This is a genomic window from Nocardia sp. X0981, assembly GCF_977089955.1.
In genome coordinates, this window is sequence record NZ_OZ372435.1 from 4,757,853 (window position 1) to 4,873,195 (window position 115,343).

General features: G+C 67.8%; 79 protein-coding genes and 3 pseudogenes (2 of these 82 cut by a window edge). 37 read left to right on the top strand and 45 right to left on the bottom strand.

Annotated features, from left to right (window positions below):
• Positions 1 to 480, top strand: partial view of a helix-turn-helix domain-containing protein gene (locus ACYR7D_RS20900; RefSeq protein ID WP_459546224.1) — the 3' portion only. It extends 408 nt beyond the left edge of the window; 480 of the gene's 888 nt are visible here — the last part of the coding sequence; its start codon lies off the left edge, out of view; it ends in the stop codon at positions 478 to 480.
• Positions 481 to 536: 56 nt separating this feature from the next.
• Here the strand turns inward: ACYR7D_RS20900 and ACYR7D_RS20905 are convergent, their stop codons facing one another.
• The 4 genes from ACYR7D_RS20905 to ACYR7D_RS20920 form a co-directional block, all read right to left on the bottom strand.
• The gene (locus tag ACYR7D_RS20905) at positions 537 to 902 is read right to left on the bottom strand and encodes a hypothetical protein (RefSeq protein WP_459546225.1); all 366 of its coding nucleotides are present in this window, start codon (positions 900 to 902) and stop codon (positions 537 to 539) included.
• A gap of 121 nt (positions 903 to 1,023) precedes the next feature.
• On the bottom strand, positions 1,024 to 1,683 hold the full coding sequence (locus ACYR7D_RS20910) for an SDR family oxidoreductase (protein WP_459546226.1): 660 nt from the start codon (positions 1,681 to 1,683) through the stop codon (positions 1,024 to 1,026).
• Positions 1,684 to 1,700: 17 nt separating this feature from the next.
• On the bottom strand, positions 1,701 to 2,195 hold the full coding sequence (locus ACYR7D_RS20915; RefSeq protein ID WP_459546227.1) for a DUF2599 domain-containing protein: 495 nt from the start codon (positions 2,193 to 2,195) through the stop codon (positions 1,701 to 1,703).
• Positions 2,196 to 2,274: 79 nt separating this feature from the next.
• Positions 2,275 to 2,532 (bottom strand): hypothetical protein, encoded by a 258-nt coding sequence (locus ACYR7D_RS20920; RefSeq protein ID WP_459546228.1) that lies wholly within the window; start codon positions 2,530 to 2,532, stop codon positions 2,275 to 2,277.
• A gap of 369 nt (positions 2,533 to 2,901) precedes the next feature.
• On the opposite strand from ACYR7D_RS20920, the gene ACYR7D_RS20925 reads away from it, so the two are divergent.
• The 3 genes from ACYR7D_RS20925 to ACYR7D_RS20935 all read left to right on the top strand — a co-directional run bounded on the left by ACYR7D_RS20925 (position 2,902) and on the right by ACYR7D_RS20935 (position 6,017).
• The gene (locus ACYR7D_RS20925; RefSeq protein WP_459550229.1) at positions 2,902 to 3,777 is read left to right on the top strand and encodes a helix-turn-helix domain-containing protein; all 876 of its coding nucleotides are present in this window, start codon (positions 2,902 to 2,904) and stop codon (positions 3,775 to 3,777) included.
• A 167-nt stretch (positions 3,778 to 3,944) separates the two neighbouring features.
• Entirely contained in the window at positions 3,945 to 4,949 is a 1,005-nt protein-coding gene (locus ACYR7D_RS20930) for a transcriptional regulator (RefSeq protein ID WP_459546229.1), read from the top strand.
• 18 nt (positions 4,950 to 4,967) lie between these two features.
• Entirely contained in the window at positions 4,968 to 6,017 is a 1,050-nt protein-coding gene (locus ACYR7D_RS20935; protein ID WP_459546230.1) for an alpha/beta hydrolase, read from the top strand.
• 49 nt (positions 6,018 to 6,066) lie between these two features.
• Here ACYR7D_RS20935 and ACYR7D_RS20940 read toward each other — a convergent pair whose 3' ends face one another.
• Entirely contained in the window at positions 6,067 to 7,653 is a 1,587-nt protein-coding gene (locus tag ACYR7D_RS20940) for a GMC family oxidoreductase (RefSeq protein WP_459546231.1), read from the bottom strand.
• Positions 7,654 to 7,801: 148 nt separating this feature from the next.
• On the opposite strand from ACYR7D_RS20940, the gene ACYR7D_RS20945 reads away from it, so the two are divergent.
• Positions 7,802 to 8,443 (top strand): hypothetical protein, encoded by a 642-nt coding sequence (locus tag ACYR7D_RS20945; protein WP_459546232.1) that lies wholly within the window; start codon positions 7,802 to 7,804, stop codon positions 8,441 to 8,443.
• On the opposite strand, the gene ACYR7D_RS20950 is transcribed toward ACYR7D_RS20945, so the two are convergent.
• On the bottom strand, positions 8,421 to 9,023 hold the full coding sequence (locus ACYR7D_RS20950) for a TetR/AcrR family transcriptional regulator (RefSeq protein WP_459546233.1): 603 nt from the start codon (positions 9,021 to 9,023) through the stop codon (positions 8,421 to 8,423). The genes ACYR7D_RS20945 and ACYR7D_RS20950 overlap by 23 nt on opposite strands.
• Before the next feature lie 90 nt (positions 9,024 to 9,113).
• On the opposite strand from ACYR7D_RS20950, the gene ACYR7D_RS20955 reads away from it, so the two are divergent.
• Complete coding sequence (locus ACYR7D_RS20955) at positions 9,114 to 9,947, top strand: acyl-CoA thioesterase (protein ID WP_459546234.1); 834 nt, start codon at positions 9,114 to 9,116, stop codon at positions 9,945 to 9,947.
• A 12-nt stretch (positions 9,948 to 9,959) separates the two neighbouring features.
• Here ACYR7D_RS20955 and ACYR7D_RS20960 read toward each other — a convergent pair whose 3' ends face one another.
• Positions 9,960 to 11,678: a GMC family oxidoreductase N-terminal domain-containing protein gene (locus ACYR7D_RS20960; RefSeq protein WP_459546235.1), complete on the bottom strand. Its 1,719-nt coding sequence runs from the start codon at positions 11,676 to 11,678 to the stop codon at positions 9,960 to 9,962.
• Between the two features lie 152 nt (positions 11,679 to 11,830).
• On the opposite strand from ACYR7D_RS20960, the gene ACYR7D_RS20965 reads away from it, so the two are divergent.
• Entirely contained in the window at positions 11,831 to 12,487 is a 657-nt protein-coding gene (locus tag ACYR7D_RS20965; RefSeq protein ID WP_459550230.1) for a TetR/AcrR family transcriptional regulator, read from the top strand.
• A gap of 325 nt (positions 12,488 to 12,812) precedes the next feature.
• On the opposite strand, the gene ACYR7D_RS20970 is transcribed toward ACYR7D_RS20965, so the two are convergent.
• From ACYR7D_RS20970 to ACYR7D_RS20990, 5 genes are all read right to left on the bottom strand, one after another.
• The gene (locus ACYR7D_RS20970; RefSeq protein WP_459546236.1) at positions 12,813 to 14,090 is read right to left on the bottom strand and encodes a glycosyltransferase; all 1,278 of its coding nucleotides are present in this window, start codon (positions 14,088 to 14,090) and stop codon (positions 12,813 to 12,815) included.
• A gap of 7 nt (positions 14,091 to 14,097) precedes the next feature.
• Positions 14,098 to 15,285 (bottom strand): AI-2E family transporter, encoded by a 1,188-nt coding sequence (locus tag ACYR7D_RS20975; RefSeq protein WP_459546237.1) that lies wholly within the window; start codon positions 15,283 to 15,285, stop codon positions 14,098 to 14,100.
• Positions 15,286 to 15,409: 124 nt separating this feature from the next.
• Positions 15,410 to 16,735, bottom strand: coding sequence for a family 1 glycosylhydrolase (locus ACYR7D_RS20980; RefSeq protein WP_459546238.1), 1,326 nt, complete (start codon positions 16,733 to 16,735; stop codon positions 15,410 to 15,412).
• 171 nt (positions 16,736 to 16,906) lie between these two features.
• Complete coding sequence (locus ACYR7D_RS20985) at positions 16,907 to 17,953, bottom strand: SMP-30/gluconolactonase/LRE family protein (RefSeq protein ID WP_459546239.1); 1,047 nt, start codon at positions 17,951 to 17,953, stop codon at positions 16,907 to 16,909.
• A gap of 162 nt (positions 17,954 to 18,115) precedes the next feature.
• Positions 18,116 to 18,934 (bottom strand): NAD(P)H-binding protein, encoded by an 819-nt coding sequence (locus ACYR7D_RS20990; RefSeq protein WP_459546240.1) that lies wholly within the window; start codon positions 18,932 to 18,934, stop codon positions 18,116 to 18,118.
• An 89-nt stretch (positions 18,935 to 19,023) separates the two neighbouring features.
• Here ACYR7D_RS20990 and ACYR7D_RS20995 point away from each other — a divergent pair, with 89 nt between their 5' ends.
• Positions 19,024 to 19,413, top strand: a complete 390-nt coding sequence (locus tag ACYR7D_RS20995) for a winged helix-turn-helix transcriptional regulator (RefSeq protein ID WP_459546241.1) — start codon at positions 19,024 to 19,026, stop codon at positions 19,411 to 19,413.
• A 100-nt stretch (positions 19,414 to 19,513) separates the two neighbouring features.
• On the opposite strand, the gene ACYR7D_RS21000 is transcribed toward ACYR7D_RS20995, so the two are convergent.
• The 3 genes from ACYR7D_RS21000 to ACYR7D_RS21010 form a co-directional block, all read right to left on the bottom strand.
• On the bottom strand, positions 19,514 to 19,984 hold the full coding sequence (locus ACYR7D_RS21000) for a nitroreductase/quinone reductase family protein (RefSeq protein WP_459546242.1): 471 nt from the start codon (positions 19,982 to 19,984) through the stop codon (positions 19,514 to 19,516).
• Entirely contained in the window at positions 19,981 to 20,586 is a 606-nt protein-coding gene (locus tag ACYR7D_RS21005; RefSeq protein ID WP_459546243.1) for a PadR family transcriptional regulator, read from the bottom strand. The genes ACYR7D_RS21000 and ACYR7D_RS21005 overlap by 4 nt, the downstream gene beginning before the upstream one ends.
• Positions 20,587 to 22,386: 1,800 nt before the next feature.
• Entirely contained in the window at positions 22,387 to 23,580 is a 1,194-nt protein-coding gene (locus ACYR7D_RS21010; RefSeq protein ID WP_459546244.1) for an IS110 family RNA-guided transposase, read from the bottom strand.
• Between the two features lie 318 nt (positions 23,581 to 23,898).
• Between ACYR7D_RS21010 and ACYR7D_RS21015 the strand changes: the two genes are divergently transcribed.
• On the top strand, positions 23,899 to 24,747 hold the full coding sequence (locus ACYR7D_RS21015) for an alpha/beta fold hydrolase (RefSeq protein WP_459546245.1): 849 nt from the start codon (positions 23,899 to 23,901) through the stop codon (positions 24,745 to 24,747).
• Positions 24,748 to 25,476: 729 nt separating this feature from the next.
• Here ACYR7D_RS21015 and ACYR7D_RS21020 read toward each other — a convergent pair.
• The 3 genes from ACYR7D_RS21020 to ACYR7D_RS21030 form a co-directional block, all read right to left on the bottom strand.
• Positions 25,477 to 26,571, bottom strand: a complete 1,095-nt coding sequence (locus tag ACYR7D_RS21020) for a CHAP domain-containing protein (protein ID WP_459546246.1) — start codon at positions 26,569 to 26,571, stop codon at positions 25,477 to 25,479.
• 396 nt (positions 26,572 to 26,967) lie between these two features.
• Entirely contained in the window at positions 26,968 to 27,477 is a 510-nt protein-coding gene (locus ACYR7D_RS21025; RefSeq protein ID WP_459546247.1) for a hypothetical protein, read from the bottom strand.
• 239 nt (positions 27,478 to 27,716) lie between these two features.
• Positions 27,717 to 28,196: a hypothetical protein gene (locus tag ACYR7D_RS21030; RefSeq protein ID WP_459546248.1), complete on the bottom strand. Its 480-nt coding sequence runs from the start codon at positions 28,194 to 28,196 to the stop codon at positions 27,717 to 27,719.
• Positions 28,197 to 28,446: 250 nt separating this feature from the next.
• Here ACYR7D_RS21030 and ACYR7D_RS21035 point away from each other — a divergent pair, with 250 nt between their 5' ends.
• Positions 28,447 to 28,944 carry a hypothetical protein gene (locus ACYR7D_RS21035; RefSeq protein WP_459546249.1) on the top strand — a complete coding sequence of 166 codons (498 nt, stop codon included), beginning with the start codon at positions 28,447 to 28,449 and terminating at the stop codon, positions 28,942 to 28,944.
• 87 nt (positions 28,945 to 29,031) lie between these two features.
• On the opposite strand, the gene ACYR7D_RS21040 is transcribed toward ACYR7D_RS21035, so the two are convergent.
• Complete coding sequence (locus ACYR7D_RS21040) at positions 29,032 to 29,679, bottom strand: TetR/AcrR family transcriptional regulator (protein WP_459546250.1); 648 nt, start codon at positions 29,677 to 29,679, stop codon at positions 29,032 to 29,034.
• Positions 29,680 to 29,891: 212 nt separating this feature from the next.
• On the opposite strand from ACYR7D_RS21040, the gene ACYR7D_RS21045 reads away from it, so the two are divergent.
• The 3 genes and pseudogenes from ACYR7D_RS21045 to ACYR7D_RS21055 form a co-directional block, all read left to right on the top strand.
• A complete protein-coding gene (locus ACYR7D_RS21045; protein ID WP_459546251.1) occupies positions 29,892 to 31,451 on the top strand; it encodes an FAD-dependent monooxygenase in 1,560 nt (519 codons plus the stop codon).
• Between the two features lie 221 nt (positions 31,452 to 31,672).
• The gene (locus ACYR7D_RS21050) at positions 31,673 to 32,557 is read left to right on the top strand and encodes an alpha/beta hydrolase (protein ID WP_459546252.1); all 885 of its coding nucleotides are present in this window, start codon (positions 31,673 to 31,675) and stop codon (positions 32,555 to 32,557) included.
• Positions 32,558 to 32,586: 29 nt separating this feature from the next.
• Positions 32,587 to 32,910: pseudogene (locus tag ACYR7D_RS21055) on the top strand (transposase); the annotation flags it as partial.
• A gap of 8 nt (positions 32,911 to 32,918) precedes the next feature.
• On the opposite strand, the gene ACYR7D_RS21060 reads toward ACYR7D_RS21055, so the two are convergent.
• From ACYR7D_RS21060 to ACYR7D_RS21075, 4 genes are read right to left on the bottom strand one after another with little or no spacing between them, the layout of a single operon-like run.
• Positions 32,919 to 33,275, bottom strand: coding sequence for a hypothetical protein (locus ACYR7D_RS21060; protein ID WP_459546253.1), 357 nt, complete (start codon positions 33,273 to 33,275; stop codon positions 32,919 to 32,921).
• A gap of 9 nt (positions 33,276 to 33,284) precedes the next feature.
• On the bottom strand, positions 33,285 to 34,778 hold the full coding sequence (locus tag ACYR7D_RS21065) for a hypothetical protein (protein WP_459546254.1): 1,494 nt from the start codon (positions 34,776 to 34,778) through the stop codon (positions 33,285 to 33,287).
• The gene (locus tag ACYR7D_RS21070; RefSeq protein WP_459546255.1) at positions 34,775 to 35,110 is read right to left on the bottom strand and encodes a WXG100 family type VII secretion target; all 336 of its coding nucleotides are present in this window, start codon (positions 35,108 to 35,110) and stop codon (positions 34,775 to 34,777) included. The genes ACYR7D_RS21065 and ACYR7D_RS21070 overlap by 4 nt, the downstream gene beginning before the upstream one ends.
• 20 nt (positions 35,111 to 35,130) lie before the next feature.
• Positions 35,131 to 35,454, bottom strand: a complete 324-nt coding sequence (locus ACYR7D_RS21075) for a WXG100 family type VII secretion target (protein WP_280458380.1) — start codon at positions 35,452 to 35,454, stop codon at positions 35,131 to 35,133.
• Positions 35,455 to 35,621: 167 nt separating this feature from the next.
• On the opposite strand from ACYR7D_RS21075, the gene ACYR7D_RS21080 reads away from it, so the two are divergent.
• Entirely contained in the window at positions 35,622 to 36,149 is a 528-nt protein-coding gene (locus ACYR7D_RS21080; RefSeq protein ID WP_459546256.1) for a hypothetical protein, read from the top strand.
• 157 nt (positions 36,150 to 36,306) lie between these two features.
• A complete protein-coding gene (locus tag ACYR7D_RS21085; RefSeq protein WP_459546257.1) occupies positions 36,307 to 37,020 on the top strand; it encodes a hypothetical protein in 714 nt (237 codons plus the stop codon).
• Positions 37,021 to 37,125: 105 nt separating this feature from the next.
• On the opposite strand, the gene ACYR7D_RS21090 is transcribed toward ACYR7D_RS21085, so the two are convergent.
• Positions 37,126 to 38,322: a tyrosine-type recombinase/integrase gene (locus tag ACYR7D_RS21090; RefSeq protein WP_459546258.1), complete on the bottom strand. Its 1,197-nt coding sequence runs from the start codon at positions 38,320 to 38,322 to the stop codon at positions 37,126 to 37,128.
• Between the two features lie 402 nt (positions 38,323 to 38,724).
• On the opposite strand from ACYR7D_RS21090, the gene ACYR7D_RS21095 reads away from it, so the two are divergent.
• The 3 genes from ACYR7D_RS21095 to ACYR7D_RS21105 all read left to right on the top strand — a co-directional run bounded on the left by ACYR7D_RS21095 (position 38,725) and on the right by ACYR7D_RS21105 (position 41,155).
• A complete protein-coding gene (locus ACYR7D_RS21095) occupies positions 38,725 to 39,699 on the top strand; it encodes a hypothetical protein (protein WP_459546259.1) in 975 nt (324 codons plus the stop codon).
• A 17-nt stretch (positions 39,700 to 39,716) separates the two neighbouring features.
• Positions 39,717 to 40,352, top strand: coding sequence for a maltokinase N-terminal cap-like domain-containing protein (locus ACYR7D_RS21100; RefSeq protein ID WP_459546260.1), 636 nt, complete (start codon positions 39,717 to 39,719; stop codon positions 40,350 to 40,352).
• A gap of 164 nt (positions 40,353 to 40,516) precedes the next feature.
• A complete protein-coding gene (locus ACYR7D_RS21105) occupies positions 40,517 to 41,155 on the top strand; it encodes a hypothetical protein (protein WP_459546261.1) in 639 nt (212 codons plus the stop codon).
• Between the two features lie 11 nt (positions 41,156 to 41,166).
• On the opposite strand, the gene ACYR7D_RS21110 is transcribed toward ACYR7D_RS21105, so the two are convergent.
• Positions 41,167 to 44,133 (bottom strand): BTAD domain-containing putative transcriptional regulator, encoded by a 2,967-nt coding sequence (locus ACYR7D_RS21110; RefSeq protein WP_459546262.1) that lies wholly within the window; start codon positions 44,131 to 44,133, stop codon positions 41,167 to 41,169.
• A 111-nt stretch (positions 44,134 to 44,244) separates the two neighbouring features.
• Between ACYR7D_RS21110 and ACYR7D_RS21115 the strand changes: the two genes are divergently transcribed.
• The gene (locus ACYR7D_RS21115; protein WP_459546263.1) at positions 44,245 to 45,084 is read left to right on the top strand and encodes a class I SAM-dependent methyltransferase; all 840 of its coding nucleotides are present in this window, start codon (positions 44,245 to 44,247) and stop codon (positions 45,082 to 45,084) included.
• A 68-nt stretch (positions 45,085 to 45,152) separates the two neighbouring features.
• Here the strand turns inward: ACYR7D_RS21115 and ACYR7D_RS21120 are convergent, their stop codons facing one another.
• A complete protein-coding gene (locus ACYR7D_RS21120) occupies positions 45,153 to 45,833 on the bottom strand; it encodes a hypothetical protein (RefSeq protein ID WP_459546264.1) in 681 nt (226 codons plus the stop codon).
• 275 nt (positions 45,834 to 46,108) lie between these two features.
• Between ACYR7D_RS21120 and ACYR7D_RS21125 the strand changes: the two genes are divergently transcribed.
• Both ACYR7D_RS21125 and ACYR7D_RS21130 read left to right on the top strand, forming a co-directional pair.
• Entirely contained in the window at positions 46,109 to 46,738 is a 630-nt protein-coding gene (locus ACYR7D_RS21125; protein WP_459546265.1) for an HdeD family acid-resistance protein, read from the top strand.
• A 39-nt stretch (positions 46,739 to 46,777) separates the two neighbouring features.
• Entirely contained in the window at positions 46,778 to 47,317 is a 540-nt protein-coding gene (locus tag ACYR7D_RS21130; RefSeq protein ID WP_459546266.1) for a hypothetical protein, read from the top strand.
• A gap of 6 nt (positions 47,318 to 47,323) precedes the next feature.
• On the opposite strand, the gene ACYR7D_RS21135 is transcribed toward ACYR7D_RS21130, so the two are convergent.
• Positions 47,324 to 47,776, bottom strand: a complete 453-nt coding sequence (locus ACYR7D_RS21135) for a VOC family protein (RefSeq protein WP_459546267.1) — start codon at positions 47,774 to 47,776, stop codon at positions 47,324 to 47,326.
• Positions 47,777 to 47,797: 21 nt separating this feature from the next.
• Between ACYR7D_RS21135 and ACYR7D_RS21140 the strand changes: the two genes are divergently transcribed.
• Together ACYR7D_RS21140 and ACYR7D_RS21145 are read left to right on the top strand one after the other, a co-directional pair.
• Positions 47,798 to 48,403, top strand: coding sequence for a CGNR zinc finger domain-containing protein (locus tag ACYR7D_RS21140; protein ID WP_459546268.1), 606 nt, complete (start codon positions 47,798 to 47,800; stop codon positions 48,401 to 48,403).
• On the top strand, positions 48,400 to 48,816 hold the full coding sequence (locus ACYR7D_RS21145) for an SRPBCC domain-containing protein (protein ID WP_459546269.1): 417 nt from the start codon (positions 48,400 to 48,402) through the stop codon (positions 48,814 to 48,816). Before ACYR7D_RS21140 ends, ACYR7D_RS21145 begins: the two co-directional genes overlap by 4 nt.
• Before the next feature lie 15 nt (positions 48,817 to 48,831).
• Here ACYR7D_RS21145 and ACYR7D_RS21150 read toward each other — a convergent pair whose 3' ends face one another.
• Together ACYR7D_RS21150 and ACYR7D_RS21155 are read right to left on the bottom strand one after the other, a co-directional pair.
• Complete coding sequence (locus ACYR7D_RS21150) at positions 48,832 to 49,305, bottom strand: OsmC family protein (RefSeq protein WP_459546270.1); 474 nt, start codon at positions 49,303 to 49,305, stop codon at positions 48,832 to 48,834.
• Between the two features lie 103 nt (positions 49,306 to 49,408).
• On the bottom strand, positions 49,409 to 50,287 hold the full coding sequence (locus ACYR7D_RS21155; protein WP_459546271.1) for an SDR family NAD(P)-dependent oxidoreductase: 879 nt from the start codon (positions 50,285 to 50,287) through the stop codon (positions 49,409 to 49,411).
• A 105-nt stretch (positions 50,288 to 50,392) separates the two neighbouring features.
• Here ACYR7D_RS21155 and ACYR7D_RS21160 point away from each other — a divergent pair, with 105 nt between their 5' ends.
• Together ACYR7D_RS21160 and ACYR7D_RS21165 are read left to right on the top strand one after the other, a co-directional pair.
• Positions 50,393 to 50,989 carry a TetR/AcrR family transcriptional regulator gene (locus tag ACYR7D_RS21160; RefSeq protein WP_459546272.1) on the top strand — a complete coding sequence of 199 codons (597 nt, stop codon included), beginning with the start codon at positions 50,393 to 50,395 and terminating at the stop codon, positions 50,987 to 50,989.
• Positions 50,990 to 51,068: 79 nt separating this feature from the next.
• Positions 51,069 to 51,359: pseudogene (locus tag ACYR7D_RS21165) on the top strand (dihydrofolate reductase family protein); the annotation flags it as partial.
• 96 nt (positions 51,360 to 51,455) lie between these two features.
• Here ACYR7D_RS21165 and katG read toward each other — a convergent pair.
• Together katG and ACYR7D_RS21175 are read right to left on the bottom strand one after the other, a co-directional pair.
• Entirely contained in the window at positions 51,456 to 53,639 is a 2,184-nt protein-coding gene (gene katG / locus ACYR7D_RS21170; protein ID WP_459546273.1) for a catalase/peroxidase HPI, read from the bottom strand.
• Positions 53,640 to 53,666: 27 nt separating this feature from the next.
• Positions 53,667 to 54,068: a Fur family transcriptional regulator gene (locus ACYR7D_RS21175; RefSeq protein WP_459550231.1), complete on the bottom strand. Its 402-nt coding sequence runs from the start codon at positions 54,066 to 54,068 to the stop codon at positions 53,667 to 53,669.
• A gap of 356 nt (positions 54,069 to 54,424) precedes the next feature.
• Here ACYR7D_RS21175 and ACYR7D_RS21180 point away from each other — a divergent pair, with 356 nt between their 5' ends.
• Complete coding sequence (locus ACYR7D_RS21180; RefSeq protein WP_459546274.1) at positions 54,425 to 54,718, top strand: hypothetical protein; 294 nt, start codon at positions 54,425 to 54,427, stop codon at positions 54,716 to 54,718.
• Complete coding sequence (locus ACYR7D_RS21185) at positions 54,711 to 55,031, top strand: hypothetical protein (protein WP_459546275.1); 321 nt, start codon at positions 54,711 to 54,713, stop codon at positions 55,029 to 55,031. The genes ACYR7D_RS21180 and ACYR7D_RS21185 overlap by 8 nt, the downstream gene beginning before the upstream one ends.
• Positions 55,032 to 55,196: 165 nt before the next feature.
• Here ACYR7D_RS21185 and ACYR7D_RS21190 read toward each other — a convergent pair whose 3' ends face one another.
• Complete coding sequence (locus ACYR7D_RS21190) at positions 55,197 to 56,462, bottom strand: cytochrome P450 family protein (protein WP_459546276.1); 1,266 nt, start codon at positions 56,460 to 56,462, stop codon at positions 55,197 to 55,199.
• A 254-nt stretch (positions 56,463 to 56,716) separates the two neighbouring features.
• Positions 56,717 to 57,832: a hypothetical protein gene (locus ACYR7D_RS21195; protein ID WP_459546277.1), complete on the bottom strand. Its 1,116-nt coding sequence runs from the start codon at positions 57,830 to 57,832 to the stop codon at positions 56,717 to 56,719.
• A 1,302-nt stretch (positions 57,833 to 59,134) separates the two neighbouring features.
• On the opposite strand from ACYR7D_RS21195, the gene ACYR7D_RS21200 reads away from it, so the two are divergent.
• The 4 genes and pseudogenes from ACYR7D_RS21200 (at position 59,135) to ACYR7D_RS21215 (ending at position 81,998) form a co-directional block, all read left to right on the top strand.
• Positions 59,135 to 77,200 (top strand): amino acid adenylation domain-containing protein, encoded by an 18,066-nt coding sequence (locus tag ACYR7D_RS21200; protein WP_459546278.1) that lies wholly within the window; start codon positions 59,135 to 59,137, stop codon positions 77,198 to 77,200.
• Between the two features lie 327 nt (positions 77,201 to 77,527).
• Positions 77,528 to 78,223: pseudogene (locus ACYR7D_RS21205) on the top strand (epoxide hydrolase); the annotation flags it as partial.
• Positions 78,224 to 79,104: 881 nt separating this feature from the next.
• Positions 79,105 to 80,316, top strand: a complete 1,212-nt coding sequence (locus ACYR7D_RS21210) for an aminoglycoside phosphotransferase family protein (protein WP_459546279.1) — start codon at positions 79,105 to 79,107, stop codon at positions 80,314 to 80,316.
• A 92-nt stretch (positions 80,317 to 80,408) separates the two neighbouring features.
• Positions 80,409 to 81,998, top strand: a complete 1,590-nt coding sequence (locus tag ACYR7D_RS21215) for a serine hydrolase (protein WP_459546280.1) — start codon at positions 80,409 to 80,411, stop codon at positions 81,996 to 81,998.
• 46 nt (positions 81,999 to 82,044) lie between these two features.
• On the opposite strand, the gene ACYR7D_RS21220 is transcribed toward ACYR7D_RS21215, so the two are convergent.
• The 12 genes from ACYR7D_RS21220 to ACYR7D_RS21275 form a co-directional block, all read right to left on the bottom strand.
• The gene (locus ACYR7D_RS21220; RefSeq protein ID WP_459546281.1) at positions 82,045 to 84,435 is read right to left on the bottom strand and encodes an ATP-binding cassette domain-containing protein; all 2,391 of its coding nucleotides are present in this window, start codon (positions 84,433 to 84,435) and stop codon (positions 82,045 to 82,047) included.
• A gap of 190 nt (positions 84,436 to 84,625) precedes the next feature.
• Entirely contained in the window at positions 84,626 to 85,036 is a 411-nt protein-coding gene (locus ACYR7D_RS21225; RefSeq protein WP_459546282.1) for a VOC family protein, read from the bottom strand.
• A gap of 5 nt (positions 85,037 to 85,041) precedes the next feature.
• Positions 85,042 to 85,491 (bottom strand): helix-turn-helix transcriptional regulator, encoded by a 450-nt coding sequence (locus tag ACYR7D_RS21230; RefSeq protein ID WP_459546283.1) that lies wholly within the window; start codon positions 85,489 to 85,491, stop codon positions 85,042 to 85,044.
• Between the two features lie 61 nt (positions 85,492 to 85,552).
• Complete coding sequence (bla, locus tag ACYR7D_RS21235) at positions 85,553 to 86,434, bottom strand: class A beta-lactamase (RefSeq protein ID WP_459550232.1); 882 nt, start codon at positions 86,432 to 86,434, stop codon at positions 85,553 to 85,555.
• Positions 86,435 to 86,582: 148 nt separating this feature from the next.
• The gene (locus tag ACYR7D_RS21240; protein ID WP_459546284.1) at positions 86,583 to 87,311 is read right to left on the bottom strand and encodes a trimeric intracellular cation channel family protein; all 729 of its coding nucleotides are present in this window, start codon (positions 87,309 to 87,311) and stop codon (positions 86,583 to 86,585) included.
• An 81-nt stretch (positions 87,312 to 87,392) separates the two neighbouring features.
• A complete protein-coding gene (locus ACYR7D_RS21245) occupies positions 87,393 to 88,082 on the bottom strand; it encodes a CE1759 family FMN reductase (protein WP_459546285.1) in 690 nt (229 codons plus the stop codon).
• Complete coding sequence (locus ACYR7D_RS21250; protein WP_459546286.1) at positions 88,079 to 88,588, bottom strand: MarR family winged helix-turn-helix transcriptional regulator; 510 nt, start codon at positions 88,586 to 88,588, stop codon at positions 88,079 to 88,081. Before ACYR7D_RS21250 ends, ACYR7D_RS21245 begins: the two co-directional genes overlap by 4 nt.
• Complete coding sequence (locus tag ACYR7D_RS21255; protein ID WP_459546287.1) at positions 88,585 to 89,745, bottom strand: LLM class flavin-dependent oxidoreductase; 1,161 nt, start codon at positions 89,743 to 89,745, stop codon at positions 88,585 to 88,587. The genes ACYR7D_RS21250 and ACYR7D_RS21255 overlap by 4 nt, the downstream gene beginning before the upstream one ends.
• 199 nt (positions 89,746 to 89,944) lie before the next feature.
• The gene (locus ACYR7D_RS21260; protein ID WP_459546288.1) at positions 89,945 to 90,310 is read right to left on the bottom strand and encodes a hypothetical protein; all 366 of its coding nucleotides are present in this window, start codon (positions 90,308 to 90,310) and stop codon (positions 89,945 to 89,947) included.
• 179 nt (positions 90,311 to 90,489) lie between these two features.
• The gene (locus ACYR7D_RS21265) at positions 90,490 to 91,554 is read right to left on the bottom strand and encodes a phosphotransferase (RefSeq protein WP_459546289.1); all 1,065 of its coding nucleotides are present in this window, start codon (positions 91,552 to 91,554) and stop codon (positions 90,490 to 90,492) included.
• The gene (locus tag ACYR7D_RS21270) at positions 91,551 to 92,705 is read right to left on the bottom strand and encodes a TIGR03857 family LLM class F420-dependent oxidoreductase (RefSeq protein ID WP_459546290.1); all 1,155 of its coding nucleotides are present in this window, start codon (positions 92,703 to 92,705) and stop codon (positions 91,551 to 91,553) included. The genes ACYR7D_RS21265 and ACYR7D_RS21270 overlap by 4 nt, the downstream gene beginning before the upstream one ends.
• Positions 92,702 to 93,598 (bottom strand): SDR family NAD(P)-dependent oxidoreductase, encoded by an 897-nt coding sequence (locus ACYR7D_RS21275; RefSeq protein WP_459546291.1) that lies wholly within the window; start codon positions 93,596 to 93,598, stop codon positions 92,702 to 92,704. Before ACYR7D_RS21275 ends, ACYR7D_RS21270 begins: the two co-directional genes overlap by 4 nt.
• A gap of 201 nt (positions 93,599 to 93,799) precedes the next feature.
• On the opposite strand from ACYR7D_RS21275, the gene ACYR7D_RS21280 reads away from it, so the two are divergent.
• The 6 genes from ACYR7D_RS21280 to ACYR7D_RS21305 all read left to right on the top strand — a co-directional run.
• Entirely contained in the window at positions 93,800 to 95,158 is a 1,359-nt protein-coding gene (locus ACYR7D_RS21280; RefSeq protein ID WP_459546292.1) for a cytochrome P450, read from the top strand.
• 246 nt (positions 95,159 to 95,404) lie between these two features.
• Entirely contained in the window at positions 95,405 to 97,159 is a 1,755-nt protein-coding gene (locus ACYR7D_RS21285; RefSeq protein WP_459546293.1) for a fatty acyl-AMP ligase, read from the top strand.
• Positions 97,156 to 100,674 (top strand): thioesterase domain-containing protein, encoded by a 3,519-nt coding sequence (locus ACYR7D_RS21290; RefSeq protein ID WP_459546294.1) that lies wholly within the window; start codon positions 97,156 to 97,158, stop codon positions 100,672 to 100,674. Before ACYR7D_RS21285 ends, ACYR7D_RS21290 begins: the two co-directional genes overlap by 4 nt.
• 118 nt (positions 100,675 to 100,792) lie before the next feature.
• Positions 100,793 to 102,337: a PfaD family polyunsaturated fatty acid/polyketide biosynthesis protein gene (locus ACYR7D_RS21295; RefSeq protein WP_459546295.1), complete on the top strand. Its 1,545-nt coding sequence runs from the start codon at positions 100,793 to 100,795 to the stop codon at positions 102,335 to 102,337.
• Positions 102,338 to 102,365: 28 nt separating this feature from the next.
• The gene (locus ACYR7D_RS21300; protein WP_459546296.1) at positions 102,366 to 108,491 is read left to right on the top strand and encodes an SDR family NAD(P)-dependent oxidoreductase; all 6,126 of its coding nucleotides are present in this window, start codon (positions 102,366 to 102,368) and stop codon (positions 108,489 to 108,491) included.
• An 11-nt stretch (positions 108,492 to 108,502) separates the two neighbouring features.
• Positions 108,503 to 115,343, top strand: the 5' portion of a protein-coding gene (locus ACYR7D_RS21305; RefSeq protein WP_459546297.1) for a beta-ketoacyl synthase N-terminal-like domain-containing protein. 665 nt of this gene lie beyond the right edge of the window; only the first 6,841 of its 7,506 coding nucleotides appear in the window; it begins with the start codon at positions 108,503 to 108,505; its stop codon lies off the right edge, out of view.

Sequence of the window (115,343 nt, forward strand, 5' to 3'; positions counted from 1 at the left end):
TTGCTGCAGACCCCCGACTACGCCCGGGCGGTGGTGACTCTCGGTTACCAGGATGCCGATACCGATCGGCGGGTGGCATTCCGGCAGCGCCGGCAGGAAATCCTGCACCGCGCCGATCCCCCGGTGATATGGGCGGTGATCGACGAAGCCGCCCTGCACCGGCCGGTCGGCGGGGCGCGGGTGCACCGGGCGCAGATGGAGCATCTGCTGGAGCTGACCCGGTTGCCGAATGTGACGATCCAGGTGGTCCCGTTCTCCGCGGGCGAACATGCCGCGGCGGGAAGTTCTTTCACCATTCTCCGCTTCGCGGAAGCCGAACTACCCGATATCGTCTACCTCGAACAGTTGACGAGCGCTTTGTATTTGGACCGGCGTGAGGATTTGGCGCTCTACCTGTCGGTGATGGACCGGTTGAGCGTGCAGGCGGCACCGCCGGAAGCATCGCGAAGGATCATCGCCGACTACACCAAGGGTCTGTAGCACCGGAGAACACCGAACCACCGGCTCGATATCGAGCCGGTGGTTCGATGCTGTGCTCAGGCCCGGATGAAGGTCGACGCCACCCGCCAGAATGTATCCGGTTGCAGGCACCGGAAGTCCCAATCGTCGGCGAGGGCGTGCGCCGTGGTGACGATCTGTTCTATATCGAAATCATCACGAGTGGCCGCGCCGGTGGACTCGATCGCGTCTATGACGAATTCGACGGCGGTCTCGCGTGTCGAATCGCTGAGGGTGCGGCCCTGGTGGACGCCGAATGTACTCATATCAATACCGTTCGCCGGCTTGCCGATCGGGGCGGGATCGATGGTGGCCGAATGGCTACCGAGACGAGTCGTGCTCACCGGGCTGTCTCGCAGCTGTGGCAGTAAACCACCGGCGAACGTCGATATCGGCTCACTCACGCGGCCTCCCTTGCGTTCCCCTGGATAGGGGTGTGGGAAGAGTCTAGGCCGGGAGTGCTTTCAAATGCAAGTACATCTGCACGATCGATTCTTGTCTCCGAACGGATTTCGAGAGCGTCCGTCAGTTCGCCAGTGCCGCGACGGCCGCTTCGATCGGCGTATCACCGGAGACGAGTTCCACGGTCCGGCCGACGGTATGGTTCGCCTCGAGCAGTTCGGCCAGTACCGCGGCGACGTCCGCGCGCGGGATATCGCCGCGCTCCAGCCGCGGTGGGGCGAGGGTGACGGTTCCGGTGCCGGGGGTATCGAGAAGCCGGCCCGGGCGCAGGATGGTCCAGTCCAGGTCGCGTGCGCGCAGATCGTCCTCGGCCTGAGTTTTGGCATCGAGATAGGCGGCCCACACCTCGTCGGTGCCCGCCGCCGGCGGCAGGCCCGTGCCCATGGCCGAAATCTGCAGGAAGCGACGGGTTCCCACCTGCTGAGCGGCTTCGGCGAGCAGTACCGAACCGTCGCGGTCGACAGTGTACTTACGGGCCGCCCCACTGCCGGGTCCGGCGCCTGCCGCGAAAACCACGGCGTCCGCACCCTGTACGGTCGCGGCGAGGTCGGTGACCACGGCGTGCTCCAGATCGAGCACCACCGGTTCCGCGCCGGTCGCGTAGACCTCCCCGGCATGTGCGGGATCGCGGATCAGCGCGATGACGCTGTGTCCCCGCCCGGTGAGCAGTTCGGCGAGCAGGAGGGCGATCTTGCCGTGCCCGCCGGCGATGACGATACGCATTCGGGTTTCCTTTCGTCTCAGCGTTCGGGGCCGCCGGGATTGCAGGCGGCTTCGACGGTCGCGTCGTATCCCACCGGCGGTCGCCACGGTTCCAGGTTCCAGGTGGGTTTGTCCGGGGCCACGAGCCGGGCCCACTCCCAGTGGCAGCGGAACTGCTCCCACATACCCGGTGTGGCGGCGGTGGGGTCCGCAGCGCGTATCTCCGCCCAGGCCCGCAGGTCGGCGCCCGGAAAGGTGGTCGCGCGCCCGGCCTCGGTGGGATACACCAGGAGCCGGGAGCCGTCGGCGTTGTGGGTCCATTCGATATGGTCGATCAACGGCAGGCCCGCATGGGGATCGATGGCCGGCACCGGGGTATGCGCCGCGGTACTCGTCCCGGCGGTGGCCGGGGTGGTGGCCGGCGCGGGTGCCCTCGCCGGCGGAGCGTGCGGCGCGGGGCTACCGCACCCGGACAGGAAGGCGGTCAGAACCGCGAATATGCCGAGAGCGCGGACCGTCGGGTCGATCGGCATACCACGCTCCTGGGCTCGGTTCCGCCGGTTTCTCGTACCGGCCGCACCCGAGCCTAGAGGGTGCGGTGGCCCCGGTGGTTCAGCGCCACAGGCTGTGGCAGGGTAGACGGCGCAACCCGGGTCTGATCTCGTTGTCCACGGTGACGGTGAGTCCCCGGTGCGCGGCGGCGGAGGTGAACTCCCAGGCTTCGGTATGCGTGGCGGCGTATTCCAGGACGAGCGGCCTGCCCGGGGTGGTCCCCTCGAAGTAGACCGTTACCCGTCGGGTGAGCGTATCGGAGGCGCTGTCGGCTGTGGCGGGTGTCGTGGCGTCCAAGATCCGCTTCTCCTTCCGCACAGCGTCACCGTAGACGCCGTTGTGTGTAACAGTAGGTTCAGACCATGGGTGAGAACATGTTCCGGTGATGGCTCTGGGGAATTCACAGGTCCCGATGGCCCGCCTCGGGGGGTTTCACGATGGATGCGGACCGGCGGACGTGGGCGCGGTGCGGTCCGGTTCCCTGCCGTATCACCGCCGGTCCCGGGGTCGGCGTGGTGAGCGATCGGACGTGAATGTCGTTCGCGCCACGAGTGTTTCATTTGGTCTCCGGTACCGCTTCCATGCGAAACTCGAATAATGGGTGCTGCTTCTGGGATGCGATGGGCGGAGACGAAGGCCTCGACCGGGTCGGGGTCCACGGTGGAGGGCGGGCCCACCGTATTGCGTATGGTGCTCGGTGGTCGCCTCCGGCGGTTGCGCGAGGCCAGCGGGCTGTCTCGGGAGCAGGCCGGTGACCACATTCGCGGATCCGATTCTAAGATCAGCCGGCTCGAGCTCGGCCGCACCAGTATCCGGGAGCGGGATCTGGTGGATCTCCTCGAGCTGTACGGGGTGACCGACGCCGAGGAATTGGAGGCGTTCCAGCAACTGGCTCGTCAGGCGAACACCTCCGGATGGTGGCATCGCGACAACGACTGGCTGCCCAAATGGTTCGATATGTACCTGGGGCTGGAGCAGGCGGCGCAGGTGATCCGCTGTTATGAACCGCGTGCGGTACCGGAGCTGCTACAAACTCCCGAGTACGCGCGCGCTCTGCTGACTCTCGCGCATCCGGGAGCGCCGGAAGACGCCATCGACCGGCGGGTGGCGCTGCGGATGCGCCGGCAGCATATTCTGACCCGGGCGCACCCGCCGCATCTCTGGCTGATCGTGGAGGAAGCGGCTCTGACCCGTCGTATCGGTGGGTCGCGGGTCTGGGGGGCTCAGATGGATCAGCTGCTGGCGGTGGCCGAGCAACCGCATATCACCGTGCAGATACTGGCCGATCATGTCGGTGGCCCGGCGTTGGCCGACGGCGCCTTCACCTATCTCCGGTTCGCCGAGGCCGATCTTCCCGATATCGTCTACCTGCAGCAGCTCACCGGAGCGCTGTACCTGGACAAACAAGCCGACCTGGATGCGTACCGGGCGGTTGCCAACCAGCTGTCGGTGCACGCGGCGCCGCCGGAGTACACACCCGGTCTGCTCTCGGCGCTGCGTCGTCGGCAGCCGCGGGTCCTCGATCAGCCGGCGCGCCGGGAACCCGGCCGGATGGGTCACTGAGACTCCGTCGTATCCGCGGCCTTTATGAGGCGGCACCGTCCTGCCGGCATGCGGCTCGTTATCTTCTTGTGATCGAACCCAATCCGATGCTCGCTCGCTGATGAACTGTCCGGACTCGGAAGTGATCGCCTGGGAGTGCCACCGCCGATGGTTACTCTTCGGTAGTTATGGTGGGCAGTAAGGCCGGCTCCGGAAATACCGATCTGGAAAACGAACTCGTAGCGCATCTTCGACGCTCCGACGGATATACGGGAACGCCGGAGGTGACCACTACGGTCCGGCGCTGTCTCGCCGAAGTGGCGGGGGAGCTGGCTCCGGCGCCCGACGCGCCCGTAGCGGCGCCGCTCACGGTTCTCGAGGCCGCCGCACGCTGGGCGTGTGAGGGCGTAGCGCTGGAAACCGTACTGACCGCATGCCACGACGGGGCTCGCGACGGGCTCGAATTCCTGGCCGCGCGCGGATCCGGCCCCGCTGTGGTCGACGCTGCCCGGCTGGTGGCACGGGTCGTGGAGGTGGTGACCACCGCGGTCGCGGCCGCCTACCTCGACGAGCACCGCATCGTCGCACGTGAGCATCAGACTTCCGCGCAGACGATGGTGGTCGCCCTGCTGAGCGGCCACGGTGTGGCCGCGCTGGCGAAACGGGCCGGTATCCGCGTGGCACCGGCCTATCAGATTGTGGCGCTGGCGCTTCCGCCGCATGCGGAGGAGGACGCGGGTGGGCCGGGCGCGGTGTCGGCGGCCCGCCGGAAGCTGCGCCGGGTGCAGGCAGCGCTGGGCAGACCTCTCGGTTCCCGGTCGCTGTCATTGTTGCGTGCGGACGGTGGCACAGTGCTCATTCCACTGGAATCACCCCGGGCCGACCACGGGCGGGCGGGTGCGGGGGTGATGAGTGCGGAGGTGCTGCAATTGGTGGCGGAGGCGGCGGAGGTCCAGCCGACCGCCGCGGTCACCTCGGGCCCGACCGCGGAGATCCCGGAGCTCGCCGGTCGCGCTCAAGAGGTGTTGGACCATCTCTGCGTTACGGGCCGGCCTCCGGGCCTGTATCGGATCACCGAGGACCGTGCGATCGAGGCGGACGGCGATAGGCCTCGAGCGGCGCGGTTGCGCAGATTGCAGCCGGCCGCGGGGACCGGGGGCCGGCTGCGGCCGGGGAAACCGGGGGCGGCATGAACGCGGAGGGAGACCACAGTGTTTCGGCGAGGCGTTGAGAGAAGATCCCGCTCGGCCGTACTGGCCGCGCTGGCGGTGGTGGGCACGGCCCTCACAGCCTTCCCGGCCGGTGGGGTCCCGCCCGCGGATATACCGGCGGCTCCGGCCACCGGTGACATCCGGCCCGCCGGTGGGGAACTGGTGCGTGTGGCAGTGCTCGGCAATCGGCGTATCCGGCTGTATGTTCGCTCGTCCGCCATGCGCCGGGAGATAGCGATCGATACGCTCATCGGTACCGGCCCGGCGCCGCGCCCCACGCTCTACCTGCTGGACGGGGTGGACGGCGGGCCCACCTCCGGCTGGCTGACCCGAGGCGGTGCCGCCGAATTCTTCGCCGACAAACCGGTCGACGTGGTGCTCACCACCGGTGGAACGGCCAGTATGTACGCCGATTGGCTCCGCGTGGACGCCGCGCTCGGGTTGAACCGATGGGAAACCTTCCTCACCGAGGAATTGCCCCCTGTCGTCGAGAAATACCTCGGCTCGACCGGTACTCGCGCGATCGCCGGGGTTTCCATGGGCGCGCAGGCGGCGATGATGCTCACCCAGCGTCATCAAGGCTTCTATCGCGGTGTAGCGGGTCTGAGCGGATGCTATTCCACGGCCGATCAACTGGGCCGCGCGGTCACCATCATGACCGTGGCCTCGCGCGGCGGGAATCCGGAGAATTTGTTCGGTCCGCCGGCATCACCGGAATGGCCGGCCCACGACAGCCTCCTGGGTGCGGAGCGGTTACGGGGAACACGTATCTACGTCTCGGTCGCCAACGGCGCCCCCAGTGGTGCCGCGCTCATGTCCATCGGTGACGGTCCGGAAATTCTGGCCGTCCTGCTCGGCGGTGGATCGCTGCTCGAGGCCGGGGCGCGGCTGTGCACCGAACGTCTGGCCGCGCGACTGGACGAGCTCGGGATTCCGGCCGTGATCGATTTCCTTCCCGAAGGGATGCATGCCTGGCCTGATTTCGAGGTGCAACTGCGTCGTAGCTGGCCGACATTGAGTTCGGCTCTCGGAATCCCCGTCGGCTCCTGAAGATCTCGCCGGGGCCGCACATGGCCGGAGCCGGCGGCCCCGGCCGGGTCTACCCGCGGGTGAGGAAATCGGCGGCCTGGGCGCCGATGAACATCGCGGGTGCGTGGGTGTGCCCGCGTACCAGCACCGGCATAACGGAAGCATCCGCTACCCGCAACCCCCGGACGCCGCGGACCCGCAGTTCCGGGTCGACCACGCTGCTGTCGTCGGAGCCCATCCGGCAGGTACCCACGGGATGGTAAAGGGTATGTGCGTATGCGTTCAGTGCGAGGGCCCGGGTGGCCTCCGACTCGGGTGCCCCGGGTGCCTCCGGCGGATAGCAGAGCGGTCCGAGGACCTCTTTCAACGCCTCGGTGCCGGCGATCTCGGCGCAGTAGCGCAGACCGGTCATGAGGGCGGCCCGATCCGTCCCCGCGTCGTCGGAGAGATACTTCGGGTCGATCACGGCCTTGGCGAAGGGGTCCTTGGAGGCGAGCGTTATCGTGCCCCGGCTGTGCGGCCGCAGCAGCACGGTCGCCAGGATGACACCGTGTGCGGTCGGGTCGACCAGTCCCTCGTGATAGAACGGCGCGGGCGCATACACCAATTCGAGATCAGGAAGGGAAAGCCCGGGATCACTGCGCAGAAAACCGTAGGCTTCGCCGACATTCGAGGTGAGCATGCCGCGGCGGCGCAGCAGATAGGTGAACAGCTGTCCGGGTTTCTCCGCCCCGAACAGCGAATCGGCATTCACTCCGAAGCCGAGGCCTGCCACCAGATGGTCCTGGAGGTTGGCCCCGACCTCCGGGGCGTGGTGCCGGACTTCGATACCGTGCCGTTCGAGTTCGGCGCGGTCACCGATACCGGACAGCATGAGCAACTGCGGGCTGTTGATCGCGCCGCCGCACAGGATCACCTCCGTGTGTGCGGTCACCTGCTCGAGGTGGCCGCCGCGCGAATACTCGACACCCACGGCGCGGTCGCCGTCGAACAGGACCCGGGTGGCGGTGGCCTCGGTGTGCACGGTGAGGTTGCGCCGTTTCATGGCGGGCCGCAGATATGCGTCGGCGGTGCTCCAGCGGCGGCCCCGGTACTGGGTGACCATGGTCTGGGTGAAACCCTGTGGCTCCGGCAGGTTCGGTGCCTCGACGGCGTAACCGCGTTCGGCCACCGCACGCAGAAAAGCAGCGGTGGACGGGCGCGGGCTGCGCTGGTGGGAGATGCGCAGGGGGCCCTCGGTGCCGTGGTCGGCACCGGCGGGACCCTCGACGTTCTCGATGGTGCGGTACTGGGCGACGGCTCTGTCGAAGCCCCATTCGGGACCGGCCGCGGCGGCCCAGTCCTCGTAGTCGGCGCGGAACCCGCGTACCCACATCTGGGCGTTGAGGGAGGACGAGCCGCCGAGGGTTTTCCCCCGCGGCCAGTAGATCCTACGGCCGTCCAGCTGGGGTTGGGGTTCGGTGAGATAGTCCCAGTCGTACGGAGTGCGGAAGAGTTTGGCGAATCCGGCGGGGATACGGATGAATTTGTCCCTGTCGGCCGGACCGGCCTCGAGCAGCATCACCGAGCGCCCGGGATCCGTGCTGAGCCTGTTCGCGAGCAGGGCGCCCGCCGATCCCGACCCGACGATCACATAGTCCGCACTGACGTCTGTCATCTTCGCACCTTTCGATCGCGTGTTCCGCAAACATACGAGAGCGCGGCACGGTAGGGGGCGGGTTCGCGCGGACCGGGCCGAGACCACTCTTCTGTGCGGAATCCCGGTTCCCGGTACTAGTGGGCCGTGGGACGGGTATAACCTGCCCATGAGTTACCCGGTGGATTTCGGGGTGCTGCAGACCGGTTCGATCGTCGTGATCATCATCGGTGTGGCCCTGGTGGTTTCGGCACTGATCGCTATGGGGAAGAAAAGGCCGCGGGCGTTGATCGCGCGGGGGACGGGCGGGGTGGCGCTGTTGGCCGCGGCGGCGCTGGTGCTGTGGATCGCGACCCTGGTGCAAACCTATCTGGGATTGACAGGGGAGGTCCGGGCAGCGCATGTGGTGGTGTCTCCGGTGGCCGGTGCCGAGCACCAACTCGAGGTGGAACTGACCCTGTTCGACGAGGACGGCGGTTCGGGGCAGCGCAGTACGCACCGCGTCGAAGGTGATTCCTGGGTACTGCAGGCTCAGATCGTGGAGCTCGAGCCCTGGGTCAACGCGCTCGGTTTCCACTCGGGGTACAAGGTTTCCCGCTTGTACGGGCAGCGGCTGGACGGTGTCGCCACCACCCAGAATCATATTTTCCTCAACGGCGGCGATCGCGACTTCTTCGAGGATATGGGGGAGGACCGCTGGTTCACTTCACCGTTCGTCCGCTCCGCCTACGGTAACGCGGTGATCGCGGGCCCCGGTGAATACGATGTCTTCATCTCGCGTGACGCCATCAAGACTCGGCCGGTGGACTGAGTCCGGGTTCGGCCGCGGCTCGGCAGAGCACGCCGAGTTCGGCGACCACCGTGTCCAGAGCGGCCGTATTGCGTTCGGTGCGGGCCACGATCAGCGCGCCCTCGAGTGCGCTGACCATGAGGAGGGCCAGGGACCGGGCTCGTGGCTCCGGAACGCCGTCGGTGGCGAGTTTATCGGCGATCAGTTCCCGCCAGGTATCGAACGAGGACCCGGCGGCCGCGACGGCATCGGGTTCGTTGCCCAGTGCGGCCGCGGCGATCGGGCACCCCACCGCGTAGTCGCCTTTGTCCAGGCCGCGGGCCAGCAGCCCGGCGAACGTTCGTAGCGCCTCCGGCGTCTGCGGTGTGTCGAGGGCCCGGGTGAGTTCCGTGGTGACCCGGGCGCCGGCGAGCTCGGTCGCCTCGGTGACCAGCTGCGCCCGGCCGCGGGGGAAATGGTGGTAGACCGAGCCGCGGGGCGCGCCGCTGGCCTTCAGGACATCGGCGAACGAGACCGCCGCCACCCCTCGTCGCCGGATCAGCGCGATCGCGCTGTTGATCATCGCCGCCCGCGGCCCACCGGGATCTTTCCGTCGTGGCATGGTCCTCCCTCTTGTCTCCTGTTTCTATGTATGTTGTCATACTTAAAATCGGTATGGTGCCGTATTCGGCACAATGTTCAAGGAGGATCCGTGACCGGGATCGATGCACCGCCCCATCCGTTCGACACCGCTATCGCCACGGAATACCTCGGCGCGCATCGCCTCACCGGTCGTACCTGCCCGGATTACGCGAATATGGTCGGTCCGTTCGGCGGGGTCACCGCGGCGGCCCTCATCCGGGCGATCGAACAGCATCCCGATCGGCTGGGCGACCCGTTGTCCCTGACGGTGAACTACGCCGGGCCCATCGCCGACGGTCCCTTCGAGATCACCGCGCGCCCCGTTCGCACCAACCGGACGAATCAGCACTGGCAACTCGAACTCACCCAGGAAGCCGGTATCACCACCACTGCCACCGCCGTCTTCGGCATTCGCCGCGACACCTGGGCCGCTCCGGAAACGGAACGCCCTTCGGTACCGGGCCCCGGCGACGCCGTTCCGCAGGAATTCCCGGAGTTCATCGCCTGGGGTCGCAACTACGACCTGCGTTTCGTGGCGGGTGCGGTGCCCGAAGCCGCACCCACCGAGGCGGCAGCCGGTCACCCGGATTCGGTGAGCACCCTGTGGCTACGCGACAATCCGCCGCGTCCGTTGGACTTCGCCTCGCTGACAGCTCTGTCGGACGCGTTCTATCCACGTGTCTTCCTGCGCCGTGGCCGGTTCGTGCCGGCGGGCACCGTTTCGCTCACCGTCTACTACCACGCGAGTGCGGACGAACTGGCCGCGCAGGGCACCGAATACCTGCTGGGAACCGCCCGCGCGAACCGCTTCGCACACGGGCATTTCGATCAGAATGCTCAGCTGTGGGGGCACGACGGTACCCTGCTGGCGAGCAGCCACCAGCTCGTCTACTACAAGGACTGAGGCCTGCCCGGCTCAGCCTGCGGCCGGATCGCCTACCGGAGTGATCGGCAACCGTAGGGCGGCAGGTGCCGATTCCGGCACCACGGGAGCCTTTGGCGCCACCGGCGTGATCCGCCGGTAGGGCGCGCCCTGCGGGGGCCGGGGATCCTGTTCCCCTTTGTTCGGCCAATAGGCGGCGGCCCGCTCGGCCTGTGCGGTGATGGTGAGCGAAGGGTTCACGCCGAGATTCGCCGAGACGGCCGCACCGTCGACCACGCTCAGGGTCGGGTATCCGAACACCCGGTGATAGGCGTCGATCACCCCGGAGTCACGGTCGGCGCCGATTGCCGCGCCGCCGAGGAAATGCGCGGTGAGCGGAATATTGAACACCTCGCCCCAGGTGCCGCCTGCGGTTCCGCCGATATGTTCGGCAACTCGCCGGGTTGCCTCGTTTCCCGCCGGAATCCACGTCGGGTTCGGCTGCCCGTGCCCCTGCTTGCTGGTCAGCTTGCGACCGAAGAGACCACGCCGGGTATAGGTGGTGATCGAATTGTCGAGATGCTGCATGACCAGGGAGATGATGGTGCGTTCGCTCCAGTTGCGGACGCTGAGGAAACTGATCAGCAGCAGGGGATGGCGCAGCGCGATACCGAGGAAGCGCAGCCAGCGCGGAATCCGGCCGCCCCCGTCGACCATGAGCGTCTGCAGCAATCCCATCGCGTTCGAGCCCTTCCCGTAGCGGACGGGTTCGATATGGGTGTCCGGGGTCGGGTGGATGGACGAGGTGATGGCTACGCCACGAGTGAAGTCCTGCCCCGGCTGCAGCTTCTTCGTAGCGGCACCGACGATCGATTCGGAGTTGGTGCGGGTGAGCAGTCCGAGCCGGTCGGACAGTCCGGGCAACACTTTCCGGTCCCGCATCTCGTGCAGGAGCCGCTGGGTACCCAGGGTTCCTGCGGCGACCACGACCTGCCGGGCTGTGTAGGTCGTGCGCTGTTTGCGCACCCACGCGCCGGTGCGTTCGGCGGCCACCACCCAGCTGCCGTCGGCCTGCGGGCGCAGCTCGGTGACAGTGGTCATCGGCACGACGCGCGCGCCGGCCTGCTCGGCCAGATACAGATAATTCTTGACCAGGGTGTTCTTGGCGCCGACCTTGCAGCCGACCATGCAGTCACCGCATTCGGTGCACCCGGTCCGGGACGGTCCGACACCACCGAAGTAGGGATCGTCGACGGTTTCCCCGGGCTCGCCGAAGAACACTCCGACGGGTGTCCGGACGAAGGTATCGCCGACACCCATATCCTCGGCGACCTGCCGGAAAACTTCGTCGGCGGGGGTCATATGCGGGTTCTGCACCACTCCGAGCATCCGCTTGGCCTGCTCGTAATAGGGGGTGAGCTCATCGCGCCAGTCGGTGATATCACGCCACTGCGGATCCTGGAAGAACGGCTCCGGTGGGACGTAGAGGGTGTTGGCGTAGTTGAGCGAACCCCCGCCGACCCCGGCTCCGCCGAGGATCAGCACATTGCGCAGCGGGTGGATGCGCTGGATCCCGTAACAGCCCAGTTTCGGTGCCCACAGAAATTTGCGCAGATCCCAGCTGGTCTTCGGCAATTCGCTGTCGGAGTAGCGGCGCCCCGCCTCGAGGACCCCGACGGTGTAGCCCTTCTCCACCAGGCGCAGCGCGGTGACGCTGCCGCCGAACCCGGAACCCACGATGAGCACATCGAAATCCGTGGTCGCCTCGGCCATGGGACTACTCCTCGGTTCGGAAGGTCTTCAGTGACTGGCGGTAACAGTAACACAGGGGGTGGGGAGCAGTGATCGCTGTTGTTGACACTGCTCTCGGTATTGGCCAGGCTGACCGAGTGACCACCCCCCGCGCTCGTGCTCGTGCCCAGACCATGTCCGATATCGTGCGCATCGCGCGCGAACATCTTGCCACCGACGGCGCGGCCGCCCTGTCGCTCCGCGCCGTGGCCCGCGATCTCGGCGTGGTCTCCTCGGCGGTGTACCGCTACGTCCGCAGCCGGGACGAACTGCTCACCCTGCTGGTGGTGGAGGGTTACGACGCGCTCGGCGACGCGGTCGATTCCGCGCTCGCCGCCGCACCGGCCGATCCGATCGAACGCTTGCGTACCACCGCGCGCGCCGTCCGCACCTGGGCGCTGGCCGAGCCCGCGTGGTACGGACTCCTGTTCGGCACCCCGGTACCCGGATACGCGGCACCGGCGGAGCGCACGGTCGCTCCGGGGACGCGAGTGATCATGACCCTGCTGGGCATCGTCGAACAGGCATACCAGCAGGGCCGGCTCACCCGGCCGGTCGCCGACCCACCGATTCCCGGCGCGCTGGCCGCCGATTTCACCCGGATCCGCGAAGATCTCGGCCGGGATATGCCCGACTGGGTGATCGCCCGGGCACTCACGATCTGGTGCACGCTGTTCGGTGCGGTGAGTTTCGATGTCTTCGATATGTACGGCGCCGATACCTTTACCGACCGCGACCAGGTCTTCGAAGTGCATATAGCTGCCCTGGAGGCTCTGCTCGGAGCCGGATGAGGGCCCGGGCCGCCGGCTTTCCCTTGGGAAGAGCAGTGGCTGCCGAACGATCACGCCTCCGATGTCCGCGGCATGCACACCTCCACCGTTTTCGACTCGTACGGCCCACGCCGGAGAGCGACTGTCCCGTGGCGCCGGATACCGGGGTAGGGCCGAAAGTCACCACAGCGGTCCAGAACCGCTCGGGATCGATCCGGCCGGACTCACAGCACCGGCGAACACCGGCAGAGGGAACCGCCCTATTCGGGTGCGCTGCCTCGCTCTTCGTCTAGCCCGGCGCTATCGGAGGTCCGGCCGCGGGGCCCGCTCGGATCGGGTGTCGCGCCTACGTATCAGCCGGGCCCGGTCCCCCTGTCATCGGTGCGCCGACGTCCGGCGCGGGCACCTCCGCCTCGCGTCGCCGCCGCACAGCTGATCGCGATCGACCGATCGCGTCGATGAGCAGTCCGGCTGCCACCGCTGCCCCATCCGCCCGGACTTCAGTGGCCACCGCGCCCGCACGCGCCCGGGTGGTGGACGCCAAGGCCGGTTCGAGAGCGGCGGACAACGGCGCCGCTCCGGAATCGATGTCCTCGCATACCGTGCCGATGCCGAGAGCGGTTACCCGGCGTGCCCAGTACGCCTGGTCCATCATCTGGGGTACCACCACCTGCGGTACGCCGGCGCGGGCGGCGGCCGTCGTCGTACCCGCGCCACCGTGGTGGACGACGGCGGCGACCCGGGGGAACAGTGCTTGGTGGTTCACCTCCCCGATGACCATGCAGTCGGGGAGCTCGTCGCTCGCGGACAGTTCGGCCCAGCCGCGGGAGATCAGCACACGGCGGTTGTGTGCGCGGATCGCTTCGATCGCCACTCGGGCGACGCCGGCGCGCATCGGCATACTGCCGAAGCCGACGTACACCGGAGGTGTGCCCGATTCCAGAAACGCCACCAGTTCGGCAGGCAGAGGGCGTTCGTCGGGCACGATCCAGGCGCCGGTCTGCACCACATCCAGCCCCGGTGATTGCGGCCAGGGCCCCAGAATCGGATCCGCGGCCAGCCACGGGCCGGAGGCGATGACATGGTCGCGCACATTGCGCACCGGCGCCAGCCCGAGCGCCGCCCTCCCGGTATCGAGTGCCCGGCCGAACTGCGCGTTCCAACCGTGGGCGTCGATCTCCCACAGCAGCTCGTTACCGATCGCCGCCGGTGCGGCCCGGTCGCCCGGCAGCGGCATCGGTGGATGATGGGGCGAAGGCAGAGCGGTCGGTTGATAACTCGCGTACTGGTAATGCACACCCAGTTTCTCGGCGACGGACCGGGCCGCGATATGGGTCACGTCGGTGGTCACCACCGCAGCGCAGTCGGCGGCCGCGGAACAGAGGGTGGCGAACTGGATCCTGGGCCAGTCTCCCACGTACTGCGCCAGATCCGCCCGTGCTCGGGGGCCGGTCACCGGCGGCCCCAGCGGTTCGAACGCCATACCGTACTCGGTGAAGCGCCGTTCGAAATCCGGTGGCGCGCATACCCGCACCTGGACATTCGCTTCCCGTAACCGTAGCGCCAGGCCCACGAGCGGCTCGATATCGCCACGCGACCCACCGGCCGCCAACAGCACCCGCACGTCGTACCTACTTCTTCTCGTGGATCGCGGTACCCACCTCGGGCGCCGCCGGTTCACCCTCGGTCTCCTCGGCCGGGCCGGCCACGGCGATATCGATCTGTTCGTTGATGTACCGGATCACCACGGTCACCACGGCCACCACCGGAACAGCCAGGAAGGCTCCGGTGATGCCGTAGATCGTGCCGCCGCCCGTCACCGCCAGAAGCACGATCACGGCGTGCAGTTTCATGGTGCGGCTCTGCAGGACCGGTTGCAGCACATTGCCCTCGAGCTGCTGTACCGCGATGATGATGGCGAGCACGATCAGGGCTGTGGTGAAGCCGTTACCGACCAAGGCCACCAGCACGGCCAGCGCACCGGCGACGAACGCGCCGACCATGGGAATGAACCCGCCCAGGAATGTGAGCGCGGTCAGCACCCCCCACAGCGGCACCCCGAGCAGTACCAGGCCCAGGCCGATGAAGAACGCGTCGATAAAACTGACCAGGGCCTGGGTGCGGATGAACCCACCGAGTACATCCCACATCCGGATCAGCACTTCCTCGGCGTGCCGTCCGCTGCGTCCACCGAGGAACTTGTGCATCCACGGCACCAGGCGGGGCCCGTCCTTGATGAAGAAGAACGACAGCACCAGGACGAGGAAGATGGTGACGAGTACCGAAGTGGCGGTGCTGACCCCGGTGAAGACTCCGGAGGCGATCTGTTCGGCGCTGGACTGCAGCCGGGAGACCACCGCGTCGACCGCCGAATCCAGTTGTTCGTCGCGGATGTTCAGCGGCGGGCCCTGCAACCAGTCCCGTACCGTGTTGATACCGGTGGTGGCCTTGTCGGAAAGTTCCGGTACCTGATCCACCACCGAGGGCACGATCAGCGCGATACCGCCGGCGAGCAGTCCGATGAATCCGATCAGGCTCAGTGACGCCGCCGCGGCGGGCGGGAGCCCGGCTTTCATCATGATCCCGGTCGGCGGCCACAGCACGGTGGCGACCACCGTCGCGAGCAGTACCGGTAACAGCACCACCCACAGTTTCGCGGCGAGGAAACCCAGGACCCATGCCCCCGCCGCGATGGCGACCACGCACAGCGCCCATTTCGCCAGCCACAGCACCCCGGAACCGATCACCTCCCCCCGGTCGGGTGAGGTGGGGGTGGATGCGTCGGCGCTCTCTTCGCGGATTTTCTTCTCGCCGTTCACCCGGCCAGTCTCCCACGACCGGGCGACACGGGCAGTTCGCCCGGTCGGGCGAGTGCTCCGGATACCACCGCCCGCCGGCCGCTCGGGCGTTGCCGGTGATATCGGCGGGTGACCGTACCGCGGATCAGCGCGGTACGGTCACCCGTTCGACGCAGCTGGCGAGACCGTCCACGACCGAACAGACGGCCGGGGCGCGGGTGGGCCGGTAGGCGCTCGGAACACCGCCGGCCCGGGTGATCGCGGCATACGCCGCGACCGCGTCGGTGGGCCGCCGGGTGAGCGCCGGATCATCGAGCACATCGACGGTGTAGAGCCCGAACCGGGGGGTGTAGGACCCCCATTCGTAGTTGTCGGTGAAGCTCCAATAGTTGTATCCCAGGAGGTTCATCCCGTCGGCGGCGGCGCGCTGCAACCAGTAGACGGTGTCGCGGAGCAGATCGGCACGGGTGTAGCCGTCGGCGCGCGGCCGGCCGTTCTCGGTCGGCATCCCGTTCTCCACGATGTAGAGAGGTTTGCCGGGGAACCGGCGCGCGTAGTGGTCCAGGGCGTAATAGATGCCCTCGGGCTGCAGGGAGAGGGTCCAGAGTTCGCCGGGGTCCGGAAGCTGGGTGAGCACGCTCTGCGGCGAGAACCCGTAGTAGTAGTCGATCCCGATGTAATCGAGTTTCGCCCCGATCCGTTCCATGAAGGCTCCGTTGATCGCGGCTTCGGCGGCGGGGATGTAGGCCACATTGCTACTGACCATCGCCCCGGGCCGGACCCGGTGGATATGGTCGTAGACGGTGTTGTGCGCGGTGGCCATCCGATCCTGAACGGCAGGGATATCCGTAACGGCGATTCCGCCGTGCCGTACCTCGTTCATCAGATAGGCGGCAGGTTCGTTGAACGTGACCCACAGCGGATCGTGTGTCGCGTACCGGTCGACCACGGCGCGGGCGTTCGCCAGCCAGTCCGCGACCATCTCGTCACGCCGCCAACCGCCTCGATCGAATTCCCAGCCGGGATAGACCCAGTGGTCGAGCGTCAGCATGGGCCGCATTCCGGCTGTCCGGATAGCGGTGATGACGGCATCGTAGAACCGGAATCCGTTCTCGTCCCATTCACCCGGACGGGGTTGGACTCGGGCCCATTCGATCCCGATCCGATAGACCCGAACTCCGAGCCGTGCCGCTAGCGCGATATCGGATCGGTAGCGCGAGTGGAAGTCCACGGATTCCAGGTAGGGGTGCTCGGTTTTCCCGGCGGCGATGTATCGGGTCCAGTTGCTGTCCGGTGCTCGTCCTTCGGATTGGAATCCGGAAGAGGCGACGCCCCACAGGAAATCGGGCCCCAGCTGCGCGACCTCCACCGGGGGAGCGGGCCGAGCGGCCGCGGGAGGAGTCCCGAGAGCGAGGGCGCCGGCGGTGGCCGCACTCGTGGTGAGGAATCGACGACGGTTCAGTTGACCCATCGGCTCGGTCTCCTGTTCTCTGCGCGGCCCCGCCCTCGCGGTATGCGTCTCGGCATCACAGCCTAGTACCGGCGGATGATCCGGTCGGCCCGTTCGTATCCCGGCGTCGGAAACACCCCCGGCAAAACAATTATTGTCGTTATGTAAATATGCGCATCTAACTATGAATCCTCATCGATCCCGATCGCCGACATAATCCACCACAACGACCGTGTACGAAGTAGCCGGCTCCGGCATCGTGTCGTAGCGGGCGTTCGGCAGATACAACCGATTTCCCGACATCGCGACGGTGGTCGGAACATCCAAGCTCGGGTGGGTGATGCGTCGCTCGACCGTGCCCGTCGTGCCCGCGTGGTCGAGCGCGATCACAGCAATCGTGTTCAGCCGGTTCTGAACCACGAGCAGTGTGCTGCCATGCAAGAGCAGTCCGTCGCCGTGGGGGATCGCCTCACCGCCGAGATCGATCCTGCGTGTTTCGCCGGTCGCCGGATCCACGCGGAAGAGACGCCCGGCCGCCGACTGCACGATGACCAGTCCCGTACCGTCAGGGGTACCCACGATCCCATTGGCATTGATCGCCGCGGGCACGTATTCGATATCACCGCTCAGTGGCAGCCGCACGACCGCTTCGGGTGGCGGCAGCGCCCCGTCGGGTCCGATGGGCAGGTGGTACAGCACGGGTGTGTGCGAGTCGGTGAACCACGCTCCGGCCGGGGTGAAGGTCACGTCGTTGACGAATGTGTCCGGCGCCGTTCCGAGCCGGTAGGTCGCCCGCACCGTACCTGTGCGGGCGTCCACGACGCGGACCTCGCCACTGCTTCCGCCGGCAACGAACAGCTGGCCGTGGGAATCGAGGTGGATCCCGAGCGCCGGTGTGCCCGGACCCCGGCTCAGGATCTCACCCTGCCCACTCACGAGATCGGCGCGGTAGAGGGAGCCGTCTGCTCTCGAGCCGAGGTAGGCCATGGATCGTGGCCCGATTTCGATACCCTCCGGGCGGAACCCCACGGGCAGGTCGATGACATCGGGGAACGCCGGAGGGGGCGTCTCCGCCCGATGCGCGGGGATGAGCGGACCGGCGCAGGCGAGTGCGAGTGATATCCCGATGAGCAGCTTCTTTCCGGCCGGTAGCGGCCGCGGAAATCCCGCATACAGAGGGGGTTTCGGCTCTCGGTCGTCGGCCCCGGTATGCGATGTCCGGGTCGTTGAACTCTCCACGAATCCCATTCCACCCTCGGCCCCGTCGATGAGTCCAACGCATGTTTTTCACGCTGACGATCGCGATAAGAGATCGATCCCCGTCGCCGGGAGTTGTGCGTCTCCCCACCGGACGCAGTACCCCGGCCTTTCCCGGCCGCCCTGCCGCGACCGGGCCGGGTATCAACGGAAGGCCGCGGTGTTGCGTGCCACCCATGCGGTGAACGGCCGCGGCGGACGCCCCAGCACTCGTTCGATATCGGGACTGACGCGCTGTTCCTCCGCGGAGGGTGTACCGAGAATTCCCAGTGTGGCCTCCACGACCTCGGCCGGCATGTATCGCGCCATCAGATCCCGAGCCCGGGTGGGGGACTGCTCGACGAACCGTACCGGTTCGCCGAGCGCCTTCCCGATCTCCGTGGCCTGCTGCCGGGGCGAGATCGGGGCCGGTCCGGTGAGGGTGTAGATCGCGTTTTCGTGGCCCGCTTCCCGGAGGGTGACGGCGGCGACCTCGGCGATATCCGCCGGATCGACCGCGGGTAGGGTCACGTCGCCGAACGGCGCCGTGACCGTTCGATCCCGGCGCACCGTTTCGGCCCATTGCAGCGTGTTGGAAGCGAAGTTCCCCGGCCGCAGCATCGTCCATTCGAGGCCGGAATCGCGCACGGCCTCCTCCAGATGGGGGGAGTGGCGTCGTGTACCCACCCCTTGGGAGGAAAGGAGCACGATTTTCGGAACTCCGGCCGATCGCACCACATCGACGACTTCACCGATATCGCCGTTCGCCATGAAGTCCGCGGCGGTCAGCAAGAACAGCGCGTCGGCCCCTTCGAGGGCGGGTGCCAGGCTCTTCGGTTCGGTGAGATCGGCCCGCTGCGAACGGACTTCCGCCGGATTTCCGTCCGCCTGCCGGGAGACCACGGTCACCTGTTCACCCGCTCGCACCAGGGCCCGCACCAAGGGGCGGCCGACATTACCCGTTGCTCCTGTTACGACGATCATTCGGAGTCTCCCTGTGTCGATTCGTTTTTCGGACTCCGTGAAGTTACTCTCGGCGAGATATTAGGTACCTAGAGGAAAGTACAGGGATTGTGATAGAAGACACAGTCGCGGTGGCGCCGGAGAACGCCTGCCCGATCGCTCCGGTGGTCGATATCGTGTTCAGCAGGTGGACCACGCCGATCCTCTGGACGCTTCACGAGTTCGGGCGGCAACGATTCGTCGAACTGGAGCGCCGTATCACCACGATCACCCCGAAGGTCCTGACGCAACGGTTACGGCAGCTGGAACGAGACGGTCTCGTGCTGCGCACCTATCACCCCGAGGTTCCACCTCGGGTGGAGTACGAGATCAGTGAGCTGGGACGGAGTCTGGCGCCGCTGTTCGCCACCCTGGCCGAATGGTCGGTGAACCTGGAGGAAGTCGAGCGGGCTCGGCAGGAGTACGACGCCAGGAGGCGGGAACCCGGCCGCCGGAGTTGATCGCAGCCGGGTGGGAAGGCCGGGCCGGCCGGGGAAACCCGTATACGAGACGAGACCGGGACGCGCCGGCCGGCCCACGGTCCCTCACCCGGTATGTGGATCAGGGGGCAGTGGTTGTGCTGGATATCGGTTCGATGCGGAAGACCGGGCAGCGCGGGGCCGCGGCGGCGAACGCGTCGGGATCCGCGGACTCCACGGCGCCGGCGGAGATCATGAACCGCACTCCGTGCGGCACTTCGCGCGGAAACGCCCGCAGTATCGCTTCGCGTTCGGCCACCGGCAGCTCTGTCAGCGTCACCCGCTGCTCCCGGCGTCCCTTCGCGAGGACACCCCACCCCGCGGCCCGGGCGTTGCGTACCCAGTCGGCGTCGTCGAAGCCGCCCACCACGTACATCGCGCCCGCGACGGTCAGCGGTGAGACCGGTGTGGTGCGCAGGGTTCCGGTTCTACGCCCGGGAACCGAGAGCGCACGCATCGTGCCCACCGCGAGGCCCATACGCTGGAGGCCGACCACTATTCGGTTGAGGGGCTTCAGGCGTCGCCGCATCCGGTCGTTGCCACTGTTGTTCATCCTTGCTCCTGATCGTCTTCCGGGTCGGCTTCGGATTCCGGCCACGCCATACCGCGTTCGATATCGTCGGCGGCGTGGTCGAGCCAATCGATTTCGGCGCCGCGCAGGTGCCGGAGGTATTCGGCCTCGAGGAGGACAGCTCGGGGCAGGTGGGGGGCCGTCGCGGCCGAGGCCCGATCGGCCTCGTCGGCATCCGCGCGGAGCCGGTCGGCCCGGCGGCGCAGGAGCCGCGCCGCGACCGCCGGCGTGAGCGCGGGCAGATGCGCCAGCGCGGCGACGAAGCGTGGATACTCGTTCACCGGCTCCGCGAGGAATCGTTCCAGTAGCAGGTCCAGTGTCCGGCGGCCGGAGTCGGTGATCCGGTAGACAGTTCGTTCCGGCCGGGCGCCTGCCCGCTTGGTTCCCACCCGGCTCACCAGCTCCGCTCGTTCGAGCCGGCCGATCGCGTCGTACAAGGATCCGCCGCGCATCTTCACCACGCTGTCCACGTGGCGATCGCGGATGGCGACCTTCATGTCGTACGGATGCCGGGGTCTTTCCGCCAGCAAGGTCAGCACCGCGAGGGTGAGCGGTGTTTCCAGCGCGCGTAGCTCCCGAGTCACGGCCACCTCATTGATCGAGTTCGGTTAGTCGACTTCGACTATATAGAACTCTCACGCTTGTTGCCACTGTGGTCCGCTGCCCCCGTCACACGAGGAAACGAAGGCCACGACCGCACTGGTGCACCGGATCGCACGCGCGAGAGCGGCCACCGCACGAAACCGCGGCTACCCGTTCCGGAGGTTCACCACGCGGCGGTGCGGGGCACCGGGCGCGCTGCTGGTTGCCGATATGCCGAGTGGGTTGTCATGGTCGCGGTGGACGGTGAACCTCGAGGAGAAAACTCGATTTCGCGGTATCGAGTCCGCCGAGGTGGCCGACGGGAAACCGGAATGTTGTTTCCGGGCCGAGGCCGCGGGTCAGCGCTCTCGCTCCAGGCGCGATGAGCTGCGTGATACCCGGCTGGGTCAGCTGTTCGGTACTTCTGGAAGGTCGCCGACCTCTGGCACACGCTCATGACCGAGGTCTTGGTCTACGAGAAATACGGTGCCGCCGGCTGCGATGTGGGCGCACTGGTCACCGCACAACTCGGCCACAAGTACGCCGACGAGTTGTATGCCATCCATATCGGCTCGGGACTGAAGCTCACCCTGTTCAACGGTGATCGCGCCTGGGACTTCAGCGGGGGACTGCCGATCCCCGGGGCCTGCCCACCGATGTCCGCGCCCGGATCGTCGAGTTGGACAAACGTTTCGCCGTTCACTTGGCCGCACATCTGCTCGCCCCCAGCACCCTCGCCCATGTCCTGTCCGATTCCCCGGCGGGCATGCTGGCATGGATCCTGGAACGTTGGTGTAAATGGAGCGATAACGGCGGCGATATCGAGACCGTGTTCAGCAGAGGCGATCTACTCACACATGCCACGATCTATTGGGTCACCAACACCATCGGCACATCGATACGCCTCTACGCCAACCACAACCGCTATCCCTGGACGCCTTCCCACGACCGCCTCCCGGTGGTGCAGGCCCCACAGGCATCACTTTCGTCGGCTACGAGAATCCACCCGGCATCAGGACCGCCCACCGTGTCGAACACTTCCGCTCCAGTGACCGTGCCCAGTGGTACAACCACGTCAACCTCACCGCCCACGCCCACGGCGGCCACTTCATTCCCTGGGAAATCCCCGAGCGCTGGACCAGCGATCTACGCCGCACCTTCCAGGGGAGGCGCTGATACGGTGGCAGGGACTAACCGGCCGACGAGGCCCGCCGAATATTTCGACAGTCGGTACGGTCGGCTATGTTGCGAGGGTGATCAAGGTCGACTCAAGCAGGCGCGGGCCCTGTTTGCCGAATACTCGGTGACGGCAGGAGTGGTGGAGGTTTCGCGGCGCAGCAGGGGAGGAGTTGCTGGACGAGGTGCGGATGCCGGCCACCGATGCCGATCCGAGGATCCGGCGGCAGGCATGGGAGTGCTGGCCGTACCGTGCTCACTACGACACCTTCTACGCCACGGCGTCTACCGATCCGACCCACCCCGCACAGTTCCGGCACAACTGGATCCGACGCGTTCGTGTTGACGAGGAGTCGGCCGGCCGGGCGGCCGACCCCGGAAATTACGCAACGGACTCGGCGCAGGGGAGAAGCGCGCGTTCGGTGTTCATCGCGCCGACGCCCAGGGGTCGGAAGACGCCTCGCCGACCGCGATCTGCGTGCTTGTCCTCAGCGGAAGCCAGCACACCCCTGGCTGTGCAATAAACTGTAAAATACAGATAAATAGATATGCGTATTTAATAATGAATCAATCCTGGACATCCAACCCAAAACAAACCACGACAAGGGGGGACCCTATGGTGTTCGTCAAGCTGCTGAGGCCGCCGGTGCCCGGTAGGGCTGTTTGCTGTGGAGCATGGCGTAGAGGACGTCGCAGCGTCGCCGGGCCAGGCAGATGAGGGCGGCGTTGTGTTTCTTGCCCTCGGCTCTCTTGCGGTCGTAGTAAGCGCGGCTGACCGGGTCGTGCAGTGCGGCGAACGCTGACAGAAACAACGCCCGTTTCAGTTTGTGGTTGCCGGATCGGGCAGGGTGTTCACCGCGGATGGAACTCCCCGATCGGTGGGTGATCGGGGCGATGCCGGCGTAAGAGGCGAGGTGCCCGGCCGAGGCGAACGCGGTGCCGTCGCCGACTTCGAGCAGGATGCGGGTGCCGGTCCTGACTCCGATGCCGGGCATCGAGGTCAGGACCTCGGCAAGAGGGTGATCGGCGAACATCTCCTCGATATCGGCGGCGATCTGCTTGCGTTGCAGCAAGACCGCTTTCAACGAATCGGCCAGCTTCGGCAGCACGGTTTCTGCGGCTTTGGTGCCGGGAACGGTGACGGTTTGCGCGGGCAGTGCGGTCAAGATCTCGTCGACCAGCCGGACGCCCATGCGTGGGGCATGTTTGGTGGCGATGGCGGTGAGTTTGCGCCGACCCGCAGCCCGGATCCCTTCGGGACCGCCGCAACGCGACAGGATCTCCAGCACCGCCGGGTGGGCGACTCTCGGGCCGAGGACGCGTTCGAGAGCGGGATGAATGCCGGTGAGCAGGCCGCGAATGCGGTTGCTGGTGCGGGTTGCCTCACCGGCGAGGTCGTCGTCGAACCCGGCCAGGACACCGAGTTCGGTGAGTGTTTCATCGCCGACGTCGACGCGGCGCAGCGTGTGCGGCATCGTGCGCGCGGCATCGGCGATGATGTGGGCGTCGCGGGCATCGGTCTTGGCTTGACCTGGGTAGAGGTCGGCGATGCGTCGCATCGACAACCCGGGCAGGTAGGCGACATCGTGGCCGCAGGCGCGGGCCACGGTGACCGGCAGGGCGCCGATCGTGTTGGGTTGATCGACCACGATCAGCAGCCGGCCGTGGGCGGCGAGCTTGTCGAACACCGCCCGCAGCCGCGACTCGTCATTCGGCAGCGCTTTGTCGAACAGTCGTTTCCGGGCCGGGTCGAGCCCGACCGCGTGATGTTCGCCTTTTCCCACGTCGACGCCGCAGAACACGGCATAAGGTTGTGTCACCTTGCTCGATCCTCAATTGCCTGGAAACGCTCAGTCGGACGGTCGCCGGATCTGGCGTCAACGCCCGGCACCCACGTTACGAAGAGACCTACCCGCGGCCCTGTCCCCATCAGCGGCCCGTCGACGCCACCAGGACCCGGCGACACCACCCCCCGGATCATGGAAGAGACAGGGGCAAGAAGTCCATACCGGGCCTGGCGACCGTGGGCCCGGCTCCGGGCCCACGAAAAAGGTAACGGGCGAAGAGCATGGCTGACCCGGTTGTAAACGGTGGTGGCGTTGGCGTGCACGAACGCGGGCTAATGGATCATGGGTGGCGTGGAAGTGATTGTTGAAGATCCCGACCGGGTCGGATTCGAGGTGTTGCGGGACGGCCGAGATCTGGCGTGGGCGGAGTGGGGCCCCGCGGACGGGACACCGGTTGTTTTCTGTGCTGGAGCGGGATGGGGGCGGTGGCTGGGATTCAGCTCGGCCGTGCTGGCCGAGTTGAATGTGAGGCTTATCTCAGTGGAGCGGCCTGGCCTGGGGAATTCCACGTGGGTACCTGGGCGCACACTGCTGGACTGGGCCGATGACATCCGGCAACTCGGCTTCACAGAGGCTGCGGTCGTCGGTTTTTCCCAGGGGGCACCGTTTGCTCTTGCCTGCGCCGCGCAGGGAATCGCTTCGACAGTAGCGATCGTGTCCGGAGGTGACGAGCTCGCCCACCCAGGATTGGCTCTGCCGCCCGAGGTGCGACGACTGGTCGACCTGGTAGCCGCCGACCCGGCCGGAGCCGAATCCGACTTCGCGCAGTTCGGTAGCGCTGAGACATTGTGGCGGCTGAGCATCGAGGGCAGCCCCGAGGTGGACCGCGAGATCTACCTGCAACCACGGTTCCAGAAGGCGTTTCGCCGCGCGCTCGACGCCGGGTTCGCCCAGGGGCCAGCAGGCTATGCGCGCGACACGGTGTTGCACTTCGCGCGCTGGCCGTTCCGGGTCGAGGATCTGACCAGTCGCGTGCATCTGTGGTACGGCGGCCATGACCGCAACCCCACTCACTCACCGGACCATGGCCTCACCCTCGCTGCGCGGATCCCGACTGCCACCCGGCACTATCTGCCTGAGGCCGGAGGTGCGCTCCTGTGGACCCATGCACGCGAGATCTTGGTCAACCTCCTTTCATGATGACGGCCTCCAAACGCCCCGGAATCGGGAGGAACCTTCAGGCAGGCCAACATAGGCTCCGATGATCGGCAGACCGACCATCGTGGTGTTCCGTAAGCCGATCTGCCACCGGAACACCCCGACGGGAGAATTCGGTCCAGGTCACCGGTGTTTCGTATGAGTGTTCCGCGAAACGTTCCGATGTCCCCTCCTTACATGGAACACTTCGGGTATGGGTGAGCCGTTCCGGGTCGGGTACTGCCGCTGCTCCACCCCGGTGCCGGTTCTGCTTTGATCATCGAGCTCGAACGCTGGGCTCGAGCGGTTGTCGATAGGAATCCGACCAGCAGGGCAGGAAGGAGGAGGCGCCGGGCCGATAGTTTCTGGGCAGATGTTATCTGCGGTCGGCGCACCACCGAGACGTTGACGCGAACGGCGTGCTCGTTCCCCGGTGGGATTCCTGGGCGATCGGTCTCGACTGCGGCGTAACGAAACCCGTGCGCGAGATTGCACGGGGAGCAGGTCGCCGAACGCCTATGTCAGGGATAGTTCGCGAACTCCGTCGCATCGACCCTCACCTGCCCGCCGCCCGATATGAGTACTTGCGATTCGTCGACGCCGACACGCCTGGATTATCAAAAGCGCAACTGTGAACTGGATCGATTGCCGGACATGGAATCCGTGATCCATATCGGTGAATCACCTACCGGGATCCCACGCGGATATCCGTGTGAGCCGGTTGGCAGCAAGTTATCGAGCCGTTGCCGGTTGCGTGCTGGGTGGCGGTTTCACCACGCCGACCACATCGGTGTTGCCCATTTGGTAGGTGTGACTCGCCACCCGGTCACCGGAGTTTCCTTCGATGGTGGTGATGGTGTTTCCGTTGACCGACTTCACTATTCCGATGTGGTCGGGATTGCCGTCACCCTGCCAGTCGAAGATGATCATGTCGCCGGGCTGGGCGTCCGCTGTATGGCGTGCCAGTCCCATACTCTTGGCATCGTTCCAGATGGCCGGTACGTAGTTCTTGTTCGTCCAGTGGACCTCGTAGCCGGCTTTTTCCCAGGTATAGCTGGCGAAGGACGCACACCAGGCATCGTCGATGTTGTAGGGGGTTTTTTCCTTGGTGTCGTTGTAGATGGCGGTGTTGTATCCACGTTCGCTCACGCCGCGCTCCAACTCCGCCTCCGCGATTCGCAGAACCTCCTCCACAGTTCCGTCGTCGTTCGACGTGTACCGCGCGGTGCTCTTCGGGGAAGTAGCGCCCCAGATCGTCCGGGGATCACCGTTGTTGCCCGGGCTGGAACGCTCGATTTCGCCCGCGCGTGCTTCCATCCCCGCATACGTGTCGTCCACGAGGTCGATGATCGAGCTCAAGGTCTGCAGGGCGTCGCGAATCACGGCGTACTCGGCGACGATGGGCATATATATTTCGCCCTCGCTCGGCCCCGGTGCGGCGGCCATCCGCGTGTTCAGCCCCTCCACCTTGTCCAGGATGGCTTGGAATGTCTTGTTTTTGGTGTGGAATGCCGCGACTGCGGAGTTCTTCACCGCGTCGTTCTTCAGCCGCATATCGTGGGTCGCCTTGTCGATCTCTTCCTGACGGGAGGAGTAGTCGTGGGCCATGACCGACTGTCCTTCCGGGGCGGAGAGCCCCTCGGCGCTGAGCAATCCCTGGTTGAGCAGCCATCCCAGTAGGTTGGGGTCGTAGGTCGTATCTTTTGTCGCCAGGAGCAGGGCCTGGGCCTCGATGTTCTCCTGGACTCCCTCGATGATCGCCTTCGCTCCGGGGCGAGCGGCGGGAGGCGGAGTCAGGGTGATGTCGAGTTCTTCGCGAACGGTCATCCGAGCCACCCCCCGCGGGCGCGACCAGCCAAAGCGTGCGCAAACACCATCAAAACCGCTCTCACCCCTATCGGATCTACCGTAATACCATCGAGTATCAGACATTCCCGGCATTGGGGTGTCGGTGGGGAACGTCTCACCAGGTATCCGAAGCCCGCGTGGATCGGGGTGCGAACTTGTTGGCGCGGTGTGGTTTTCGCGGGTGATGACGGGGCTGGACCAGGATGAGCGGACCGATCGGTGGATACTGCTGGGTAAGGTACCGGGCCCGGCGGCCACGAAGTGGGGTGCGGGGGAGACGGATGCGAGGCCGCCACGGAAAACGGGGTCCGGTGAACAGGTTCGTCTGTTCACCGGACCCCGGGTGCGGGTCGCCGGGACAACTCCCGGCGAATTTCAGCCCAGCTGCAGCTGGCGGAACTGCTGGCGCATCTGGTGCAGCTGCAGTTCCCACTGCATGGCACGGTCCTGCGACCGGCTCGACTGCTCCTCGGCCTGCTGAGCGAGCTGGGCGGCCTGGTCGGCCTGGTCCTGGGCCGACTGACACCGCTGGTTGGCCTGGTTGGCTTCGCTCTGGGCCTGCTGGGCCTGGCTCTGGGCCCGGTCGGCTTCGCTCTGGGCCTGCTGGGCCTGATTCTGCGCCTGGATCGCCTGCTGGCGGGCCTGTTGGGCCTGCTGGTTGGCCTGGTTGGCCTGGTTCTGGGCGATCTGGGACTGGTGCTGGACCTGACGTGCCTGCTGTTGCACCTGCCGAGCGAGGTTCTGCGCCTGCTGGGCGTACTGCCGAGCGCTCTGCGCTTCCTGCCGGATCTCGTCCAGACCCAGCCGCATCATTTCCAGGTTCTGGAAGTCCTGGTTGACGCCGTTGTTGCTGGTGCGGGTGGCAGTACTGGTGTCTTGCGCCATCTGAGCATCCTTTCAAAGGGGGGGTTTGAAACGAACGACTCGTGGAGCGCTCATATCCTCGCACAGGGTGACACCGGACCACCCGTCACGTTTTGGGAAACGCCAGGAAAATTTTCTCGGCGAGATGGTCCGGACCGTAGCCGGGTGAAATCGTGACACGGCAATACTCCGAAGACGCGGTATGCGGGGAATTCCCGCTCCGGTTCCGGTCCGGCCCGAGGCCGCATTTCGTATCGGTTTCAGGGTTTGTCCGGGCAATCGGCCTCGACCCACGTGGCGGTGAGGTCCCGGCAGATGATGATGACGGACCCGGTGTGGCATGCGACCTCGTGGGTGCATCCGTTCGGATGTGGCAGCACCTCGTCCAGGATCACCTCACCGAGCCGGCCGGCATGAGGCATATCCGATGTGGCTTGCAGCGTGAAGCCGGCCACGCCGGTGTAGTGGATGGTCAGGTCTTCTTCGTGCTTCCAGCAGTTGTGTCGTAATCCGAGCCGCATCCATGTGCCGTCATCGTCCTCACCGGACAGGATCCGGTCCAGTTTCAGGTCATGGACACACCGCGTGCTGCTGAAGTCGTAGTGGCCGGGCTCGGCGGCGTAGGCCGCAGCGCCTGCGGGTAGTGCCGCGGAGAGCTCGGGCAGCCGGTCGAGGTACTCCTGCGGGCTTATCACGCCCTCGATACCGCCGATGGTGGCGGAGAGGTCGACGTATTTCACCGGCCGGCCGATTGTCGATTCTGCGTGTGGTTCGGGCGGGAGCCGAGCTGTTCACGGTTGTCTACGAACACCATGGCTCGGAATGTAGCCTGTCCGGCGCGGTTCGAATGTTCGTGGGTGATGAATGGTCGAGGCCGCCGGTCGTTTCGATGAGGTCGGGGTCTACCGGCTTGCCGCCGGTGGTCAGCGCCAGTGGAGGTCGCCGAGCAACGCCGTCTCCGCACCACCGTCGGCGAAGACGATCTGACCGGTGACGAATCGGTTGTCCGGGCCGGCGAGCCAGCAGATGAGCTCGCCGATCCATTCCCGCTCGCCCGGGGAAGCCGCCGAACGGTTGCGGGGCCGCGGTTTCCATGGCGACGCGGGTGTCTTCGCTTCCGGGGATCCACGCGGCCGTGGGAGTATCGACGACGCCGGGTGCGGTGGAGACAGCGCCGAAGTAGTTGGTCTCGAGGAGACCGGTCGTGCCGCCCCCGGCGACGGCGAGTACCGCGTCGATGGGCCCCCGCTCGCTCATCTGGTCGATCAGTGCTTGCCGGCCCTCGGGTGTGGCCAAGTCGGCCTCGATATCGGCGTCACCGAGGTCGCAGCCGATGACCTCGGCGCCTCACTCGCGCAGGATGGTCGCGGTGGCGGCACCGATGCCCGATGCGGAGCCGGTTACGACATACCTACGCCCGGCGGTCTCTGTGCTGTTCCTTCTGCCGGCGGGCCGCGACGTCTTCTCGTCAGGGCCGCGTACTGGTAGCGCGGTCACCGAGGCAGCAGCTCGGTGAACATGCCCCCTCACCGACGCGCCATGGGTATCAACGTAATTTGCCGGCGGGCGCGGAGTTCACCGATGTCGGCGGTCCGATCGTTTCTCGGCGGCATCGAGCGCGGGGGCGAGTGGTGCGAGTGAGGTGCGCAGTAGGTCCGGCAACGCGCCGGACGGCACGACGAGTCCGCTGGTCGCCGGGGATGCGATGGTGGGCTGCAACCATTGTTCGAGGGCGACGCGAACCGCGGCGGCCACGCCGGCCGCGAGCACGCGGGCGCTATACGGGTCGGTGCCCGAAAGGCGTTCGGCGATCGCGTCGGTGAGGGGATGCTCGATCGCGGTGGCGGCGTGGACAAATGCGTCACGCAGTGCGGGGCGGGTGGTGATCAGCAGCAGCGCGTCACGCCCGGACTCGCTCTGGGCCGTGTACTGATCCACGATCGCGTCGGTGACAGCGTCGGCGAGACGCACGGTGGCGGGCCGGGCGGCCACTGCCGCCGCGACCCGTGTTTCCCGCTCGCTGGTCACGGCGGCGACGATCGCCTGTTCGCGGCTGGAGAAGTAGTTGTTGTAGGTCCGTGGTGAGACGCCGGCGGCCTCGGCGATGTCGTCGACGCGCACGTTGTCCGGCCCGCGCTCGAGTGCCAGCCGAAGCGCTGCCTCACGCAATGCCTCCCGGGTGGCCTGCTTCTTCTGTTCGCGTAGACCTCTCCGTTGTGTCACGGTCCGAGTATCTCACCACCGAGTGCGTGCACGCAAAATTGCGTGCACGCAAGTTTTTCCTTTAGTCTTGCGGCCATATCCCCAGCCACTGAGGAACCTGGCGGAAACACCTATCCCGGCCTGTCCCGGGAACCCGAGGCCGCCTCGACCGCCCTTGGCGAGTACTACCGCGGCTGACTACGTCGCGGCTCGAACAGAAGGAGAACGCACTCGTGACCGTCGATGTCGTGATCAGCGGAGGTGGCCCCAACGGGCTGATGCTGGCCTGCGAGCTGAGCCTGGCCGGGGTCCGGCCGCTCGTGTTGGAGCGGCTGGCCGCACCGAGCGAGGAACCGAAAGCCAACGGCCTGCTCGGCCAGGTCGTGCAACTGGTGGACCGGCGGGGCCTGTACGAGTCGCTCAGCGGCAGCGCGGCACCGCCGCAGCCGAACTCTACCTATTTCATGTTCGCCGCGATGGTCCTGGACTTGAGCCTGCTCGACGACAGCCCGGTCTACGGGCTGGCCGCCCCGCAGCACCACATCACGCAGGTTCTGGAAAAGCGGGCTGTCGAGCTCGGCACGCAGATCCGGCGCGGACACGAGGTCGTCGGCCTGGCACAGGCCGACGACGCGGTCATCGTGGACGTCGCCGGCCCGGATGGAACCTACCGGCTGCGGACTCGGTATCTCGTCGGCGCGGACGGGGCGCACAGCCTCACCCGCAAGCTCTCCGGTATCGGATTCCCCGGTGTCAGCTACGACCGCACGACCAGCCGGACGGCGCACGCTACCATCCCGTCCGACTGGGTGGACCCGGCGACCGGCGCGTTGAGTGTGCCCGGCCATGGGACCGTCCAGCCGTTCCTACCGCTGCGCACCGAACACGGCGGATTCTCCTACGCGCCGTTCCCGGACCAGCCGCCACTGCTCAGCACCATCGAATGGGATCAACCGGAGACCGACGCTCCCATGAGCCTCGACGAGCTCCAGGCCAGCATCAGGCGAGTGCTCGCCGCCGAGGTGCCTCTCGGCGCGCCCACAGGCCAGGGCCCACACGTGCTGCGGCGGCTCAGCGGTGGCAACACCCGAATCGCCGACCGCTTCCGAGACCGCCGCGTGTTCCTCATCGGCGACGCCGCCCACGTCTACACCGCGGGAGGCGGCCCCGGACTCAATCTCGGTCTGCAGGACGCGGCCAACCTCGGCTGGAAGCTCGCCGCCGCCGTCCTCGGCAACGCCCCGGCCGGGCTGCTGGACAGCTACGGAACCGAACGCCGCCGAGCCGCCTCCCGCATGGTCACCTACGCCCAAGCGCAATCCGCGCTGATCGCCCCGGGCGGCGATGTCAGCGCCCTGCGCGAACTGTTCACCGAACTACTGCTCGACCAGGACACCGTGCAGCGTCTCGCCGCCCTCACCGCAGGCGCCGACATCCGCTACGACATGGGCGGACCCGATACCCACCCGCTCGTCGGCCGGTTCGCCCCGGACATGGAACTGCTCACCTCGAACGGGACGATCCGGCTGGCCGAGCTGACCAGGACCGCACGGCCCCTGCTACTCGACCTGACCGACGATACGTGCCTGGCGGAAACGCTTCCCGAGTGGCATGACCGACTCGACGTCGTCGCCGCGCGCCCTCAACCCGGCTTGCCCGCCGCATTGCTCCTGCGCCCGGACTGCTACGTCGCCTGGGCCACCGCCTCACCCCACCCGGACGCCTCGGACCGGCAGGCACTCCGCGCGGCACTGCAACGCTGGCTGCGCCCCACCGGCCTCGCTCGCATGTGACCGTCGGGGCCGAGACCTCGTAGCAGTCGAATAATGCATCCCCCGAAGCTATTTAGTGGCCGGGACCGACTCGCAGGCTGAAGGGCGCCACCGAAAGCGAGTAGACAGCACCAACGCGCCAGCGCTCGCCCAATCATCGCAGCTAGGAAGGCCGTTTCCGATCTGGCGCACGTTGCTGAACGCGAGTTGTGTCGGCCGATTTCCGCATCGATGCTCGGTGTGTGGATTACCTCGGGTACACGAGGTTCCTTCCCGACCAGTATCGCCAAGAATCGCTGATCGAGCCGACTCCGACGTGGTGGCCATGGCGCGGCAAACGCGTCCATGTTGCTCGTGCCGACAACTGTGACGCCGAGGTACGGTTGCTGGCCATTCATGGGGTGGGCGGCTACTCGGGTTTGCTGTGGCCACTCGCTGCGCTCGCCGCACGGGAGGGTGTAGACGTGATGGCCGTGGATCTCCCGCTCTACGGCGACACTGTCGAACCGGATCCGAGTGCGGTTCGCTACGAGGATTGGATCGATCTGCTGTGCGAATTCGTGCGTGCGGAAACGAAATCCGATGACCGGCCCCTGGTCCTGTTCGGTGCAAGCATGGGCGGAATGCTGGCTTACGAGGTCGCCGCGCGCACGGGCGCCGTCGCCCATGTGGTGGCGACCTGTCTGCTCGATCCCAGCGATCCGGCTGCCCGGCGCGCCGCCACCCGCTGGTCATTCACCGGCACAGCCGGACCCGTGCTGCTGCGCGCGATCGACCCGGTGCTCGGGCGCGTCCGGGTGCCGATCCGCTGGGTAGCCGACATGAACAACATGAGCCTCGACCCAGCCTTGTCACGAGCCTGCGCCGCCGACCCCAAAGGCGGCGGCGTCCATGTCCCGCTCGGCTTCCTCGCCAGCTTTCTCGGTTTCCGGCACACATCGCCGGAAACCTTCGACGCCGCACCGATGACACTGGTGCATCCTGCTGCGGACCGCTGGACGCCACCGGAGTTGAGCATCCGGTTCCTCGATCGGATACCGGGCCGGACCGGCCTGGTACTGCTCGAACACTGCGGTCATTTCCCGATAGAGGAACCCGGGCTTAGAGGGCGTCTTACGTGGATGTAATTCGTTGTCCGGCATGATGTGACCCGTGGCCGATGGTCGCCTCGATCCCGCGAGTGCGCTCGCGGCGAGGCCCACGCCGCGGCAAACCCGCCAAACTGCGGGCGGACAAGGGCTACGACTTCGACGTCCACCGTCACTGGTTACGTGCCCGCGGGATCGTGCCCCGCATCGCCCCTCGTGGGATCGAGGATCCCACGAGGTTGGGCAAGCATCGATGGAAAATCGAGCGCACGATCGCGTGGCTGACCGGCTACCGGCGATCGACAATCCGATACGAACGCCACGGCCGTCTCTTCGCAGCATTTCTGCAACTTGCCGCAGCGCTCACCTGCTACAAGAAAATGCCCACGTAAGACATTCTCTAAGCGATCCGGTTGTAGTTCAGGTCGTAAACCTGGACTCCTGAAGGGTCATACCAACCGTCCGCGCCCCGGGTGAGAAGGACGTTGCCGTCGCCGTCGTACCAGTGATCGGCGTCCCAGGTCCAGTTTCGCTTCTCCCGGGGCATCGCTTCTTTGGCGCGTTCCTGTAGTTCGGCCATCTCTTCGGGGTCCAGACCCGGGTCGGGGTTGGCTGCGGTGGCGGCGCGCGCGGCGCGGATCTCGGCGTTGAACTGGTCGAATATTGCCTGGTTGCGGGTGTATTCGTCGCTGTTGAAATAGTCCTCGCCGGTCAGTAGTGGCGGTTTCTTCTTGCGGCCGGTGAATCGTTTGAACACAGGGGCCTCCTAGATTTCGGTCATCTGGATGATGACGCGGCCGTTCGGGAGTGTGATCTTGTTGTGCACCATGAATCCTGTTCCGGAGGGGAACATCACGTCGTCGGGGCGGGGGGCGTACTCCCCGAGCTGTGCGCCGGTCTTGGACACGATCTGGAATTCGACGTTCTGACTGGCAACGAATTGCGGGTCGATGCCGTCGGGTCTGAGGGTGCTGTATGTGAACCCGTTTTCGGTGACCGGCTGCCCCGGCTGGTAGCGGGCCAGTTCCTCGGGGCTCAGGGTCTGATGACGCACCAGTGGGCCCTCATAGGAGGGCAGCTTGGAAAGGGCCTGGTTCAGCGCGGCGGCCTGGCGCTGTTCTTCCGGAGTCAGCGGCAGGCCGCTGTTCAGCTTCTCGTTGAGGGTCATACCGGTTTCGGGGTTGCGCACGGCCGCGGTGTGGATGGCCTTTTCGTCCTCGGGGCCGAAGGTCCAATCGGTACGTCCACCGGGCCGGTGCCCGCCGGGTGCCTTCTTGTTGATCATGTCCCAGATCCGTTGCATCTCCGCCTTGTGGTTGGCGAAGTCCGGGACTTCTTTGAATCCACGGCCGAGGCCGCGGGTTTTGAACAGGTCGACGAACAGGCGGATCTTGCGCCCGTACTTGATGCACAGTGCCCCCAGCCGGGAAGCGCCGACCGCGGCGCCGATCGGGCCCGCGGCGCCGAAGGTGACAAGGGAAGCAGCCACCGTGACACCAGCGGTCACCGCGGCTTCTACCGCGGAGTCGATGATGAATTGCTTCAGAAATCCTTCTATTTCCTTGCGCATCGCCACCAGCTCGTCATGATGCTCACCGGTGGTGACGGCCATCGCCGTGAACCCGACCACGACCTCGGCCGCGGCGGCCGCCAGTGCCCGCAGGTCGTCGTCGATATGGGCGAGTTCGGGTGCGGTGATCGGGGCGAACATGCCGGCGATGCGGTTGATTTCGTCGGCGAATCCCGCGACGGCGGGCTCGGCGGCGATATCGCGCCAGATCGCCGCAACCGTCCAGAGTTTGTCGCTGTCGCCGTCGGGGACGGTGACACCGATTTCGCTGAGCAGCCCGATCCCGTCTTCGAGCAGCCCGCTTCCGGGTCCGCCGGCCGTGGGCAGTGGCGGCCGGCACGACACCAGTATGTTCAGCGGGTGCACCGGGGGCTGGGTCGGCGGCGGGCCGGGGGCCATGTTGGCGTTGTGGTCGCCCAGGGCGTGCAGATAGCCCAGCTCGGCAACTACGTTGCCGTAGCCGTTGACGTTGTTGGCCATCAGTTTGACCCGCATGAGCAGGTCATTGGCCGTGGTGTCGTATTCGGTGGCCCAGGCGACTGCCTCCTGGTAGGAGCCGGTCATGTTGGATCCGGTGTCGGCGAGCTTGTTCCAATGCTTGTCCACGCTGCCGATGAATTCGTCGGCGGCTTTGAGGAGCGCGGCCGCGGCCTGCTGGTAGACGTCGGTGTCGACGTCTACCACCGTCACTGTTGGCCGCTTTCGGGGGCCGGACCGCGGTCGAGGCGGGCTAGGATCGCAGCGAATGTGCTGGTGTAGGAGTCGTGGGCGTTCTTACCGGCCGCTTCCATCTTGGCCAGCCCGTCACGCATTTTCCGGGCGCCGGCGTTCCAGGTATCCATGGCGGCGCGGGCGGCCTCGGCGGTTTCCCCGGTCCACGGCCCCGATGTGCCGTCACCGTTGTGCAGCCGATTCATCCGTTGCTGCAGCAGCACCAGCTGGTCGTCGGTGAAACCGAGCAGACCGCGCAACTGGGCTTTGAGCGCGTCGAGCGCGTCGGTATCTACGTTATGCCGTGACATCGCAGGAAACCCCTGTTGGTTCAGATATTGAGCGAGCTCGGCCGCGGACCGGTATCGGCCAGATCGGCCGCCAAGGTCTCGTCTACCGCAGCGAATTCCTCGCCCTGCACTCCCAGCAGGCCGGCCATGGCTTCCAGCGAGGACAGCAGTGTCACCGCACCCTCGCTGGCCTCCTGCCATCCCACGGTGAATGCCTGTGCGGCGGGACCACCCCAATAGGTCATGCCGTCGATTTCGGCGTCGATGCGACGGAACCCGTCACCGATCGTGGTCGCGATCTGCCGGAGGAATGCGGCGGCGTCTGCCATGGCAGCGGAGTCAGCGGTAATCGGTTCGGGCGCCATCACCGGTCACCTGGCTCAAGTCGAGTCATACAGCTACTGATCCTCACAGCTACTTCGACGCAGCGAGCGTCTCATCGGTTCCACCCCAAGTGATCGTTGTGCGCTGTTCCGCTCGCGCACAACGGTTTTACATAAGGCGCGACGATCTCTACCTTTACGGTTGATTCGTGGACCCAGCATGGATCGCCGTCATCGGTACCGTGTCCGGCGTTGCCGTCACGGCAGCGAGCAGCCTGCTCACCAGCATGCTGACCGCCCGGCACCAGCGCGCGATCGCGGAGCGGCAGCTCACCGAAGCCGACTCCGAGCGCACGCGCGCGGAGGTGCGCGAGTCCTTCATCGAGTACCTGGGCGCCTACAGTGCACTTCGAGACCAGATCTTGGTCCTCCTCCACCACCAGCAGCAGCTCACCGGAGCGCCGGATACGCCGGCGGGGGCGTACCGGATCTCGCTGATCGAAGCCTTCGCGCCGGAGGAATCGACCCGGTTCAACAGGGCGCACCACACGATCCAGATCGCAGCAGGTGCGGCCACCTGCGAAGTCGCCAGCACCACATCGTCCCAGCTTTGGGATCTCGCCCAGGCTGCAGAAGAACGCGGCCGGGAGAGGTACAGCCGGGAACTGGCCGCGGGAGTGGCCTTGCGCCGGAGACTGCACGAAGCGATGCGGGCGGAGCTCCAACGAGGCCGGTAAGGCCCTATCACCAGCGTCGACTTGGCTCCACGCGGTGGCTGTCGTTCCACTTCCAAGGAAGTGGAACACGCAACGACAGGCGAATCCCCGCTGCCGCCGAAGCTACTTTGCACTTCCTGACAGCTTCAGGATTCCCGGGCCTAATCGCGTGGAAAACATGGAAGCGACCGCGCGCACCGTAATCGGGAGGCGGTACGCGTGGGGGTGCAGGACACTTCGTGGGGTGATCACAATGCAGCCCGTCCTGGAGATCTATGCGTCCGATGATTTCGGCCTCTGGCCGGTTGCCGAGGTCGAGACATACGGTTTCTCGGCGCTCAGCGGGGAACTCACACCAGACGAGGTCGGGACCGCAGTGATGCGCATCGCCGGTTGCAACGATATCGATCCCGAGCACGACGGGCGTCCGCCCCGGCCTGCCGACCCGCTGAGGTCCTTCCTGCACGGTCTGCTCACCTTCGACACTCCCTTCGTGGCTGGTGGCCTGCGGGTCACCGACAGCGTCACAGGCATCGTGTTCTCACCCGGCTGCTGCCACGGCCTGGAGGACCGGCACGATTGGTATGAGGTTCTCGACGGAAGCGGCCGGGCATCTTTCGGTCACGATCCCGACCCGTGCGCCGAACGTCGTGGTGACATGGTCCGGCTGACCGTCGACGCCGAGCAGAGCGACAGCCCGGTGATCGAATTGTCCGCCACCGACCTCCGACAGCTACTCGTTGGAGCCGAGCAGGACCTTGTCGACTTCCTTGCCCTGGCAGCCGATTGGGCCACTCGACACCTGCCCGACCACGTCGACCCGGTCACCGCCGCCCTGGCACGCGCCCTGAACTTGCCTTCGCCGACAGAGAGCATCGAAGCATCGGGCTGATGCTCCTCGAAGCGCCGAGCCTCACCTCGTTCGTGCCGGAGTCGGTGTCCGGGCTCCGCCGTCGACGAGCATGCGGTCATCGCCCAGCGCAGGGCAATTGCCGGGTCAGAGTCCGAGTTTGGTGACGGCGTTGTCGGCGAGAGGGTCGGCGGTCCGGATGTATCGGTGGACGGTGCGTGGGTTGCTCCATCGACCCTGACGCATGATTTCGCGGTCGGCGGCGCCGCCGAGCGCGGCTTGGGTGGCGAAGCCGGCGCGGAGGGAGTGACCGGAGAAGAGGGTGGGGTCGAGCCCGGCGCGGGCGGCGTAGCGTTTGACTATTTCGGCGACGGCGCGGCCGGAGAGCGCGGTCCGGCCGAGTCCGCCGTGCCGGTTGACGGCGGGGAACAAGGGTTGGTCGGGGGTGAGGTGGGGGTCGGGCCGGTAGGCGTGGCAGCGGTGGATATCGGGTGCGCCGGTGGGTAGTTCCTCGACCCAGGTGCGGACGTTGCGGGGGTTTTCGGTGTGTACGGCGAGCAGTCGTAGCCAGTCGGCGCAGGCGCAGACGGGGCAGGTGTGTGGTTGGCGGCCGCGAGGCAGGACAACGTGTTGTTCGGTGATGCCGGTGGGGTCGGTTTTGGTGGTGGGCAGGTGGATCAGTAGAAGTGGTTCGCCGGTGGTGTGGTCGGTGCCGAAGTGGATATCGGCGATGCGCAGGCCGGCGAGTTCGCTGCGGCGTAGGGCGCCGGCGAAGCCGAGAAGGAGGAGCAGGGCGTCGCGGCGGCGGGCGGGTTCGCCGGGCCAGCCGGGTTCGGGTAGGCCTGCGAGGAGTTCACCGAGAGTGTGCAGCAGGATGGGGCGTTTGCGGTCGGGCCGGGTGCGGCGGGTGCGGCGGATACCGCGGAGGGTGAGGCGCACCACGTCGCTGCGGGTGGGTGCGGGGAGTCCGTTGGCGGCGTGGACGGCGGCGATGGCGGCGGATTTGCGTTCGAGGGTGGCGGGACTGTAAGCGTGGCGGCCGTTTTCGGTGTGGGCGTCGGCGGCCGCGGCGAGGTACACGGCGACGTCGAGAGGGTCGGCGGGGAGGGCGGTGCGGTTTTCGCGGACACACCAGGCTGCCCACGCGATCCAGTCGGTGCGGTAGGCGCGCAGGGTGTTGGGGGATTGGGAGGCGGTGAGGTAGCGGCCGAGTGCGGTGGCCTGTTCGTTGTCGAAGCGTTCGCGGACGTTGCGTAGGGCTGCGGTGTCGACGAGAACGCTGGTGACGCCGCGGCGGAGTTCGGTGCGGACGGTGTCGGGTAGGTCCACGGCTTGGTCGGTCACTGTGGTGTTCTCCTGGCCGGTAATTGAGTCACACAATACGTTTCGTTTGCGTCAACTAAACGAAACGTATTGCTCGGAAACGAACCGTCCGCAAGCCTACCTGCCTAACCTCCGATAATGTTCACTTATCGGAGGTTAGGCTTCTGAGCCGTGCAAACCTCCCGTAGCGGACACTTCGCATTACGTTTCGTGTAAATACGTAGATATCCAACGAAATAACGCTACGATTCCCCGGTGCCCACTGTTTGCAACTATCCCGGCTGCACCCGTCCACTCGCTCGCCCGACAGGGCCCGGCCGTCCGTCGGAGTACTGCGATCTCCCCGACCACACCCGGTGGCGAGCATGGCGGGAACGGCAACGCCTGCAACAGGAAGCGAACACCCCCGCAGACAACGTCACTGTGACAGCACCGGGCCCGGTCACTACCGCACGCCTACGCGCCGACGAATTGCTCACCCAGTTCCGCACCCTCGCCGACCAGCTCGGCGCCACCCTGACCGCCGCGGTCACCGAAATGTCCACTCTCGCCGACCCCTCCATCGCCGAAGCGCAAGTACAGGCGGTACAGGCGGATGCGGCCCGTCGTATCGCGGAAGCCGAAATGGCGGCCGCCGCGGCGGAACAATCACGACGTGAAGCCCAGGATGCGCGGCTGCGGGCCGAGGAGGCGGCCGAGGACGCGGCGGTCACCGCGGAGAACGCGGAGTCTCGTATCGCGGAAGCCGATTCGCGGACCGCGGACGCGGTTCGCGCGCGAGACGAAGTGTTACGTGAGATAGAAGCCGTGACGACCCGAGCGGCCGAAGAGGTTTTCGCCGCTCACAGCGCCGCCGACGAGAAGATCCGGGCGGTGCGCGGCGAAACCGCCGACGAGGTGGAGCGCATCAGGCAACAGTGCGCGGAGGAGGTCGCTCGGATGCGGCGGGATACCGACGCGGAGATCGAGCGGCTACGACGCGAGTGCGCACAGCGGGAATCGGCGGCCACGGCGGCGCGTGATCTCGCGGTGCAGCGCGCGGCCGATGCCGAACGTGCTCTCGAACGCGCCGAACAGTCGGCCACCGAACGCGCGGAGGCGGCCCGGGAGATGCGCGCGGAGCTGCAGCGGATCCGCGGCGAGCTCGATACCGTCCGCGATGAGCTCACCGCGGCTCGGCGCAGCGCCGCGGCGGATCTCGCTGCCGCCCGCGCGGAAGCAGCAGAGCGGCTCGAACAGGTGCGGGCGGAAGCGGCGCAACGCCTCGAAGCGCTGGAGCATGCCCGGGGGCAGACATTGGTCCGCGCCGAACGAGCCGAGCGGCAGCTCGATACACTCCTGGCCGATCGGGCGCCCGCGGGATCGTCTGCGGCGGTTCACGAGAAGGATGCGGGGTGAGGTAGCAGAATCGCGGTATGGCTGTTATCCATCGCACGACCATGCACCCGTCGAAAATGGAGCTGCTCGCCCGCTGGTTGCCGAGCCGTTCGTGGTATTCGGGTCCCGGCCGGGCCGATGCCCTGACCCGAGTGGGTGGTTTCCGGTTGGACGATCCCGCGGGGGCGGTGGGTATCGAGTTCCTGGTGGTCTCCGATACCGGCGGTGGGGAGATGAGAACGTATTTCGTGCCGTTGGGGTATCGCGGTAGCGAACTGACCACCGCGGCCGATGCGTTGATCGGGACGGCCGAGCACGGTGTGCTGGGTACGCGGTGGATCTATGACGGTGCGCGTGATCCCGTGGTCGTCGACCGGATGGTGGCGTTGCTGGCCGGTGGCGCCCAGCCTCAGCACGGTACCGAGAGCGATACTCCCGATCGGAGTGTTCTGGTGGCGGCCGCGGATCTGCCGGCGGAGGGTTCAGCGCTGGTAGCGGCGGCGGATAATCCGCTGGGAACCGATATCACCGTGGCCGACGGCATGCTGCGGGTGCATCGGGCACTGGGTCGCCCAGGGGTGGAACCAGTGCGCCGGGCCGGGCAGGTCATCGCCCCTTGGCCGGCACCCGACGGCAGCACGGTACGCAGTGTCGTGCTCTCCGAGGTGCGGTAGCCGGGCACCGCTCGCGTACGGGCTCTGCCGGCGGTTCGGTTACTCGGCTCGGCGAACCGGGATACCGGATTCCGCCGCGAACGACAGGTCCGGTGAGATGCGGCAGTCGTTCGACAGCGTTCCGGCAGCCCGCTTCGAGATCGTGCACGAGGAGGTGATCGACGATGATGTTCATCGAATTGTTCTCGACCGAAGGCGCGCTCGATCCGGCGCAACGGCGCCGGGTAGCCCAGCGCCTGGGCACGATCCACGAATTGGGTGCCGAAGAGCCCGGTAGCGACGAGCCCGAGATGGCTCCCCGGTCGGCTGCCGTGTTCGCTTCGATGTTCCACGTGGTGGTGCACGAGCCGCAGCTCTGGGTCGCCCGAGAACGTGTTCTCACCGAGCAGGATCCCCCGCACTGTCTGGTTCGCATTCATGTTCCGGGGCCGTGGCGTAAGGATATGAGCGAAACATTGATCACCTATGCGACACGTATTGTCGCCGACGAGTTCGACGACCGGAAACTGCCCTACCGGCAGCCGACGGTGCAGGTGCATATCGTCGGGATCTCGGAGGGCAGTATCGGGATGTTCGGGAAGGTGATGAAGTCCGCAGATCTCGTCGAGATGTTGAGTGAGCCGTACCGGGACGACGCGAGTGCGGGGAAAGCGCTGAAAGACCCGATGTGCGGGGTGCTCGTTCCATTGGCCGAGGACACCGCCACCGCGGAGGTCGACGGTACGCTGTATGCGTTCTGTTGCCGCGGCTGTCGCGCCGAGTACCTGGCGAAACGGGGAAGAGGAAAAGCCGCGCAGCCGTAACGGGAGCGCGGTCAGTACACCCGGAGTTTCGCCACCGCACTCGCGTGGTCGAGGGAGCAGCCGCGCTTGTAATCGGCTCGATATTCCCGCAGGGCATACGTCAACCGCGCGACGTCGGGATTGCCGGAATTGGAGCCGCCCCGCACGGCGTGGGCCATACCGAGAATTTCCGCTGCCCGATGGGGCTCACCTTGCCGGTGGGCCAGATCGGCCATCCCGACTGCCACATGGGCGAGCATCGGCATATCGGGCAGGCCGACGGCGATATCCCGCGCTTCGCCGAGGTAGCGGGCGGCGGTATCGATATTTCCGCCGGCCGCGGCGAGATATCCCGCGCCGGCCGCATACAGTGCCCGCTCGGGAGGTTCCGTGGCGTCCGCCGCGTAGCCGAGATGCCTTTCCGCCTCGGCGAGGTCGCCGTCGTACCGGGCGAGACCGGAGAGGGAGATCCGGGCGAGTCTGATCTCGTGCGGAGCGGCAGCCCGGGTGATGATGTCCGATAATTGTTTGCGCGCGGTCTCGATATCCCCGGCGTCGATACGGACCATCGCCAGCCAGGCCTGCTGACCGTCGTGCGTGCCGAGTTCGCGGGAGAGCCGAGCTGCTTCGTCCAGCATGCCCAGTGCCTCGTCGATGTCACCGACGGTGACCAGCGCGCTTGCCAGCGACATCAACGACAACGATAATCCCCACCGTTCCCCGCAGGCGCGAAACTCTTCGACAGCTGCGGTGATATCCGCTCGGTCGCGGCCGGGCCGCCCCGAGGCACCGTGCAGCAGCGAACGGAGGAACAGCAGCATTCCCCGGGTCCACGGATCGGGGTGTTTCAGGTGCGGTTCCAGTATCGCCGATCCGTCATCGATCTCGCCGGTGGCCAGTGCCAGCAGGACACCGATGAGGGCGGAAGTCGGTTCGGGCGTAGCACAGGGCCGTTCCACGGTGGCCGCCGCGTCGCCGAGGCTGCCCGCAAAAGTCGCATTGAGCAGGTAGGCGGCGGTCGCGCGCTGTCGTGCGTCGAGCGGCGCCGCACCGGGCATCGAGAGCACCTCGCGTAGTTTCCTGGTGGCTTCCGCGTGATCGCCGTGGACGGTCCAGAACTGGCCGAGCGCGGCACCCAGCCGGACGGCCGTACCGGTGTCGTCGCTGTCCACGGCGACGGTGAGCGCCGCGGTCAGATTGTCGCGTTCGGTCTCGAGTCGGGCGAGCCAGGAGATCTGGCCGGCGCTGCGGAGGTGCGGTTCGGCGCGTTCGGCCAGTTCGAGGAAGTGGGCGGTGTAGGCGGTACGCGTAGCGGCCAGGCGGCCGGTTGCCTTCAGTCGCTCCAGACCGAACTCGCGGATCGTGTCGAGCATCCGGTATGTGCCGTGCGCGTATTCCAGCAGCGACTTGTCGACCAGAGCATGCAGGTCCTCGGTGGTGAGGCCGAGGTGTTCTGCTGCCTCGCCGGTGAATTTCACCGGGAAGACGGCTGCCCGGTCCGCCGCGTCGCGTTCGGTGTCGGTGAGCAGGTCCCAACTCCATTCCACCACGGCCCGCAAGGTCCGGTGCCGGGCAGGGGCGGCGCGGCTGCCGACGGTCAGGAGCCGGAACCGGTCGTCCAAGCGGGCGGCGAGTGTTCCGATCGGCATGGACCGCAGGCGAACGGCTGCCAGCTCGATGGCCAGCGGTAAACAGTCCAATCGGAGGCATATCCGCTCGACGTCGTCGGTCGGTACGAAATCGGGTTGTACGGCTCGCGCCCGATCGGTGAACAGCCGGGCCGCGGGCCCCGCTGCCAGCGGTGTTACCGGGAACAGCACCTCGCCGGTGATGCCCAGTGGTTCCCGGCTGGTGGCCAGCACCCGGAGCCGGGGGCAACGGCCGAGTAGTTCCGCTGTCAGTTGCGCCGCCGGGCCGATCACATGCTCGCAGCCATCGAGGATGATGGCGGTCTCACGGTTCGCCAGAGCCTCGACCAGACGGGACAGGGCATCTGCCGAGTCCTGCAGGCCGAGGGTCGCCGCCACCGTATGAGCCACCTCGTCGGAGCGTGTCACCGATACGAGTTCGACCAGCCGGACCGGGATATCCAGTTCGGCGCCCACCGTGGTGGCGAGGCGGGTTTTTCCCACCCCTCCGGGACCGACCAGTGTCACCAGCCGATTGTCCAGGAACTGTCGGCCTACGCGCCGCCGCTCGGCGTCGCGGCCGACGAAACTGGTCAACGGGGCGCGCAGGTTCCCGCGGTAGTGTGCTCGCTCGGTGTCCCCGCGTAGTACTCGTAGATGCAGCTCGCGCAGTTGCGGCCCGGGGTCGGTACCCAATTCCGTTGCGAGCAGGACACGGTAGTCCTCGTAGGTGGACAGTGCTTCGGTTTGCCTGCCGTCGGCGATGAATGCGCGGATGAGAAGTTCGCGCAATCGTTCCCGCAACGGGTGCGTGGCGATCAACTGGTTCAGTTCGGCCGGGATCCGGGCCCGCTCCGGAGAAGCCCCGGTCAGCGCCGCCTCGATGCGGTCTTCGGTGGCGTTCAAGCGCAGTTCTTCCAGCCGGGTGGCCGCCGCGGCCGCGAACGGTAGGTGCGCGATATCGGACAGCGGCTCGCCCCGCCACAATCCCAGCGCCTCGGTGAGGAGTTCCCGGGCCGCGCCGGGGCGTCCGGCGCGGAGAGCTCGACGTCCTTCTTCGGCCAGCCGTTCGAATCGTGTGGCATCGACCGCGTCGGCCGGGACGTCCAACCGGTATCCCGCCGGCGCCGTGAGCAGTTTCGCCGGTTCCGGGAGTGCTCGCCGTAACCGCGACACCAGTGAATGGAGGGCCGCGTCGGGATGGTGCGGAGTTTCTTCCGGCCATACTGTTTCCACCAGCGTCCGGGTGGACACCACGTGGTCCGCTTCCAGGGCCAGCCGTGCCAGTAGCGCACGTGCGCGCACGCCGCCCACCCCTACGCTCCGGTTGTCGACGACAACTCGCAGCGGTCCCAGAACCTCGATGCGCACACCGTGATTCTCCCGGAGACCCTCGGGGCGATGACAGGTATCCGGCACCGATTCGGCAGGGTCGCGGGGAACGGTCGGGCGCAACGACCATTCCGCACAGGGAGAATCGCTATGGCGCCCATTCGCAACATCGAACAGTTCCGGGTATGGAACGGAGAAGACGGACACCACTGGGCCGAACACCATGCCCGATACGACGCCATGGGTTGCGGTTACGACAAGCCTCTTTTCGAAGCCGCCGCACTCACCGGGCACAGCCAGGTGCTCGATATCGGCTGTGGGACCGGGCAAACCACCCGCATCGCCGCTCGGGTGGCCGTCCACGGGCGAGTGGTCGGGCTCGACCTTTCGGAGCCGATGCTCACCCGCGCACGACAGATCGCCGAATCCGAGAAGCTCACCAATGTCGAGTTCGAGCAGAGTGATGCGGAAGTCCACCCGCTCCTCAGGGCTCGTTTCGATACGGTGATCAGCCGCGCGGGGGTGATGTTCTTCGCCGATCCCGTCGCCGCGTTCGCCAATATCGCCACCGCCCTGAAGCCGGGTGGCCGGCTCGTGTTCACCTGTCATCGAGAGCCGGGCGAAGCCGTTGCGGCGATCTTCGCGGCGCTGGCCGAACACCTGCCGATTTCTGATTCCGCCGACCTCGACCCCAGGGTCGCCGACTTCTCCGACCCCGATCTGGTTCGCGATGTGCTGACCGGCGCGGGCCTCACCGCGGTTACCGCAGCCGGTTTCGAGGTTTCTACCGTCCTCGGCCGCGACTGCCGCGACGCCACCGAATTCCTGTTCGATGCCCAGCTTCGTTCGTTCATCGGGGGCGCCGATGTGACCGCCGTGCGTAGAGCCGGGAGTGCCGTCGCGGCGGCGTTGCGGCCGTACGAGACCGACCTCGTGCGGATTCCCGCGCGGGGATGGCTGTATGCCGCGGAGAAACCTGCTCGTGGGTGACCGGAGCAAGCGGTTCGGATCTCACACCAGGGGCCCGGGAATGTTCCCGGGCCCCTGGTGTGAGGTGTCTACTTCACATACACCGTGTCGTAGAACTGCAGTGCGGCCGCGATTCCCACCGGGACTCCGATGAGAACCACTCCGGCGGCGACACCGAGGGTGACACCGGCGGCCGCGCCGGTGAGGCAGAGCCCGATGGGGCCGGCGAAGAATGTCGGGACCACCAGCGGTGCGCCGATGGCTGCTCCCGCGACGCAGCCCAGCGCGCCGCCGATGAGGCTGCCCAGCAGGGTGCCGATACCGGTAGCGAGGCCGAATTGGGTGGCTGCCATGCCGAGGGCGCTGTCGAAGTCTTCCATGCCCACTGGTTGCAGCATGGTGGCGGGCCGGGCCTGTGCCGGGTCGGTGCTGGGGGTGAAGGTGGCGGTATTGCCGTCGACCTGGGCGGCGATCGGCCATTCCTTTCCGTCTTTGAGGTAGGTGAGGGGCAGGCCCGCGACGAGCCGGCCCTGGTCGTCGAGTACCTGGAATTGGCTGCCCTGGATGGTGAGCGAGCCGCCGTCGGTTCGCAGGACGACCGAGCTGTCGACGATGCTGGCGGTGTAGTGGATACCGGGCAGGATATCGGTCTGCAGGGTGGTGCCGTCGTCGGGTGCGGTGGGGACCGGGGCGGCGTATGCGGTGGTGGTGGCGGCGCCGAGTGTGGCGACAGCGAGCAGGGAAGCGGCGATGTACCGGCGTGTTTGCATCTGTCTATAGCCTTTGTGTTGCACAGCGAGTGAGGTCGAGTTACACCCCGCGTGTGCCTCATCAAAGGTGTGACTCGCGGATCCGTACCGGCATACGAACCTGCCAGATGATGGTCTGACCGCCGTGTTTCCCTGCTGTTACCCGTGATGTTCCCATTTCGTTAACGCAGGGGTGAAATGTTTTGCCTGCGTAAACCAGCGTCCGTCCGCGGAGAGCGCGGGGACACTCCGGCAACCGTGCGGCAATTCGGATTGCGAACCCATATCATTCAGCTATGCCGACCTACGAGGAAGCGGAGGCCGCTCCGGTGTTCGGTCGCGGTGTCCGCCGGACGGTGCTGTCGATGGGTGTCTGTTCGGTGGTGCTCGGGGTCGCGACGGTGGCCTGGCCGGGTAAATCGCTGGGTGCGGTGGGCAATCTTTTCATGTTCTCGCTGCTGTGCGGCACGGTGACCTTGGCGGTGGTGGCTTTCGGGAGCCGGCTGGGCCGTTTTCCGCGTGCTCTCCTCTTTGTCGCCGCGCTGTGTTCACTGGTGACCGCGACACTGTGTTTCCGGGCGGGGAACTGGACGCTGTTGCTGGCGATGTGGCTGGGGTTGGCGTGGGCGGTTCGGGGGATCGCGCACGCGGTGGCCGGGGTGTGGGATGACGATGATCTCACCGGAGGCGGTAAACAGGAAGTGTTCGGGTTGTTGACGCTGACCGCGGGGCTGGTGGTCGCGATCGCGCCGTTCGAGGATATCCAGACGCTGGCGGTGGTCGCGGGCTGCTGTATGACGGTTTTCGGGGTGCTGGAGATCCGGACCGCGCTGGGGGCGGCGGAGGGCGAGGCGCTGACGACGGATCAGCAGGTGAGCTCGGTGATCGCGAATGCGGAGGGTTCCGGCGGACGCACCCGCGGCTGAGGCGTCGAATCGGTTCCGGTTTCGCTACTCTTCCTTGGTATGGCGACCACGGCGAGCCATCGGATCATGCGCCTGCGTGCTCTCATCGAGCACCCCAATACCGGCGAGGGCGAACGCGCGACCGCGCAACGCATGCTCGACCGGTTGCTGGATCGTTCCGGTTGTGTACCGACCGGTGACCGCACCTACGGCAACCGCCATCATCGGGTGGGTAAGCACGCCGATCTGCCGGCGGTGGCCGAGATGATCCGCGCGGATATCGCGTTGGCGCGCGTCATGTTCGCGCCGCAGACCCGGTTGGGTGAGCCCGCCGTCCGCGATCCGCTGGGGGACGCGCCGGTACAGATCGATATTTCGGTCGATCTGCCCCATCACGGTTGTATCGACATCACGATCGAGAATGTGCCGCGTGAGTGGGGCTGGGTGGTCGAGGACGGTATCGAGCGGGTCAGTCCCCGGTTGCAGGAGCTGGCGACCGAGTTGGCCGAGATCATGAACGGCTACAACTTCGACGGCAGCGATATCGCCAAACGTTTCTTCGGCCGGGTGCGGATCCCGGAATTGACCTTGGTGTGGTGACTTCGCTCAGGAGGCGCAGAATTCGTTGCCTTCCGGATCCAGCATGACCCACCAGTGCCCGGCGGGCCCCTGATCCACTTCCCGGACCCGGGTGGCGCCGAGTTGTTCCAGGCGGGTGACCAGTTCGTCGAGACCGCCGGGGGCGCTGTGGATATCGATGTGCAGGCGGTTCTTCGCTGTTTTCGGTTCGGGGACGTCCTGGAACAGGAGGCGGCGTCCTTTTCCGATACCGGTGACCGGGTCGAACGGATCGTCGGGGTGACGGACGGCGGCAAGGCCGCGGAAGAGTTTGCGGCCGCCGTGTTCGGTGACGGCGGCGGGATCGAGGTGACCGGCGGCGAGCAGTTGGTCGATCAGGGTGGTCTGGTCTTCCGGTACGTATTCCAGGGCGGCAGCCCAGAAGTCCGCGATCACGGGTGCGTCTGCGCTGTCGATGACGAGTTTCCAACCGAGAGTCATGTAACTAGTTATAGTGGTTACATGACTGCTGGTCCACACCCGGGGCTCATCCTGCGTTCCCATACCGGTGGCACCTACCTGTTCGATCCCGGCGCGTTGTGCCTGGAACTGCTGCTCACCGGCGGTCCCGGCCCGTACCGGGTCTACGAGGTGTTGCACGAACCCGGCGATGTGGCCGCATGGGCCGCACGCAGCCGTCTCACCCCCACTCCGGAACTGGAGATCACCGCGGCCGAACTCACCACCGCCCGCCACTTCCGGGACGCATTGTTCGCCGTCGTCCGGGCGCACACCCGTGGCGAACCCCCGGACTCCGCGGATCTGGAAACCGTGAACCAGACCGCCGCCCGGCCGCCACTGGTTCCCACTGTCACCGCGGACGGCGCCCGCGGCTGGCAGGAGCCCGGCACGGGCACCCAACTGCTGTCCACCCTCGCCCGCGACGCCATCGAGCTGCTCACCGGCCCCTACGCCCAGCGGATCCGGGTCTGCGCGGCAGCCGACTGCCAGCTGATGTACGTCGATACCTCCCGCCCGGGCCGGCGGCGCTGGTGCTCCATGGAGCATTGCGGCAACCGGCACAAGGTGCGCGCGCACCGCTCCCGTCACACCGAGAAAGAAGGATGATCACTGTGCCCACCGGACTCACGAAGGACGCAGGCTGGCAGATCGGCGTATCCCGGACCCTGCCGCATGCGCGGGACACGGTCTGGAACTACCTGACCAGTCCCGCCGGTATCACCGCCTGGCTCGGTGCCGGAGCCGCGCCGCTCCCGGAGCCGGGCGCCACCTACCGGACCGAATCCGGTGCAGGCGGTGAGATCCGCAGCTACCGCCCGGGTGAGCGAATCCGCCTGACCCACGGCACGACCACGGTGCAGGTCACCACCACCGCCGCGACCGCGAATACGACGGTGCTCCGCTTCCACCAGGAGCGGATGTCCAGCGCGGCCGAACGGGAACGCCAGCGAACCCACTGGCACCAGGTGATGGATCGGGTGGCCGCCGCCTTGGCCGCATATGCTCCCCGGCAGCGGTGACCGGGGCCGCGCCGATCACCCCGCGACCTCGATACGCGGGGAATGGGTCACCGGGAAGTTCACCGAGGCGGCGATGAAGCATTCGGCCGCGGCCTCACGGTGCAGTTCCCGGGCGCGGTCGACCATCCCGGCGGAGGCGACGGTGACCACCGGCCGTAGTTCGACCTCGGTGAAGCGGCCACCGCCTTCGCTGTCCTCGGCCATGACTCCCCGCGCATCGTCACGGTAGCCGAGCACCGTGACACCACCGGTCGCGCAGAGATGCAGATACCACAGGAGATGGCATTGACTCAGGGCGGCCACGAGCAGCAGTTCGGGATTCCAGCGTCGCCTATCGCCCCGGAAGGCCGGATCCGCCGATCCGGCCAGGTCGGGGCGCCCGGCCGCCCGTGTCACATAGGAGCGGTCGTAGGACCGGTAGTCGACCGTGCCGTGGTCACCCGCCCCGGTCCAGTCGGTGCGGCATTCGTAGTGGTGCGTAGCTGCCATACCGGTGATCATCTCCGTACCGGGTGGCGCTTGTCGATTCTCCGGTTCAGCCGCGGTCGGCGGCGTTGCGCAGATCCAGCCAGAAGCCTCGGTACCCGGCGGCTCAGGTCCGCGCCGGGTCCGTTCCTGCGGGCCAGCTGAATTCGGGATCGGTGGTGTAGTCGAGCCGTCGCTGGTCCAATGCCATCGACACCATCTGGTGGGCGCCCGGGCCGATGATCCGGCGCAGCGGGGGATCGGGTAGTTCCACCAGTTCCAGCAGTGCCGCGGCCGCGACGGCCGGGTCGGCGTCGACCCACTCGGGTTCCCCGGCGGGTTGCGGGGCTTCGGGTTCGGGCCGCGTGTGCGGGCCGGGGTAGTCCGGTGTGCCGAGTACGGCGGTGCGCAGTTGCGCGTAGGCGGGGTTCGCGGTAGCGAATCGCATACTGGTTTTCGCCCAGTCGGTATCGAAACCACCCAGTTGGGCGATGGTAACCGCGATTCCGAAGGGGCGCATTTCGTCGGCGAGGGCGGCACTGAACCCTTCCAGGGCCCATTTACCGGCGTTGTACATGCCGAACAGCGGCATGCTGCCGACCGCTCCGACGGTCGAGATCTGCACGATATGCCCGTGGCCCTGGGCGCGTAGGTGCGGGAGCGCGGCCTGGGAAACCCACACCGCGCCGTAGAAGTTGGTGTCCATCTGGTCACGGATCTCGGTTTCGCTGAATTCTTCGACCGCGCCGACGAGCCCGTATCCGGCGTTGTTGACGATGACGTCGACGGTCCCGGTGACGGTGAACGCCTGGCGTACCGCGGTGCGGACGTTCTCCCGGTCCCGGATGTCGAGGGGGAGGACGGTCAGGCGGTCGTGGACGAGGTCCTGCATGGTGTGCGGGTTGCGGGCGGTGGCCACCACATGATCACCGTGTGCGAGTGCCGCCTCGGTGAAGGCACGGCCCAGGCCGCGGTTGGCGCCGGTGACGAACCAGGTTCTGGTCAAGACAAGCCTTTCGCTACGAGACGTTGCGTCTCGTCAAGGGTGGCAGTCCGCCTCCGCGCTTGTCAAGACGAGACGGTTCGTCTCATTACAGTTATCATGGGGGCCATGGCAGACACCCCCGCCGCCGCCCGCCGCAGCAAACGTTCCCGCGACGCGATCCTCACCGCCGCCGCGGCGCTCATCCGTGAAATGCCCTACGGCAAACTCACCATCGAAGCGATCGCCGCGCGCGCCGGGGTGGGAAAGCAGACGATCTATCGGTGGTGGCCCTCCAAAGGCGCCGTGATCTTCGAAGCCATGCTGGAATCCAGCACCGGCCCCCAGGGCCCGGCCCTACCGGATACCGGCGATATCGCCACCGATCTGGGCGCACTGCTGCACGGGTCGATCGAAACCCTGACCGATCCGCATACCGAGGCGTTCCTACGCGCCGTGTTCATCGAGATCCAGCAGGATCCCGAACTCGCCGCCACCTACCGTGAGCGCCTGCTGCTACCGCAGCGCGCCGCCGTGGCCGGCCGTCTCGCGGCCGCGGTGGACGCCGGTGAACTACGCCGCGATCTCGACCTCGAACTCGCCACCGATCTTCTGCTCGGTCCCATCCAAACCCGGTGGTCACTCGGCCTGGGTGGGCTCACTCCCGCCTACGCCGACGCTCTCCTGTCGGCCGCTCTGACCTCCCTGCGCGCCGGGGCTTCGTGAGCGTTCGCACCCCGGCCGGCGGACGCTTCCAGATAGGCGGCGGTGAGGATATCGGAGGCGATGCCCTTTATCAACGCGCCGGCCGACGTTCTCGCTGGGAGAGACCACCTTCCACTTCCTGGATGCCACTCCCGAACAGGCTTTTACGGCAGCCGACGGCCGTGATGTGCGTATCGGCGGGGGAGTGGCCACGGTGCGCGACTTCCTCGCCGCCGATCTCGTGGACACCCTGCACATCGCCGTCGCGCCCCACGAGCTCGGCGCCGGTGAACGGCTCTGGAACAGCCCCGAGGAACTGCTCGACCGATTCCACCTGGAGAAGGTCCCCAGCCCCAGCGGCGTCGTCCACCATTTCTTCTGGCGCCGTTGAGCACACGGCACCGGCCCGGAAAGCCGGTTGCCCGGGCACCGTACGGTGCCCGGGCAACCGGAGACCACCCACCCGGCCCGGCCGGAGGGGCCGATATCAGGCCAGGTCGAAACGATCCGCGTTCATCACCTTGTGCCAGGCCGCGACGAAGTCGTGAACGAACTTCTCCTTCGCGTCGTCGCAGGCGTAGACCTCGGCGACCGCGCGCAGTTCGGAGTTGGAACCGAACACCAGGTCGTAGCGGGTACCGGTCCATTTGACCTCGCCGGTCGCGATATCACGCGCCTCGAAGGTCTCCTGGGACTCGTCGGTGGATTTCCACTCGATCCCCATATCGAGCAGGTTCACGAAGAAATCGTTCGACAATGTGCCGACGTTCTCGGTGAACACACCCTGTTCCGACTGCCGGTAGTTCGCGCCCAGCACGCGCAGCCCGCCGAGCAGTACGGTCATCTCCGGCGCGGTGAGGCCCAGCAGATTCGCGCGGTCGATCAGCAGATGTTCCGACGGCAGCCGGTGCCCCTTGCCGATGTAGTTGCGGAAACCGTCGGCCCGTGGTTCGAGCACGGCGAAGGAATCCACATCGGTCTGCTCCTGCAGTGCGTCGTTACGGCCCGGTGTCACCGGCACGGTAACGGCCACACCGGCGGCTTTCGCGGCCTGTTCGACACCGGCGGCACCGGCGATCACGATCAGGTCGGCCAGCGATACCTTCTTGCCCCCGGACTGGGCGGCGTTGAACGATTCCTGGATCTTCTCCAGCGCGCTCAGTACGGCGGACAGCTGTTCGGGTTCGTTGACGTCCCAGCTCTTCTGCGGCTCCAGGCGGATACGGGCGCCGTTGGCGCCACCGCGCTTGTCACTGGAGCGGAACGTCGACGCCGAGGCCCAGGCGGTGGACACCAGCTGCGGTACCGTCAGCCCGGACGCCAGCACCTGCTCCTTGAGAGCGGCGATATCCGCCTCGTCGACCACCTCGAAGTCCACGGCCGGGATCGGGTCCTGCCAGATCTGGATCTCGGCGGGAACCTCCGGACCCAGGTAGCGCTCGATGGGACCCATATCGCGGTGGGTCAGCTTGTACCAGGCGCGGGCGAACGCGTCGGCGAACTGGTCCGGGTTCTCCAGGAAGCGACGGGAGATCGGCCCGAACTCCGGATCGACCCGCAGCGACAGATCGGTGGTCAGCATCGTCGGCTTCTTGCGCTTCGCCGGGTCGTGCGCGTCCGGGATGATGTCCTCGGCGCCCTGGGCCACCCACTGGTGGGCGCCCGCCGGGCTCTTGGTGAGCTCCCATTCGTAGCCGAACAGGATTTCGAAGAAGTCGTTGGTCCACTGCGCGGGCTTGGTGGTCCAGGTGACTTCCAGGCCACTGGTGATCGCGTCTGCGGCCTTACCGGCGCCGTGGGCACTCTTCCAGCCCAGGCCCTGCTGCTCGATCGACCCGGCCTCCGGCTCGGCGCCGACCAGTGCGGCATCGCCGGCGCCGTGGGTTTTCCCGAAGGTATGCCCGCCCGCGATCAGCGCGACGGTCTCTTCCAGATCCATGGCCATCCGGCCGAAGGTCTCCTTGATGTCCACGGCCGCGGCCAGCGGATCCGGGTTGCCGTTCGGGCCTTCTGGGTTCACGTAGATCAGTCCCATCTGGACGGCGCCCAGCGGGTTCTCCAGATCTCGTTCGCCGCTGTAGCGTTCGTCGCCCAGCCAGGTCGCCTCCGGGCCCCAGTACACATCCTCGTCCGGTTCCCACAGATCGGCGCGGCCACCGGCGAAACCGAAGGTCTGGAAGCCCATGGATTCCAGTGCCACATTGCCGGCGAAGATCATGAGGTCGGCCCAGGACAGTTTCCTGCCGTACTTCTTCTTCACCGGCCACAGCAGCCGGCGCGCCTTGTCCAGGTTCGCGTTGTCGGGCCAGCTGTTCAACGGCGCGAAACGCTGCATACCGCCGCCCGCGCCACCCCGGCCGTCGGTGGTGCGATAGGTGCCGGCGCTGTGCCAGGCCATCCGGACCATCAGCGGACCGTAGTGGCCGAAATCGGCGGGCCACCAGTCCTGTGAGGTGGTGAGTACTGCGGTGATGTCCTTGCGGACCTCGTTCAGGTCCAGGGTCGCGAACTCGGCGGCGTAATCGAAGTCCGGGTTCATCGGGTCCGACGCCGGGGCGTTCTTCCGCAGGATCTTCAGGTTGAGCTGGTTCGGCCACCAGTCCCGGTTGCCGGCACCGGTGGTGGGGTGTTTGGCCGCGAACGGGCACTGGCCAGTGGTGGTCTCGGACACTGCGTTCCTTCCGGTAGGGAGGGTGTTCTAGCTGGGGGACGAAGAGCAGGTGGGGCACAGGCCCCAATAGGTGACCTCGGCGGTCTCGATGGTGAAGCCGTGGTCGTCGGAGGCGGTCAGGCAGGGGGCGGGGCCGGTGGCGCAGTCGACGTCGGCGATCACGCCGCAGGACCGGCAGACGAGATGGTGGTGGTTGTCGGCGACCCGGGTCTCGTATCGGGCGACCGAGCCGACGGGCTGGATACGCCGCAGCAGGCCCGCGGTGGTCAATGCCCGCAGCACGTCGTATACGGCCTGGTGGGACACCGCGCCCAGCGTTTCCCGGACCCGGCCGCTGATGGAGTCGGTATCGGAATGGGGGTTGTCGTGCACCACGCGCAGCACCGCGAGCCGCGGCGCGGTCACCCGCAGTTCGGCGTCGCGCAGCATGTTCTCGAATTCGACGGTAGTGGGCACGAACCGCAGCCTACCCGTTTTCTGGAATCAATCAAGTATTGGTTTAATTCCAAATTAGCCCCCGCGACAGCCGGTGGGCCGGTAGTATGCGCTCCCGCGTCGACGACATCGTGAACGTTCCGTTGCGCTCAGGAGGAGCACGATATCCGCGATCCCCGTTCGGCCGCAGGGGAATTGCCACACTCGCCTCGTTCGCCGGCGAACCGGCGCGGCGAACGGGCAACGACCCGGCGCGGTGGAGCGTGCCCGGCCCACTTCCCACGCCCTCCACCTTCCGGCGTCCGGTGAGGTCCGCACCGGGTAATACCGGGGTATTATTGTGCTGAGTTGTGGAGTACGAATGGCATGCGTCCAGCGAACCGCTCCTTCAGCACTTCGAAATCGCGACCTGGGAAGTGATGGAGGTACTGTTCTCGCCGCGGCGCTGGCCGCGGCCGGCGACCACCCGCCAGGGGTTACCGGTACTCACCGTATGGGGCCGCACCGACGCCGGGCGGCCACTGGTGGTGGTGTTGCGGCAGCCTCGTTCGTATCCCGATTGCTGGCAGATCCTCATGGCCGCGCCCATGGGAACCCACCAGCTCGCCGAGTTCACTGCATGGGAGGCGACTCGAAATGAATAACGAACCCGGTTACCCGCGCAGCGCCGCCGAAGCCGAACGGTTCCTGGACGAGCTGACCTTCGACGACACCGCCGACAGGCCGCCGCTGCCGCCCGCCACCGACGAGATCGAACGCGGTATGGTCACCACCTCGCTCAAGATGCCCGCGGATCTGCGCGACCGCATCCGTGAGGTGGCCGCGGCGCACTGCGTCACACCGTCGGTACTCATCCGCCAATACATCGAACTGGGATTGTCCGGCGAACAACCGGAACGGATGATCCCCCTGTCGGACGCCATCCGCGTGCTGTCCAGTCTCCGCCCCACCGCCTGACATTCCCGCCCCCCGGAGCGGATACTTCCCGCCCATACGGTGAGAACCGAGGTGGATCCGCGCCGATCCCGTCGGGGTGTGCTCCGCCGACGTCGGTGAAGCACACCATCGCGCAGCGCGCGTCGGATCCGGGCGGCACGAGCGGCTCCGCGCCACCCGGGTGGTTCACGGAACGCTCAACGGCGGGGCGGGCTCGAAATACACGGGCAGCCCGGCCAGCGCCCGATGGAAGGGGCCCGGGCGCCACACCAATGCCTGCCGGGTATCGAGATGGAGATCGGGGATGGCGTTGAGGAGGACATCGATCGCGCTGCGCACCGCGGTACGTGCCAGCGACTGGGCCGGGCAGGCGTGCGGCCCGACGCTCCAGGCCAGATGTGAGCGGTTTCCGACGAAGCTGCCGCCGGGAGAATCGGATCCGCTGCGGATCTCGGGATCGTTGTTACAGGCGGAAAGGCTGATGACCACCGGCTGATGCGCGGGCAGCCAGATTCCCTCGACCGGTATGGGCTGACGCGGGTAGGTGGTGCAGAAGTTCGCCATCGGTGGGTCGTTGAAAAGGACGTTGTCGATGGCGTCGTCGGTCGAGAGGTTACCGCCGAAGCTGTTTCCCGCCCCGTACTGCGGCTCGGTGATGATCAGCAGCAGCGCATTGGTGATCAGGTTGCGCTGAGCCTCGAAACCCGCGCCGTAGAAGCTCATCAGCTGCGCGAACACCTCGATATCGTCGAGCGCGTTACCGTGCCCGACCAATCGTGAGGTGGCATCGTCGCCGGGGCGATCACGTTTGAGATGGATCAACTCCATGAGCGCGGATCTGAGTATCCCCATCCCTTCTTCGGCCCGGACCGTATCGAAACGAGCGGCCATACCCGCCGCGACCCGCAGACCGATATCGTCCGGGCAGCCGCAGATGTGGTTGATGATCTCGAGGGCGAGCGGGAAAGCGTACTGGCTCATCAGATCCGCGGTGCCGTGCTCGCAGAATGTGTTGATCAGCGGGGTCGCGATCCGCTCGACGGTGTGGGGCAGCGAATTGAGATCGACACCGTCGATACCGGCGGAGGACGCCTGCCGATAGCGGGCGTGCAACTCGCCGACGTTGTACCGGGCGGCCGGAAACCACTTCATCATCGGCAGAACCGGGGAATTCTGCGGTACGGTTTCCTGCCAGTACCGCGGGTCGGCCGGGAAATGATCGGGGTCGTTGAGGATCTGCACGGCGATCTTGTGACCGATCACCAGCGTGGCCGGTACCCCGGGTGCCAGTTCCACCGGCACCAGCGACCCGTGCCGCGCTCGCATCTCCTCGTACACGCGATGCGGGTCCGCGGCGAACTCCTGCGTGTACATCGGGAAACGCGGCCCGGGGATTTCGGCGACCGGCCCGGGCGCGACAGGGTGGGCTCCCGCTGCCGGAAGCCGGGACATCGGGAAACGGTGTGGCGTGGTCAAGAAAGGGACTCCAGTTACGGGACTCGGACGAGGACGATTACGGCGCGGCCGTTCCTGCGAACTTCCGCGCACTGGTTTGTACCTCAGGGCTCACCGGCCACTGCGCAGGTGGTCGCGAGACATTGCCGTGGCGGAGTCCGGTGAGGTGCGTCCACTCGGTGGAGCACGCCGCGTCGAGCACCGGTGTGGTGGGTGATGCGGGCATCACCCACCACACCGGTGCTCCGAATTCACCCGGAGACCGGATCTTTGCTGTGATGGGTGTCCCGGTCCGGCTCCGCGGGCCCCTCGGCGTCCGCGAGTGCGACGATGCCCGCCGCGCACACCCGCGCCTCCTCGGCACTGTGCCGGCCCAGGCCACACGCGGCGGAGATGCCGTAGGCGCGACCGGCCGCCTGCTCGAAGAGAGACAGCGCGCGGGCACCGCCCTCGGCCGTATCGGGGGAGGCGACGCCGGCGATCAGGCGCCACTCGGGATCGAGGGAGCGCAGCGGGGCGTAGAAGGCGGGATCCACGGGTGCCGGGTGGGAACCGTAGGCACACGGAAGGTGCACCGGGGGCAGGGGTATCTTCCGCTGCCGGAGCAGAGTGCCGGTGTGGCGCAGCAGGGTTGTCGCCGGTGTCAGGTCACGCGGGCTCAGCAGGCTCTGGTGCTGGTAGTCGCCGTAGCACAGGTGCACGATGGTGTCGTTTCCGCCTTCGATACGGTGCACCTGTTCCAGGAACCCGGCGAGCTGACGCGCGACCATCGGCGCCATCGCCCACAGCATGCGCAGGTCCTGCGCTTTGACCACGCTCAGCAGGGCCAGGGGTGATTCGATCTGCCAGAGGATCCGGTCGCCGTGGCGGCGAGCGATTTCCGTCATCTCCCGCAGGACGGCGTCGGTGAACACCGGCAGATGCCGTAGTGCGGCCAGTACCAGGTTCGAACGCCGCAGAGCGCGCCCGGTGGGCAACCCACCGGAGACCGCGGCGCCGGCGAAGACGAACATCGCCAGGTCCAGTGGGCTGGGTTGGCTGATCTGCAGTTTCGCCCCGGCCAATTCCGGCCTGTCCCGCTGCAGGGATTCGAAAGCGGCCATCACCTCATCGATCCGGTCGATCCGATCCATCGAGACATGTCCGGGCTCGAGTTTCCGCCCGGATCGGATGCCGTAGCTGGGGAAGTCGCTGTAGTCCGCGAACTCGCCGCCGCTGACCAGTTCGAGGACATCGGCATGTTCGCGGCGGGCCCGGAGGTAGTCCAGGATCCAGTCCGGGTCCAGATCGCAGGGCACCGCGGTCAGCGGTTTGCCGCCACTGTGATCGACGAACCACTCCAGAGCGGCGCGGTCGCCGTCTGCCATCAGTTCCGGTGGGAGGCTGCCTACAAAATGTACATACCGACTCATACGTAACTCTTCTGTCGCCCGGCTGATAGAGCCGGTGATTCCGCGAACCACCGGCCCGCCGACGACCCTACACAGAAGCGGTTGGCAGCGAGGCACTTCTCGTTGAGCAGCAAGGGTTTTCACAAGGTCATCCCACTAATTCTAGCGGGATCCGGCCATCGAAAACGCTTTGTTTCCACATGGTAACCAGGTCGTTCCCACCCTGTGGCCGCCGGCCCGCCGATCACGTGAACGAGCCGGCCCCACACCTCCGAGCACACCGGTCCGCCGGGGCGAGCCCTCGACCCCTCCCCGGCGCCGGCACATCGGTAGGGGTCCGGCCGGCCGTCCCGGACCTCCGCCACCCTTTTGCTCCGCATGTCGCACCACCGAATTCCGCCCCTGTAGCGGCCGATGAGAGCAGCGCCGGCAATAGCCCGTTGCGGACCTTGCCACGGCTCGATTAGTATTGCTTTCTCAAGCTGGTCGTCTGGATCGCGAATATACTGGCGACTGCCGAACCGATTGCCATTACGGCGGGTCGGCAAGACGGAAGATTCTCTCATTTGTCGGGGATGGGGAGAATCCAGAGGGAATTCGGCGACGAAGCGGTCGTCGGATCCACACGGACACTGGTGCAGAGGTGAGCTCGGTATCAGAAGACGATTCGGTGCAACCGATGAATTCCAACTGTGAACATTCCCGCCCACCGAACCCGACTCGCTTCCGAGCGACTTCGGTGATATGTATATCTTCCACCCAGGGGACGGTGGTAATGAGACTGCACGCTGCGAGACGCGGGTACGAGCCGGGCCCACCAGGCAGCCCTCGGAACCACGCCGTGCACGGCAGGTATCTCGATCCGTAACGCTCTGCGCCGGCCCTCGCCCGTGGAAGGCGGGGCCTGCAGTCGCGCGCGCGGTATTCGTCACCGTCGGGCCCCATTTATTCCGCTTCATTTCCGTTCGGTGTCGATTCGAACCCGGATCAGGACTCTTCGACGCGAAAACGAAATGCGATCGCGCCATTAGAAGTTCTTTCCGAGGGAATTGACTTCTTAATTTCGAGCGATGCACATCCTTGGGTGGCCGGAATGTTCCCATGAGCATTCCGACTCCTGCAATGACGCAATAAACGGGAGGTCAGGTGACCCAGTCCAAGCGCAACCTCGAGAGCGATCGGACACAGCCGGGTTCCTCACACAACGGCACATCCGGTTATTCCGGCCGAACGATTCCCGGTAACGGTTCGGGAACGCACGGTAATGATTCGGCAAATGTGGCGTCCATCGATGTTCTCCCGCTCTCCGCGGCCCAGCGAGGAATCTGGTTCGCTCAGCATCTCGCGGGTTCGTCACCGATTTCCGTGGCCCAGTACGTGGAGATCACCGGTGAACTGAAGACGGACCTCCTGCTGGAGGCATGCGATACCGTCGGCCACGAGTTCGGCTCCGGATATCTGCGGCTCATCGAGATCGACGGCGAACCACGCCAATTCGTCGACGACACCATGGACTCCCCCGTATCGGTGGTGGACCTGCGCCGGCACGCCGACCCGGTGGCGGCCGCGCACGAGCTCATGGTGCAGGACTATTCCGCCCCGCTGGACCTGCTCACCGACCGGCTCATGACCAGCATCGTCTTCCAGGTCGGCCCCGACCACTACCTGTGGTATCAGCGCGCCCACCACATCGCGCTGGACGGTTTCGCCGCGGTCACGATGCTGCAGCGGATCACCGAGCTGTACAACGCTTGGGTAAACGGTGACGAGGCACCACCGTCGAAGGCACAGGACCTGGGGGAAATCGTCGACCAGGACCTGGCGTACCGGGACTCCACCCGCTTCGAGAACGACCGGAAGTACTGGACGGAGCATCTGGTGGGCGCCCCGCCCGTGGTCAGCCTCGCCGGCCGGATCGGCAAACCCACCATTCATCCGGAGCTGGTCAGCACGCCGCTACCGGCCGAGACCGCGCACCTGCTGGACCGTGCCGTACTGGAACGCGGCACCAGCGTGACCCCGATCGTCGTCGCGGCCTTCGCCGCCTACCTCGCCCGGATGACCGGCAGCGAGGAAGTGCTGCTGAGCCTGCCGGTTTCGGGACGGCACTCGGCTGTGCTGCGCCGTTCGGGAGGCATGGTGGCGAACGTGGTCCCGCTGCGGGTACGGGTCGCCTCGCTCGGCGTCGGCGAATTGATCGACGCCACGCAGAGCGAGCTGACCAGCGCTCTGCGGCGGCAGCGCTATCGCCAAGAGGACATCTTCCACGATATGGGGATCGCGCGCGACGAGACGGCATCCTTCGGTCCGGCCGTGAACCTGATGATGATCGAGAACGAGGTGGTGCTCGGCAATACGACCGGGCGCCTGCACGTCCTGACCTCCGGGCCCACCGCCGACCTGTTCGTCAACATCTATCCGGGAGCGGGTAGAGACAGCACCCATATCGACTTCCAGGGCAACCCCAACGTCTACACACCCGCCGAGCTGGCCGCTCACCACCGGCGCTTCCTCATGTTCCTGCACGGGTTCCTCGCCGGCGGTGCCGAACACCGGGTCAGCGGACTACCTCTCCTGGGAGCCCGGGAGCGCGCCGCGCTGCTACCCGTACGCGGTCCCAGCGGACTACCGGCCCGCCTCCTACCCGACATCCTGGCCGACGGCGCGGCCCGCGACCACACGGCGCCCGCGATCGTGGCCGACGGACACACCACGAGCTACGGCGCACTGGACAGCGCGTCCTCCCGCCTGGCCCGGCAGCTGATAGAGCTGGGTTGTGGACCGGGCAGTGCCGTAGCGATCGTGCTCCGGCGTTCCGCCGAGTCGATCACGGCGACCTGGGCGGTCGCGAAATCCGGTGCCGCGATCGTGCAGGTGGACCCGGAGTACCCGCCGAAACGTATCGAGCACATGATCGCCGACAGCGGCGCGGAGGTCGCGATCACCCTCGACGCCCACCGCGAGCGGCTGCCACACACCGTGCGGCCGGTCGTTCTCGACGATCCCGCCGCCCGGTACGCCGAGCTCGCGGACGGGCCGATCTCCGACGCGGAACGGACCCGGCCGCTGCGGTCCGCGCACATCGCCTATATGACCTACACGTCGGGGTCCACCGGGACGCCGAAAGGTGTCCAGGTCACCCACACCGGGCTGGCGAACCTGATCGCCGACCGCAGCGAAACCTACGGCATCGATGCCGGATCGCGGGTGTCGTATGCCCTCTCACCCAGCTTCGACGCCTCCCTGGAGCAGTTCCTGACCTGCTTCGCGGGCGGTTGCACGCTGGTGATCGTGCCACCCGAGGTGCTCGGCGGGGAACGGCTCACCCAGCTGCTGGCGGACGAACACGTCACGCATCTGACACTGACCCCGGCGATGCTGGCGACCGTGGACCCGCGGCCGCTCACCGACCTGCGGGCCGTGGTGGTCGGGGGCGACGTGTGTCCACCGCACGTTGTCGAACGGTGGACACAGGCCGTGCCTCTGTACAACGAATACGGTCCCACCGAAACCACCGTGACCGCCTCCGGCGCGGAGCTGCGACCCGGCCGGGACCTCACCGTCGGCGGACCCGTCCGCGGCGTCTCCGCCATGGTGCTGGACCGGGCGCTGCAGCCGGTACCGAAGGGCACCGTCGGGGAACTGTATCTGGCCGGGCCGGGTCTGGCCCGCGGCTACAGCAACCGGTTCGGTGAAACCGCGGCCCGGTTCGTCGCCCACCCGTACGGCGAGCCGGGGCAGCGTATGTACCGCACCGGCGATCTCGCGCGCTGGGCCGGCGACGAGTCGGAGATGACGCTGGAATTGATGGGGCGCAGCGATTTCCAGGTGAAGATCCGCGGCTACCGCATCGAACCGGGCGAGATCGACGCCGCGCTCACCGCGCACGCGGACGTGGAAATGTCCGCCACGATCCCGGTGCGCAACAATGCCGGTGCGACGGTGCTGGCGTCCTATGTCGTTCCGGTTCACGGCCGCCGGGCCGATCCGCTCGAACTCCAGCGTTTCGCCCGCGAATCCCTGCCCCCGCATATGGTCCCGGCCGTGATCCTGCCGCTGGAGAGTCTGCCGATGAACGCGTTCGGCAAACTCGATCGCAGCGCGCTACCCGAACCCGATTTCACGGCCGCACCGGCCGGGCGCGCGCCGGCCACCCCCCGGGAGAACCTGGTGGCGGGCCTGTTCGCCGAGGTACTCGGGGTACGGCAGGTCGGGGCGGACGACAGTTTCTTCGCGCTCGGCGGCGACAGCATCCTGTCGATCCAGCTGGTGGCGCGGGCGAAAGCCGTGGGGTTGGCGTTCTCCACCCAAGATGTGTTCGAGTACAAGACCGTCGCGGGGCTGGCCGCCATCGCGACCGAGGCCGGTGGTGTCCCGCAGCTGGCCGAACTGTCCGGTGGCGGGACAGGGCCGATACCGCTGTCGCCGATCGTGCACGCCATGCTGGACCGCGGCCACTACGGTAGGTTCGCGCAGGCCACTCTGGTCGAACTCCCCGAGCGGGTCCGCCGCGTAGAGCTGGTGCGGGCGCTGCAGTCCCTGCTGGACCGCCACGACATACTGCGTGCGGTACTGCGCGGCGCCACCCCGGGCGCGGACCCCCACCTCGAGGTACGCGCGCCGGGCGCGGTCGATGCCGATACGGTGCTGACCCATGTGCGGCTCGACGAACGCGCGGCCGACGTCATCGACGCGCACCTACAGGAAGCCGCGGACCGTCTGGATCCCGGCAGCGGCGCGCTCGTCCAGGTCGTGTGGCTGCAGGACGGCAGCGGCGCCGGCCCCGACCTGATGTGGCTGGTGATCCACCATCTCGCCGTCGACGCGGTGTCGTGGCGGATCCTTCTCACCGACCTCGCCCAGACCTGGCCGCAGGTTCGCGGGGGCGGCGAACCCCGACCGGCTGCGGGAACCACCTCGGTGCGGCGCTGGGTGCACGGCCTGGTCGAGCAGGCGCCGGACAGAAGTGCCGCGGAACTCGACCTGTGGAAGGGGGTCGTGGCGGGTGGGGACCGGCTGCTCGGCGCGCGCCGCCTGGACCCGGATCGTGACGTCATGTCCACGGCGAGCCGGGTCCGGCTCCGGATCCCGGCCGATATCACCGAGGCGGTGCTCACCACCATTCCGGCGCGGTTCCACGGCAGCGCCAACGATTCGCTGCTGGCGGCCCTGGCCCTGGCGCTGGGCGAATGGCGGCGCCGGCGCGGGATGACGCCCGGGGAAGAGCTGATATCGCTGGAGGGCCACGGCCGGGAGGAACGGGCCGTACCGGGCGCCGACCTCAGCGCCACCGTGGGCTGGTTCACCACCCGCTTCCCGCTCCGGCTCGAACTGGCGGGCGTCGACCTCGACGACGCGTTCGCCGGCGGCGCGGCCGCGGGACAGGCGATCAAGCAGGTCAAGGAGCAGCTACGGGCGGTGCCGGACAACGGTATCGGCTATGGGATGCTGCGTTGCCTGGATCCCCGGGGCCGCGCGGAGCTCGGGAGTGCACCGGACCCCCAGATCAGTTTCAACTATCTGGGCCGGGTGGGTGCCCGCGAGCATTCGGGGGCGTGGGCACCCACCACCGAATTCCCGTCGCTGACCGCGACGAACGATCCGCGGATGGCGTTGCCCGCCGTACTCGATATCAATGCGATCGCCGAACCGGGTCCTGAGGGACTCGAACTCGATGCGACCTGGGAGTTCGCCTCGAAAATCCTGGACGCCGAGGAGGTCGACGAACTCGCCGGCCTGTGGGTGCGGGCGCTGCGGGCTCTCACCGGCCATATGCGTTCCGGATCCGCCGGTGGATTCACCCCGTCGGACTTCCCGCTCGTCGCGGTCTCGCAGGACGATATCGACCACTGGCAGCGGGAATACCCGTCGCTGACCGATGTGTGGCCACTCACCGCCCTACAGTCCGGGTTGCTGTTCCACACGATCTACGACCACGACGGTGACGACGGATACATCGTACAAGCCGCGTTGACGCTGGGCGGAGAGGTGGATCCGACGCGGATGCGGCAGGCCGCGCAGGCGCTCGTCGACCGGCACGACAGCCTGCGGACCGCGTTCGTCGAAAGCGGCGGCGGCCCGAGGCAACTCGTTCTGGGCAGCGTCCGGGCCGACTGGCGCGAAACCGACCTCACCGGTATCGGTGACGACGAGGAACGGGAGCGGGCACTGCGGCGGCTCGCGGAATCGGCGGCGGCGCCGTTCGATCCGGCGCGGCCACCGCTGCTGCGTTTCCACCTCGTACGCACCGGCGCCGACGAGTTCCGGCTGCTCGTCACCAACCATCACATCGTGCTGGACGGCTGGTCGATGCCGTTGCTGATCCATCAGCTGCTCGTCCTCTACAGCTCCGACGGCGATCCGGCCGAACTGACCTCACCCCGCTCCTACCGGGACTATCTGCAGTGGCTCGAAACCCAGGACCGGGAAGCCGCGACAGCCGCGTGGCAGCAGATGCTCGCCGGGATCGAGAGCCCCACCCGGGTCACCGGTGGGGCGGACCGGACCGTCACCGCGCACAACGGTGACGTGGAGGTGCGGCTCGACGCCGCCACCACCGCCGCGGTTCTCGACCTCGGCCGCTCCCACGGTGTCACCGCGAACACATCCGTACAGGTGGCGTGGGCGCTGCTGCTCACCACCCTGACCGGCGAACCGGATGTGGTGTTCGGCAATACGGTGACCCATCGCCCGCCGCAGATCCTCGGCGTCGAACATATGGTCGGCCTGTTCATCAACACACTTCCGGTACGTGTGCGGCTCGATCCCCACGAAACCGTCGCCGACCTGCTGGTGCGGGTGCAGTCGGAGCAGGCGGCCATGCTGGACCATCGCCATATCGGGTTGGCGGAACTACAGCGGGCGACCGGTATCGCCGACATGTTCGACACGGTGACGGTGCTCGAATCCTATCCGCTCGACCGGGAAGGACTGGCCCGTGATCTCCGCGACGCCGGCCTGCGTTTCATCGATATCGAAGCCCACGACGCGACACCGTATCCGCTGAGCCTGCAGGTGACCCCGCCGCGCCCGGCGCGTGACGGGAATCCGGAACTCGGGGAGTCCGGTACCTATGCGCTCACGCTGCGGTTCTCCACCGACCGGTTCGATACCGAAGCAGCCCGGACCCTGCTCGACCGGTTCGAACTGATCTTGACCCAGATCGTCACCGACCCCGCCGTGAAGGTCGCCGCGGTCGCCGCGCGCCCGGACCGCGAACGGGCCGAGCTGTTCCCGGCCGGCGCGGACGAACCCATCGCGGAACGCACCATGTGGGAGATCCTGGCCACCACCGCACGAACCCATCCGGACGCGGTCGCTGTCCGCTCCGGCGACACCGCGCTGACCTACCGGGACCTGCGGTCACGCGCGCACGAGCTCGCGTGCCGGTTGGCCGCCCATGGCGCGCGCCCCGAATCGCTGGTCGCGCTGGCCGTCCCCCGATCCGTCGAACTGGTCGTGGCGATCTGGGCGGTCGCCGAAACAGGCGCCGCCTTCGTACCGGTGGATCCCGGCAACCCCGCCGAGCGGATCGCGGAGCTGCTGTCCGATTCCGGGAGCACGCTGGGGGTGACGGTCGGCGCTGTCGTGCCGCGACTTCCCGATACGCTCACCTGGTCGGTCCTCGACGCCGGGGACGAGCAGCCGCCCCGGCCGGGCGGCGGCACGGACGCGACCGGCGCGCCGCGGACCGGCAACGCCGCGTACATGATCTACACCTCCGGGTCGACGGGTACCCCGAAAGCCGTGCACGTCGAGCATCGGGGGCTGGCCGGGCTCGTCGCCGCACAGGCCGAGGCCTTCGAGGTGAATTCATCCTCGGTGGTACTGCAGGTCGCGTCCCCGGGTTTCGATGCCTGCCTGTCGGAACTGCTGCTGGCCCACAGCCGCGGCGCCTGCCTGGTTCCGGCACCGCCGGACGTGTACGGCGGCACCGACCTCGAAGAGCTGCTGCGCGCACAACAGGTCACCCACGCGATCATCACCCCCTCCGCGCTGAACACGATGGACCCCTCCCGTGTGCCGTCCCTGCGAACGGTCGCTGTCGTCGGGGAGGCCACCGGCACCGATCTCGTCAACCGGTGGGCCCCCGGCCGCCGGCTGATGAATCACTACGGCCCGACGGAATGCACGATCTGGGCAACCGGGTCGCCCGCCTTGGAACCCGGGGAACCGGTGACGATCGGCGGTCCGATCCGCGGCGTCTCGGTGGCCGTTCTCGATATGTGGTTACGGCCGGTACCGGTGGGGGTGTCCGGTGAACTGTATCTCGGCGGCCCCGGGCTGGCCCGCGGCTATTTCGGCCGGCCGGGCACCACCGCGTCCCGTTTCGTCGCCGATCCGGCCTCGCCGCACGGCGAACGGCTCTACCGCACCGGCGACACCGTGCGCTGGGTGCGGGGCCGCACCGGCCCGGCGCTGGAATATCTCGGCCGCGGTGACCAGCAGGTCAAGATCCACGGTCTGCGGATCGAACCGGGGGAGATCGACGCCCACCTGGCCCGCCACCCGGCCGTGGCCGGTGCCGCCACCGTCGCGCAGGAAGGACCCGCCGGTGAACCGGTGCTGGTGTCCTATGTCGTCGCCGCGCCGGAAAGGGCACTGGATGTGGCGGCCCTGCGCGAGGACCTCGCACAGTCGCTGGCCCACTATATGAACCCCGCGGCGATCGTGGAACTCGATTCGATGCCGCTGACCCCGGTCGGCAAGATCGACCACAAAGCTCTGCGGCGGCGCACCGTCGCCTTCGAGACCACCCCCGGCAGGCCGCCGGCCACCGACACCGAGCGGATCGTGGCGCGACTCTTCGCCGAGGTGCTGCACCTGGACAACGTCTCGGCCGACAGCAACTTCTTCGCCCTCGGCGGCGACAGTATCGTCTCCATGCGCCTGGTGGCGCTCGCGAAATCCGCCGGACTGACCCTCACCCCCCGCGACGTTTTCGAAGGTAGAACCGTCGCCGCCTTGGCCGCCGTCGCCCGCGCCGCGGACCGGCCCGCGGACCCGGCCGGACATCACGCCGAACGACCCACCGCGGAATCCCCGCTCGTCGATCTCGCCTCACCGGATATCGACCGGCTCGAACAGCGATATCGCGGATTGACCGACGTGTGGCCGCTGTCGCCGATGCAATCCGGGATCCATTTCCATTCGACCTACAACCCGGACACCGCCGACAACTACACCGTTCAGACGATGATCGGCTTCACCGGAGAGGTCGACGGCCCGCGGCTGCGGCGCGCGGCGCAGGCCGTGATCGATCGGCACGACATCCTGCGCGCGGCGTTCGCGCAAACCCCTGCCGGACCGTGCCAGATCGTGCTGGACCACGCGGACGTCCGATTCCGCGAAATCGATCTCGCCGACCACGCCGCCGAGGACGCCCCGGCCGAAATGGATCGTATCGCCGCGGCGGACGCGGCGTCCGGTTTCGACCTGTCGGAGCCGCCGCTGATCCGGTTCACCTTGATCCGCGCCGGCGCCGGCGCTTTCCGGCTGCTCGTCACGAATCATCATGTGATCCTGGACGGCTGGTCCATGCCGCTGCTGATGCGGGAACTGCTCGACTACTACGGGACACCGCAGCATATCGGTGACCTCGGACCCGCCCCCTCTTACCGCGACTACCTGTCCTGGTTGCGCCGGCAGGACCTCGACGCCTCCAGAGCCGCATGGGCCCGGGCCTATGCGGATGTGGACGCCCCCACCCGGGTGGCGCGCGGCGCCGGGGCCGGGAACGCCGGGGCTGCCGGGGAAGTCGGCGCGCGATTACCGGCGGCCCGGTTCGAACAACTCCGTCGCGTGGCCGCCGGCGCGGCCGTGACCGTCAACACCACCATCGCCGCGGCCTGGGCGCTGAACCTGCGCGTACTGACCGGGGAAACCGATGTGATCTTCGGTTCCGCCGTCTCGGGCCGCCCACCGGAATTACCGCTGGTGGACCAAACCCTCGGCATGTTCCTGAACACGATCCCCGTCCGGGTCCGGCTCGAGCCCACACTGTCGCTGGGCCGGCTGCTGTCCCGGATCCAGGAGCAGCACGCCGCTATGCTCGACCACCACTACGTCGGCCTCCCCGATATCCACCGCAGCGCCGGGGTGACCGAACTCTTCGACACCGCCGTCGCATACCAGTCGTTCCCCGTCGACCGGCCGGCACTGCAGCAACTCGTCGACTCCGCGGGCCTGCGCGTCGAGGAGATCAGCGGTGTCGATGCCACCCCGTACCCACTGAGCCTGGTCGTCGAACCCGCGTACACCGAACACGGCGAAGCGCAGGGCCTGCGGATCACCCTCCGGTACCTGCAGGACGAATTCGACACCACACGCGCCCGCCGCATCCTCGACCGCTTCGTGGAACTGCTCGACCGGATCGCCACCGACCCCGAACTGCCCCTCGGTGGGACGGCCCTGAACGACGAACCGTCCTTCTCCCGGCCCGCCGGCGACCCAGTGGAACCCGCCACCCTCGACGAGATTTTCACCACCACAGCCGCCGCCGGACCCGACACCCTAGCCATGGTCCACGGCGCCGACAGCGTCACCTACCGGCAGCTCGACGAACAATCCAATCGTCTCGCCCGCGTCCTGCTGCAGCGCGCCGCCGGGCCGGAAACCGTCCTGGCCTCCGCGCTTCCGCGCTCCCTGGAAGCGATCCTCGTCATCTGGGCGGCCGCGAAAGCGGGCACCGCGTTCCTGCCGATCGACCCCAACCTGCCCGTCGACCGCGTCGAATTCCTGTTGTCGGATTCGCATACCGCGCTCGGGGTCACCGACACCGCCTCCCGGAAACACCTGCCCGATACCGTCGACTGGCTGCCCCTCGACGACGAGGACACCCGCCGCGCGATCGCCGCTCAACCCGCGACACCGCTGTCCGCCACCGAACGCGGCGGCCCGATCCGGCAGGACCAGGCGGCGTATGTCATCTACACCTCCGGGTCCACCGGAATCCCCAAAGGTGTCCGGGTCGGCCATCGCGGCCTGGCCGATGTCGTCGCCGGACAGCGCCGCATACTCGGCGCCGGCCCGGCCGCGACGGTACTGCAGGTCGCCTCACCCAGCTTCGACGCCACACTGTTCGAACTCCTGCTGGCACACGGCTCCGGCGGTCGGCTGGTCATCGCCCCTCCCGATATCTACGGTGGCCGTGATCTCGCCGAACTCATCCGGCGCGAACACGTCACCCACGCGGTGATCACCCCGTCGGCGCTGACAACGGTCCCGTCGGAGGACCTCGACGAACTACGTGTGCTGGCCGCGGCCGGGGAACCGGTCGGACCGGAACTGGTCGACCGGTGGGCGCCCGGCCGCACCATGATCAACCTCTACGGTCCCAGCGAATGCACCATCTGGGCCACCGCCGACGGCGCGCTGACCCCCGGCGCCGCGATCACGATCGGCGAACCCGCGGGCCCCGTCGCGACCGTGGTCCTCGATACCTGGCTGCGGCCGGTGCCCACGGGCACCACGGGCGAACTGTATCTGTACGGCCGAGGACTGGCCGACGGATACCTCGACCGCACCGGACTGAGCGCGGCACGGTTCGTCGCCTGCCCGTTCGGGCAGCCCGGCCGGCGGATGTACCGCACCGGCGACCTGGTGCGCCAACGCCCCGACGGCCGACTGGAATTCCTGGGCCGCAACGATTTCCAGGTCAAGGTACGCGGCACCCGGGTCGAGCCGACCGAAATCGATGCGGTACTCGGGGCGCACCCGGATGTGGCGTTCGCCGTCACCGTGCCCCGCGGCGGCGACGACCGGCCGGTGATGCTGGTGTCCTATGTGGTGCCGGAACCCGGATCCACCGTCACCGGCGAAGAACTGCGCACCGCGCTGACCGCCGAACTACCCGCCTATATGGTGCCCGCCGCTGTCCTGACCCTGGACGAGGTTCCGCTCACCGCCAATGCGAAACTCGACCGTGACCGGCTACCGGAGCCGGTGTTCGCCGCACGTGAATTCCGGGCACCGGCTTCCTGGCCGGAAGTGGTGGTCGCCGAAGCGTTCGAGCAGGTGCTCGGCGTGGAACGGGTGGGCGCCGACGACGATTTCTTCGCCCTCGGTGGTGATTCGCTGAGCGCGTCGCTGGTGGTGGCCCGCGTGAGCGCGGCCCTCGATGTCCGGGTGCCGGTGCGCGCGGTGTTCGAAACGCCGACCGTCGCCGGACTGGCCGAGCACGCGAGCACACTCACCGGTGGAAACCGGATACCGTTGACAGCCGGTACCCGCCCCGAACTCATCCCGTTGTCCCTGGCACAGCAACGGATGTGGTTCCTCAACCGGTTCGAACCCGAATCGGCGGCCTACAACATTCCGGTCATGCTGCGGCTGTCGGGCCGGTTGGACACCGCGGCGCTGGCGGCCGCACTCGGCGATGTCATCGCCCGCCACGAAGTGCTGCGCACCATCTACCCGGCCACTGCCGGGGAACCACGGCAGGTGATCCTGGACGCACCCGAAATGCCGGTGGCACCCGTGCGGGTGGACGCGGATTCCGCCGCGGAAGTGGTGAGCGAACTCGTACGCCGCGGATTCGACGTGACCGCCCACGTCCCGATACGGGTGGGGCTGTTCGAAATCACGCCACCGGACCCCGGACCCACCCCGGAATTCCTGCTCGTCCTCGTCGTCCACCACATCGCCGGCGACGGACAATCGATGGGCCCGCTGGCCCGCGATGTGATGCAGGCATACGCGGCGCGAGTGGCCGGACACGCGCCGGCCTGGGAGCCCCTGGCCGTGCAATACGCGGATTACACGCTGTGGCAGCGGCGGATCCTGGGAGAGGCCGCGGACCCGGACTCGCTGATATCGGCCCAGCTGCGATTCTGGACCGCGACGCTGGCCGGCGCACCCGACCGGATCGAACTCCCCACCGACAGGCCCCGCCCGGCGGTGGCCTCCCTGTCCGGCGGGCGGGTACCGGTGGAGATCGGCCCCGAACTACACCGGCGGCTGCTGGAACTGGCCCGATCCCGCGGATCGTCACTGTTCATGGTCGTACACGCGGCGCTGGCGGCGGTACTGGCCCGGCTCAGCGGCAGCGACGACGTGGTGGTCGGCACCCCGGTGGCCGGCCGCGGCGAACCCGGACTGGACGATCTGGTCGGTATGTTCGTGAACACCCTTGCCCTGCGCACCCCCGTGGCAGCGGGTGAACCTTTCACACAACTGCTGGCGCGCACACGAGAAACGGACCTGCAGGCCTTCGAACACGCGGATGTCCCGTTCGAGCGGATCGTGGAAGAACTCAACCCCGAACGCACAGCGGCACAACACCCGGTGTTCCAGGTGGCGCTCGCGTTCCAGAACCTGACCAGCGTGAACATCGCCCTGCCTGGCGTCGTGGTGTCCCGAGCGGATGTGGACACCGGCGTCTGCCAGTTCGACCTGCAGCTGATGATCTCCGATTCCGCCGTCGAAGACGGTACGGGCCTGTCGGGCATGATGATGTACGCCCGCGACCTCTTCGACGAAACCACGGTGACCGGTTTCGTCCAGCGACTGATCCGGGTATTGGAAGCGGTAGCCGAGAACCCCGCGACAGCTGTCGGGGATATCGAGTGGCTGGCCCCGGGCGAACACCGCGAACTGGTCTCGCGGGTGGGCCCGCGGCCCCCGGAAACACCGCAGCCGCCGCGACTGCTACCGGATGTCCTCGCCGCCGCCGTACGAACCAACCGCGACGGAACCGCCCTGGTCGCCGACGATACCGCACTCACCTACGCCCAACTGGACGAACAGTCCAACCGGCTGGCCCGGTTGCTGCTCCACCGCGGCGCCGGCCCGGAGAAAACCGTCCTGGTAGCCGCCACACGCTCGGTGGAATCGATAATCGCGTGGTGGGCGGTGGTGAAAACCGGAGCGGCGTACGTGCCGGTGGATCCCCGCTACCCCGTCGGCCGGATCGAACAGATGGTCTCGGATTCCGGCGCCGGAATGGGCGTGACCGTCTCGGCCGCCACCCGCGACGAACTACCCACCTCCGTGGACTGGATCGTCCTCGACGACACCACCGTGGCCACCGAGCTGAGCGCGCTGACCGCCGACCCGGTCGACGACACGCAACGGCCCCGGCCGCTGCGGGTCTCCGATACGGCCTACGTGGTCTTCACTTCCGGCTCCACCGGCGTACCGAAAGGTGTGGCCGTAACCCACACCGGTATCGCCGACTTCGTCTCCGCGCAGCGCGCCGACCGCGAACTCACCCCCACCTCCCGGGTGCTGCACTTCGCTTCGCCCTCGTTCGACGCCTCCCTGCTGGAAATCCTGCTGGCCCTCGCCCACGCCTCCACCCTCGTGGTGGCCCCGGCCGGAATATACGGCGGAGTCGAACTGGCCAAATTCCTCCGGGCCCAGCGGATCACCCATGCGTTCGTGACCCCGGCCGCGCTGGCGTCGGTGGACCCCGCAGGGCTCGACGACCTCCGCGTGGTGCTGTCCGGCGGCGACGAGGTCCCGGCGGACCTGGTCGCCCGCTGGTCCGGCACCGACAGCGCCGGAACCCGCGAATTCCGGGTGCTGTACGGGCCCACCGAAACCACCATGGTCGCCACGGCCACCGCACCCCTGCAACCGGGCGACCACCCCACGATCGGCGCCCCGCTGCCCGGGATACGGGCCCTGGTCCTCGACACCCGGCTGCACCCGGTGCCCGCGGGAGTAGCCGGAGAACTGTACCTGTCCGGGCCGGCGCTGGCCCGCGGATACCTGCATCGGGTCGCCACCAGCGCCGCACGTTTCGTGGCGTGCCCGTTCGAGGAACCGGGCCGGCGCATGTACCGCACCGGTGACATCGTCCGATGGAACACCGACGGCACGCTGGAGTTCGTAGGCCGTAACGACTTCCAGGTCAAAGTCCGCGGTTTCCGAGTGGAACTGGGGGAGATCGACACGGTGCTCGGGGCCCGCGCGGACGTGGCGTTCGCCGTCACGATACCGCGCCGCGAAGGTACCGGCCCGGTGATGCTGGTGTCCTATGTGGTGCCCGCGGCCGGAGCGTCGATCTCCGGTGAGGAACTGTCCGCGGCGGTAGCCGAGGCGCTGCCCTCCTACATGGTGCCCGCCGCGGTGATGGTGCTCGACGAGATCCCGCTCTCCCCGAACGGGAAACTCGACCGCAAGGCGCTACCCGCACCAGCCCTGCAGACCAGGCAATTCCGGGCCCCCGCCTCCCCGGTGGAAGAGATCGTGGCCGGCGTCTTCGCCGAAGTGCTCGGTCTCGACCGCGCCCTCGGCGCCGACGACGACTTCTTCGAACTCGGCGGAAACAGTCTGGTGGCCACCCGCGTGGCCGCCCGCATCGGCACCGCGCTCGACGCGAACGTCCCGGTAGCGATGATCTTCGAGGCGCCGACCGTCGCGAAACTGGCCGTCCGGGTCGAAACCCATGCCGACCCCGGCCGGGTGGCGTTGACCCCCCAACCGCGCCCGGACCGTATCCCGCTGTCCTACGCACAGCAGCGGATGTGGTTCCTGAACCGATTCGAACCCGATACCGCCGCCTACAGCATCCCGATCGTGATCCGGCTGTCCGGCCGCCTCGACCTCGACGCGCTGCACGCGGCGATCGCCGATGTGGTGGCCCGCCACGAGGTACTGCGAACCGTGTACCCGCAGGCCGGAGGCGAGCCCTCGCAGGTGGTGCTCCCCGCCGCCGAAACACTCCCACCGATGTCCGTGACCCCCATCGCGGAAGCCGAACTGGCCGAGCAGGTCACGGCGTTCCTGTCCACCGGATTCGACGTGACCCGGGAGACATCGTTCCGGGCGCGGCTGTTCGACCTCGGACACGACACCTGGGTGCTGGCCGTGGTGATCCACCACATCTCCGGTGACGGCTCGTCGCTGGGACCGCTCTCGCGGGACATGATGACGGCGTACGCGGCACGGCTACGCGAGGAAACCCCACCCTGGGCGCCGCTGGCAGTGCAGTACGCGGACTACGCGATCTGGCAGCGCGCGGTCCTGGGCACCGAGCAGGACCCCGATTCGCTGCTGCGGGCCCAGATCGACTACTGGACCACACAGTTGGCGGATCTACCGGCCCTGCTGGAACTCCCCACCGACCGTCCACGCCCACCCGCCCAGACCTATGCCGGCGCGAACGTGCCGATAACCATCGACGCCGAACTCCATACCCGCCTGGAACAGACCGCCCGCGCCCACAACACGACACTGTTCATGGTGTTCCATGCGGCACTGGCAGCCACCCTGAGCAGGCTCGCCCACACCGACGACATCGCGATCGGCACCCCCTACGCCGGACGCGGCGAACCCGAACTCGACGATCTGGTCGGCATGTTCGTCAACACTCTCGTCCTGCGGACCCGCACCACCGCGGGTATGTCGTTCAGCCAACTGCTCGACCACGTCCGAAACACCGATCTGGCCGCGTTCGGGCACGCCGACGTACCGTTCGAACGGCTGGTGCAGGAACTGAACCCGGTGCGCACCCACGCCCACCACCCGCTGTTCCAGGTGATGCTGGCATTCCAGAACCTCGCCACAACCGATTTCGAACTTCCCGACCTCTCGGTTTCCGCTGTCGAAGCCGACGCCGGCACCTCCCTGTTCGACCTGCAGGTCACGGTCTCCGATTCCTACGATTCCACCGGCGCACCAGCCGGTATCAGCGGCGGAATCACCTACGCCACCGACCTGTTCGACCCGGCGAGCGTAGCCACGATCGCCGACCGGCTGCTGCGGGTACTCGACGCGATGGTGACCGACCCCGCACAACCGATCCACGATGTGGATCTGCTCGACAGTACCGAACGGGAAGCCGTACTGAACCGGTGGAACGCCACCGACCACCCCTTCGCCGGCGACGACACACTCCCCGCGATCTTCGCCCGCGCCGTACCGGAACACGCCGACCGCACCGCACTGGTCTCCGGCGACCGAACACTGACCTACACGGAATTCGCGGCGCGCGTGAACCGGCTGGCACGCTGGCTGATCGCCCAGGGAGTAGGCCCGGAATCGCTGGTGGCGCTCCAGATGCGGCGCTGCGTCGACCAGGTCGTGGCCATGTACGCCGTGCACGCCGCCGGCGGCGGATACGTCCCCGTCGACCCGGATCACCCGGCCGAACGTATCGAGTACATGCTGGAAACCGCCGCACCCACCGTGGTGCTGTCCTCCCTCGACGAGCTGGACCTGTCCGGTTTCGCCGACACACCCGTCACCGAGCGCGACCGTCTCGCGGCACTGCAGCCGCACAACACCGCCTACGTGCTCTTCACCTCCGGATCCACCGGCCGGCCGAAAGGCGTGGCCGTGCCCCACAGCGCGGTGGTGAACCAGCTGCGGTGGATAATCGACACCTACGCATTGAGCCCGGCGGACGTGGTGCTGCAGAAGACCCCCGCCACCTTCGACGTATCGGTATGGGAGCTGTTCGCGACCCTGGCCGTCGGCGCGCGACTGGTGATCGCCCGCCCCGACGGCCACGGCGACCCGGCGTATCTCGCCGCCGCGATCGCCGAGCACCGGGTCACGATCACCTCCTTCGTACCGTCGATGCTGGCCGCCTTCACCGACGCGGCACCGGCCGGATCGCTGGGATCGCTGCGCACGGTGCTGGTCGGCGGGGAGGCATTCGGTGCGGAGCTGGTCGCGGCCGCGCGCCGGGTACTGCCCTGGACCCGGCTGCACAATCTGTACGGCCCCACCGAGTTCACCCTGCACGCGACAGCGCACCCGGTGACCGCGGACGACACCGGCAGCGTGCCGATGGGCGCGCCGGTGTGGAACGTCCGCGCCTACGTGCTCGACGCCCGGTTGCGCCCGGTACCACCCGGGGTGGCGGGGGAGCTGTACCTGGCGGGCGTCCAGATCGCGCGTGGATACCAGGCGCGCCCGGGCTTGACCGCGGAACGGTTCGTACCCGACCCGTACTCCCACGGCGGCCGCCTCTACCGCACCGGAGATCTGGCGCGCCGGCAGCCCACCGGTGAGCTGGAATATCTCGGCCGCACCGATTCCCAGGTGAAACTCCGCGGTCTGCGCATCGAACTCGGCGAGATCGAAGCGGTACTCGCCGAGCACCACACCGTCGGCCGGGCGATCGTCGCGGTACGCTCCGCCGCGGCCGGGGAACAGCTCGTCGGCTACCTCGTTCCCGCCGCCGGCGCCACCGTCGACACCGAAGCGGTGCTGGCACACGCCGGCACCGAACTACCCGGCTACATGGTGCCCTCCGTGATGATGGTGCTGGACACGGTACCACTCACCGCATCCGGCAAATTGGACCGCGCGCGGCTACCGGAGCCGGAGCTCGCGATAGGGGAGTACCGGGCACCGTCCTCGTGGCTGGAAGAAGAGATAGCCCGGACCTTCGAGCAGGTACTCGGAGTGGACCGGGTGGGCGCCGACGACGACTTCTATGCGCTGGGCGGTAACTCGCTGCGCTCGGTGCAGGTGGTGAGCGAGCTGAAGAAGGAGCTCGACTACGAGGTGCCGGTCAGCTGGATGCTGTCGGATCCGCGGCCGGCCGATCTCGCCCGGCGTATCGAATCCGGTCTGCGCTCCGGTCAGGTCGACACCGGCCACACCGCCCTCGGCTTCGACGTCCTGCTCCCGATCCGGACCGGCGGCGATCTGCCACCGCTGTTCTGTATCCATCCGGCGTCGGGCCTGGCCTGGTGCTATCGCCCGCTCGACGAATACCTCGCCGCCGACCGGCCGATCTACGGGCTCCAAGCTCCGCAGATCGGCGGGGAAGAGCCCGGCCCGGAGACGATCGCGGAAACCGCGCGGCGCTACTTCGACGAGATCCGCACGGTGCAGCCACACGGCCCGTACCATCTCCTGGGCTGGTCGCTGGGCGGAACGATCGCCCACGCCGTCGCCGTCGAGATGCGCGCTGCCGGGGAGGAGGTCGCGTTGCTGGCGTTGTTGGACGCCGAAGCGGACGGTTTCGACGCCTCCGCGGTCACCGAGGTCACGGCCGGGGAGCTGATCAGTAATCTCGGCCCGGTCCTGGGTATCGATTTCGTGGACGCCGACGCGACCGCCGCGGAAGCGGCCGAGCTGATCGAGCAGCATCTCGGCGGCAGTCTCGGCGTCGACGCCGCGATGATCGAACGCATGACCCACGCCTACAACGTGTCGATGCGCGCGGCGAGCGACTGGCGGCCGCCGGTCCTGGACGGCGATATGCTGTACTTCACCGCGACCGTCGACAGGCGATCGGACGCGAGGGGTCATCGGGGGTGGGCACCGGTGGTACGTGGGCAGATCGCGAACTTCGATATCGAGAGCACCCACCTCGCCATGACCGAACCGCAGGCGGTGGCCCAGATCGCCCGGGTCCTCAACCCACGGCTCGGACGATGAACGGTACGCCGCCGCGCTCCGTTCCGGAGCGCGGCGGCGAGCTACCGAGGGACCACCGGCCGGGATCGAGGTACCCGGAGTCGATCTCGCGGCCAGTACCCGGGTCGCCGGCGTCGTCGTCGGTTTCGACCCCGACTTCGGTACCTACGCCGAACAGCTCATCGTGCCCGCCACCGATATCGCCGTGGCACCCGGCGGACTCGACCTGGTCGCGGCATCGACGGTGCCGTCCAACGGGCTGGGCGCGGCGCGGACTAGAGGCTTCGCTTCGCGTCGACGGTCCTGCCGGCGAAGCAGTCCACCGACACCAGCGTCTCGGTAACCGCTGACGAGCTGGCAGAACCGAAAGATGCGGACGCGCCGGCATTCCACGTCGTAGCTCCCTCGCTGCAGCCCACGGCGGCGACTGGGGAGGCAATATCACCACGGTTCTCGGCGGCAAGGTTCCCGGCGCACGTTCTCGGCATCCACACGACGTTCGCGGCGCCGCTGCCGGGGTCGACCCCAGAGGGGTCGACGGCGGTCGAGCGCAAGTGGGCCGAGGAAACCCGCCATTTCTGGCGCCACCGGGCGGCATACGCGAAGCAGCAAGCGACCCGGCCACAGACCATCGGCTATTCGCTCGTCGACTCACCGGTCGGGCTTCTTGCCTGGATCCTCGACAAGTTCGCCGAGTGGACAGATACCGAAGACAGCCCGTTCGAGACGATTTCCCTGGACCGCGTTCTCGACAACATCACCCTCTATTGGCTGACGCGGACCGGCGCATCGGCGGCTCGCATCTACTACGAAAGCCACAACTCGCTGGACCCCGAACTTCGGGTCGACGTACCGTCGGCGATCACTATGTATCCCCGCGACATCGAGAAGTGCCCGCGCCCCTGGGCGGGGGAGCGATACCGACAGATCGTCCGATGGAGGGCACCCGAAAGCGGAGGACATTTCCCGTCACTCGAGGTTCCCGAGTATTTCGTCGAGGACCTGCGAGAAGGCCTTGCGGCAGTACTGGCCACCGTCCGGTGAACGCGGGCGCGTTTCCGCCTATGAGGTCAGCGGATGCATGTATCCGGCGTCGACGAGCGGTGCGCGCCAGGCTTCGATATTTTGCCGCAGACTCCGATTGGCGCTGCGCTACGGCGGACACCTTCTCTGCCGTCGGGTCGATCCGCGAGCGCTTCGATCATGGCGGTGTGATAGCGATCCAAGCAGTCGAGATAGATCGCGCAGGCAAGAGCTACCGGGTGAACCCTTGACGCCGACACCTCGGCCGGAGGAGGGGGCCGCCGGAGCTTACGCCGAGACTACTTGACATAATGTAGATTATCGGCGTTTCGGCCACCAGGGGTTTTCGGCAGCGCGACCCGCCGTCGAGCGCTGCGACTATCGCGTCCCGTCGGCCTCGGTGAGACGCCGGAAGTATCCGCCCGCCTGTAATGCCCGCCGGACTTCCACTGTCGGACTTATCGGTTCACGCCACAGCAAGGGATACAACAGCACCTCGCAATTCGTCACATGACATAATGTGCGGCAAGGCACCCAGGCCGCTCACCATCCATGCCCGAGTTCGATGATCCCAGCCGCTGCCGCTCGATAGGTGGGCGCTGCGATCCCGAATCGGCGTTTACCGCTTCTGAGAAATTCGGCGTACTCGCCCCCCGATTCGATGGCATAGGATGCTTTCGCTCCGCACGCCCGGCTCGCGGGACAACTACCGAGATTCGGGACACGATCAGCGGGAGTGCCGCCCACGAGTGAGCATCGACGACATCCCGAGAGCCAGGAGAAGCTGATCGAGTCCAGCGCCCCGTCGACCGACCCGGATATCTCTCGAATCGTTCTCGGCATCACCGATACCATCCGTCGGTCCCACCTGCCCCCGACGGAGGTCGGCTACTCCCCCTTCGATGCCGCTTGAGCACAGCGGCGAGATCGCCGCGAAAATGCTGGAGGCGACCAAACGCCTCGCTGACACGATCGCCGAAAAACTTGCCCCGCGAGTGAGTGAAGCGCACCAGCAATTCCCGCACAGAATGCGGTACGGCCTCGACCGAACCACGCATTGCGCGGGGCGGTCGGCAGCCGAAATCCACCGAATCGGCGCGGCCGAGCACGCGCCCCGTGGCCGCCGCGACCGATCCGAAGTATCCGCAGAAGAGGCCCGGGAGCGGTATGCGCAGGTCCTGAATCGAGAGCCGGATGCCGCGGGAACCGGCAACCGGGTGAACCTCGTCGAGACCACCGCCGGCCCGGCGGTGATCAGGTTCGCAGTGGAACGACCGGCCGTGACCATGCTGAAGAAGTGGATGCCGGAGAACACGGCGATCAGGTACGCGCTCGCGTGCGGCGTACGAACACCCGAGATCCTCTATGCCGGAAAGGACCTGTCGACCGGCAGGGAATTCACGCTCATGCGGTACGTTCCCGGTGTAACACGGGAGACGGACGATCCCGAACTGCTGAACTGGCTGCCCGATCTCCTGGACCAGGTGCAGTTGCTGTCCTCTCGCCCTCTACCGTCGGGTATGGATCTCGATATTCCGGAGTGGCAGCGGCAGATGATCCAGCACGCCGACGACGCCTTTCACAACCTGCCACCGGAGCACCGGTCGAGGCTGGACCGACTCGGAATCGGTCCACTGTCGCACTATATCCAGCCCGACCTCAGCCGCGCGGGAGAGCCGACCGTCTTCGCCCACAACGACCTCTATTACGGAAACCTCCGGCTCGATGATCGAGGGAAGCTGTGGATGCTGGATTGGGAAACCGCCGGACCCGGTGATCCGCTCTACAACGCAGGGCTCTTCCTCGCACGTATGTCGTCGGACGTCGACGATGTGGCTCGCGCCCGGGCAACCGATATGTGGCTCGAGCGGATAATGCCCGCGAACTCTTCGGTCGACACCGGCGCAACCCTCGGCATGTACCAGAGGCTGGAAGATTGGCGACAGATGACGATGTACACAGGAGAGCTCATGCCTCGCCAGATATCTGCCGATCCGGGCCGGGCCGACGGCTGGGCCGACTGGTACCACTCACAAATGTCCCGGCATCCAGAATTCTGGCCTGACGTCTCGAAGGACGAACTGCGCGCCACACTCCGCGAATGTGGGTCATAGCCGCACCGGTCGGCCTGACACCGCTCCGGCGCCGGCGGCACTAGGCTCGGATCGACCGAGTTCGAGTCAGCGACGACCTCCGGAGGCGAGCCATGCGCAGACATCGACCGGTAGTTCTCGGTGCCGCGGCGGTAGCCGTTGCGGGGCTGATCACGGGTTGCGGCAACGGGGAGCCGTCACCCTCCTCCCCCACCGCGAGTACGAGTGCGGCGCCGGGGCCCGCCGAGGCGGCCGGCGTGGCCATTCCGGGTGGCCGGGTCGAGCATATTCTCGACATGCTCGACCAGCGCGCGGACGCGTTGATGGAGACGACGGATATTCCGGGCATGGCAATCGCTGTTGTATATAAAGGCGAGGTTGTGTATCAAAAGGGTTTCGGTGTGCGGGATGTGCAGGAAAAGCAGCCGGTGAGCCCCGATACGGTCTTCCAACTGGCGTCACTGTCCAAACCGATCGGCGCGACGGTGGTTGCGCGGCAAGTGGAAGCGGGCCGGGTGCGGTGGGATACACCGGTCCGCGAGCCGGCACCGTGGTTCGCGTTGAACGACCCGTATGTGAGCGACCACGTCACCGTCGGAGATCTCTACGCCCATCGATCCGGACTGCCCGAACACGCCGGTGACCGGTTGGAAGATCTGGGATTCGAACAGGAGCAGGTGCTGCAACGGTTGCGGATGCTGCCGTTGGCATCGTTCCGCGACACCTACGCGTATACGAACTTCGGCTTGACCGCCGCCGCGGTGGCGGTCGCGCAGGCGGCGGGAACGGATTGGGCGTCCTTGTCGGAGCAGGCGATCTACGACCCCCTGGGAATGACGGCAACCAGCTCTCGGTACGCCGATTTCCTCGCCGCCGGCAACCGGGCCTCCGGTCATGTCCTGGTGGACGGCGCCTACCGGCGCGCCGAACCGGGACGCCGCCCGGATGCCCAGTCCCCCGCGGGCGGCGTCAGTTCGTCGGCCTCGGATATGGCGCGCTGGATGACCATGGTCCTGGCCGACGGTTCGTACGGGGGAAAGCAGGTGGTGGCTCCGGACGCGCTGCTACCCGCCGTATCGCCGCAGGCCGTATCCGCCCCGCCAACGACACCGCAGGCCCGCGCCGGCGAGTACGGTTTCGGTTTCAACGTGGGCACTTCCCCGGCGGGCCGGGTGGTGTGGAGCCATTCCGGGGCGTTCGACCAGGGCGCCGCGACGGCGTTCACCTTGATCCCTTCGGCGCATGTGGGCATCGTGACGCTGACCAACGCGGCGCCGATCGGGGTGCCGGAGACCTTGAACGCGGAATTCGCCGATCTGGTGCAGTTCGGCGAGGTGCGCCAGGATTGGTGGGAGCTGTACCGGAAGGCGTTCGAGCAGGTGAACGCCCCTCTCGGCGCTCTCGTGGGCAAATCCTCACCGCCCGACCCGGCTCCGGCGGGGCCGCTGGAGGATTACGCGGGCGTCTACGGCAACGACTATTTCGGGCCGGCGGAGGTGACGGTGACGGGCACCGGGTTGGCGGTGACCTTGGGACCCGCGAACGTGACGATGCCGCTGCGGCACTGGGACGGCGACACCTTCGTGTTCTCCCCCGTCGGTGAGAGCGCGAATCCGGGGACGGTGTCGCAGGCTCGTTTCGACGGCGACCGATTGTGGCTGGAATTCTACGATGGCGCGGGCCGCGGCACATTCACACGCTGAACCGGACCCGGCCCGGGCGGGGGCGCCGCGGGCCGGTGGTCGATGGTCAGGCGCCCACGTAGGCCGCGAGGTGTTCGCCGGTCAGGGTGGATCGGTCGGCGACGAGTTCGGCGGGAGTGCCTTCGAAGACGATCCGGCCGCCGTCGTGTCCGGCGCCCGGTCCCAGGTCGATGATCCAGTCGGCGTGTGCCATGACCGCTTGGTGGTGTTCGATGACGATCACCGATTTACCGGAGTCGACGAGCCGATCGAGCAGACCGAGGAGTTGGTCGACGTCGGCGAGGTGCAGGCCGGTGGTGGGCTCGTCGAGGATGTAGACGCCGCCTTTTTCGCCCATATGGGTTGCCAGCTTGAGCCGCTGGCGTTCGCCACCGGAGAGGGTGGTGAGCGGCTGGCCGAGTGCGAGGTAGCCGAGCCCCACGTCGACGAGGCGGTTCAGGATCTTGTGCGCGGCCGGGGTGCGGGCTTGTCCGGCGCCGAAGAACTCCTCCGCCTCGGCCACCGGCATGGCGAGTACCTCGCTGATATCGCGGCCGCCGAACCTGTATTCCAGCACTTCGGCCTGGAAACGTTTGCCTTCGCACAGCTCACAGGTGGTGGCGACACCGGCCATCATGGCCAGGTCGGTGAAGATGACACCGGCACCGTTGCAGGTGGGACAGGCGCCTTCGGAGTTGGGGCTGAACAGGGCCGGTTTCACGCCGTTGGCCTTGGCGAACGCTTTGCGGATCGGGTCGAGGAGACCGGTGTAGGTGGCGGGGTTGGAGCGGCGTGAGCCTTTGATGGCGGTTTGGTCCACCACGACCACCCCGTCGCGGCGGGCGAGGTTGCCATGGATCAGCGAGCTCTTACCGGAGCCCGCGACGCCGGTGAGGACGGTGAGGACGCCGGTGGGGATGTCCACGTCGACGTTGCGGAGGTTGTTCTGCTGGGCGCCGCGGATTTCCAGTGCGCCGGTGGGCGTGCGCACCGTTTTCTTGAGTTCGGCCGTATAGCCGAGGTGGCGGCCGGTGCGGGTGTCGGAGGCGCGCAGGCCGGCGATGTCGCCTTCGTAGCAGATGGTGCCGCCCTGGGTGCCGGCGCCGGGGCCGAGATCGACCACGTGGTCGGCGATCAGGATGGTTTCCGGTTTGTGTTCGACCACCAGCACCGTGTTGCCTTTGTCGCGCAATCGCAGCAGCAGGTCGTTCATCCGTTGGATATCGTGCGGGTGCAGGCCGATGGTGGGCTCGTCGAAGACGTAGGTGACATCGGTGAGTGCGGAGCCGAGGTGCCGGATCATTTTGGTGCGCTGCGCCTCGCCGCCGGAGAGGGTGCCCGAGGGCCGGTCCAGCGAAAGGTAGCCGAGTCCGATTTCGACGAAGCCGTCGAGGGTTTGGCTCAGGGTTTCCAGTAACGGCGCCAGCGATGGCTCGTCCAGTTCGCGGACCCATTCGGCGAGGTCGCTGATCTGCATGGCGCAGGCGTCGGCGATGCTGATGCCGTTGATCTTCGAGGACCGTGCCGCCTCGCTGAGCCGGGTGCCCTCGCATTCGGGGCATGCGCTGAAGGTGATGGCGCGGTCCACGAAGGCCCGGATATGTGGCTGCATCGCTTCCCGGTCCTTGGACAGGAACGATTTCTGGATTTTGGGGATCAGGCCTTCGTAGGTGACGTTGATACCGTCGACTTTGATCCGGGTGGCTTCCTTGTAGAGGAGGTCGTTCAGTTCGCGCTCGGTGTATTCGCGGATGGGTTTGTCGGGGTCGAGGAAGCCGGAGCCCATGAAGATGCGGCCGTACCAGCCGTCCATGGTGTAGCCGGGGATGGTGAGTGCGCCCTCGGCGAGCGATTTGCTGTCGTCGTAGAGTTGGGTGAGGTCGAAATCGGAGACGTTGCCCATACCTTCACAGCGCGGGCACATGCCGCCGGTGATGTTGAAGTCGCGTCTTTCCCGCACGGACTTCCCGGATTTCGTCACTGTGACGGCTCCCGCGCCGCTGATGGAGGCGACGTTGAAGGAGAAGGCCTGGGGAGAGCCGATATGCGGTCGGCCGAGGCGGCTGAAGAGGATGCGCAGCATGGCGTTGGCGTCGGTGGCGGTTCCGACGGTGGAGCGGGGGTTGGCGCCCATCCGCTCCTGGTCGACGATGATCGCGGTGGTGAGTCCTTCGAGAACATCGACCTCGGGGCGGGCGAGCGTCGGCATGAAGCCTTGGACGAAGGCGCTGTAGGTTTCGTTGATCATCCGCTGCGATTCCGCGGCGATGGTGGCGAAAACCAGCGAGCTCTTACCGGATCCGGAGACGCCGGTGAATACGGTGAGCCGGCGTTTGGGAATTTCGACGCTGATATTTCCGAGGTTGTTCTCGCGGGCGCCGTATACGCGGATCAGGTCGTGGCTGTCCGCGGGATGCGCTTCGGCTGACCGGGTTCCGGTCTTCGTGGCCATGGTCATGGTGTCTCCCTCTGTTACGCGGGCCGCCTGCGCGATCTTCGCCGGCCTCGCCGGTCGATCCAACCAGTTGGGCACGACAATCCCGTTCCAGCGGTGGGGCGCCCACGCCGGAGCGGAGTCCTTCTGTTCGCGGCGTATCGGGCTGTGTCCGGGCCCGCCGGTGGGATGCGGGGTCCCGTCCCGGACGAGCTCAGTTCACCTGCTGGATACGGATCATATTGCCGGCGGGGTCGCGGACGGCGAAGTCGCGGACGCCGTACGGTTGTTCGATCGGTTCCTGCACGATTTCGACGTCGCCGGCCTGCAGCCGCTCGAAGGTGCCGTCGAGGTCGTCGGTGGCGAGGTTGATGCCGCCGTAGGTGCCCTTGGCCATCATCTCGGTGATGGTGCGGCGTTCCTCCTCGGTGATACCGGGGTCGACCGCCGGTGGGTGCAACACGATGGAGGTGCCGGGCTGTCCGGGCGGGCCGACGGTGATCCAGCGCAGCCCGTTGTATCCGACGTCGTTACGGACCTCGAAACCCAGGGTGTCGCGGTAGAAGGCGAGGGCGGCGTCCGGATCGTCCTGGGGAAGGAAGCTCGAATGAATGGTGATGTCCATGGCGATCACGCTAACTGCGGGTGGGCGCTGCGCGCTTCTCGATTCCTGATCGGCCGGGTCACCTGTTTCGCTACGCACGAGGGCATACCGGCGACCTCGCCCGCGGCCTGGCGCCGGTATGTGCTGGGAGGTACGCCGACGAGTTCGGTGAATCGGGTACTGAAGGTCCCCAGGGACGAGCAGCCCACCTCGAAGCAGACGTCGGTGACGCTCATATCGCCGCGCCGCAGTAGCGCCATGGCCCGCTCGATCCGGCGTGTCATCAGATAGCCGTAGGGCGATTCACCGTAGGCGAGCCGGAACTGGCGGCTGAGGTGCCCGGCCGACATGTTGACTCCGCGGGCGAGCGCTTCGACGTCCAGGGGACGGGCGTAGTCGCGGTCGATCCGGTCGCGGACCCGGCGCAACCGTGCGAGATCGCGGAGATGGGGGGTCGCGGCGGGTTGGCGGGTCACCCGGGAAATCGTGCCATATCGGAGCAGGGTTGCCCAGTGCGGTGAGCCGGTCGCCGCGGTGTCAGGTGAGGCTTTCGAGGCAGTACCGGGCGGCTTCGGCGATCAGTTCCTCGGTGTAGGGGGCGTCGGGTACGGGTTTGCTGGACATGATCGCGAGCAGAAGCGGTGCTCGTGCGGGGTCGGGTGGCCACAGGACGGCGATATCGTTCAGGGTTCCGTAGTCGCCGGTGCCGGTTCTGTTGCCGACGGTCCAGCCGGCGGGGACGCCGGCCCGGATGCGGCCGGCGCCGGCTTTGTTGCCGCGCAGCAGGTCGACCAGGATCTCGCGTTTGCCCGGTGGCAGGGTGTCGCCGAGAACCAGGGTTTCGTAGGTGCGGCCCAGTGCCCGTGGGGTGCTGGTATCGCGGAGGTCGCCGGGGACGGCGGAGACGATATCCGGCTCCGCGCGGTCCATTCGGGTGACGTCGTCGCCGAGGGTCCGGGTGAAGGCGGTGAGCGCGGCGGGTCCGCCGATCCGCCGCAGCAGCAGGTTGCCGGCGGTTCCGTCGCTGTATCGGATCGCGGCGTCGCACAGTTGCCGCAGTGTCATACCGGAGGCCAGGTGCTTGCTGGTGATCACCGAGCTCTTCATGAGGTCCGCGGGGGTGATCGTGATACGGACGGTGTCGAGATCGGGGATGGTTGTCCGTTGCAGGACGGCGGCCGCGGCGATGGTTTTGAAGGTGGAGCAGAAGGCGAATCTTTCGTCGGCGCGATGCTCGACGGGCGCTCTGCCCATGGTGTGCGCGTAGATGCCCAGTCGCGCACCGTATGTCTTCTCCAGCTCCTCGAGTGGGACGTGCCGAGCGCCGGTGGGGGCTGCGGGGGTGGTGTCACCGCTGGATGCGCAGGCGGTGAACAGCGGGGCGGCCGCCGCCGCGACCAGCAGCCGACGGCGGGACAGTTTCGTCGCGACGGGACCGGCGGGCAACGTTTTCCTTTCGGGGCGCGCGGTATCCGCCTTCGGGCGGAGAGAGCCAACGTACCGTCTGTTCAGGTGCCGGGCCAAGTGAGTTCGGCGGCATAGGCGGCTGGGCCGGTTGGTACGGTGATCAGCTGCTTTCTTCTGTTCCGGGACCACGGGTGCGGCGACGTCGTCTACGCCGCGGGGGCCGCCCGCGGAAGGCGGCGGCCAGGCGGGTGTGTGGCTGCCATTCCAGGCCGTTGGGTAGACCCCAGCCGAACCGGATGGCGGCCAGCCGCAACAGCAGGGAGCAGACGATGCCGAGCACGATTCCGAGTGCGGGGTAGCCCAGATAGGTGCAGACGACCATGGTTCCCGCCACGACCGCGGCGACGGTCGCGTACAGGCCGTTGCCGCCGAATACCGCCGGTACCCGGCGGAGGAGGACGTCGCGGGTGGCGCCGCCGCCGACGGCGGTGGTGATGCCCAGGAGTATCGCGGGTAGCCAGCCGAGACCGGCGGCGAGTGTTTTCTGGGCGCCGGTGACCGCCCAGAAACCGATAACGGCGGCGTCGAGCGCGGTGAACAGGCGGTCCCAGGCGTGTTCGCTGAGGTGGATGGCGAAGGAGATCAGAGTGCCGGCGACGGCGGTGGGCAGATAGGCGTAGTCGGTGAGGGCGACGGGTGGGCCCTGCTGGAGCAGGGTGTCGCGGATGATGCCGCCGCCGAGCCCGGATACGATCCCCACCACGAGAAATCCGAACAGGTCGAGCCCTTCGCTGCGGGAAACAGCGCCGCCGAGCATGGCGCAGGCCAGGACACCGGCGAGATCCAGATATCGCGTGACCTGGTCGATGGTGTCGATGGAGGCGGTCACCGCAGCAAACTAACACGGTCGGCGGCCGGTGTTCCGCGCGCTCGGTTCGGGGTGGGGACGCTCACCGCTTCCCCGCTCCCGTTATCGCTGCGCTCCCCCGCCGGCGGCGAGCCGCATCAGATCGGTGTCGAGGTCGATAGCGGTGACGTTCCCGCCGGCGCTGCCGAAGGTGTGCTGATAGTTGTTCCAGGATTCGTCTCTGATCTGGTGGGCGAACCCGCTTTCCATCAGCAGGATCAGTTCGAAGGCCGCGCGGTCGATCCGCTTGTTCAGCTCGGGATCGTTCCAGTCCTCCGCGGCGGCGAACAGTGAGGTGGGCACGGTCATGGTGCGCAGGAACGCGAACAGGGCGCGCATCTGTTCGTCGACGACCAGGGCGTGGCGTGCGGTGCCGGCGGTAGCGGCCAGGATCACCGGTGCGGCGATCAGCAGATCGTTGTCGAGGACGTGGAAGAAGGAGGTGAGCAGTCCACTCGGAGCGGCCTTGTAGACGGGGGCGGCGACGATCAATCCGTCGGCGGCGCCCAGTTTCTCGATGGCCGCCGTCATCTTCGGGCCCATGAGCTGGGAGACCAGGGCGGTGGTGATCTCGGTGGCCAGTTCGCGTAGGTCGATCACGTCGACGGTGACCTGCGCGCCGCGGCGGCCGACCAGCGCGCCGACGCGGCCGGCGATACGGTCGGCCAGCATTCTGGTCGACGACGGGTTGCTGGTGCCTGCGCTGACCACGACCAGCCGGTAGGGGTCGCGGGCCTGTTCGTTGGTGTTCATTTCTGTTTCCTGTTCGTGGTGTCGGCGAGTGTTCCGCAGATCTGTTCGAGGTTGCGCAGATCGTCGTCGGTGAGGGCGGAGGTCAGGGCCCGTGCGACGCCGACCGCGTGGCGGCCACCGATCCGGCGCTGCTGGGCGCGGCCCGCGGGGGTCAGGGACAGCCGGATACCGCGTTTGTCGTGTGGGTCGCGGGTGCGCTGGACGAAACCGCGTTCGACCATGCGGTCCACCATCCGCGAGAGCGCCGGTTGGGTGAGCAGTACGTGCCGGTTGAGTTCGGCGGGCCGGATCGGTTCGGCGCATTTCGACAGTGTGTAGAGGACGTCGTATTCCCGCATGGTCAGGCCTTGCCAGACGTCCTCGGCCGCGAACTGTTTCATCAGTACGGCGTGGGCGGTCAGCAGTGCTTCCCAGGCGTCGTTGGCGAGCCTGCTGCTGGTTCGGGTTTCCCGGCCGGGGCTCCGCTGGTCGTGTTTCGCTACATCCTCCGGTGCCGGCTCGTTCATACGGTGGCGTCCAGATAGGGGTGGGCGCCGGCGAGGTTGTCGCCCTGGTTGGCGTTGGGGCGGGCCTGCCGTGGCGGCTGGTCGCCGTATGCGGCGGTGACGCGGGCGCGGTGGGTGGGGGCGGGCGCGGATTCGGGGTCGCGGCGTGCCTGCAGTTCTTTGCGCAGGACGGGGACGACTTCCGCTCCGAGCAGGTCGAGCTGGTTCAGCACGGTTTTCAGCGGCAGTCCGGCGTGGTCCATCAGCCACAGCTGGCGCTGGTAGTCACCGAAGGTGTCGTGGAAGGTGAGAGTTTTGTCGATGATCTCCTGGGGGCTGCCCACCGACAGTGGGGTCATTTCGGCGAAGTCCTCCAGGGAGGGGCCGTGACCGTAGACGGGTGCTTCGTTGAAGTAGGGGCGGAATTCGTTCCAGGCGTCCTGGGATTTCTTCGCGATATAGGCCTGGCCGCCGAGTCCGACGATGGCTTGTTTCTTGGTGCCGTGCCCGTAGTGTTCGAACCGCTGCCGGTAGAACTCGATGAGCCGCAGCGAGTGCGCGGTGGGCCAGAAGATGTGGTTGGCGAAGAAACCGTTGCCGTAGTAGGCGGCCTGTTCGGCGATTTCCGGGGTGCGGATGGAGCCGTGCCAGACGAACGGTGGAATCCCGTCGAGCGGCCGCGGGGTGGCGGTGAAGCTCTGCAGCGGGGTGCGGTAGTTGCCTTCCCAGTCGACGACGTCCTCGCGCCACAACCGGTGCAGGAGGTTGTAGTTCTCCAGCGCCAGCGGCAGGCCCGCGCGGATGTCCTTGCCGAACCAGGGGTAGACGGGGCCGGTGTTGCCGCGGCCGAGCATGAGGTCCATGCGGCCCTTGGACAGGTGCTGCAGCATGGCGTAGTCCTCGGCGATCTTCACCGGGTCGTTGGTGGTGATCAGGGTGGTCGCCGTGGTGAGGATTATCCGCTCGGTGGTGGCCGCGATATGGCCGAGCAGGGTGGTGGGTGAGGAGGAGAAGAACGGCGGATTGTGGTGCTCGCCGATGGCGAAGACGTCGAGGCCGACCTCTTCGGTTTTGCGTGCGATCTGCACGATCGCGTCGATTCGTTCGGCTTCGCTGGGCGTCACGCCGGTTACGGGGTCTCGGGTGATATCGCTGACCGAGAAGATTCCGAACTGCATGGTGTGGTCCCTCCGACCGTAGGTTCTATGCGTTTGCATCTACCTGAACGGCGGGGGCACGGGGGTTATTCCGTTGCCGGCCCCGGGCCGGGCCGGCAACGGCTGTTCATGTCACGACCGCACGCCGGCGTTTCGCATCAGCGCCAGGGCCGGATCCGGGACCAGTTGCCGCGGCACGGGCAACCCGGTGCCGTCGCTCTTACGCGGTCTGGGGCAGTCGCAGGTGCACTGCGTCGTGGCCGTAACGGGCCGCCATGAGGGTGCCGGGCCGGGTGTACCGGCGGACATTGGCGTTGCCGCGCAGCATCCCCCATCCGGTGAGGAGCACGCATACCACCAGTTCGAAAGCCACAACCACGAAGAAAGCCCCGAAGAACTCGCCGGAATCGACTTCTTCACCGGCGCTACGAGAAAACGATTTCGCGATGCCCCGGCCCAGGAGCAGCACCGGCAGGATGGCGAGGAAGATCCAGATGGCCGGGAGACGCCAGGTCATCAGGGCGGTGACCCGGCTGAGCTTGCCGCTGGTGGTGTTGCCGGATACGAAGGTGACATCGAGTGGCACCGGTACGGGCGGGGCCTGATATGCCGGTCCCCGGGGTTCTGCTGTGGTGGGTACGGCTGGTGCGGATACACGAGCGAGTTTCTCCCCCACGGCCCTGGCGGGGCCAGTTGTGAATTGCGCAGTGTTGTCTGCGCTTCGCGCAATACCGATACGAACGCGGTCCCGGAAACGAAGCCGGGTCAGCCTCTATCGGTGTGTGCCCGGATCGGCGCGGGCCGAGCGGTCAGCGAATCGAGGTCCCGGATGGCGGCACACCCGCGGCGGATCATCACGGTGAACATGGCGTCACCGCGTTCGGTGGGGGTGCCGTACGCGGCGCCGAAAATCGCGACGAGCGGAACCTGCAGGGTCGCGAACCGGTAGTCCTGGCGGCAGTCCTCGATGGTATAGCCGCTGACCCCTTGTTCGGTGAGCCGCTGATGGTAGGTGGCGACGAGATCGTCCTCGGTGGCGCGCCGGACGCCGGCGTCGAGGCTGGTGGCGATGAAGTAGGCGAGATCGCGGGCGGGCAGGCCCAGGTTCACCGTCTGCCAGTCGACAGCGGTGACGACCGGGGGGTCCTCGGTGCCGAACAGCAGGTTGTCCAGGCGGTAGTCGCCGTGTACGAGCGCGAAACGTTCGGGACGGGCCAGCAGCCAGTCGGCGATCACCGTGCCGCAGGCGCGCAGGGTTTCGTGATCTTCGGGGGCGAGCCGGTCACCGAGGCGGTCGAGGAAGATATCGGTGGCGGGGCCGTAGAGTTCCCGCAGCATCTCGGCCTCGCCGGGACCGTTACGACTGAATCCCGCGATACCGAGCAAGGTTTCGTCGCACCAGCGGGGGGCGTGCAGGCCGGCGAGGTTCGCCACCGCGGCGTGTGCGTGCTCGACCGGGCAACCGCCGATCTGATCGCCGGGGCGGGCCGGGGCGAGATCCTCGAGCAGGAGAACGAATTCGGCTCCGTCGTCGTGGATCTCGGCGTAGTGGCAGCGCGGGGTGCCGACGCTGACGGTGTGGGCGATCTCGGTGTAGAACCGGACCTCCTGCCGATAGACACCGGACAGCATGCCGCGGACGCCGGGATCGGCGGCGGGGAGTTTGGCCAGTAGCCGGGACGGGACGGCGTCGCCGGTGAGCCGGAGCCGGTGCACGGTGCCGATCTGGCCGGTACCTACGGGTTCGGCGGTGACATGGTGGACGGGACGGCCGAGGACGGCGGTGAGCCATTCGGCGGTGAGGTCGGCGGTACCGGTGGGGATGGTCATCGACGGCTCCTGCCGGGGTTGGGCGGCAACTCGGCGAAGCGGGCCGGGTTACGGTGCCGTCGCCACGCATCGAGGGTGGGTGCGAGTTCGGTGGGCGAGTTCCCGTGCAGGATGACGCCGTCGACGCCGGTCGCGAACTGGTCGGCGATGCGCGCGGCGCACTGTTCGGGGGTACCGCCGGCGGAGGCGGTGAGCCATTCCGCGGGCAGCAGGTCTTCGATCGCTGCGAGGGTCGCCGGGTCGGCGACCGCGTCGAGCGCACCGCCGGCACCGGTGACCAGAGGGTGCGTCCGGAATTCGGCGAGCGCTCGCTCGTCCCATCCGTTGACCTGGACGAGGATCTCGCCGTACCCCTGCAGGTAGGTGCCGAGGCGGCCGACGAGTTTGCGTAGCCGGGCGGTCTCGCCCTGGGTGTCGTCCACGACGACCAGCACCGACCAGATGCGGAGAGCGGCGGGGTCGCGGCCGGCGGCTTCGGCGGCACCGCGAACGGTGCGCACCGCGCGAGCGGTGGTGTCGTCGGTGAAGAAGGTGTGCAGTACTACGGCGTCGGCGAGCTGCCCGGCCAGGCGCAGGGTGTTGGCACCGATCGCGGTGAGGGTGATCGGGATGGCTTCGTCGTAGGTGGGGTCGAGGTGCAGGACCGGGTATTTCCCGGCCGGTCCGTCGTGTGCCGCGATGGTGTCGCCGCGCCAGAGGCGCCGGTAGAGCTCGACGGCGTCGCGCAGCTGTGCGGAGGTGATGCGGGGCAGGCCGATGACGTCGAAGAGGGCGTCGAATCCGCGTCCGAGGCCGAGGCTGTAGCGGCCACGGGTGAGCCGGTGCAGGGTGACCGCGGCGGAGGCGGTGATCAGCGGATGACGGGTGTTGTGATTGGTGGCGGCGGTGCAGATACCGAGGTCGGTGGTGACCGCGCCCGCGGCGGCGGCCAGGGCGAACGCTTCTTTGGTGTTGAACCGTTCGGACAGGAACAGGGCGCCGAGTCCGAGGCGTTCGGCGGCGCGGGCTTCGTCGAGCAGGATATGCGGATCGGCGGTATGGCCGGCGAGACCGTAGCAGCCGAGCTCGGGAAATTCGGGTCCACGATGCCCAGCCGGTGTGGCCGAGGGCTCCACCTGGCCGGGATCCGCTTCCGGGCCTGCCCCGCTCATACTGTGCCGCTCTGCGCTCGGCCGCCGATCATGCGGTGCAGTTCGTCCTGGGACCACGGCGGGGTGTCGTGGTGGTCCCGGAAGCCGAGGATGCTGGGGGTGGGCCGGTCGTAGCGGCCGACGAACCCGCCGGCGGCGACGAAGATCTGGCCGGTTACCCGCTCGGCGGCCGCACCCGCCAGGTACAGGTACAACTGGGCGACGTAGTCGGCGGGTGGCGCGTCGAGGGCGGCGTCCTTGCTGATCTCGTCGAGCATGCCGCGCCGGTAGAGCTCCATGATCTTGGCTTCGTAGGCGAAGCCGCTGGAGAGCCGGGTTTTGGCACCGGGGCATACGACATTGGCGCGGACCTTGTACTCGGCCAGTTCGGCGGCGATGGCCAGAGTGAGGGAGTTGACCGCGCCTTTCCCAGCGGCGTATCCGGTGCCGCCGTAGTCGCCGAGATAGGCGAAGGAACTGGTGTTGATGATGCTGCCGCGGCCCTGGGCGACCATTTTCGGGGCGGCGGCACGACAGGTGTTGAACGTGGTGGTGAGGTGGGAGTCGAGCAGAGCCCGCCAGTCGGGGGTGCTGACGTCGAGGATGGAGGAGCCGGCGGGTTCGGCGATTCCGGCACAGTTGACGAGTACGTCGACGGCGCCGAAGGTGCGAATACAGGTGTCGACGAGTTCGGTGGCGGTGGATTCGTCGGCGGCGCTGCCGGCGACGCCGACCGCGCGGTGACCGGCGAGGGTCAGCGAATTCACGGTGCGTTCGACCGCGGGGGCGTTGCGTCCGTTGACCACCACACCGGCGCCGTGGCCGGCCAGCGCGTGCGCGACGGCGTGGCCGATACCGCTGGTGGCGCCGACGACCACGGCGCCGCGTCCCCACAGGGTCTGGTTTCCGCTCATGGACCTGTTCTCACTTGCCTCTCTCGGCCGAACACTGTTCCGTACAGGTGTCCGGAAAGTATGACATTCCGGACGCGCGCCGGTGCGGTAGCGCGGCATCACGCGACCGGGCATGCCTTGCCTGCACGCAATGACCCGTAGTACTGTCCGGACAGGTGTCTACCATAGTTCCTGGACAGTAATCTGGGGAAGGATTTCCACATGACTTCGGTGAAACCGCCGCGAGTGTCCGGAGGCGAACACGAACACGGCCACCTGGAGGAATTCCGCACCGACCCGATCGCGCTCATGCGCCGGGTCCGCGCGGAATGCGGCGATGTGGGCATGTTCGAACTCGCCGGACGCCAGGTCATCCTGCTCTCCGGAGCCGAGGCGAACGAATTCTTCTTCCGCGCCGCCGACGAAGATCTCGACCAGGCCGCCGCCTACCCGTTCATGAAACCGATCTTCGGCGAAGGCGTGGTGTTCGACGCCAGCCCGGAACGACGCAAGGAGATGCTGCACAATTCGGCGCTCCGCGGCGACCAGATGCGCGGCCACGCGGCCACCATCGAGCACGAAGTCGGCCGGATGCTCGCGAACTGGGGTGACGAAGGCGAGATCGACCTCCTGGACTTCTTCGCCGAACTCACCATCTACACCTCCTCGGCCTGCCTGATCGGAACGAAGTTCCGCGAGGAACTCGACAGCCGATTCGCGCATCTGTACCACAACCTGGAACGCGGCACCGACGCGCTGGCCTACGTGGACCCCTATCTGCCGATCGACAGTTTCCGGATCCGCGACGAATCGCGGGCGAAGCTGGTGGAACTCGTCCAGGAGATCATGAACGAGCGGATCGCGAACCCGCCGGCGGGCAAAGCGGACCGCGACCTGCTCGATGTACTGGTCTCGGTGAAGAAAGAAGACGGCACACCGCATTTCAGCGCCAGCGAGGTCACCGGCATCTTCATCTCGATGATGTTCGCCGGTCATCACACCACCTCGGGCACCGCCGCCTGGTCGGTGATCGAACTGCTGCGCCATCCGGAGGTGTTGTCGGGGGTGGTGAAGGAGCTCGACGAGCTCTACGCCGACGGCCGAGAGGTGAGTTTCCACGCGCTACGGCAGATCCCGCGGCTGGAAGCCGTCCTGAAGGAGACGCTACGGCTACATCCCCCGCTCATCATCCTGATGCGGGTGGCCCGAGGTGAGTTCGAGGTGTGCGGGCGGCGGATCGAACCCGGCGACCACGTGGCGGCCACCCCGGCGATCTCCAACCGGCTACCCGAGGATTTCCCGAATCCGGACAGTTTCGATCCCGGCCGCTATATCGACCCCAACCAGGAAGACCTGGTCAACCGATGGACGTGGATCCCCTTCGGCGCGGGCCGCCACCGCTGCGTCGGCGCGGCGTTCGCGCTGATGCAGCTCAAGGCGATCTTCTCGGTCCTGCTGCGGGACTGGGAATTCGAGATGGCGCAGCCGGCGGAGTCCTACCGCAACGACCATTCCAAGATGGTGGTGCAGCTCCAACAACCGTGCCAGGTGCGGTACCGCCGCAGGCAGCGGGAGAGCTAGCCCGAAGTTACACATCCGATCTGCTGGTTTGCGGAATTTCCGCACGGGCACGGTCCGTGCGGTGCGCAGATTTACCGGCGGCGGTGGTTTCGGGCGCCATCCCCTCGGTATCGAACACCGACGGACGAGGCCTGTTCCCAGGCATGGAAACAGATTCGAGCAGACGACGAGTTAACTTGACGCCGCGCGGGATGCCCATGGCTGAACAAGCACTACCTGCCGCCGTGGTGAAAGGATCTGCTCACGATGGAGCCCGAAATCACTGTCGTATCGGCTTTCGCCACCCTCCATGCCGAAGACCCGCAGCGCACATTGTTCGTCTTCGTCGACGAGCACGGCCACGATGGTGAACACCTCACCGTCCACCAGCTCGCGGAGCGCGCACAAGACGTCCGCGCGCTGTTGCGGAGGTCCGGGATCGAACCCGGCGATCGGGTGCTGTTGCTGCACCTGCCCTCGTTGGATTTCATCGTCGCTTTCCTCGGCTGCCTGGCCGCCGGTGTGATTCCGGTTCCCCTCCCGCCACCGAACCCGTTCGCCCTCGCGAAAGAAGTCGGCGCGCTATCGGGTATCGCGCGCGACTGTGGGGCGCGGGCGATACTGACGCACGCCGCCTACCGCACCATGGTCGATGCGGTACCGCTTCCACCGGAAGGACCACAGTGGCCGGAGCTGCCCTGGCTGTGGCCCGGTGATGCCTCGGACCAACAGGACGAGTCACCCCGCTCCTGGTACCGGCCCGCCGATCCGGACGAACCGGCCTTCCTGCAGTACACCTCGGGATCGACGGGCTCCCCGAAGGGGGTCGTGGTCACCCATCGCAATATCCACCACGAACTCGCCGCCCTCGCCGCCGACTTCGAACTCGGGGACGACACCGTCGCGGTCAGCTGGCTGCCACATTTCCATGACCTCGGACTGGTCTGCGTCCTGCTCAACACGCTGGCCGGAAACGCCGATCGCACCTATCTGATCTCACCGCTGCACTTCTTGCAGCGGCCGGCGATCTGGTTCGAGGTGCTCTCCCGGGTCGGCGGCACACATACCACCGCGCCGAACTTCGCCTACGACCTCATCGTCCGCAAGACGACTCCGCAACAGCGCGCCGGCTGGGACCTCAGTTCGGTACGCAGATTCGGCACCGCGGGGGAAACCGTCCTCGTATCGACGGTCGAGGCGTTCTTCGCGGCTTTCGAAAGCAGCGACGCGTCCCGGCAGGCATTCCACCCCGGCTACGGGCTCGCCGAGCACACGCTCAGTGTCACCGTCGGCAGCGGGGGCGCGGTGGCCTTCGACCGTGATCAACTCGAGCAGGGCCGGGCCGTGCCCGCCACCGCCACCGACGGCCGCGAACCCGTGCTTCTGTACGGCAGCGGCCGGGTCACCAAACCGGACGCTCGGGTACGCATCGTCGACCCGGAGACCGGACAACCGTGCGCGCCCGGGGAAATCGGGGAGATCTGGGTCGATTCACCCACCAAGGCCCGCGGCTACTGGTCACGCGCGGAACAGACCCGCGAAACGTTCCACGCTGTGGTCGGTGACGGTGACCCGCGTCGTTACCTGCGTACCGGCGACCTCGGTTTCCTGCACGAGGGTGAATTGTTCGTCACCGGCCGGCTGAAGGATCTGGTCATCGTCCACGGCCGCAACTACGCGCCGCAGGATATCGAGGCCAGTGTCCGCTCCGCTCATTCTCGGATCCGTCCCGGCGGGATCGCCGCCTTCTCGGTACCACCGCTGCCCGGTGCGGCCTCGGAGCGGCTGATCGTGCTCGTCGAGACCACCGGCGCCGAACTCGACGAGGACACCGCCGCCGATATCCGTCGCGCGGTCCGCCGCCGGGTGCGCGACGACCACGGCCTCGCCTGCCATGAGGTGCTCGTCGGCCCGAAACTGGTGCAGAAGACGACCAGCGGAAAGGTCCGCCGTGCCGTGTGCCGCGCGGAGTTCCTGCGCCGGGAGAACGAGGACCGGCCCATCGCGGCGGTCACCCGATGAGTCGTGGCCTGACCTTCTCCGCCGGCGCGAACGATCCTCGGCTCGCCGATATCGACGACGACTTCCAGCAGCTGCTGGCGGAGTTCGCGCAGGTGACGGCGATGGGGAAGCTGACGCGCACCCGGACCTTCCACGCACCCGGGATCGTGGTTCGCGGCCATATCGATTTCTTCGACACCCCGGGTACGCCGGTGCACCCGTTCTTCGCCGGAGGCAGGCGGTACCCGGTACTGGCGCGGTACAGCAACGGTGTCTCGAGCGACGACCTCGCCCCGGGAATCCGCGGGCTGTCGCTGCGCTGGTTCGATCCGGACGGGTCCGGCGATTCGCCGTTCAACCTGACGTTCAACACGGGTTATCGCGTATTCGCCCCGAACGCGTGGACGTTCATGAAGTTCTTCATGCTCCGCGACGACGCGGCGCGCGAAGAGCTCGTTCGCGCCACCCCCGGAGCGTTGGCGCCGGCGCTGGACGCGATCCGGGATCCGCATCCGTACCACCGCTATCACCTCAACTCGCAGGTGCCGCAGCAGTACGTCGACGGGACGGGCCGGCCCTGGCTGGTGCGGTACCGGCTGGTGCCCGGGGAGGATATGCCCGATATCGGCCACCACACGCCCCGGGGATGGGTGGTGCCACCGATCGAACGGTTGATGCGGGCGCCGGGTGAACGACGGTCGTCGACCTTGTTACGTGACGAGGTTCGCCGCATGGCAGCGGAGGGTTCCCTCCGCGGGTTGTTCCAGATCCAGCTGCATCCGCTCGGTGACGACGCCGCGGCGAATCAGGCCGCGCTGTCGCCGTCGGCAGACTGGTCGGCGGCGTCCTATCCGTTCCGGACGATCGGTGAGCTGCGTCTGGATCTGGTGGCGGAGGAGGATCCCGCCGCCGAGTCACCGTTCGATCCGGCGGACGCCCCGCCGGGCCTCGGTATCGCGCTCGCTCGTTCTCCTTTCGAAGCGGCGTCGATGAATCACGCCCGCGCCCTCGTCTACCGCGCCGGATACGCCGCGCGTACCTTCCGGCCCGAACCCGTCGGTACCGGTTCACCCGCGCTGTCCGCCCCGCGCGTCGCGAACGGCGCCGAAGGCGGCCGGACCGTGTGTGTGATCGGCGCCGGGCCGGGCGGTCTGGCCGCCGCGCACGAGTTCGAGCGGCTCGGGCACACCGTGGTGGTGCTCGAGCGGGAGCCGGTGGTGGGCGGTAAATCGGTCTCGGTGGAGGTCGACGGGCGGGCCTATGATCTCGGCGCGCACCTGTGTAACGACCGGTACGAGCACGTGATCGCCCTCGCCGACGAGTTCGGCCTGGACACCGAGGACATCATCGCCCCGCATATCTTCGATACCCGGACCTTCACGGCCGCGATGCCCAGGACGGCGTTCGCCACCCGTGACGTCGTCGGACGATATATGCGGCTGCGCGCCGAAACCTTTCCCGATATCGGCCGTCCGGGTTTGGCGCACTCCGCCCGGGCCCTGGCCGCGCCGACACGAGAGTGGCTGCGCGACAACGATCTCGAGGCGATGGGCACCTCCCTCGGAGCCGTGTACACCTCGGCGGGATACGGCTATCTCACCGACGATCTGCCCGCCCTGTATTTCCTCAAGGTCTCGGAGACGGTGAGTCAGCTGTCGGTCGAGCCGACCCGTACCCGCCACGCCAACGCGTTCACGATCGCCGGTGGCCTCGGCGCGCTGTGGGAACGTATCGCGGCGAAGCTGGCCGATGTGCGGACCGGTGTCGAGATCACCGCGATCGACCGCCGCGGTGACAGCGTGGCCGTACAACTCGCGGACGGCGGGATCGTTCATGCCGACGACCTCGTGCTGGCCGTCCCCCTCGACCGGCTCGACGGGGTGCTGGACATGTCGCTGGCCGAGCGCGCGCTCGCCCGCAAGATCCGGCGCCTGGACTTCTACACCGTGCTGTGCCGGATCACCGGGTTACCCCGCAACGGCCACTACACCGTGCGGTCCGGGGACGCCAGCCCCGGACCGGGGCATTGCGTTTCCTTCCATCACCGCTACCCCGGGACCGATGTCTACATCTGCTACTCCTACGGTGCCGACGGTCTGGGACCCGACGATATCGTGGCGAACCTGCGCGACGATGTGATCGGCTTCGGTGGCGCGGTGACCGAGGTGCTACTGGTGCGGCGCTGGCCGTACTTCCCGCATTTCGCGAGTGCGGATCTGGCCGAAGGTGTCTACGAGAAGTTCGAGGGACGGCAGGGCGTTCGCCGGACCTACCATGTGGGCGGGCTGCTCGGCTTCGAGATGATCGAAACGACGATCGCGCACGCACGCGACCTGGTCGCCGAGCATTTCGCCCCCGGAGATTCCGAGGAGGTGTCGGGCCCGGACGATGGGTCCGCCCCCGTCCCCGGTCGCACTGCCGCGGAGATCAGCGCATGGCTGGTCGGCCGGTTGGCCAGGGAATTCGACCTGGCGGAAACCGAGATCGACCCAGCGGCCTCACTCGATGATTTCCCCCTCGATTCGCTGGCCGTCGCCGCGCTGCACCTGGATCTCTCCGCCTGGCTCGGCTGCCGGGTGCACCCCACGATCCTGCTGGAGAACCCGACGATCGAGGACGCGGCGCGACGGCTGGCCGAGGCGGTGCCCGCCGCGCCGAGCACCGCCTCGGCTCCGGCGCCGGTCCCGCTGCTGGCCGTTCCGTTGACGCCGCCACGCCCCTTCTTCTGCATACCCGGGGTGAACGGTATCGCCTACCAGTTCCGGACACTGGCCGCTGCCCTCGGCCCGTGGTGGCCGTTCACCGCGCTGCGGGCACCCGGTCACGACGGGGCGGAGCCGACCCTGAACACGGTGGAGGCGCTTGCGCAGCGCTACCTCCGGGATATCCGCGCGGCGCAGCCACACGGGCCGTATCTGCTCGGTGGATATTCGCTGGGCGGGTTGATCGCCTACGAGATCGCCTGCCGGCTGCGTGCTGCCGGGGAGGAGGTCGGCGAGGTCGTGCTGATCGACACCTACGTTCCGCTGGCCGGCCAATCCACACCCCCCTGGGACGAGCGGGCCGCCTTGGACGAGCTTGCGGCGATGGTGCGGGCAGCGGCCGGTGCGTCGGGGAACGAGCTGGTCCTCGATCCGGAGCTGCCGCTCGAACAGCGGCGCGACGCGGTATGTCAGGAGTTGACCAGAAGCCGGGGCAGCGGCGCCCGCCGTCAATTGGAGTTCATCCTGCGGGTGTACCAGGCGAACCTCGAAGCGAACATCGGCTACCGGCCACCGCGCTCAGATCTGCCCGTCACCCTGCTGCGGGCCGAGGGCGCGTTTCCGATCGTCTTCGGCCCGGAGCGCGGCCCCCGGGTACCGCTCGGCGACCCGACCCAGGGCTGGGATACGGTGCGGACCGGCCGGTTCCGGGTCGTGGATGTGCCCGGCAACCATTTCACCATCCTCTCCGAGACCCGGGTGGGCGAGTTGGCCGACGCACTGCGCGAGGTGCTCACGGACCGGCGGTGGGCACTATCGGAGACCACCCGGTGACGGCACCCCGCAACCCGAGACCACGACCCGGCAACCACGACGCTTTCCGTTTCGAAACCGGAACCGCGGAGGCGTGCGCGATGCCTACCTACGGCCGGGCGCTGCCGGAGACGGCGTCATGACCGCGTCGGTACCCGCGATAACGCTCGACCAGGTCGTTCGGCGGATACGGGAACATGTGCACGTCGTGGCCGAGCCCACGGGTGGGATCACCGCGGTGACGGGCGAGCCCGAGGGGCATCGGGTGCTCGCCACCCTGCCCCCGCTGTACCCCGAATGGCTGGGCGACCGGTCGTTCAACGAACGGCACGGCACTCGTTTTCCGTATGTGGCGGGGGAAATGGCCAACGGGATCGCGACAGCGGAGCTGGTCGTCGCCATGGGCAAGGCCGATATGCTGGGCTTTTTCGGTGCGGCGGGCCTGCCCCTGCCTCGGGTGGAGCAGGCCATCACCACCATCCGGGCGGCTCTGGGCAGCCGGACCAACTGGGGTGTGAACCTCATCCACGCACCCCAGCATCCGGAATGGGAACAGGGTATGGCGGATCTGCTCATCCGCGAAAACGTTCCCACCGTATCCGCGTCCGCGTTCATGGATCTGACGCCGCCGGTGGTGCAACTCGCCACGAGTGGCCTGCGCCGCGCCGGGGACGGCCGTATCGTCCGCCCCCGGCAGGTATTCGCCAAGGTTTCCCGGCCCGAGGTCGCCGAGAAGTTCCTCTCGCCGCCACCTCCGGGGATACTGGCCATGCTGTGCGCGCAGGGCCGGCTCACCGCCACCGAGGCGGAGTTGGCCGCGCACGTTCCGGTGGCCGAGGACCTGACCGTCGAGGCCGACAGCGGCGGGCACACCGACAACCGGCCGCTGGTATCGCTGCTGCCGCGGATACTCGCGCTCGCGGCGCGGGTCGCCGCACGAGCCGGGTACCGGCGCCTCGTGCGGATCGGCGTGGCCGGCGGTATCGGCACCCCCCACAGTGTGGCGGCGGCGTTCGCGGCCGGGGCCGCCTACGTCGTGACCGGATCGGTCAACCAGACCTGTGTCGAGGCAGGGGTTTCCGCGGCGGCCAAACAGCTACTCGCGCAGGCGGATATCGCGGATGTGATCATGGCGCCGGCGTCGGATATGTTCGAACTCGGCGTGAAAGTGCAGGTGCTGCGCCGCGGGACACTCTTCGGTAACCGCGCCAACCTGCTCTACGAGCTCTATCGGGACTTCGAGTCACTCGAAGCGATTCCCGCACCGGAACGCGACAAATTGGAGCGGACGATCTTCCGGGCGCCGCTCACCGAGATCTGGGAGCGAACGCGCCGTTACTGGCTCGACCGTGATCCCGCCGAGGTCGCTCGCGCCGACACCGAACCGAAGCACCGCATGGCACTGGTTTTCCGCTGGTACCTGGGCCGGTCCAGTTGGTGGGCGATCGAAGGGGACGACTCCCGGTGCGCCGACTACCAGCTGTGGTGCGGGCCGGCGGTCGGCGCGTTCAACGACTGGGTGGCGGGCAGTTTCCTGGCCGACCCCGCGCAGCGCCACGCCGTGCAGGTCGCCCGCAATCTGCTGGAGGGCGCGGCCGTACTCACCAGGGCGCACCAGCTACGTACGTACGGGGTGCCGGTGCCGTCGACCGCGTTCGATTTCGCGCCCCGACGACTCGTGTAACGAAAGCTCGACCGAAAGAAGCCCGACCATGTCCGAAAGTGCTGCCAGGACCGTACCGCCGGTCGCCATCGTGGGTGTCAGCGCTGTACTCCCGGGCGAGCCCGGCGCGGACGGGTTCTGGCGAACGGTCGTCTCCGGCGCCGATCGAGTGAGCGATATCCCGGCGACACACTGGCTCGTCGACGACTACTTCCACCCCGACCCGGCGGCGGCCGACAAAACCTACGCCCGGCGCGGGGCTTTCCTCTCGCCGGTGCCGTTCGATCCGCTGGCCTTCGGTATTCCGCCGAAGGCGATCGAGGCCACCGATACCAGTCAGCTGCTGGCGCTGGTCGTGGCCGAACGCCTGCTCTCCTCGCTCGAACCGCACCGGATGTCCGGTGTGGACCGGGAACGGGTCAGCGTTGTCCTCGGCACCTCCGCGTTGGAGTTGTTGACCACGATGGCCGCGCGGATGGAGCGTCCGGTGTGGCTCGCCGCGCTGCGCGAGAGCGGTATCCCCGAGGACCGGGCCCAGCAGATCTGCGACCGGATCGCCGAGCACTACGTGCCGTGGCAGGAGGCAAGCCTGCCCGGCATGCTCAGCAATGTCGTCGCCGGCCGGATCGCGAACCGGTTCGACCTGCACGGCAGCAACTACACCACCGACGCCGCCTGTGCGAGTTCCCTGGCGGCGCTGTCGAGCGGGATCAACGAGCTCGCGCTGGGGCAGGCCGATCTCGTGGTGACCGGTGGGGTGGACACCCTGAACGATCCGGTCACCTATACCTCGTTCAGCAAGACCCCTGCCCTCTCACCGACCGGGGACTGCCGCCCCTTTTCCGCGGACGCCGACGGCATGATCCTCGGCGAGGGCGTGGTGATGTTCGCGCTGCGGCGGCTGGCCGACGCCGAACGCGACGGCGACCGGGTCTACGCGGTGATCCGGGGTATCGGTACGGCGTCCGACGGACGTGGTGGCGCCATCTACGCGCCCCGGTCCACCGGGCAGGCGCGGGCGCTGCGGCGTGCCTACGCGATGGCCGGCTACGGCCCGGACACGGTCGAGCTGGTCGAAGCGCACGGAACCGGCACCGCCGCGGGGGACGCGGCCGAGGTCGCCGCCCTGCGGACGGTATTCGGTGAGACCGGCCGCGCCGACACCGGATGGTGTGCGCTGGGATCGGTGAAATCGCAGGTCGGGCATACCAAGAACGCCGCGGGCGCGGCCGGGCTGCTCAAGGCGGCGCTGGCACTGCACCACAAAGTCCTGCCGCCGACCATCAAAGTGGATCGGCCCAACCCGGCGCTCGGACTGCGCGACAGCCCGTTCTATCTGAACACGACGGCACGCCCGTGGATCAGTGACGGCAGCCACCCTCGGCGGGCCGGTGTGTCCAGTTTCGGGTTCGGCGGCACGAACTTTCACGTCACGCTCGAGGAATACGTGCCGTCGACAGGGTCGGCACGCCCGGCCGCGCGCATGCGCGCGGCCGGGAGCGAACTGGTACTGCTGTCCGCGGATTCACCGGCCGCGCTGGTGGCCGCGGCCCGCGCGCTCGCCGACACGACGGACGGAGTGGTCGCCGTAGCACGAAGGACCCAGCAGACCTTCGACCCGGCGGCAGCCGCACGCCTCGGCGTCGTCGTCACCGGCGACGATCTCGCGGCGACACTGGATGCTGTGGCCGACCGGATCGCGGCGCGACCCGCGGAATCGTTCGCGGGCCCCGGTGGGATGTACTACGGCGCGCAGGTCGCCGAACCCGGGCCGGTCGGGTTCCTGTTCTCCGGTCAGGGAAGCCAGTACATCGGGATGGGCGCCGAACTGGCCATGACGTTGCCGGCCGCGCGGGAGAGCTGGGATGCGGTCGCGGCCCTGGACCGCTCCGGCGCGGAGCCGCTGCATCGGGTCGTATTCCCGCCGCCGGCGTTCACCGCGGAGGAACGCGCGGCGCAGCAGGCCCGGCTCACACGGACCGAATGGGCGCAACCGGCGCTCGCCGCGCAGAGCCTGGCCGCACTCGCGGTCCTGGATACGCTCGGCGTGCGGCCGGAGGCTCTGGGCGGGCACAGTTTCGGCGAACTGGTCGCCTTGCACGCGGCGGGGTGCTTCGACACCGCGACATTGCTGAAGCTGGCCCGGCGGCGGGGCGAACTGATGCGGGACACCGCGACCGAGCCGGGTGCCATGATCGCGGTGCTCGGCACCCTCGCGGAAGTTCGGGCGTTGGTCGAATCCGCCGCGGACAACCGAGTGTGGGTGGCCAACCACAACGCACCCGGACAGGTCGTCGTATCCGGTGCGGTGCGCGCGGTGGCCGCGTTCGAACAGCAGGCGACCGCGGCCGGGCACACCGTACGCCGCGTCGCGGCGGCGGGCGCGTTCCACACCCCGCTCGTCGCCGCCGCGGCCGCGCCGTTGCGGGAAACCCTCGACGCGGTTGCCGTGCGGGCCCCGCGAATTCCGGTGTACGGCAACGCCCGCAGCGAACCGTACCCGGCCGATCCGGACGCGGTGCGGGCCGGTCTGGCCGAGCAGCTCGCGGTCCCGGTCCGCTTCGTCGATCAGATCGAAGCCATGTACACGGCCGGGATCCGGACGTTCATCGAGGTCGGTGCGGGTGCGACGCTCACCCGGCTGGTGGGTGAGGTCCTTGCCGGACGCGAGCACCTGGTGGTGAGCCTCGACCGCGCGGCCCGGGGGGCCGACAACCTGCACGATGCTTTGGCGCGGTTGGCCGTCGGGGGTCTGCGCATGGACTTCGAAGCATTGTGGAGCGCCTACGACCTACAACCGGAGGAGGAAAAAGTGAGCAGCGAGCCGTCTCCGGCAGCCGTGAACTTGCTCGGCACCAATTACGGCAAGCCCTACCCACCGGCGGGCGGCTCGGCCGCTGTGCCACCACCGAACCCGCCCGCGTCCGCCCCGCCGGCCGGTCACGAACACCCGGTGCCCGCAGACACCGGGTTCGCCGGCGAGTGGACCGCGCCGCAGGCGCCCCGGGACGGATCGGTATCGACGGCATACCGCGACGGATTCGTCTCGCCGCCCGCGAGCAATGGGCTCGTACCGGCGACCGCGGCACCCCCGTCGAGCCGGCCGGCCGCGACCGGTTCCGAATGGCTCGATGCACTCCGCGAAACACAACGGCTCGCCAGCGAAGCCCACAGCGCCTACCAGCAGACGATGACGGAATCGCATCTGGCGTTTCTGCGTATGTCGGAAGCCGCTCTGCGTATGTCGGAAGCCGCGCTGGTCCAGCTCGCCGGCGGAACACCCCCCTCGGCGTTTCCGCCACCGGCGGCCGCGCCGCCGGATCACCGGCACCCGACGAGCGCGCCGGCTCACCATCCCGCGGCGGTATACGGAACCGCCGCGCCGGACCATCATCCTTCGGTGGCATACCGAACCGCCGCGCCGGACCACCGCCCGCCGACGGCGAACGGCGCCCCCGGACCTGCCGCGATCGCCCGCGCACTACCGCAGGGCGAGCCGATGCCGGCCGCTCCCGCTATCCCTCCCGCCGCACCCGAGATCCGTGACCCGCAGCCGTCGCCGGCCGATGCGCCGGCACCGGACTCCCCCACCTCGGTGGATGTGGCCGGTCTGCTGGCGGTGGTGGCGGAAAAGACCGGCTATCCCGCAGATGTGCTCGATGTGGATATGGAGCTGGAATCGGATCTGGGTATCGATTCGATCAAGCGGGTGGAGATCCTGTCGTCGGTGCGGGAGCGTTTCCCCGGTATCCGTGAGGTGGATGCGGTCACACTGGGCTCGGCGCGAACCCTGGCGCAGGTCGCCGGATTGCTCGGTGCCGAGGACTCGCCGGAGGCGGCCGTTCCGGCGGGCGAACCACCGCCGGGCGATCTCCCGGCACCGCCCCTACCCATGGCCGGCGCGTTGCCGGCGGAAACCTTCCTCGACGACGCCGGTATGCCGCCGCTGCGGCTGACGGTCCGGCCGGCCCCGCGCGTAGCGCCGGGGCTCGCACTGCCCGGTCTGCTCGGCAGCCGGGTGGCCGTCACCGGCGGTACGCCCGGTATCGCGGATCTGCTCGCGAAAGAACTCGTCGAATCCGGAGTGGACGCCCGCGTCGCCGCCGGGCCCACCGCCGATATCCATGGCCTGATCCACCTCGGCACGCTCGGCACGACACCCACTGTGGACGCGGCGCTCACCGCCGACCGGGATGCTTTCCGGCTGGCGCGGTCCTTCGTCGCCGAGCGGAGCGCCGGGCCCGCGTTCTTCGTCACCGTCCAGGACACCGGAGGCGACTTCGGCCTGTCCGGTATCGCACCGGCCCCGACCGGTCTGGCCGCTCTGGCGCGGACGGCCGGGCGGGAGTGGCCCGACGTCACCGTGAAGGCGATCGACTGCGATACCCGCGGCGGCACCGACGCCGAGATCGCGCGGATGATCGCGGGAGAACTGCTCGGTGGCGGTACCGAGACCGACGTCGGCCTGGCCGTGGACGGTACGCGGACCGTACTGGAAACCGTCCCGGTCACGCCGGACCGGGCACCCGCAACGGCAGTCGGGCCGGATTCGGTGATCGTGGTGAGTGGTGGGGCACGCGGGGTCACCGCCGCGGCCGTCCGGGCACTCGCCCGGGCCGCTGCGCCGAAGTTGGTCCTCCTCGGCCGGACACCGCTCACCGACGAACCCGACTGGCTGTCCGCGGCATCCGAGGAGACAGCGGTCCGGGACGCCGTCATAGCGCGGCTGCGGGCCGAGGGAACCACGCCCGATCCCCGGCGCATCCGGGCCGAGGTCGGCGCGGCCCTGGCGGCCCGGGAGATCCGCGAAACGCTCCGCGCGGTGGAAACCGCCGGCTCCCCGGTGCGTTATGTGGCCGTGGACGTGACCGACACCGAAGCCGTGCGCACCGCCCTGGCCGGTATCCGCGCCGAATGGGGACCCGTCACCGGGCTCGTGCACGGCGCGGGTGTGCTCGCCGACAAAGCGATCGGCGACAAGAGCGATGAGCAGTTCGACCGGGTCTTCGAGACGAAGGTCGGTGGACTGCGTTCGTTGCTCGCCGCGGTCGACGACGATCCGCTCGAACTGCTGTGCGTGTTCTCCTCGGTGTCGGCGTGCTACGGCAACGCCGGTCAGAGCGATTACGCCATGGCGAACGAGGTGATCACCCAACTCGCCGCGATCCAACAGCACCGGCGGGCGGGCTGCTCGGTGCGGGCCATCGCCTGGGGCCCCTGGGACGGCGGCATGGTGGACCGAACGCTCGCCGCGCACTTCGACGCCGCGGGTATTCCCTTGATATCACTGGCGGATGGTGCCGCGGCCTTCGTCGAGGAGCTGAGCGAAAAGGGCGGCCCCGGCTGTGTGGTGCGGGCGGCGGGACACCCGGTCCCGGCCTCGGCCGAGGCTCGCGGCACCGGCGGAGACCTGGCCGTGACGGCCCGCGACCACGAGTACCTTGTCGATCACCGGATCGGCGGGGTGCCGGTGGTGCCGGTGGCACTGGTACTCGAGTGGTTCGCCGGTGTCGCGCGGGCGGCCCTGGCGGGCGGCATTCTCACCGTGTCCGGTCTCGAAGTGCTGAGCAAGATCGCGCTCGACGATTTCGCGGTACGCGCCACGCTCGTGCGGCTGGTGGCCGACCGTCCGGACCCGGCGGGCCCGCTGCTGCTCACCGTATCCGGCCGGGAGGGACGCCCGCATTTCCGGGCGCGGGCCACCGTATCCGGCACCGCGCCGCAGCGGTGGACCGAACCGACCGGCCTGCACCCGCTGGGCCGGGACATCTACGACGGGAAAGTGCTCTTCCACGGACCCGCGTTCCAGGTTCTCACCGGTGTCGACGGTGTCGCCCCGGCCGGCGCGGCAGGCGTGGTGACCGGCACCCGCGACCGGAACTGGCCGCGGGCCCACCGGCATACCGACCCGGCCGCGGTCGACGGGGCGCTGCAATTGGCGACGCTGTGGGCCGAGCACGTGCTCGGGACCGCCGTGTTGCCCATGGGAGTCGCGGAGTTCCGGCTGTTCGTCCCCGGTCCGCTCGACGGCGCGGCGCGCGTGATCGTGCGCGCCGGCCGGACAGTGGGACACAGCGAAGCCCACTGCGATGTCCAGGTCCACACGACGGATGGACACCCGCTGTTCGAACTGGGTGGGGTCCGGCTCATCGCCCGGCCCGATATCGCCGGTTAGGAGGAGCCACAGTGTTCGAGCCCATCGCGGTGGTCGGCCGGGGGTGTGTACTGCCCGATGCGCTCACACCCGAGGCGTTCTGGCACAACATCGTCACCGGCCGGCTCAGTATCTCGACCGCGACCCCGGCCCGGTGGCGATTGCCGGACGCCGCGATGGCGCAGGTCGTCGGGCCGGCGCCGGCTCCGGTGCGCAGCGTCGCCGGTGGCTATGTGCACGGCTTCGACACCGTCTTCCGGCCGGACGGGTTCCGGGTCGGGCGCGATGAGATCGCCGGGCTCGACCCGTCGTTCCACTGGGTGCTGCACGGTGTCCGCGAAGCCCTGCGGGAAGCCGGCGAGGACAGGCCGCGCGAGCGGACCGGTCTGGTCCTCGGCAATCTGTCCATGCCCACCGACGGGTTGTCGCGGTACGCGGAGCACATCTGGCTGGCCGGACAACGCGAGGAGTTGCCGACGCTGCTCCCGGACACACCGGCCGCGCTGAACCGGTTCTCCTCGGCCATGCCCGCGCACTTCGCCGCCGCCGCGCTGGGGCTCGGTGGTGGCGCGTTCGCGCTCGACGCGGCGTGTGCCTCCGCGCTGTACGCGATCGAACTCGCCTGCGACCGGCTGCATGCCGGTACCGCGGACATGATGGTGGCCGGCGCGGTGAACCGCGTCGACGACCTCGCGGTGCATTTGGCGTTCAGTGCTCTCGGAGCGCTGAGCCCCACCGGGCGCAGCAGGCCGTTCCACCGGGACGCCGATGGGCTGGTCCCCGCCGAGGGCGGTGGATTCGTGGCACTCATGCGCCTGTCCGACGCGCTGGTGGCGGATGTGCGGGTATTCGGGGTGATCCGCGGGATCGGTTTGTCCAACGACGGTCGGGGCGCCGGCCTTCTCGTCCCCTCCCGTGCCGGTCAGCTCCGGGCGATCCGATCCGCCTACGCGACGGCCGGAATCGCACCCGAGTCGGTATCACTGCTCGAATGCCACGCCACCGGCACCTCGCTCGGCGACGAAACCGAGGCGCACAGTATGGCGGAGGTGTTCGGGGCGGCACCCGATCTGCCGATCGGTTCGGTCAAATCCAATACAGGGCATCTCGTCACCGCTGCCGGCATGGCCGGGCTGCTGAAGGTGCTGGGTGCTTTCGAAACAGGTATCCGGCCGCCGACACTTCAGGCCGACGAACCGATCGCGGCCCTGGCCGGTACCCCCCTGCGGTTGCTGCGCGAAGCCGAACCCTGGGACGGGCCGCGCCGTGCGGGCATCAGTGCTTTCGGTTTCGGCGGCAACAACGCCCACCTCGTACTCGATCCGGGCCCGGGTGACAGCGCCGCGGCACTTGTCCCGCCACGCCTCGCGAGCCCGGCGCACGAGGCCGAGGCGGAGGCGGAGGTGGTGATCGTCGCGATCGGCGCACGGGTCGGGCCCTGCCGCGACTACGCGGAATTCCGCGAAAGCCTGCTGGGCGGAGTGCGCCGCCGCGAGCCGGTCACGGAGTACGACGTGGAGTTGGACGGTCTGCGCACCCCGCCGGCCGACCTGCGGCAGACGCTCGGGCAGCAGATCGCCGTGCTGGAAGCCGCCCGGGAGGCCGCCGGCCGCGTCGCTCTGCCCCGGGAGCGGACGACGGTACTGATCGGAATGGGCTGCGATGCCGAGGTCGCCCGCCATCCGGCCCGGGTGCGGGTGGCCGCGCACTGCGCGGAAGCCGGTGCGCGCGATCGTGTCGCCGATGCCTTCGCCGCGCCGCTGGCGGCCCCCGCGGTACTGGGCACAATGCCCAATATCGTCGCCAACCGGATCAACTCCCATCTCGATCTGTCCGGGCCCGGCTTCACGGTCTCGGCCGAGGAAGCGTCCGGCCTCGTCGCCTTGGAGCTGGGTTGCCGGGCACTGCGCGACGGTTCGGCGGACGCGGTGCTCGTGGGGGCGGTGGACCTCTCGCACGAACCGGTCCATCGCAGCGCGGCGCGCGAGATGGGTATCGACACCGAACCCGGTGATGCGGCGGTCGTGCTCGTGCTCAAACGAGCCGCCGATGCCCGCCGCGACGGCGATGAGCTACTCGCCGTCGTCGCGGACTCCGGCGCGGCGGGTGGTCTGGTCGTCGGGGATGCACCGCCGGCCGAGGGCGGGGAAAGCGAACGGTTCGACCCGGCCGCGCTCTTCGGTGCCCCGCATGCGGCGAAGGGGCTGCTGGCGGTTGCCTGCGCGACCGTCGCGTTACGCCATGGTGCCGTACCCCGGGCGGGCCGTACCGCCGATCCGGCGCTCGGCATCCGGCAGGCCACCGTTGCCGTCCGAACACTCGGCACCACCCCCGCCGAAACCACGCTGACCGCTGCCGAGGTCGTGCCGTGGACCACGGAACCAGCGGTGCGCCACTACGTGTACTCCGGCGCCGATGCGCACGACGCGCTCGCCGCCGCCCGCGCCGGAGCCGAAGGGGACCACGGTCCCGCTCGGCTGGTCGTCGCGGCCGCGGACGCGGACCAGCTCGCGGCCCGCCTCGCGGGCGCGGCCCGCTGGCTCGGCAAACGCGGAGTACGCCCGGAGGGTGTCTCCTTCCGGGACCGGCCGACCGACGGCGAGGTCGCGTTCGTCTACACCAACGGTTCCGCATGCTATCCCCGCATGGGCCGAGATGTCCTGCTGGCCTTCCCGGAAATCGTCGGCCGATTGGCACGCCGCTGTGGTCCGCTCCGTGATTTCGCCGGCTGGGCCTACACGGGCACCGGCGCCGACGCGACTCATGTGCTCGATCAGATCTGGGGCGCGTCCCTGCTCGGCCAGTTCCATACGGAGTTGACCCGCGGCATTCTCGGCCTCGAACCGGCGGCGGTGCTGGGTTACTCGTCCGGCGAAACCACTTCCCTCGTGGCGATGGGCGCATGGGACGAGGTGCCGCGGCTGGTCGCCGACGCCCAACGGTCACCACTGTTCACCCGGGAGGTGGCCGGCGACCTCGATATCGTGCGCCGGTCCTGGCGCGAACACGGGATCGCGGACGGCCGGTGGTCGAGTTACCTCCTCAGCGCCGACGCCGAAACCGTGCGCGCGGCGTTGTCCGGGGAGCCCACCGTTGCGCTCATGGCGATCAGCGCCCCCGAAGCGTGCGTCATCGGCGGGGAAGCCGAGGGCTGCGCCCGCGTGCTGTCCAGGCTCGACGGGGTGCCCGCTCTGCCGCTCGGCTACGACATCGCCGTCCATATCCCGGAAGTCGAACAGGTGCGGGACCCCTGGTGGCGGCTGCACGACCGGCCGACTACCGACGTGCCCGGGATCCGCTTCTATTCCTGCGCGAGCGCATCGTCCTACACCGTGTCGCGCAAGGCCGCCGCCGACGCGATCACCGAGCAGGCGGTGGGCACGATCGATTTCGTGGCCACGGTGGAGAAGGCGTGGGCCGATGGGGTCCGGGTGTTCATCGAACACGGTCCGCGTGCCCTGTGTACCGGCTGGATCTCCCGGATCCTCGGTGACCGCGACCATGTGGCCGTCGCGCTGGACTCCGCGGACGGCCGCGCGCAGCGCAGCCTGGTCCGCGCGCTCGGTGAACTCCGTGCGGCCGGTGTCGAGGCGCACTACACCGACCTCCTCGAGCGGCTGGGCGCCCTGGATACCACGGCCTCGCAGACGGATCGGTGCGTTCGTGTCGCCGCGCACCCGCCGCCGATCACCCTGCCCGAGCTGTTGCCCGCCGAGACGATGGCACCCGCTCCGGCTCTGCCACCGGTGCCTCTCCCCACTCGCGTTGTCTCCCCGGTCGCTCCGGTCGACGCGGCGCCGCCGACCACGCGCGTCCTGCCGGGGCCGGTCCCCGATATCCCGGCGAACGTCCTGCTCGCCGAGGTCGCGCGCGTGCATCGACAGCACCTCGAAGAGCGCGCCGCAGCGCACCGGCGCTATCTGGCAGTGACCGGATACACCCAGAATCTATTGTTGCGCCGGACGCCACGCGGCGCCGGACCGGGCGTTCCGGTGCCGCCGAGTATTCCTCCGGAAAGGAGCGTTTCCACCGCGGCCGGTTCTGCTGCCGGAACCGCCGGGCCGGCAGCGCCGAGCGCCGCCCCGGTGACGTCGCGGCGGCTGCCCTCGTTCGACCGGGCCCAGCTGGAAGCCCTGGCCACCGGACCCGTCTCGGCCGTGTTCGGCCCGTTGTTCCGGGCCCAGGACGGCTTCCGCCGGCAGGTGCGCATGCCGGCACCACCGATGCTGCTCGCCGACCGGGTCACCGGTATCGACGCCGAACCGGGGCGCCTGGGCACCGGAACGATCCACACCCAGACCGACGTCACCGCCGAGGGCTGGTACCTCGATCCGGCCGGACGGATGCCCGCCGGCCTGATGATCGAAGCAGGGCAGGCGGATCTGCTGCTGATCAGCTGGATGGGTATCGACCTGCTCAACCGCGGCGAGCGGGTGTACCGGCTGCTCGGCTGTGAGGTCACCTTCCACGGCAGCCCACCGGAACCCGGAGAGACCCTGACCTTCGACATCCATATCGACGGCCACGGGGAACACGGTGGTACGCGCCTGTGCTTCTTCCGCTACGACTGCCACGTGAACGGCAGTCTCCGGCTCAGTGTGCGCAGCGGTCAGGCCGGCTTCTTCACCGACGCGGAACTCGCCGCCACCAGCGGCGTGCTGTGGGATCCGGCCGCGGACGCCCCGGACTCGGCCCGCCCCTGCGACCCGCCGGTCCGCGACAGCGCGCACCGCGCGTTCACCGCCGAGCAGATCGCCGCGTTCGCGAGCGGACGGCCCGATAGGTGTTTCGGCCCCGGATGGCGGCGTACCCGGGCACATGTCCGCACGCCGCGTATCGCCGACGGCCGCATGCTGTTCCTGCGTGAGATCACCGAGTTCGCGCCCGGCGGCGGGCCGTGGCGGCGCGGATATCTGCGGGCCACGGCTCCGGTATCGCCGGACGACTGGTATTTCGACGGGCATTTCCAGGGTGACCCGTGCATGCCCGGCACCCTGATGCTCGAAGGCTGCCTGCAGGCGATGGCCTTCTATCTGTCCGCGCTCGGCCATACGATCGACGCCGACGGATACCGTTTCGAGCCGGTGACCGGCCGGACGGTGCCGATGCGGTGTCGCGGCCAGGTCACTCCGCGCAGCCGGGAGATCGTGTACGAGGTGTTCGTCGCGGAGGTCTCCGGTGGTGCCGTGCCCACCCTGACAGCCGATGTGCTGTGCACCGTCGACGGAGTCAAGGCGTTCCACGCTCGCCGGGTCGGACTCCGTCTCGTACCGGACTGGCCGCTGGCCGGTATCGCGCCCGCCGTGGCCGGGAATCGGGATCCCGGTCCGCTCGTGGCCGATCGGTCGGCGCTGCTGGCCTCGGCGCTGGGGAGGCCCAGCGCGGCATTCGGAGCGATGTACGTGCCGTTCGACGGGCCCCGGCGCGCGGCGCGCCTGCCGGGCCCGCCCTACCTCTTCGTTTCCCGGATCGTCTCGGTCGACACACCGCCGGCGACGATGCGGCCGGGTGCCCGGGTGGTCGCGGAGTACGACGTGCCGCAGCGAGCGTGGTACTGGGAGGAGAACGGCTATCCGGTGATGCCGGTGTCGGTGCTGATGGAAGTCGCGCTCCAGCCGTGTGGCTGGCTGGCGTCCTACACCGGGTGCGCGCTGTCCACCGACGAGGATGTGCTGTTCCGCAATCTCGACGGCACCGCCACCGTAGTGGGCGAGGTGACACCGGCGAGCCGGATCGTGCGGACGACAGCGGTGCTGCGCAGCCTCTCGACCCATGCCGGAATGATCATCGTCGCATTCGATGTGGTGTGCGAGGCGGATGGTGCGCCGGTGCTGTCCGCATCGACCGTTTTCGGGTTCTTTCCGCAGCAGGCTTTCGCCGAGCAGGCCGGGCTCCCGGCGACCGAGGCGCAACGCGCGAGTCTCGCCGCGACCGGCGATCCGGTGCGCGAACCGGACACCGCACCGCCGGCCGGACCGACATTGCGCCTGTGGGACCGGATCGTCGCGTACCACCCGGATGGGGGGCCGGCCGGGCTGGGCCGCGTCGTCGCGACCAAGGAGATCACCGCGGGCGAATGGTACTTCCGGGCGCATTTCTTCCAGGATCCGGTGCAACCGGGTTCGCTCGGTGTCGAAGCGATGGTCCGGCTGCTGCGGTTCGTACTCCGGGACAAGGCACCGGCCGCCGGTATGCGCTTCGAATCGGTCGCCCTCGGTGAACCTCTGACCTGGAAGTACCGCGGGCAGGTCACTCCGGACAATCAGCTCGTGACGATCGAGCTGACCGTCTCGAGTATCGAGTGGGGCGAGACCACGTGCCTGGCCGTCGCCGACGCCGCACTGTGGGTCGACGGCACCAAGATCTACGAGGTCCCGGCGCTGTCGGTTCGGCTGGTGGCCGCGGAGCCGCACCGGACCGAAGAACTCCTCGACCCCCGTATCGACACCTGGGTGACCGACCACTGTCCCACCTGGACCGTGCCGGCGCTCCCCCTGATGTCCACCGTGGACCGGATGTTCGCGGCCGCACGTCGGCTCGGCACCGCATGCGCGTTGCGGGACCTGCGGCTGCAACGCTGGACCCCGCTCCCCGGCCCGACGAAGCTGCGCACCGAGGTGCGACGGACCGGTGCGGGACTAGCGGTGACGGTGTCGGTGTGGCGCGAGGCGAAAACCCCGGTCCTGTCGCGGTTCGAGCCGACCGCTACCGCCGTGCTTCTCCCACAGCCCAGCACGCCCCCGCCGGTCGCCTGGCCGGACCCCGCCGACCCGCATCCGGCGCCGGATCCGTACGCCTCGGGTGCGCTGAGCCACGGACCGCGTTTCCGTTACCTACTCTCGCTGCAGTTCGGCGCGACCGAGGCGGTGGGTA

What these genes read in the sequence shown, in the direction of transcription:
- ACYR7D_RS21265 (WP_459546289.1), bottom strand. Translation starts at nt 91,554, where the DNA reads ATGACCATCCCCACCGGTACCGCCGACCTCACCGCCGAATGGCTCACC.
- ACYR7D_RS20925 (WP_459550229.1), top strand. Translation starts at nt 2,902, where the DNA reads ATGGTGCTCGGTGGTCGCCTCCGGCGGTTGCGCGAGGCCAGCGGGCTG.
- ACYR7D_RS21105 (WP_459546261.1), top strand. Translation starts at nt 40,517, where the DNA reads ATGATGTTCATCGAATTGTTCTCGACCGAAGGCGCGCTCGATCCGGCG.
- ACYR7D_RS20940 (WP_459546231.1), bottom strand. Translation starts at nt 7,653, where the DNA reads ATGACAGACGTCAGTGCGGACTATGTGATCGTCGGGTCGGGATCGGCG.
- ACYR7D_RS21285 (WP_459546293.1), top strand. Translation starts at nt 95,405, where the DNA reads ATGGAGCCCGAAATCACTGTCGTATCGGCTTTCGCCACCCTCCATGCC.
- ACYR7D_RS21120 (WP_459546264.1), bottom strand. Translation starts at nt 45,833, where the DNA reads ATGCAAACACGCCGGTACATCGCCGCTTCCCTGCTCGCTGTCGCCACA.
- ACYR7D_RS21300 (WP_459546296.1), top strand. Translation starts at nt 102,366, where the DNA reads ATGTCCGAAAGTGCTGCCAGGACCGTACCGCCGGTCGCCATCGTGGGT.
- ACYR7D_RS21145 (WP_459546269.1), top strand. Translation starts at nt 48,400, where the DNA reads ATGATCACTGTGCCCACCGGACTCACGAAGGACGCAGGCTGGCAGATC.
- ACYR7D_RS21210 (WP_459546279.1), top strand. Translation starts at nt 79,105, where the DNA reads ATGCCGCTTGAGCACAGCGGCGAGATCGCCGCGAAAATGCTGGAGGCG.
- ACYR7D_RS21100 (WP_459546260.1), top strand. Translation starts at nt 39,717, where the DNA reads ATGGCTGTTATCCATCGCACGACCATGCACCCGTCGAAAATGGAGCTG.
- ACYR7D_RS21025 (WP_459546247.1), bottom strand. Translation starts at nt 27,477, where the DNA reads ATGGCGCAAGACACCAGTACTGCCACCCGCACCAGCAACAACGGCGTC.
- ACYR7D_RS21215 (WP_459546280.1), top strand. Translation starts at nt 80,409, where the DNA reads ATGCGCAGACATCGACCGGTAGTTCTCGGTGCCGCGGCGGTAGCCGTT.
- ACYR7D_RS21245 (WP_459546285.1), bottom strand. Translation starts at nt 88,082, where the DNA reads ATGAACACCAACGAACAGGCCCGCGACCCCTACCGGCTGGTCGTGGTC.
- ACYR7D_RS21070 (WP_459546255.1), bottom strand. Translation starts at nt 35,110, where the DNA reads ATGTCACGGCATAACGTAGATACCGACGCGCTCGACGCGCTCAAAGCC.
- ACYR7D_RS21160 (WP_459546272.1), top strand. Translation starts at nt 50,393, where the DNA reads ATGGCAGACACCCCCGCCGCCGCCCGCCGCAGCAAACGTTCCCGCGAC.
- ACYR7D_RS20960 (WP_459546235.1), bottom strand. Translation starts at nt 11,678, where the DNA reads ATGGCCGAGGCGACCACGGATTTCGATGTGCTCATCGTGGGTTCCGGG.
- ACYR7D_RS20945 (WP_459546232.1), top strand. Translation starts at nt 7,802, where the DNA reads ATGAGTTACCCGGTGGATTTCGGGGTGCTGCAGACCGGTTCGATCGTC.
- ACYR7D_RS21175 (WP_459550231.1), bottom strand. Translation starts at nt 54,068, where the DNA reads ATGCTGCGCGACGCCGAACTGCGGGTGACCGCGCCGCGGCTCGCGGTG.
- ACYR7D_RS20965 (WP_459550230.1), top strand. Translation starts at nt 11,831, where the DNA reads ATGTCCGATATCGTGCGCATCGCGCGCGAACATCTTGCCACCGACGGC.
- ACYR7D_RS21275 (WP_459546291.1), bottom strand. Translation starts at nt 93,598, where the DNA reads ATGAGCGGAAACCAGACCCTGTGGGGACGCGGCGCCGTGGTCGTCGGC.
- ACYR7D_RS21250 (WP_459546286.1), bottom strand. Translation starts at nt 88,588, where the DNA reads ATGAACGAGCCGGCACCGGAGGATGTAGCGAAACACGACCAGCGGAGC.
- ACYR7D_RS21125 (WP_459546265.1), top strand. Translation starts at nt 46,109, where the DNA reads ATGCCGACCTACGAGGAAGCGGAGGCCGCTCCGGTGTTCGGTCGCGGT.
- ACYR7D_RS21220 (WP_459546281.1), bottom strand. Translation starts at nt 84,435, where the DNA reads ATGACCATGGCCACGAAGACCGGAACCCGGTCAGCCGAAGCGCATCCC.
- ACYR7D_RS21075 (WP_280458380.1), bottom strand. Translation starts at nt 35,454, where the DNA reads ATGGCGCCCGAACCGATTACCGCTGACTCCGCTGCCATGGCAGACGCC.
- ACYR7D_RS21020 (WP_459546246.1), bottom strand. Translation starts at nt 26,571, where the DNA reads ATGACCGTTCGCGAAGAACTCGACATCACCCTGACTCCGCCTCCCGCC.
- ACYR7D_RS21185 (WP_459546275.1), top strand. Translation starts at nt 54,711, where the DNA reads ATGAATAACGAACCCGGTTACCCGCGCAGCGCCGCCGAAGCCGAACGG.
- ACYR7D_RS21135 (WP_459546267.1), bottom strand. Translation starts at nt 47,776, where the DNA reads ATGACTCTCGGTTGGAAACTCGTCATCGACAGCGCAGACGCACCCGTG.
- ACYR7D_RS21085 (WP_459546257.1), top strand. Translation starts at nt 36,307, where the DNA reads ATGGAAGCGACCGCGCGCACCGTAATCGGGAGGCGGTACGCGTGGGGG.
- ACYR7D_RS20950 (WP_459546233.1), bottom strand. Translation starts at nt 9,023, where the DNA reads ATGCCACGACGGAAAGATCCCGGTGGGCCGCGGGCGGCGATGATCAAC.
- ACYR7D_RS21130 (WP_459546266.1), top strand. Translation starts at nt 46,778, where the DNA reads ATGGCGACCACGGCGAGCCATCGGATCATGCGCCTGCGTGCTCTCATC.
- ACYR7D_RS21115 (WP_459546263.1), top strand. Translation starts at nt 44,245, where the DNA reads ATGGCGCCCATTCGCAACATCGAACAGTTCCGGGTATGGAACGGAGAA.
- ACYR7D_RS20930 (WP_459546229.1), top strand. Translation starts at nt 3,945, where the DNA reads ATGGTGGGCAGTAAGGCCGGCTCCGGAAATACCGATCTGGAAAACGAA.
- ACYR7D_RS21255 (WP_459546287.1), bottom strand. Translation starts at nt 89,745, where the DNA reads ATGCAGTTCGGAATCTTCTCGGTCAGCGATATCACCCGAGACCCCGTA.
- ACYR7D_RS21280 (WP_459546292.1), top strand. Translation starts at nt 93,800, where the DNA reads ATGACTTCGGTGAAACCGCCGCGAGTGTCCGGAGGCGAACACGAACAC.
- ACYR7D_RS20990 (WP_459546240.1), bottom strand. Translation starts at nt 18,934, where the DNA reads ATGATCGTCGTAACAGGAGCAACGGGTAATGTCGGCCGCCCCTTGGTG.
- ACYR7D_RS21190 (WP_459546276.1), bottom strand. Translation starts at nt 56,462, where the DNA reads ATGTCCCGGCTTCCGGCAGCGGGAGCCCACCCTGTCGCGCCCGGGCCG.
- ACYR7D_RS20915 (WP_459546227.1), bottom strand. Translation starts at nt 2,195, where the DNA reads ATGCCGATCGACCCGACGGTCCGCGCTCTCGGCATATTCGCGGTTCTG.
- ACYR7D_RS21150 (WP_459546270.1), bottom strand. Translation starts at nt 49,305, where the DNA reads ATGGCAGCTACGCACCACTACGAATGCCGCACCGACTGGACCGGGGCG.
- ACYR7D_RS20980 (WP_459546238.1), bottom strand. Translation starts at nt 16,735, where the DNA reads ATGGGTCAACTGAACCGTCGTCGATTCCTCACCACGAGTGCGGCCACC.
- ACYR7D_RS21225 (WP_459546282.1), bottom strand. Translation starts at nt 85,036, where the DNA reads ATGGACATCACCATTCATTCGAGCTTCCTTCCCCAGGACGATCCGGAC.
- ACYR7D_RS21270 (WP_459546290.1), bottom strand. Translation starts at nt 92,705, where the DNA reads ATGAGCGGGGCAGGCCCGGAAGCGGATCCCGGCCAGGTGGAGCCCTCG.
- ACYR7D_RS20910 (WP_459546226.1), bottom strand. Translation starts at nt 1,683, where the DNA reads ATGCGTATCGTCATCGCCGGCGGGCACGGCAAGATCGCCCTCCTGCTC.
- ACYR7D_RS21140 (WP_459546268.1), top strand. Translation starts at nt 47,798, where the DNA reads ATGACTGCTGGTCCACACCCGGGGCTCATCCTGCGTTCCCATACCGGT.
- ACYR7D_RS21000 (WP_459546242.1), bottom strand. Translation starts at nt 19,984, where the DNA reads ATGAACAACAGTGGCAACGACCGGATGCGGCGACGCCTGAAGCCCCTC.
- ACYR7D_RS21195 (WP_459546277.1), bottom strand. Translation starts at nt 57,832, where the DNA reads ATGGCAGACGGCGACCGCGCCGCTCTGGAGTGGTTCGTCGATCACAGT.
- ACYR7D_RS21290 (WP_459546294.1), top strand. Translation starts at nt 97,156, where the DNA reads ATGAGTCGTGGCCTGACCTTCTCCGCCGGCGCGAACGATCCTCGGCTC.
- ACYR7D_RS21295 (WP_459546295.1), top strand. Translation starts at nt 100,793, where the DNA reads ATGACCGCGTCGGTACCCGCGATAACGCTCGACCAGGTCGTTCGGCGG.